The sequence below is a fragment of the Streptomyces sp. NPDC015139 genome (assembly GCF_043079785.1).
Lineage (GTDB): Bacteria > Actinomycetota > Actinomycetes > Streptomycetales > Streptomycetaceae > Streptomyces > Streptomyces albidocamelliae.
In genome coordinates, this window is the sequence record NZ_JBIBUW010000004.1 from 234,454 (window position 1) to 349,796 (window position 115,343).

The following is a 115,343-nucleotide window of genomic DNA, read 5'->3' on the forward strand; positions in this document are numbered from 1 at the left end:
CCCGGCGCCCCCACCGCCCCGCCCGGGTCCGTGCCCCGCCCCGGCCGGCCCTCGCCGGCCCTGGCCCCCCTCGGCCCCTCCGGCACCCCCGCCCGCCGGCCCGGGCCCGCACCCGGCACGCGCGGCTACCGTCTGCGCCGCCGCCCCGGGGCCCGGGACGCGGGCTTCGGCTCCCGGGCGTGGGCGCCCATCTCGATGGAGTCCAGCACGTGGGCGCCGTACAGATCCTGCAGCCAGTTGGTCTGGTAGACGGTGTCCAGATAGCGCTCGCCGAGGTCCGGCGCGATGGCCACCGCGGTGAGCCCGCGGGTGTCGTGCCGCGCCAGCCAGTCCGCCGCGCCGCTGACCACCGTCCCCGTGGAGCCGCCGAACAGGAAGCCCCGCCGGGCCATCCGGTGGCACATCCGGATGGTGTCCGCCTCCTCGACCCGGACCACCTCGTCCACGAAGGACTCGTCCAGCAGCGGCGGGCGCATGCTCATCCCCAGACCGGGGATCATCCGGGGCCCCGGCTCGCCACCGAAGGCCACCGAGCCCACCGCGTCCACGGCGACGACGTGCACCGGACGGTGCCACTCCCGGAACCACCGGGCGCAGCCCATCAGGGTCCCGGTGGTGCCCGCCCCGACGAACACGACGTCCAGCTCCGGGAACTCGGCGGCGATCTCCGGGGCCGTGGTGCGGTAGTGCGCCCGCCAGTTGCCCGCGTTGGTGTACTGGCTCAGCCAGACGTAGCGGGAGTCGGAGGCGCACAGCGCACGGACGTACTCGATGCGCATCCCGAGGAACCCGCCGTTGGAGTCCTGGTCGGCCACGACGTGCACCTCGCTGCCGAGCGCCTCCATCAGCAGCCGGGTCGACAGGTTGCAGCGGGAGTCGGTCACACAGAGGAACCGGTAACCCTTGCTCGCGGCGATCATGCTGAGCGCGACGCCCAGGTTTCCGGACGAGGACTCGACGAGGATGGAGTCCGACGTCAGGATTCCGTCACGCTCGGCGCTCTCCACCATCTCGTTCGCGGCCTTCAGCTTGATGGAGCCGGCGAAGTTGAAGCCCTCGCACTTCAGGTAGAGCGGGTATCCGCAGGTCGACTCGAGGTCGACGAAGAGATGCCCCTCGTTGAAGGCGTAGGGAGCGGAAATGACAGGCACTGCGGGCCTCCTGGTGCCGGACGAAGGACGTGGACGGCCTCAGCCGTACCGGCGCAGGTCGTGGAAGAAGTCGTCGATGACGCGGAGGTTTCCCGCCCGTCCCACTTCGTCGTAGACGAACTTGCCCACGGCGAGGTCGAGGACGCCGAGCCCGAAGGGCGAGAAGATCACCGGCCGGTCGGCCGGAGGCGCGGCGCGCCCCAGCATCACGTCGCACAGGGTCCCGTTCAGGAAGTCGCGGTTCCCGGTGCGCTGTTCCACGAGGTGGGGGGACGTGTCCGCCTTCAGGCAGTGCTCGACGTCGTCGACGAAGTTGGCGGCGCCGAGCAGGACCTCCGGGGCGAGGTCGCGCAGGGACACGTGCAGGACCACGGGGTTGTGGGCGAACCAGGCCGGCGTGGTGACGTGCGGCCGGCCGGCGACGGTGGCGAAGACCACCAGGTCGCTGCCGCGTACGAGGTCCTCGGCGCTCTCGTGCACGGTGACCTCGCCGGTCACACCCGCCTGCTCCAGATAGCCGCGGAAGCCGGCGGCGCTGTCGGCGGACACGTCGTGCACGCCGATCGCGTCGAAGGACCAGCCCGTGCCGGCCAGGAAGGTGTGGATGTACCGGGCGATCAGACCCGTGCCGAAGAAGCCCACCCGGCGGGGCCGGGTCCGGTTGCGGCTGAGCACGTCGGCCGCCAGGGCCGCCGACGCCGCCGTCCTGGTCGCGCTGATGATGGAGCTCTCCAGGCAGGCGAACGGATAGCCCGTGTCGTGGTCGTTGAGGATCAGCACCGCGGAGGCCCGTGGCAGTCCGCTGTCCACGTTCTCCGGGAAGCTGGAGATCCACTTCATGCCGTCCACCCGGACCGACCCGCCGATGGAGGCGGGCAGCGCGATGATCCGCGAGCTGGGCCGGTCGGGGAACCGCAGGAAGTACGACGGCGGGTTGACCGAGTCCCCCGCGCCGTGCAGCCGGTAGGTGGCCTCGACCAGCTCCACGAGCTCCTTCTCGCGCCCGCCGAGGGCCTGCTGCACCTGCTCACCGGAGATCACGGCGAACGTCGGCACCGAGGGGCCCCCGGGCACGGCCCGGTGGGCGGCGGTCGACAGCAGATCGGTCATCGCTCGCTCGCCTCCGGGGTCGGGCAGCCGTCGGCCAGCCGCCGCGGCTCACCCATGCCGACCAGCACCTGCCGGTCCCCGGTGAAGGGCTCCCGGCTGTGCGCGGTGCGGATGTTGTCCACGAGCAGCAGGTCACCGGAAGTCCAGGGCTCGCGCCGGGTGTGCGCCTCGTAGGTGCTGTTGAGCTGCTCCACCACGTCCTCGCCGATCGGGCTGCCGTCCCCGTAGCGGGTGTTGAACGGCAGACCGTCCTCGCCGTACTCGTCGACCAGGTACTCGCGCACCTCGGGAGCCAGCGTCCACTCGTTGAGGAAGGCGATCTGGTTGAACCAGCAGCGGCGGCCCGTGAGCGGGTGCTGCACGACGGCGCTGCGGCGCTGCCGCGTGCGCAGCGAACCGTCGGCCTGCCAGCTGAAGTCGATGGCGTTGGCCCGGCAGTAGTGCTCGATCTCGGTGCGGTCGGCGGTGCCGAACGACTCCTCCAGGGAGGCCCCGATCTCGTCGTTGTAGCTGCGGGTCAGCATCCAGCCCTCACGCTCGAACCGGTCCGTCAGACCGGCGGGCAGCGCCTTGAGGACCTGCTCCGCGTCCGCCACCGCCGTCGCCCCGCCCTGCTCGGGCGCGGTCGGACAGGCGAACAGCATCAGGCCGGGCACCTCCAGGGTGTAGCTCAGCTCGTGGTGCATGCACATCGGCTGGTTCGCCGGCCAGGTGGTGGAGGAGTACAGCCCGGGGCCGTGGGCCTCGCGGGGCGCGAACGCCTCCCGCTCCGTCATGAGCCCGCCGGACAGACGGGTGAGGACGGCGCCGATCCGGTCCGTGTCCCGCAGTCCGAGGCCGCGGACGAGGAGCGCCCCGTGCTCGGTGACCTGCGCCCGCAGCGCCTCCCGGTGCGCGGCCGCCCAGCCCGGCGCGTCACCCGGCGGATCGACGTGCAGGATCGGGGGTTTGTCCGGCCGCAGCTCCACCTCTAGCGGTGCTGCCAGGGATGAGGACGTCATCTCGGTTTTCCTTTCGGTCGCCCGCCCGGTCGGTCCAGGGGGATCGGACGGGGATCAGGTGGAGGCCAGCGGCAGAGCGGTGCTCACGACGGCCTGTGCCGCCTCGGCCGGACGGGTGCGCAGGAAGTGGTGTCCTCCGTCGGGCAGCTCGTGCAGTTCGACGTGCTCGGCCACGAGCAGCCAGTCCCGGTACCGGTGGACGTGGCCGGCGGTGTACGGGTCGTCGGCGGCGACGACCACCGAGACCGGAGCGGACAGCTTCACCGGCGGCGGGGTGTCGAGGACCGCCCGGAAGTAGCGGTGCGCCTGCAGGCAGTCGTGCCGGTAGGCGGCGCCGATGTGCGCGGCGTGCCGCTCGTTGAGCTCGGCGAGTTCCGGGTGGCCGCCGTCCGCGGCCAGCCCGGCCGCGATCTCCGCGTCGCTCCGGCCGCTCAGCGCGGCGACGGCGGTGTCGCGTTCGGCCGCGGTGCCGAGCAGCTGCGCGGCCAGGAACACCCGTGTCACCCGCACGCCCCGCTCCCGCAGCAGCCGGGCCGTCTCCAGGGCCGGCGCGGTGCCCGAGGAGTGGCCCCACAGCATGACCCGGGTCAGGCCGCGTGCCGCGATCTCCTCGGCGACCCGCTCGGCCACCTGCGCGATCGACGCGAACGGCTCGGGCGAGCCGGCCAGGTCGTGACCGGGCAGGTCCACCGCGAACACCGCCGGGCCGCGGCCCGCCAGCTCCCGGGCCATCGGCTGGTAGTTGACCGCGTTGCCGCCCGCGTAGGGGAAGCACACCAGCGCGCTCTCGGGGGTGCCGTCCGCCTCCGACACGGGCTGGAGCAACTCCCGGCGCCGGCCCGTGTCGGAGGCGTCGAGGAGAGCGGCCAGGTCGGCGAGGACCGGGTGCCGGGTGATGTCCTTCAGGGACACCGCCCGGTCCAGCGCGAGGGTGAGCTTGACGGCCGTCAGGGAGGTGCCGCCGGAGTCGAAGAAGTGGTCCGTCCGGCGGATCCGGTGCTCGGGCACGCCCAGCAGCTCCGCCCAGGCGGCCGCCAGCCTCCGCTCGGCCGGGCTCAGCTCGTCCGCTCCCGCCGCGTCCTCGGCGTCCGGTGCCGCCTGCTCGGCCAGCGCGGTCAGCGCCTTGCGGTCGATCTTGCCGTTGGCGGTCAGCGGGAGGCCGTCCTGCCAGTGGAAGGCCGACGGGACCATGTAGGCGGGCAGCACCGCGGCGAGTTCCGCGCTCAGGGCGTCCGGCCGCTGACGCGTGCCGCTGTAGAAGGCGATCAGATGCTTGCTCCCGCCGGCCCGCTCGGCGACGACGACCGCGCCGTCGCGCACCCCGTCCACCCGCAGCAGGGTGTTCTCGATCTCGCCGATCTCGATCCGGAAGCCGCGGATCTTGACCTGGTTGTCCCGGCGGCCCAGGAACTCCAGCTTCCCGCCCGGGTGCCAGCGGCCCCAGTCACCGCCCAGGTAGAGCCGCTCCCCGGGCCGGAACGGGTCCGTGCGGTAGGCCTCACGGGTGCGTTCGGGGTCGTTGACGTACCCGCGGCCCACGCAGACACCGGAGAACGCGATCAGTCCGGGAGCACCCAGCGGCACCAGGGACAGCCGCTCGTCCACCACGTACACCCGCACGTTGTTGACCGCCCGCCCGAGGAGCACCCGCTCGGGCACGCCGTCCAGGACCTCGTGGTTGGTGTCGTCCGAGGTCTCCGTGAGCCCGTAGGCGTTGAGCAGCCGGATCCCCGGCTGGATCGCGAACCAGCGCTGGACCAGCTCCCGTTTCAGCGCCTCACCGGTCACCGACACGCACCGCAGGTCCGGCAGGGCCCGCGGGTGCTGCTCCAGGTACGAGACCACGACCTCCAGGTAGGAGGGCACGACCTGCGCCACCCCGACCCGCCCGTGCTCCAGCGTGTCGACGAACCGCTCCACGTCCACGACGACGTCCTGGCCGACCAGCAGGGTCCGCCCGCCGACCAGCAGCGCGGAGACCAGCTGCCAGAGCGAGATGTCGAAGCACTGCGGCGCCGTCTGCGCCACCACGGAACCCTCGCCGATGCCCAGGTCGTCGATCTTGGCGTGCAGGTGGTTGAGCAGGCCCGCGTGCTCGCACATCGCGCCCTTCGGCTCGCCGGTGGAGCCGGAGGTGAAGTAGATGTACGCCAGCTGGTCGGCGTCGACCCGCACGCCGGGGGCACTGTCGTCGTGCGGTTCCGCGTACGCCGTCTCGACCAGCAGCTTCTCGGTCGCGGGCAGGCCGGCCAGTGCCTGGTCGAGCGTTCCGGTGCTGCCGGACTCGGTCAGCACCAGCCGGCACCCTGCCCGTTCGAGCGTCGCCGCGATACGGCCGGCCGGGAAGTGCGGCTCGATCGGCAGGTACGCGCCGCCCGCCTTGAACACGGCCAGCGTCGCCGCCAGCCAGTCCAGGTTGCGTTCGGTGACGACGGCCACCACGTCCTCCCGGCCCAGGCCGCGCGCCAGCAGCGCCCGCGCCAGCCGGTTGGCCCGCGCGTCGAGCTCCCCGTACGTCCACTCGCGCTCGCCCTGCACCGCCGCGACGGCCTGCGGATGCGCCCGCGCACGCCGTTCGAACAGTTCGTGGGCCCGGGCGTCCGGCAGGGGCCTGTGCGGACCGGCCAGTCCGTCCAGCTGCTCGCGCACCTCGTCGTCCGAGAGCAGGCTCTGCCGGTCGTGGGACGCGTCCGGGCCGGACACCATCAGCCGCAGCGCCTTGAGGTGGTAGCCCCCGATCCGGGCCGCGCTCTCGGCGTCCAGCACGTCCGTGCGGTACCGCAGGCGCAGCTTCAGCCGCCCGCCCAGGTCCGACCAGCGCACGTGCAGCACACCCTCGCCGACGTGCGGCTCCTCGGCTCCCAGGGGACCGAACACCACCTCGTACGACGGCTCGGTCACCCCCAGCTCCGCCCGCAGCGGGGCGATCGGGAACTCCCGGTGTGCCAGCAGTTCCGCCTCGGCCCGCTCCGCCGCCGACACCAGCGCGAACCAGGACCCCGGGGTGACGGACAGACGGCACGGCAGCGGCTCGCCCCGCACTCCGGCGCCGTACCCGGTCACCACGTCCTGCTCACCGGACAGGGCGGCCAGCACCTTGGCGTGCGCCGCCAGCAGGAGCGCGCTGATCGGCACGCCCGACCGCCGTACCAGAGCGCGTACCGCGTCGGCCACGTCGTCCGGGACCGCCGCCTCCTGCTCGGCCGCTCCCGGCTCCGGGCACCCCACCCACCGGGGCACCGCGGTGGTGCCGCCGGCGGTCAGCACCCGGCTCCAGAACCCACGGTCCGCTTCCACGCGCGTGTCCATCGAATGGCCTTCCTCACCTGGTGGTCGTAGCAGAGGCGTTGGTCGTCGCCAGGGTCCGGTCCGGGCTGCCGGACCGGACGGCGGTCCCGGGCAGCTCCACGGCCGGATTGCCACCCCACCGCGCGTCCGGGGGCACTTCCTCGCCCTTCATCAGGAAGGAGTCGGCCACCAGCACCGAGCCCTCGCCCAGGGTCACGCCGTAGTGCACATGGGCGGAGACGCCGAGCGTGGTGCGGGCGCCGAGCGCGGAGGTGGCCGACTTGAAGGTGCCGTCCTCCTGCGAGTGGCACTGGATCTTGCACCCCATGTTGAGGGTGCACTCGTCGCCGATGGTGGTCAGCGTGCGCTCGGTGATGTAGCAGCCGTCGTCGAACACCCTCCGGCCCATGCGCACGCCCATCAGCCGCCACACGAGGCTCTTGTAAGGGGTTCCGTTGAACAGGTTGAGGAACTGGTTCGGGACCTTCCACACCCGCTCGTGCTGCCAGAAGACCCGGTCGTAGATGGAGCACAGCTGGGGCCGCAGGGCGCGGAACGACGTCAGGCAGCGCTCCACCAGCACGTAGTACGCGGTGGACAGGGCCAGCGTCAGCGCCAGGTAGCTGCCGATCACCACGTGCCCGACCACGCCGTACAGGTCCACGGAGGCGAGGGCCAGCAGGGTGAGCAGGAAGACGTGCAGCCAGCGCACGGTGAGCATCAGGGCCATCGAGCGGAGGTTGTAGCGGTTCTTCGCGCGCAGACGGCTGCGCAGTTCGTCGCCCGTGCGCAGGTGGTCGAACCGGGCGTCGCGCTCCACCGAGCGCGGGATCTCGAAGCACGGCGAACCGAGCAGCCCCACGCCCTCGCGGACCTCACCGTCGAGGGGGATCAGCACCTTGGTCGCCAGGAGGCAGTTCTCGCCCGTCCTGCCGCCCACGGGATAGGCGATGTTGTTGCCCAGGAAGTTCCGTGCCCCGATGGACACCCGGGACAGCCGGAAGGACGTGGCGGAGTACTCCGCGTTCACCACCGAGAGCCCGTCGGCCACCATCGTGCCGGTGCCGACGGACACCAGCAGCGGGGTCTCGTGCTGCACCTCGGTGCCGAAGTTCGACCCGGTCTGCTCGACGTGGGACAGGTCGTATCCGAGGCCGCGCAGATAGTTCACGATGTACGAGCTGTCACCGAAGAGCCAGCCGAAGAACTTGATGTTCGTCATGCGGGCCGTGGCCCGGTGCAGCGCGTAGTGCAGGCCGTAGAGCGGATAGACCCGGTCGGGCTTGACGATCAGCCCCAGCAGACGCGGGACCGTGCACAGGACGACCACGCCCAGCACCAGGAATCCGCAGAAGCCGGCGAGGGAGAGGACCAGCGCGTCGGAGATCAGCTCCGGGCGCGAGAGGGCCGCCGTCTGCGGGTCGAGCCGCTTGCCGATCGCCGGCACCTCGGTGAAGAGCATGTACACCCCGCCGAGGGTCAGCGGTACGTACACGAAGAGCAGCTGCACCAGCGTGCCCAGGCCGTACCGGAACCGGCGCGCGGTGCTGCAGTCGGCCGGCGCCACCCGCACGTGGTCGATCGGCGTCGGCTCCGCCGGGGAGCCGTGCCAGCGCTCGCCGTCGGGGATCACCTGTCCGCGGTGCAGCGACGAGGAGTGGCCGAGCTGCGCGCCGTCGCCCATCGTGGTGCCGATGTCCAGGACGGTCTTCTCGCCGACGAACACGTCGCGGCCGAGCGTGATCGGGCCGGTCTGGATGCGCCCCGCCTCCGCCCGGTAGCCGAGGAGGAAGGAGTCCTTGCGGATCAGCGTGCCGGCGCCGATGGTCAGCAGGTCGGTGCAGACCGGGACGGAGCGGGAGAGGATCGTGACCCCCTTGCCGATCCGTGCGCCGAGGGCCCGCAGATACAGCACATACAGCGGCGTCCCGACGAGAAGCACCATCGGATTCGCGTGCAGCAGCACCCTGACCAGCCACAAGCGCGCATAAGCCGGGCCCCAGACGGGAAATTCACGTTCTTTCCACCGGCCGACCAGAATCCATTTCGCTGCGACCGGGAATGCACACAGAGCGACGAACCCGACGCTTCCGAACAGAAGCGCCCGCAGATAGATGCCGCCCGCACCCGATCCCGCCGCGATCCACTCGTATCCGTACGCCGTGACAAATCCGGAGACCAGGGAGTACACGAGGAAAACCGCGAGCTGGAAAGTCCCGCAGAGGAAATGGCCGAACCGGCCCACCGGGGTGACCGCCACCGCCGCCGCCACCGGCACCAGGACGGGCGCCGCGGGGGCGGCGGGCCCGGTGTCGGCAGGCGCGGCCTCGACGAGTGCCGCGGCCAGCCGGCGGATCGTGGGATGCCGGTAGATGTCCCGCATGGAGGGGGAGGGCAGGTCCGCCCGCTTGCGCACCCGTGCGCAGAACTGGGCCATGACCAGGGAATTCGCGCCGAGGTCGGTGAAGAAGTCGCTGTCGAGCGCTACCCGGTCGGCGCCTGTCAGCTCGGCCAGCGCCGCCGCGAGTTCCTTCTCGGTGTCCGTTCCGGCCGGTGCCCGGTCGCTCATGGCGACAGCAGGTTTACCCGTTCCGGATATGGGGACCTCGGAGGACTGCTCCACCATTCGATCTCCTGACATGTGGATCGCCAATGGCCCCGAGTGGACGGTTTGCTCCGATCACGTACCGCCACGTTCAGTCTGGCCAGGCAGACAGGAGGTTGCCACTTAGGGCAGCGCGCCGTACCCGCGGAAAATCCCCTACGAGTCCGTATTCATAGGCCCCGCACAGGATGAGGACGCCCTTCGTTTCACTCGAACGGCGGCCATTCGTGCGGGTCAGGCCGGTGGTCGGCGAGTGGGCGGTGGGTCCGTCGGCCGAGGGGGCGTTTCGGCGCTGCCGCAATTCGCCGCGCCCGAAAAATTTCCGCACACACCGAAGCACCCCCTGACGCCCCGCTGGTGCGGGGGAGAGGGGGTGCGGGGGTGTGTACCGGGTTCGGAGGCGGGTCAGATGTCCCGGAAGATCTCGATCTGCGCGCCGACCGAGTTCAGGCGCTCGGCGAGGTCCTCGTAGCCGCGGTTGATGACATAGACGTTGCGCAGCACCGACGTGCCCTCGGCCGCCATCATCGCCAGCAGGACGACCACCGCGGGACGCAGGGCCGGCGGGCACATCATCTCGGCGGCGCGCCAGCGGGTCGGGCCCTCGACCAGCACCCGGTGCGGGTCCAGGAGCTGGAGCCGGCCGCCGAGGCGGTTGAGATCGGTCAGGTAGATCGCGCGGTTGTCGTAGACCCAGTCGTGGATGAGGGTCTGGCCCGAGGCGACCGCCGCGATGGCCGCGAAGAACGGGACGTTGTCGATGTTCAGGCCCGGGAACGGCATCGGGTGGATCTTGTCGATCGGTGCCTCCAGCTTGGAGGGCCGGACCGTGAGGTCGATCAGCCGCGTACGGCCGTTGTCCGCGAAGTACTCGGCGCTGCGGTCGTGGTCGAGGCCCATCTCCTCCAGGACCGCGAGCTCGATCTCCAGGAACTCGATCGGCACCCGCCGCACCGTCAGCTCCGACTCGGTCACCACGGCGGCGGCCAGCAGGCTCATCGCCTCGACCGGGTCCTCGGAGGGGGAGTAGTCGACGTCGACGTCGATGTTCGGCACGCCGTGCACGGTGAGCGTCGTGGTGCCGATGCCCTCGACCCTGACGCCGAGCGCCTCCAGGAAGAAGCAGAGGTCCTGGACCATGTAGTTGGAGGAGGCGTTGCGGATGACGGTCACGCCGTCGTGCCGGGCGGCGGCCAGCAGCGCGTTCTCGGTCACCGTGTCGCCGCGCTCGGTCAGCACGATCGGCCGGTCGGGGCGGACCTTGCGGTCCACCTGGGCGTGGTACTGGCCCTCGGTGGCCGCGATGTCGAGGCCGAACCGGCGCAGCGCGATCATGTGCGGCTCGATGGTCCGCGTGCCCAGGTCGCAGCCGCCGGCGTAGGGCAGCTTGAAGTGGTCCATGCGGTGCAGCAGCGGGCCGAGGAACATGATGATGGACCGGGTCCGCACCGCCGCGTCCGCGTCGATCGCGGTCATGTCCAGCTCGGCGGGCGGCACCAGTTCCAGGTCGACGCCGTCGTTGATCCAGCGGGTGCGCACGCCGATGGAGTTCAGTACCTCCAGAAGGCGGTACACCTCCTCGATCCGCGCGACCCGGCGCAGCACCGTGCGGCCCTTGTTCAGCAGCGAGCCGCACAGCAGGGCGACGCAGGCGTTCTTGCTGGTCTTCACGTCGATGGCGCCGGACAGGCGGCGGCCGCCGACGACTCGCAGATGCATCGGACCCGCGTAGCCCAGCGACACGATCTCGCTGTCCAGGGCCTCACCGATTCGGGCGATCATCTCAAGGCTGATGTTCTGGTTCCCGCGCTCGATGCGGTTGACCGCGCTCTGGCTGGTACCGAGCGCCTCCGCGAGCTGGGCCTGCGTCCAGCCACGGTGTTGCCGGGCGTCACGGATGAGCTTGCCGATGCGTACGAGGTAGTCGTCTGCCATGGGCTTGAGGTTATCTCAGATATGAGATGGCACCCGTTGGGGGGTCCATTCGGGTGACGGCATGTCAACGTCCCCTGGTCGTACGGGTTCGACGCCATCCGAAAGGTCCGGGCAAATCCACCGATGTCGTACGTCGTCCGGTGCTGCTGCGGGTGTGGCGCGGGCCGTTCCCGCCGCCGGTCGTGATGGACCAGGAGTGCCGGTTGATGTTCAGCCGGACCCCGGGGAGGATCCGGAAGCTCTTGCGGAAGGTGAGCGGCATGACCGCCTCCTCTGGTTGTCGGATCTGGGTGCCGCTCGGATCGGATACCCCGTGCGCGCGCACTGATGGGCGCCGCGTGGACGGTCCGGCGGGCGCCGCGCGGGGAGGCGGATCGGCGAGGGGCGCGGCGTGCCGAGGGGGTTTGTCACCCATGTGCCGGTCGTCGGTCCCCGTGTGTGGCCTACGCCACCGGATGTCGGCATGCCGGGGCCGGTCCGGGCATGACCATCCAGCGGCCATGTACTAGAGTTATCTCGACATCGAGATATCTGCCGAGGCGCACCGCAGCCGCCACCGCAGTAAGGGTTACCTAACTTAGCCTTACCTTAGCGGACCGGCCAAGCCGGCGTGGCGGCAGGATTGACGGTGGTACGCGCACATCAATGAAGGAGACTGTCGTGTCGGCGAACAGCTTCGACGCCCGCAGCACGCTGCAGGTGGGCGACGAGTCGTACGAGATCTTCCGGCTGGACAAGGTGGAGGGCTCGGCCCGCCTGCCGTACAGCCTCAAGGTCCTGCTCGAGAACCTGCTCCGCACGGAGGACGGCGCGAACATCACCGCCGACCACATCCGTGCCCTCGGCGGCTGGGACTCGCAGGCCCAGCCCAGCCAGGAGATCCAGTTCACGCCGGCCCGCGTGATCATGCAGGACTTCACCGGCGTGCCCTGCGTCGTGGACCTCGCGACCATGCGTGAGGCCGTGAAGGAGCTCGGCGGCGACCCCGCCAAGATCAACCCGCTGGCGCCGGCCGAGCTGGTCATCGACCACTCCGTCATCGCCGACAAGTTCGGCACCAACGACGCCTTCAAGCAGAACGTCGAGCTGGAGTACGGCCGCAACAAGGAGCGCTACCAGTTCCTGCGCTGGGGCCAGACCGCCTTCGACGAGTTCAAGGTCGTCCCGCCCGGCACCGGCATCGTCCACCAGGTGAACATCGAGCACCTGGCGCGCACGGTCATGGTCCGGGGTGGCCAGGCCTACCCCGACACGCTGGTCGGCACCGACTCGCACACCACCATGGTCAACGGCCTCGGCGTGCTCGGCTGGGGCGTCGGCGGCATCGAGGCCGAGGCCGCCATGCTCGGCCAGCCGGTCTCCATGCTGATCCCGCGCGTCGTCGGCTTCAAGCTCACCGGTGAGCTGCGGCCCGGCACCACCGCCACCGACCTCGTGCTCACCATCACCGAGATGCTCCGCAAGCACGGTGTGGTCGGCAAGTTCGTCGAGTTCTACGGCGAGGGCGTCGCCGCCACATCGCTCGCCAACCGCGCCACCATCGGCAACATGTCGCCGGAGTTCGGCTCCACCGCCGCGATCTTCCCGATCGACGACGAGACCCTGAACTACCTGCGCCTGACCGGTCGTTCGCAGCAGCAGGTCGCGCTCGTCGAGGCCTACGCCAAGGAGCAGGGCCTCTGGCTGGACCCGAAGGCCGAGCCGGACTTCTCCGAGAAGCTCGAGCTGGACCTGTCCACGGTCGTCCCCTCCATCGCCGGCCCGAAGCGCCCGCAGGACCGCATCGTCCTCGCGAACGCCGCCGAGCAGTTCAAGAGCGACGTCCGCAACTACGTCGACGTCGTGGACGAGGCGGGCCAGGAGTCCTTCCCGGCCTCCGACGCCCCGGCGGTCGCCCCGAACGGCGCGCCGAGCAACCCGGTGCAGGTCACCGCCCCCGACGGCACCACCTACGAGCTGGACCACGGTGCGGTGACGGTCGCGGCCATCACCTCCTGCACCAACACCTCCAACCCGTACGTCATGGTCGCCGCCGCCCTGGTCGCCAAGAAGGCGGTCGAGAAGGGCCTGACCCGCAAGCCGTGGGTCAAGACCACCCTCGCCCCGGGTTCGAAGGTCGTCACCGACTACTTCGAGAAGGCGGGCCTGACCCCCTACCTCGACAAGGTCGGCTTCAACCTCGTCGGCTACGGCTGCACCACCTGCATCGGCAACTCCGGCCCGCTGCCGGACGAGGTCTCCAAGGCCGTCAACGACCACGACCTCGCGGTCACCTCGGTCCTCTCCGGCAACCGGAACTTCGAGGGCCGTATCAACCCCGACGTCAAGATGAACTACCTGGCGTCCCCGCCGCTGGTCGTCGCCTACGCCCTCGCGGGCTCCATGAAGGTCGACGTCACCCGTGACGCCCTGGGCACCGACCAGGACGGCAACCCGGTCTTCCTGAAGGACATCTGGCCCTCCGAGGCCGAGGTCAACGACGTCGTCGCCAACGCCATCGGCGAGGACATGTTCTCGAAGTCCTACAGCGACGTCTTCGCGGGCGACGCCCAGTGGCAGGCGCTCCCGGTCCCGACCGGCAACACCTTCGAGTGGGACGCCGAGTCGACCTACGTCCGCAAGCCCCCGTACTTCGAGGGCATGGAGATGGAGCCGGCCCCGGTCAGCGACATCGCCGGTGCCCGCGTGCTCGCCAAGCTGGGCGACTCGGTCACCACCGACCACATCTCCCCGGCCGGTGCCATCAAGGCCGACACCCCCGCCGGCAAGTACCTCACCGAGCACGGTGTGGAGCGTCGTGACTTCAACAGCTACGGCTCGCGCCGCGGCAACCACGAGGTCATGATCCGCGGCACGTTCGCCAACATCCGCCTGCGCAACCAGATCGCGCCGGGCACCGAGGGCGGCTACACCCGCGACTTCACCCAGGCCGACGCGCCGGTGTCGTTCATCTACGACGCCTCGCGCAACTACATCGAGCAGGGCATCCCGCTGGTCGTCCTGGCCGGCAAGGAGTACGGCTCCGGCTCGTCCCGCGACTGGGCGGCCAAGGGCACCGCGCTGCTCGGCGTGAAGGCCGTCATCGCCGAGTCGTACGAGCGCATCCACCGCTCGAACCTCATCGGCATGGGCGTCCTGCCGCTGCAGTTCCCGGAGGGCCGGTCCGCCGCCTCCCTCGGTCTGACCGGCGAGGAGACCTTCTCCTTCACCGGCGTCGAGGAGCTCAACAACGGCACCACGCCGCGCACGGTCAAGGTCACCACCGACACCGGTGTCGAGTTCGACGCGGTCGTCCGCATCGACACCCCCGGTGAGGCCGACTACTACCGCAACGGCGGCATCATGCAGTACGTGCTCCGCAGCCTGATCCGCAAGTAGTCGATCAAGGCACACAGCGCGCCGGAGGGCCGCACCCCCACCCCGGGGGTGCGGCCCTCCGCCGTGCGCGCTCCCGGCTCCCAGCGCGCCGGTACGGCCTCGGCCGACGGGTACCGCCCCCCTTGATCCCCGGGCGGCCCGCAGCTCCCTGGACGCGGCTCAGGGCGCCGTGGCGCCCCCCGTGCGGCCGCGGCGTCAGTCCTCGAGGTCCGGGAACATGGACAGCGGATCAGGGGGCGGGCCGGAGGCGCCGGGGAGCGCCAGCTCGGCCCAGATCACCTTGCCGTGCGGGGTGTACCGGGTGCCCCAGCGCTCGGTGAGCTGCGAGACCAGGAACAGGCCACGGCCGCCCTCGTCGGTCGTCGCCGCGTACCGCAGATGCGGGGAGGTGCTGCTGCCGTCGGCCACCTCGCAGATCAGCGTGCGGTCGCGGATCAGCCGTACCCGGACCGGATCGGAGCCGTAGCGGATGGCGTTCGTGATCAGCTCGCTCAGCACGAGCTCCATGCCGAAGCCCAGCTCGGCGAGGCCCCACTCCGCGAGCTTCTCGGAGACGGCGAGCCGCATCCCCGACACGGCGGCCGGATCGCGCGGCACGTCCCAGTCGGCGACCTGGTCGGCCGGCAGCGCCCTGGTCCGCGCGATGAGCAGGGCGACGTCGTCCGCGGGGCGCTCGGGGAGCAGCTCCTCCAGCACCGCCCCGCAGCTGTCCTCCGGCGAGCGGCCGGGGTGACCCGCCAGGGCACGGCGCAGCCGCTCCATGCCCTCGTCCAGGTCGCGTCTGCGGTCCTCGATCAGGCCGTCGGTGTACAGGACCAGCTGGCTGCCCTCGGCCAGCTCCAGCTCGGCCGTCAGGAAGGGCAGCCCGCCCAGGCCCAGCGGCGGGCCGGCCGGCAGGTCGGGGAACTCGACGCTGCCGTCCGGCGAGACCAGCGCGGGCGCCAGGTGGCCGGCCCGGGCCATGGTGCAACGGCGCGTCACCGGGTCGTAGATCGCGTACAGGCAGGTGGCGCCGACGATCTCGCCGGGGTTCTCCGGGCACGACTCGTCCTGGTCGATGCGGCCTACCAGGTCGTCGAGATGACCGAGCAGCTCGTCGGGCGGCAGGTCCAGCGTGGAGAAGTTGTGCACCGCGGTCCGCAGCCGGCCCATGGTGGCGGCGGCGTGCAGACCGTGTCCGACCACGTCGCCCACGACCAGCGCCACCCGGCTGCCCGGGAGGGGGATCACGTCGAACCAGTCGCCGCTCACGCCCGACTGGGCGGGGAGGTAGCGGTAGCCGACGTCGAGGGCACTCTGCTCGGGCAGGGCCCGCGGCAGCAGGCTGCGCTGGAGGGTGACCGCCAGGGCGTGCTCACGGGCGTACCGGCGGGCGTTGTCGATGCTGACCGCGGCCCGGGCCACCAGCTCCTCCGCCAGTGACAGCTCCTCCTCGTCGAAGGGCTCCCGCTTGGCCCGCCAGAAGTTGGCCATGCCGAGCACCACGCCCCGGGCCTGGATCGGTGCGGCGATCAGCGAGTGGATGCCGTAGTCCAGGATCTGCCGGGTGCGCTCGGGGTCCTGCGCGTGCCAGCCCTCGGCGGTCGACAGGTCGATGACCAGCTCGGAGTGCCCGGCGTCGTAGCCGCGCGCCTGCGGGGTGGAGGGCAGGAAGTCGATCAGCCGGCCCTTCTCGTACAGCGGGTGGTCGTCCCGGATGCCGCCGACGGCGACGCGCCGCATGTCCGTGGCCGTGGGGGCCGGCTCCTCGCCGTGCAGCACCGCGTCGGCCACGTCCACGGTGACGAAGTCCGCGAACCGGGGGACGGCGACCTGCGCCAGCTCGTCGGCCGTGCGCACCACGTCGAGGGTGGTGCCTATGCCGAGACCGGCGTCGTACAGCAGCTCCAGCCGTTCCCGGGTGACCTCCGCCCGGCCGGACACCGCCTGGAGCTCGGTGGAGTCGCGGAGGGTCACCACGGTGCCGCTGGGGCCTCCCGAGGCGCCCGTGGGGCGCTGGTTGACCGCCAGCAGCCGGCCGCCGGTGAAGTGCACCTCGTCGGTCGCCTCGCGCCCGGAGACCAGCAGCTCGACCGTCGCGGGGTCGAGGCCGGACAGGTCCCGCACATCGTGCCCCTCGGCCTCGGGCGGCAGCTCCAGCAGGCGCCGGGCCTCGTCGTTGGCGAGCAGCAGCCGTCCGTCGTCGCCGACGATGAGCACGCCCTCCCGCACCGAGTGCAGCACCGTGTCGTGGTGCTCGTACATGCGGGTCATCTCGTCCGGGGCCAGGCTGTGCGTCTGCCGCCGCAGCCTCCTGCCCACCAGGGCCGTGCCGCCCGTCGAGACCACGAGCGCGCCCGCGCCCGCGGCCAGGATGATGGGCAGCTGCTTGTCCAGCTCGCTGGTGACGTTCTTGACCTTCAGGCCGGCCGAGACGAGGGCGACCACCTTGCCGTGGGCGTCGTCGATGGGGACGGTGGCCTGCACCTCGTGGCCCAGCGGACCGTGCACGCTCTCCGTGTAGATCTTCCCGTTCAGCGACGGTCCGATCCGGCCGACGAACCGTTGGCCGATCTTGCTCGGGATCGGGTGGGTGTAGCGGATGCCCTTCTTGTCCATGACGACGATGAAGTCGACGCCGGCGCTCTTGCGCCCCGCCTCGGTGAGCGGCTGGAGGACCTTGGAGGGGTCGGGGGCGTTGAGCGCCTGGACGACGCCGGGCGAGTGGGCGAAGGTCTCCGCGACGGCGATCGAACGGCGTTTGGCCTCGGTCGTGGAGTCCCGCCTCGACTGCAGTACCAGAGCCACGACGGCGCAGAGCACGAGCAGCACGACGAGCGCCACCTGTAGCAGGAACACCTGTCCGGCGACGCTTCGAGGGCTCCTGCCGATCACGGTGCGCCATGCAAGACGCCTGATTCGGGCGCATGCATCCAACATGCGGCATTTGTAGCACCGGTGATTCCCGGATGGCTATGGCCGGTCCATGACCTGGACCACTTTCGACCCCGATTCTCGCGGTGCGTGGAGCGCGCGACTCCGGGGAGTCACCCGGAGGCCGCGATGTCATGCGCGTTCGCGCGAACGCGGGTGTCCACGACGAGGTGCTCCGGGCGGACCCGGTGGCTTGGCGCACCGGGTCCGCGAGCCGGGCAGGTGAGGGGGGTGAACGCCTGCCCGGAGGGGGGTGGTACCTGAGCGGGTACTGCGTGGCTTGTGTCGACGTCGTGCGCGACAACGTTGTCTCATGGTCTGTACATGACTTTACCCCCTCAACCGACAACGATGTCAACCCACTTGGGTAGCCCGACCGGGTGACGCCGGCGTGCGCCCGCGCAAGGGCACGCGGTCTTCCGTGGTACCGGTGGCGCACGTTACTGTCCCTGCGGCTTGTGCGACCTGTGGTGCGCGACCCGTCCGTAAGGAGAGGGCCGCGTCATGCGTTTCAGACCCATGTCCCTGCTGCTGGCCGCGCTGCTCGCGACCGGCGGCGCCGCAACGCCCGCCCTGGCGGCCACCGCCGCGCCCCCCGGCCTCGTCAAGGACCCCACCCCGTACGTCGATCCGCTGATCGGCACCAGGAACGGCGGGAACGTCTTCCCGGGCGCCGTCGTGCCGTTCGGCATGCTCTCCTGGAGCCCGGAGAACACCCGCGGGGACGCCACCAGAACCGCGGCGCCCGGCGGCTACCAGTACGACGCCACCCGCGTCCGCGGCTTCAGCCTCACCCACATGTCCGGCACCGGGTGCGCGGGCGGCAGCGGCGACATCCCCTTCTTCCCGTACGCCGGTGAGGTCACCACCTCCCCGGCGAGCGACACCAAGGACGCCGTCTACGCCTCCGACTTCACCCACGCCGACGAGACCGCCGAACCCGGCCACTACAAGGTGGGCCTCGCCTCCGGCGTCACCGCCGACCTCACCGCCACCGCGCGCACCGGCTCGGCCCGCTTCACCTACCCGTCGGGCAGACCCGCCTCGCTGCTGGTGCGCACCGCGAACTCCGAGGTCGGCTCCGAGGACTCGACGGTCACCATCGACCCCGGCACCCGGACCATCTCCGGCTCCGTCACCTCCGGGAACTTCTGCGGCTACCTCGACCCCGAGGGCCGCCGCTCCTACTACACGCTGCACTTCACCGCCCGCTTCGACCGCGCCTTCAAGACCACCGGCACCTGGCAGGACGGACGGCTCGACCCCGGCGGCACCCGGGCGTCCGGCGGCACGGGCGGCTTCTCCCAGGGCGGGCGGCCCGTCGCGGGCAAGGGAGCCGGCGGCTACGTCGAATTCGCACCCGGCGACAAACCGGTGAACGTCAAGGTCGGCATCTCCTACGTCAGCCGGGCGGCCGCCGAGGCGAACCTCGCCGCCGAGAACCCGCCGCACCGCTCCTTCGACGCCGTCCGGGAGGCGGCCCGCCGCGCCTGGCGCGAGCGACTCGGCGCCGTCCGGGTCGGCGGCGGCACGGACGCCGAGCGCACCACCTTCTACACCGCGCTGTACCACGCGCTGCTGCACCCGAACGTCATCAGCGACGCCGACGGCCGCTACCGGGGCAGCGACGGCGATGAGCACCGGGTGGGCCGCGGCCACCGCGCCCAGTACGGCACCTTCTCCGGCTGGGACGTCTACCGCGACCAGGTGCAGCTCCTCACCCTGCTCGACCCGCGCACCGGCTCCGACATCGCCCAGTCGCTGTACGAACTCGCCCGGCAGAACGGCGGGGTCTGGGACCGCTGGCTGCACGGCGCGAGCGGCGCCCACGTCATGAACGGCGACCCCTCGGCGACCGCCCTGGCCGGCATCCACGCCTTCGGCGGCACCGACTTCGATCTCGAGGGTGCCCTGCACTCCCTGGTGCGGGCCGCGACCGTACCGACGGAGCAGGACCTGTCGGCGGCCGGCAAGCCGGTGCTCTCCGTGGGGCAGCGCCCCTCGCTCGACAAGTACCTCGACCTGCACTACATGCCGAGCGTGTCCAACGCCTGGGGCGGCGCCGCCGAGACCCTCGAGATGTCGACCGCGGACTTCTCGCTCTCCCGGCTCGCCGCGGCCGCGGGGGAGAAGGACACCCGGGCCGTCTTCGCCCGCCGCGCCCAGTGGTGGCAGAACAACGTCAACATCGCGGCCGCTCCGAGCGGCGGTTACGTGGCCAACCGCAAGGCCGACGGCAGCTGGGTCACCGGATTCACCCCCGACACCGGCAACGGCTTCGTCGAGGGCTCGGCCGCCCAGTACACCTGGATGGTCCCGCACGACCCGGCCGGTCTGTTCGCCGCGCTCGGCGGCAGGGACAGGGCGCTCGCGCGGCTGGACGACTTCTTCCACGACGACAAGGGCGGCTGGGCCTTCACCGGCAACGGCGGCAGCAAGTCCGAGCTGGACAACGAGCCGTCGATCAACGTGCCCTACCTGTACGACTACGCGGGCGCACCGTACAAGACGCAGGAGACCGTCCGCGCGGCGATGCGGCAGCTGTGGTCCACCCAGCCCGGCGGCATCCCCGGCAACGACGACCTCGGCGCCATGTCCGCCTGGTACGTCTTCTCCGCGCTCGGCATGTACCCGCAGGTCCCCTCCCGGGCCGAACTGGTCCTGGCCTCGCCCCTGTTCGAGCGGGTGGAGATCCAGCGGCCCGAGGGCAACGACATCTCCGTCAGGGCCGCGGGCGCGGCGGCCGGCACCCCCTACGTCCAGTCCCTGAAGGTCGACGGCCGGAGCAGCGACCGGCCCTGGCTGCCCGCGTCCTTCGTCCGGGACGGCGGCCGCCTCGACTACACCCTCTCCGCCTCCCCGAACCACGCCTGGGGCGCGGGCAGCCCGCCGCCGTCCTTCCGTGAGGGCGAGCAGCCGTACCAGATCGGCGTCGGGCCCACCGCCGCCACCCTCGCCCCCGGCGACAGCACGAAGATCGGCATCCGTGCCCTGTCGCTGACCGGCGGCACCGGTCCCGACGTGCGCTTCCGCGTCGAGACCCCGGCCGGCGTCACGGCCGCGCCCGCCGAGGGCACGGTGACCGACGGCGCCCAGGAGATCACCCTCACCGCGGCGAAGGACGCCGAGCAGGGCTTCGCCGACGTCAAGGTCACGGTGACCTCGGGCGACACCTCGTACCGGCAGCCCGTCTCGCTCACCGTGGCCGCCCCCGGCACCCTCCTGGCCGCCTACGACAACACCGGCGTCTCCGACGACCGGGGCGACCACGACGAGGCCGACTACGACGGCGGCGGCTGGAGCTACTCCCGCCAGGCCCTCGAAGCGGCCGGCCTGACCCCCGGCGGCAAGGGCACGGCCGGCGGTCTCGGCTTCACCTGGCCCGACTCGCCCGCCGGCCGCCCCGACAACGCCTCGGCGGCCGGCCAGACCCTCGAACCGACCGGGGCGGCGACGTCGTTGTCCTTCATCGGCAGCGCGGTCAACGGCAACCAGCGGGGCGAGGCGACCGTCACCTACGACGACGGCACGACCGGCACCGTCGACCTGTCCTTCACCGACTGGACCGTCGGCGGCGGGGGCGGCACCGTCCAGTACGGCAACGAGGTCGTCGCCAAGGCGGCGTACCGCAACGTCGCCGGCGCCGACAAGGACCCGGTGGCGACGTACGTCTTCGCCACCAGGCCCTTCACCGCACCGGACGGCCGGACCATCAGGAGCGTCCGGCTCCCGCAGAACACGGACCTGCACGTGTTCACCCTCGCCACCGGCTGATCACCCGCACGGCGGCGGGCACAACAAGGGGGGCGGACCCGACCGGGTCCGCCCCCCTCTTCCGTTCGCGCGCGTCCGCGTCAGGCCAGCAGCTCCACCTCCGCCAGCGCCGACTCGCCGTCCAGGACCAGCCGGTACTTCGTGTAGGTGCCGGGCGCCGCGACGGTGAAGGCACGTGTCTGGCGGTCCCACGTGAACGTCTCGCCGGAGCGGTGGTCCAGGGTCTTCCAGTCCGTGCCGTCCGTGGAGCCCTGAAGGGTCCAGCCGGTCGGCGCCTTGGCGTGGTCCGCCGAGGTCAGCGTGTACTGCACCGGCTTCACCGCACCGCCGGCCGGCAGGTCCACCGAGGTGACCGTCGCGTTCGTCGCCGAGGTGTCGTCGAACAGGGCACCGTCACCCTTGAGGACGTCCGCGCGCGGGGCCGGCACCTTGTCGTCCCGGGTGACGGAGACCGGCGCCGCGTCCTTGCCGGTGCCCCAGGTCGACGGCTCGGCCCCCATGCGGAACTCCAGCACGCCGCCCTTGGACAGCATGGAGTGGGGGAGCGAGGTGGATTTCCAGGGACGGCCGTCGAACGTCACGCCCTGGACGTACACGTTCTTCGCGCTGTTCTTCGGCGCCTTGACCACCAGGTCCCGGCCGTTCTCCAGGTGCACGGTGACCTTCTTGAACAGCGGGGAGCCGATGGAGTACTCACCACTGCCCATGACCAGCGGGTAGAAGCCGAGCGCGGAGAAGAGGTACCAGCCCGACTGCTCGCCGTTGTCCTCGTCGCCGTGGTAGCCCTGCCCGATCTCGCTGCCGGTGTAGAGCCGGGACAGCGCCTCGCGCACGTTCGCCTGCGTCTTCCAGGGCTCGCCGGCCGCGTCGTACATGTAGATGACGTGGTGGGCGACCTGGTTGGAGTGGCCGTACATGCCCATCCGGACGTCCCGCGCCTCGGTCATCTCGTGGATGACACCGCCGTAGGAGCCGACGTAGTCCGGGGACGCCGTCTCCGGTGTCGAGAAGTACTCGTCGAGCTTGTCCCCGAGAGCCTGCCGGCCGCCGTACAGGTTGGCCAGGCCCCGGCTGTCCTGCGGGGCGGTGAAGGCGTAGCCCCAGCCGTTGGTCTCCGTGTAGTCGTAGCCCCACACGCGCGGGTCGTACTTCGCGGAGTCCACGCGCCAGCCGCCCTTGGCGTCGCGCCCCTGGAAGAAGCCGGCCTTGGAGTCGTACAGCTTCACGTAGTCCCGGGCCCGGTTGAGGAAGTACTCCGACTCCTCCCGGTAGCGCTTCTCGCCCGTCCTGCGGTAGAGCTCCTGGCCCATCCGGGCGATGCCGTAGTCGTTGACGTAGCCCTCCATCGCCCACGACAGGCCCTCGTGGGTGTCGGTGCTGGTGTAGCCGAGGAAGGGCGAGGTGGTCATGCCCTTGCGGCCCACGCCCGACATCGGCGGGACCACGGTCGCGTTCTTCACGGCCGCGTCGTACGCCGCCTTCGCGTCGAACTTCACGCCCTTGACGTAGGCGTCGGCGAACGCCACGTCCGAGGAGGTGCCGGTCATCAGGTCGGCGTAGCCGGGGGAGGACCACCGGGAGGTCCAGCCGCCGTCCTTGTACTGCTGCACGAACCCGTCGACCATCTCACCGGCCTGGGACGGCGTCAGGAACGAGTAGGCCGGCCACGTGGTCCGGTAGGTGTCCCAGAAACCGTTGTTGACGTACACCTTGCCGTCGACGATCTTCGCGCCGGTGTGCGTCGGGGTGTCCGGGTTCGGCATCGCCGAGAACGGGGAGGCGTACCGGTTCTCGCCGTCGACCTTCTCGAAGCCGGAGTTCGGGTACAGGTAGAGCCGGTAGAGGCCGGAGTACAGCGTGGTCAGCTGGTCGGTGGTGGCGCCCTCCACCTCGACCTTGCCGAGCAGCTTGTCCCAGGCGCGCAGGGCACGGCCCTTCACGGTGTCGAACGAGGCACCGCCGACCTCCTGGCGCAGGTTGTCCTTCGCCTGGTCGACGCTGATGAGCGAGGTCGCGAGGCGCAGGGTGACCGTGCGGTCGGCGCCCGCGTCGAAGCGCATCCAGCCCTTCACCCCGCTCGACGTGCCGTCCGTGACCGGCTTGTCGAACCGGCCGAACACGAACAGCCGGGTCGCGCCCGTCGACAGGCCCGACTTCACGTCCGAGTAGCCGGTGACGGTCCCGCTCTCCTTGTCGAGCGTGAGGCCCGCCTGCTCGGTGACGTTGTCGAACACCAGGCTCGCGTCGTCGCCCGGATACGTGAAGCGCAGCACCGCCGCGTGGTCGGTCGGCGTCATCTCCGCCTTGAGGCCGTTCTCGAACCGGACCCCGTAGTAGTACGGGCGTGCGGTCTCGTTCTCGTGCCGGAAGGGCAGCTCTCGCGCCTCGCGGCCGGTGTCCGGGGTGCCGGACGCCACCGAAGGCATCAGCTGGAAGGTCTGCCGGTCACCCATCCACGGGCTCGGCTCGTGGCTCGCGCTGAACGCCTGCACGGTGGGCAGGTTGTCGTCGTTGTTCGCCCGCGCGTACTCGTACAGCCAGCTCAGCGACGACGCGTTGGTCACCGGGGTCCAGAAGTTGAAGCCGTGCGGGAGCGCCGTCGCGGGGAAGTTGTTGCCGCGTGAGAAGCTGCCGCTGGAGTTGGTGCCCCGGGTGGTCAGCGCGTAGTCCGCCAGGTGCGCCTTCGGCTTCTCGGGGGCGGCCTCCTTCAGGGAGATGTCGTCCACCCAGCCGCGGAACTTCGCCGGGCCGTCCGGGGAGTCGTACGCCACCAGGATCCGGTCGACCGTCCTGCCGGCCGCGACCGAGCCGATCCGGGAGGCCACGTCGTTCCACTGGTTGACGTACAGCGTCCTGGACCCGCCCTGCCCGCGCGGTGTCAGCGGGAAGCCGTGCTCGTCCTGCGCGCCCAGACCGCTGAGCGAGGTGCCGTCGGTGAAGACCAGGTCGACGGAGACGTTCGTGGCGTCGTAGTCGCGGTCGCCGTCGGCCATCGACGGGAAGACGCGGTACGACAGCCGGGTGTCCCGCCCGACCCGCACGTTCACGTCGAAGATCTTGTTGTACGAGTACGCCCGGCCGCCCGCCGTGTGCCGGCCGGCATAGCGCAGGGCGCGCTTCCCGGTGAATCCGGCCCGCGCCTTGGCCGTCGGGGAGCCGTTCGGGCCCTTGTCGACGAGCGTCAGCATGTCCTGCGGCACCGGCCCGCCCGTACCGCCGGTGGAGAACTGCACGTCGGCGAGTTGCAGGATGTCCGACGCGCCGTTGTTCTTCGTCACCTCCAGCCGGAAGTGCTGGTACTCGACCGGCTCGGCCAGGTCGTACGACTTCGTCTGGAACCGCTCGGAGAAGTTCTCGCCCGAGCGGGTGTCGACGGTCTTCCAGTCCTTGCCGTCGGTGGAGCCCAGCAGGGTCCAGTCCTTCGGGTCGCGCCCGTCGAAGTCGTTGGCCGAGGTGAGCGCGTACGTCACCAGCTTGACGGGCTTGTCGAGGTCGAACTCCACCCAGCCGGTCGGCTCGAAGGCCAGCCACTTGGTGCCGGGTTCGCCGTCGACGAGGTTCTCCGCCACCTCACCCGCGCCGGTGTTCTCGCCGCTCGCCCGGACCTCGGTGACATGGTCGCTCACATTGCCCGGGATGCCCGTGCTGTAGCCGCCGTCGACGCCGGAGGCGCGCTTGCCGCCGTCCGCCGAGGTGTCGACGGTGTTCAGCCAGTCCGGTGCCGGGTCGCCCGCCTCGAACGAGGATGCGAACTCCCGGTCGGCGACCGGAGCCTTGGCGGGCAGGGCGACCGCCGCGCCCTGTGCGCCGACGGCCATGACAAAGGCGGCCGTGAGGACGACCGCCGGACCCCATCTGTGCCGAGTTCTCCGCTGCATCTACGGATTTCCCCTCCTGCGACCGCGGTGGACAACGTTGTCAATTCGGTTCGCAGGAACCAGTAGGTGGCCAAGTGACCGGTGATGTCAAGGGTGTTGGGCGTGGCATTCAGGGACTTATGTCGCGACTTTTTCCGCCAGGTCGCCCACAGGGCGTTCATATTTCCAAGAGGTCTCAACTCGGAAAAGACCGGCCGCGAACCCTGTATTCGATCTTGCTCCGTCGGCCGGAAGTGGACTATACCTGTCGGCGCCCGGTACAAGATGCACGCTCGGTACCAGACGCATGAAGTACTTCCTGCACCACCCAGCTTGACCCGACAGCGGTGCCGGGGAGGATCCGGTTCACCGCCTGAGTCCTGGAGAAGGCGAGGACTTGAGCATGGGATCCACTTCCGACGGGAACACCGGTTCCTCGGGTGTCGGCCGCCGCGATCTGATCAAGCGGTCCGCCGCGCTCGGCCTGATCAGCGTTCCGACGATGAGCCTCCTGTCCGCCTGCGCCAGCGGCGGCGGCGACGGCGACTCGGACGGGGGCGGCGACACCAAGGGGGAGAAGTCCAAGGACAACCCCTTCGGCGCCAAGAAGGGCAGCAAGCTCGACGTCGTCGTCTTCAAGGGCGGCTACGGCGACGACTACGCCAAGGCGTGGGAGGCCGACTTCGGCAAGAAGCTCGGCATCACCTCCACCCACACCGGCACGCAGGAGATCACCGGCAAGCTCCAGCCGCGCTTCAACGGCGGCAACCCGCCGGACATCGTGGACGACTCCGGCGCCCAGCAGATCAAGGTCGACGTCCTGTACAAGAACGGGCAGCTGCTGGACCTCGCCGAGGTCCTGGACTCCCCCTCGGTCGACGACCCCTCCAAGAAGGTCCGCGACACCCTGATCCCCGGCACGCTCGACCCGGGCATGCAGGAGGGCAAGGTCGTCGCGCTGAACTACATCTACACGGTGTGGGGCCTGTGGTACTCCGGCAAGCTCTTCAAGGAGAAGGGCTGGGAGGCGCCCAAGACCTGGGAGGACTTCCTCGCCATCTGCAAGGACGCCAAGTCCCAGGGCATCGGCGGTCTCGCCCACCAGGGCAAGTACCCGTACTACATCAACGTCGCCATCATGGACCTGATCGCCAAGAAGGGCGGTCTGGACGCGATGAAGGCCATCGACAACCTGGACCCCAAGGCGTTCGTGGGTTCGGAGGCGGCGCAGGCCGGCGTCGAGGCCATCTACGAGGTCGTCGAGAAGGGCTATCTGATGCCCGGAACGAACGGCCTGACGCACACCGAGTCGCAGACCCGCTGGAACCAGTACAAGGCCGCGTTCATCACCTGCGGCTCCTGGCTGGAGAACGAGCAGCTGAAGCAGACCCCGTCGGACTTCGACATGAAGTTCCTGCCGATGCCGCTGCTGTCGGGCAGCAAGCTGCCGTTCGAGGCGATCCGGGCCGGTTCGGGCGAACCCTTCATCATCCCCTCGAAGGCGCACAACCTGCCGGGGGCGAAGGAGTTCATGCGGCGCATGCTCTCCAAGGAGTGGTCGACGCTCTTCGCCAAGGAGGCGAACTCGCTCACCATCCTCAAGGACGGCGTGGACCCGAGCGTCAAGCTGCGGCCGGGCACGCAGTCCACGGTCGAGGCGTCCAAGGCGGCCGGCGACAACACCTTCCGCTTCCTGTACACCGAGTGGTACAGCGAGATGGGGACCGCCATCGAGGCCGCGTCCAACGAGCTCATGGCCAAGCGCATCCAGCCGAAGGAATGGCTGAAGCGCTGTCAGGCCGCGGTGGACAAGCAGGCGAAGGACCCTGCGTCGAAGAAGAACCACCGGGACTAGGTCCACCGGCCGCCTCCGGGGTGCGGGTGCGACCGCCCGCGCGGGTCCGACCGGACCCGCGCGGGCGGTCCCCCGCACCCCCGGGGTGTCGGTGGCGACCGGACACATCAAGGGCAGGGACGCCGATGCGCAAAGGGCAGTACCGGTTCGTCGCGGGGTTTCTCCTCGTCCCCGTGGCGCTCTATGTGGTCTTCGTGATCTGGCCGTACATCCAGACGTTCGGCTATTCGCTGACGGACTGGAAGGGGCAGTCGCAGACCTTCAGTTTCGTGGGTCTGGACAATTACCAGGCGCTGTTCCAGGACGACGTCTTCCTGGGTGCCATCTGGCACAACATCCTGTTCCTGGTCTTCATCCCGGTGATCACCATTCTGCTCGCCCTGTTCTTCGCCTTCATGCTGAACGCGGGCGGGCGCAGCCGGGCCGGCGGAGTGCAGGGCGTGGCCGGGTCGAAGGTCTACAAAGTCGTCTACTTCTTTCCGCAGGTGCTGTCGCTGGCGATTCTCGCGGTGCTGTTCAACGCGGTGTACCGCAGTGACGGCGGCGGTCTGCTCAACGGCGCGCTGATCAAGGTCGGCCTGGTGGACGCCGACAATCCGGTGGAATGGCTGAACGAGCCGAACCTGGTGCTGTGGGCTCTCATGGTGGCCGTGGTCTGGCAGGGCGTCGGCTTCTACCTGGTGCTGTTCTCCGCCGCCATGCAGTCCATCCCGAGGGACATCTACGAGGCCGCCCTGATCGACGGGGCCAACCGCAACCAGTCCTTCTTCCGCATCACCCTGCCGCTGCTGTGGGACACCGTGCAGACCGCCTGGGTCTACCTCGGCATCGTCGCCATGGACATGTTCGTACTGGTCTCCTCCATGACCCAGAACATGGGCGCGTACGGCGGCGGCCCCGATCACCACAGCGACGTGATGTCGACGGTGATGATGCGCAACTTCCTCTACTACGGCAAGAGCGGCTACGCCTGCGCCATGGGCGTGATCATGCTGCTGCTCACCCTGGTCCTGTCCGTCGTCACGCTGCGCGCCACCCGCCGCGAGCGCATCGAGTTCTGAGCGGAGTGCCGAGGATGAGCGCACCCATCAAGGAGACCGCCCCCGTCCCCGCCGAGCGGCCCGTGGACAAGGTCCCCGTCCGCCCCGGCGACCGGCGCGGCGAGGGCGTGGTCCTGAACGTCTTCTCGCACGGCTTCCTCGCCCTGTGGGGCCTGCTGATCGTGCTGCCCCTGCTGTGGCTGGTGCTCAGCTCCTTCAAGACCGACGTCCAGATCGGCGGCTCGGCCTTCGGCTGGCCGCACAGCTGGTCCTTCGACGTCTTCAGCCGGGCCTGGGACAAGGGCATCGGCGACTACTTCCTGAACACCGTGATCGTCCTGGTGTTCTCCGTGCCGCTGACCATGCTGTTCGGCTCCATGGCCGCGTACGTGCTGGCCAGGTACCGGTTCTGGGGCAACCGGCTGCTCTACTACTTCTTCGTGGCCGGCGCCATGTTCCCGGTGTTCCTGGCCCTCGTCCCGCTGTTCTTCATGGTCAAACGGCTGGACATGCTGAACACCTACCAGGGGCTGATCCTGGTCTACATCGCCTACTCGATGCCGTTCACGGTGTTCTTCATGCACTCCTTCTTCCGGACGCTGCCCACGGCGGTCTTCGAGGCGGCGGTCCTGGACGGTGCCTCGCACACCCGGACCTTCTTCCAGGTGATGCTGCCGATGGCGAAGCCCGGTCTGATCAGCGTGGGCATCTTCAACACGCTGGGGCAGTGGAACCAGTTCATCCTGCCCACGGTGCTGATGCAGCCGCAGAGCGGTTCCGACCCCGAGCGCTACGTCCTCACCCAGGGGCTGATCCAGCTGCAACAGCAGCAGGGATACGCCTCCGACCTGCCCGTTCTCTTCGCCGGCGTGACCATCGCGATGATCCCGATGCTGGTCGTCTACCTGTCCTTCCAGCGCCAGGTGCAGGCGGGTCTGACCTCGGCGACGCTCAAGTAGCGGCGGCGCCCGGGAAGCGCTCCGCGACCCCTCGCACGCACGCCGTCCCGGTCTCCGGGGCGGCGTGCACGGGTGTGTCCCGTACCCGGAAACGGTTCAACCTCTTGACGGAAGTGACCCCGAACGGCTCAGCTTAGAGTTCACTAGTTGGACATACACGGGGCCTCGCCGAAGCGGCCCCGCGCTCAGGAGGTCAGTCGTGGAGACTCCAGGGTCGCAGTCATCGCTGCACCGAGCCAACCTGGAGCGGGTCGTCCGGGCCGTACGCCTGGCAGGGTCCCTCACGCAGGCGGAGATCGCGCGGACGACCGGTCTGTCCGCCGCGACCGTCTCCAACATCGTGCGGGAGCTCAAGGACGGCGGAACCGTCGAGGTCACGCCCACATCGGCGGGTGGCCGACGGGCCCGCAGCGTCAGCCTGAGCGGCGACGCCGGCATCGTCATCGGCGTCGACTTCGGGCACACCCATCTGCGCGTCGCGATCGGGAACCTCGCCCACCAGGTGCTGGCCGAGGAGTCCGAGCCGCTGGACGTCGACGCGTCCTCCGCGCAGGGCTTCGACCGGGCCGAGGAGCTGGTCGGTCGCCTGATCGCAGCAACGGGGGTGGACCGGTCCAAGGTGGCCGGCGTGGGGCTCGGCGTGCCGGGTCCGATCGACGTGGAGTCGGGGACGCTGGGGTCCACCGCGATCCTGCCCGGCTGGGGCGGCACCAAGCCCGCGGAGGAGCTGCGGGAACGGCTCGGCGTGCCCGTTCACGTCGACAACGACGCCAACCTCGGTGCCCTCGGCGAGCTCGTCTGGGGCAGCGGCAAGGGCGTGCGTGATCTTGCTTACATCAAGGTCGCGAGCGGTGTCGGCGCCGGTCTGGTGATCGACGGGAAGATCTACCGCGGGCCCGGCGGCACCGCTGGCGAAATCGGACATATTACACTCGACGAATCCGGCCCGGTCTGCCGTTGCGGCAACCGCGGCTGCCTGGAGACGTTCGCGGCCGCACGCTATGTGCTCCCGCTGCTCCAGCCCAGCCACGGACCCGACCTGACCATGGAGGGTGTCGTACGGCTGGCCAGGGACGGAGACCCGGGCTGTCGTCGGGTGATCGCCGACGTCGGCCGCCACATCGGCAGTGGAGTGGCCAATCTCTGCAATCTGCTGAACCCGAGCAGGGTGGTCCTCGGCGGTGATCTCGCCGAGGCCGGTGAGCTGGTGCTCGGGCCGATCAGGGAGTCCGTCGGCCGCTACGCCATCCCCAGCGCGGCGCGTCAACTGTCCGTTCTCCCGGGGGCTCTTGGGGGCCGTGCCGAGGTGCTCGGGGCGCTTGCCCTCGCCCTCAGCGAGATGGGCGATTCGACCCTTTTGGACGGATCCCTGTCGATGGCCACGCCTGCCTTCACTTAGAGAACGGATGGCACCGTTGCCATCTCGTTAAGGATTTACTTCTTGACGTCGCACGTGTGGCCGAGTTGACTTCCAGCCACCTCGGCCGCAACGACGCGGCCTCGTCAGGGAGGTTTGTGAAGTGAACGCACGTATGCGTCGTGCCGCCGTTGCCATTGCCGCCGGTGCGATGGCCGTCTCGCTCGCGGCTTGTGGCAGCGCCAAGGAGTCGAAGGGCAACGACGACTCTTCCTCCGCGTCGGCCAAGAAGGGCGACGACATCACGGTCGGTCTGCTCCTGCCGGAGAACAAGACCGCTCGTTACGAGAAGTTCGACCGCCCGCTGATCGAGAAGAAGATCAAGGAGCTGACGAACGGCAAGGCGAAGGTCCAGTACAACAACGCCCGTCAGGACGCGAACCTGCAGGCCCAGCAGGTCGACACCATGATCACCAACAAGGTGGACGTCCTGATCCTGGACGCGGTCGACGCCAAGGCCATCCAGAACTCGGTCCAGAAGGCCAAGGACGCCGGCATCAAGGTCGTCGCCTACGACCGTCTCGCCGAGGGCCCGATCAGCGCCTACACCTCGTTCGACAACGAGCAGGTCGGCAAGACCCAGGGCGAGGCCCTGCTGAAGGCGCTGGGCAGCAAGGCCACCAAGTCCTCCAAGATCGTCATGGTCAACGGCTCGGTGACCGACCCGAACGCCGCCCAGTTCAAGAAGGGCGCGCACTCCGTCCTCGACGGCAAGGTCACCATCGCCAAGGAGTACGACACCAAGGAGTGGTCGCCGGACAACGCCAACTCCGAGATGGAGGCGGCGATCTCCTCGGTCGGCAAGGGCAAGATCGCGGGCGTCTACTCCGCCAACGACGGCATGGCCGGCGGTATCATCACCGCCCTCAACGCCGCGGGCGTCAAGGTCCCGGTCACCGGCCAGGACGCCGAGCTCGCGGGTGTGCAGCGCATCGTCGCCGGTGAGCAGTACATGAGCGTCTACAAGCCCTACGCCCCCGAGGCCGACGCCGCCGCCGAGATGGCCGTGGCGCTCGCCAAGGGCGAGAGCCTGGACTCCGTCGCCAAGGACAAGGTCTCCTCGGGCTCCGCGCAGGACGTCCCGTCGGTGCTCGTCCCGGTCACCTCGCTGACCAAGGAGAACATCAAGGACACCGTCGTCAAGGACGGCGTCTACACGATCGACGAGATCTGCACCGGCAAGTACAAGTCCGCCTGCGCCAAGCTCGGTCTGAAGTAAGCGGTCCCGGGTCTCTTCCCGCCCCGGGTGTTCGTCCGTGAACACCCGCGGGAAGAGCGACGGACCGCCCAAGGCTCCTCCGGTGCCCCGCGCATCACACAGCCCCGCAAGCTCGGCGCGGGGCGCCGGACGGAAAACTCCCCCAAACTTCTGCACAACCTCCCGCCGGGTCAGGCGGCGAAGGAGATGGTTCACGTGTCCGCTACGCCCGTGCTGGCGTTGCGCGGGGTCTCCAAGCGGTTCGGTGCCGTTCAGGCGCTCACCGACGTAGAGCTTGAGGTCCACGCCGGTGAGGTGGTCGCCCTGGTGGGCGACAACGGTGCCGGAAAGTCCACGCTGGTCAAGACGATCGCCGGCGTGCACCCCATCGACGAGGGCGCTATCGAGTGGAACGGCGAGGCCGTCTCCATCAGCCGCCCGCACGACGCCCAGTCCCTGGGCATCGCGACGGTCTACCAGGACCTCGCGCTGTGCGACAACATCGACGTCGTCGGCAACCTGTTCCTCGGCCGTGAGCTGAGGAAGTGGGGCGTCCTCGACGAGGTGGAGATGGAGCGCCGCGCCCGCGAGCTCCTCACCACGCTCTCGATCCGCATCCCGAGCGTCCGCATCCCGATCGCCTCGCTCTCCGGCGGTCAGCGCCAGACCGTGGCCATCGCCCGCTCCATGCTCGGCGACCCGAAGCTGGTCATCCTCGACGAGCCCACCGCGGCCCTCGGCGTCGAGCAGACCGCCCAGGTCCTCGACCTGGTGGAGCGCCTGCGCGAGCGCGGTCACGCCGTGATCCTCATCAGCCACAACATGGCGGACGTGAAGGCGGTGGCCGACAAGGTCGCCGTCCTGCGCCTCGGCCGCAACAACGGCGTCTTCGAGGTCAAGACGACCTCGCAGGAGGAGATCATCTCCGCCATCACCGGCGCCACCGACAACGCCGTGACCCGCCGTGCCGCGCGCACGTCCAGCACGAACGGGGAGGTTTCCAAGTGAGCCTCGACAACACCTCCGCGAATCTCGACAAGACGCCCGGCGAGGGCGAGCACGTCGTCGAGAACCCCGAGGCAGCGGCCGCCGCCGTCACCGCGGTCGACCCGCGCCTCCTGGTGCGCGAGCAGGGCCTGCTCGGCTACTGGAGCGAGTTCAAGCGGAAGATGAAGGCCGGTGAGCTGGGTTCCCTCCCGGTCATCCTGGGTCTCGCGATCATCTGCGTCATCTTCCAGGTCCTGAACTCCGAGTTCCTCTCCGCGCAGAACATCAGCAACATCACGGTCACGATGGTCGGCACGGGCATGATCTCCGTCGGCATCGTCTTCGTGCTGCTGCTCGGCGAGATCGACCTGTCCGTCGGCTCGATCAGCGGCGCGGCCAGCGCCCTCGCCGCCGTCCTCACGGTCAACCAGGGCTGGCCCGAGTGGGTGGCCGTACTGGTCGCCATCGCCGCCGGTGCCGCCATCGGCTCGCTGCACGGCTTCTTCTTCGCGGTGCTCGGCGCCCCCGCCTTCGCCGTCACCCTGGCCGGCCTGCTGTTCTGGCTCGGCTTCATGCTGAAGGTGCTGGGCGAGGACGGCACGATCAACCTCGACAGCGACGGCCTGATCGGCAAGCTGACCACGTACACCTTCACGGACGTCGGCGCCGCCTACGGTCTGGCGGTCGTCGTGGTGGCGCTGTTCTTCGTCAGCTCCTTCCTCGGCAACCGGCGCCGGGAGGCCGCGGGCGTCCCGTCCCGGCCGCTCAGCGACACGGTCCTGCGCACGGTGCTGCTGGCCGTCGTCTCCTTCGCCGCGGCCTACCTGTACAACCAGTACAAGGGCCTGCCGCTGGCCACGGTGATCTTCCTCGCCTTCCTGGTCGGCACGGACTTCGTGCTCCGGCGCACCCCGTACGGCCGCAAGATCTTCGCGCTCGGCGGCAGCGTGGAGGCGTCCCGGCGTGCGGGCATCAACGTCACCGCGGTGCGCATCTCGGTCTTCGCGATCTCCGGCGGCTTCGCCGCCATCGGCGGTCTCTTCCTGGCCTCGAAGATCGCCTCCGCCAACCAGAGCGCCGGTACCGGTGACCTGCTGATGAACGCGATCGCCGCGGCCGTCATCGGTGGCACCTCGCTCTTCGGCGGCCGCGGCCGCACGTGGAACGCGCTCCTCGGTGTGCTGGTGATCGTGTCCATCCAGTACGGTCTCCAGCTGGAGTCCATCGCCGAGCCGGTGAAGTACATGATCACCGCGGCTGTGCTGCTGACCACGGTCGTCATCGACTCGGTCACCCGCAAGACGCAGAAGACGGCGGGTCGCGCGTAAGCGATCCCGTCCCTGCTCGAGCGCCCGGCACTCATAAGGTGCCGGGCGCTGTCGTGTCGTGCACAGCGCGAACATTAGACTCGACAAGCCCGGCAACAGCTCGATCAGCTCTACTGCAAGGAGGCACGGGTGCCGATGCTGACCCGCATCAGGGGACCGCGCGATCTGGACCGGCTCAGCCTGGAGGAGCTGGACCAGCTGGCCGGGGAGATCCGGACCTTCCTCGTCGACGCCGTCTCCAAGACCGGCGGCCACCTCGGCCCCAACCTCGGCGTGGTCGAGCTCACCATCGCCCTGCACCGCGTCTTCCACTCCCCGAAGGACAAGGTCCTCTGGGACACCGGCCACCAGTCGTACGTGCACAAGCTGCTCACGGGCCGGCAGGACTTCTCCCGGCTGAAGATGAAGGGCGGCCTGTCCGGCTACCCCTCGCAGGCCGAGTCCGAGCACGACGTCATCGAGAACAGCCACGCCTCGACCGTGCTCGGCTGGGCCGACGGCATCGCCAAGGCCAACGAGCTGCGCAGGCGGGACAGCCACGTCGTCGCGGTCATCGGTGACGGCGCGCTGACCGGCGGCATGGCCTGGGAGGCGCTGAACAACATCGCCGAGGCCAAGGACCGCCCGCTGGTCATCGTCGTCAACGACAACGAGCGGTCGTACGCGCCGACCATCGGCGGCCTGGCGAACCACCTGGCGACCCTGCGCACCACCGACGGGTACGAGCGTTTCCTCGCCCGCACCAAGGACATCCTCGACCGCACCCCGGTCGTCGGCAGGCCGCTGTACGAGACCCTGCACGGCGCCAAGAAGGGGCTGAAGGACTTCATCGCCCCGCAGGGCATGTTCGAGGACCTGGGCCTGAAGTACGTCGGCCCCATCGACGGCCACGACATCGAGGCGCTGGAGTCGGCGCTGGCGCGGGCCAAGCGGTTCGGCGGCCCGGTCATCGTGCACTGCCTCACCGAGAAGGGCCGCGGCTACCAGCCCGCCCTGCAGGACGAGGCCGACCGCTTCCACGCCGTCGGCAAGATCCACCCCGACACCGGTCTGCCGATCGCGTCCTCCGGCGCCGACTGGACCTCCGTGTTCGGCGAGGAGATGGTCCGGCTCGGCGAGGAGCGCGACGACATCGTCGCCATCACCGCGGCCATGCTCCAGCCGGTCGGCCTGGACAAGTTCGCCAAGCGCTTCCCCGACCGGGTGTACGACGTCGGGATCGCCGAGCAGCACGGCGCCGTCTCCGCCGCGGGCCTCGCGCACGCGGGCGTGCACCCCGTCTTCGCCGTCTACGCCACCTTCCTCAACCGCGCCTTCGACCAGGTCCTCATGGACGTCGCCCTGCACAAGTGCGGGGTCACCTTCGTGCTGGACCGGGCCGGTGTCACCGGCACCGACGGCGCCTCGCACAACGGCATGTGGGACATGTCGCTGCTCCAGGTCGTGCCCGGGTTGCGGCTCGCCGCGCCGCGCGACGCCGACCAGGTGCGGGCCCAGCTGCGCGAGGCCGTCGCCGTCGAGGACGCGCCGACCGTCGTGCGCTTCTCCAAGGGCGCCGTCGGCCCCGCCGTACCGGCGGTCGGCCGCGTCGGCGGCATGGACGTGCTGCGCGAGCCCGGCACCGACAGGCCGGACGTGCTGCTCGTCTCCGTGGGCGCGCTCGCCCCGATGTGCCTGGAGGTCGCCGGCCTGCTCGACAAGCAGGGCATCTCCACCACCGTGGTCGACCCGCGCTGGGTCAAGCCCGTCGACGAGGCCATGGCCCCGCTCGCCGAGCGGCACCGGGTCGTCGTCACCGTCGAGGACAACAGCCGCGTCGGCGGCGTCGGCTCGGCCGTCGCCCAGGCCCTGCGCGACGCGGGCGTGGACGTCCCGCTGCGTGACTTCGGCATCCCGCCGCGCTTCCTCGACCACGCCTCCCGCGCCGAGGTGCTCGCCGAGATCGGGCTGACCGCGCCGGACATCGCCCGTCAGGTCACCGGCCTGGTCTCCAAGCTGGACGGCCGGTTCGACCGAACGGCGGACGCGGTGGATTCCGTGGAAACCGCGCGCGACTAGGGACAGCGCTCCTCCGGGCCGGTTCCGCCGCCTTCTGCGGTGGCGGAACCGGCCCGTCTGCGTGAACCTGCCTGTGCCGGGGCATACGAGTCCCGACCCTCTCGATCATGTTGAGCCATATCGAGGCCTCACAAGCGTGGGAGGCAGGAACGTGAGCAGCGCGCTCTTCCGGACGAAAAACGTCGAGCAGTCCATCCGGGACACCGAGGAACCGGAGCATTCGCTCAAGAAGTCCCTCTCCGCGCTCGATCTGACGGTGTTCGGTGTCGGTGTCATCATCGGCACCGGCATCTTCGTCCTCACCGGACAGGTCGCCAAGAACAACGCCGGTCCGGCGGTGGCCCTGTCCTTCGTCGCGGCCGGTGTCGTCTGCGCCCTCGCCGCCCTGTGCTACGCGGAGTTCGCGTCCACGGTCCCCGTGGCGGGCTCGGCGTACACGTTCAGCTACGCCTCCCTCGGCGAGCTGCCCGCCTGGATCATCGGCTGGGACCTGGTGCTGGAGTTCGCGCTGGGCACGGCGGTGGTGGCGGTCGGCTGGGCCGGCTACATCCGCTCGCTGCTGGACAACGCCGGCTGGCACCTGCCGGCGTACCTCGCCGGGCGGGACGGCGCCCACGGATTCGGCTTCGACATCCTCGCCGCCGCCCTGGTGCTGGTGCTCACCGGCATCCTCGTCCTCGGCATGAAGCTGTCCGCACGGATCACCTCGGTCGTCGTCGCCATCAAGGTGGCCGTCGTACTGATCGTGATCATCGCCGGCGCGTTCTTCATCCGCGGCGAGAACTACAAGCCGTTCGTCCCGCCCGCGGAGCCGGTGAAGGCGGGCGGCAACCTGGGCGCCCCGCTCGTGCAGCTGATGTTCGGCTGGGCACCGGCCAACTTCGGTGTGATGGGCATCTTCACCGCGGCCTCGGTGGTGTTCTTCGCCTTCATCGGCTTCGACATCGTCGCCACCGCCGCGGAGGAGACCCGCAACCCGCAGCGGGACATGCCGCGCGGCATCCTGGGCTCGCTGCTCATCTGCACCGTGCTGTACGTCGCCGTGTCCATCGTCGTCACCGGCATGCAGAAGTACACCCGGCTGTCGGTGGAGGCCCCCCTCGCCGACGCCTTCAAGGCCATCGGGCACCCCTGGTACGCGGGCGTGATCAGCTTCGGCGCCGCCATCGGCCTGACCACCGTCTGCCTGATCCTGCTGCTGGGCCAGACCCGGGTGTTCTTCGCGATGAGCCGCGACGGACTGCTGCCGCGCTTCTTCTCGCGCGTCCACCCGAAGTTCAAGACCCCGCACCGGCCCACCATCCTGCTCGGTGTGATCATCGCGATCGTCGCCGGCTTCACCAGCCTGAGCGAGCTGGCCGAACTGGTGAACATCGGCACGCTGTTCGCCTTCGTGGTCGTCGCGATCAGCGTGATCATCCTGCGCAAGTCCCGCCCGGACCTGCCGCGTGCCTTCCGGACCCCGTGGGTGCCCTTCGTGCCGATCGTGTCCGTCTGCGCCACGCTGTGGCTGATGCTCAACCTGCCGGCCGAGACCTGGCTGCGGTTCGCCATCTGGATGGCGATCGGCTTCTTCGTCTACTTCCTCTACGGCCGTAAGCACAGCCGCCTCGCCACGAGCGGGCAGACGGCGGAGAAGGTGCCCCCGCCGCCCGCCGGAAACACCCCGTAACCACCACCTCGTCACCCCGGCCCCGTATGTCCCGCTTCGGCGCAGACGTCGGGGCCGGATAGCGTGCTGCCCATGCTCGCCGCCGCGCTCGCCCCCGCCCGGACCGCACCCACCCGGACGGCGTTCTGGACGCGGCTGCTGCCCCTCCTGGCGCTCCTGGCCTGCGTCACCCGGGTGCCGTCCTTCGTCCGCCCGCTGTGGAACCCGGACGAGGGCTACCTCGCCGTGCAGGCCCGCCTGCTCACCCAGGGCGGGCACCTCTACGACACCGTCGTGGACCGCAAACCGCCGCTGCTGCCCTGGCTGTACGAGGCCGCGTTCGCGCTGTGCGGCTCGGGCTCCCTCACCCCGCTGCGGGTGCTCGCGGTCCTCGCCCAGCTGCTCACCGCGGTCCTGCTCGTCTCGATCGCCCGCCGCCGCTGGGGCGACGGCGCGGGCCGGACCGCCGGGGTGCTGTACCTGCTGGTCTCCGTCGGGCTCAACCCCGAGGACGCGCAGGCCGCCACGTTCGAGGTGTTCATACTGCCCTGCACGGCCGCGGCCGTGTGGTGCGCCGACCGGGGGCGCTGGGGCGCGGCCGGTGCCGCCGTCGCCGCCGCGTTCCTCACCAAGCAGACCGGCGGAGCGGTGCTGCTGCCGGTGGCCCTGCTGCTGCACCGGCAGGGCGCCTCGCGCGCGGGCCCGCTGCGGCTCGCGGCCGGGCTGACCGTGCCGGTGCTCGGCGCGGCCCTCCTGACCGACCCGGCCGGGTTCGTGTTCTGGACGGTGACCGGTTCCGCCGCGTACGCCTCCTTCACCGGCTCCGAACTCCACGTCCTGGTCCGGGCGCTGACGAACACCGCGATCCTGGCCGGCGCCTCGGCGGGCCTGCTCCCGCCCGTCGTGCGGTCCCTGCGCACCGCGCGCTCCGGAGCGGCGGACCTCTGGCTGTGGCTGGCCTCCTCGGCGGCCGCCGTGGCCCTCGGCTTCCACTTCTTCGGCCACTACTACCTGCAACTCACCGCGCCGCTCGCCCTGCTGGCCACCCGGGCGCTGCACGTCCTGCCCCGGGAACGGCGCGTGCGGGCCGTGCTCACCTCGGCCTGCTGCTGCGCCTGCTTCCTCCTCTGGGGCCTCTTCGCCGCGCGCGCCGACCTCACCCACGCCCAGCGGCTCGCGACCGCCCTGGAACACCGCACGAAGTCCGCCGACCGCGTCCTCGTCTGGGGCATACACCCGGAGACGTACTGGCTGGCCGGCCGCACCCCGGCGACCCGCTTCCTCACCGCGGGCCTGCTCACCAACTACAGCGGCGGCCGGGACGGACCGCAGGTCGGCGAGAAGTACGCCGTCGCGGGCACCTGGCCGGTCTTCCGGCGGGAGATGAGCGCCCACAGCCCCGCCCTGGTCGTCGACGACTCCCGCGGCCGGCCGTACGCCCCCGCGCGCGTGCCGACCCTGCGCCGCCTGCTGGAGTCACGCTACGAGGAGATCGCCAGGGTGGACGGCGCGGTCCTGTACGCCCGGCTGCCGGGGGAGTAGCCGGCCCGGCTCGGGGCGGCCGGGTGCCGGGACGGCCCGGTGAGACGGCCGCTGCCGCCGGCCCGGGTCAGCCGAGTACCGCGCGCGGGCCGGCCACCTCGGCGCCCAGGCCGGTCACCCGCCGGCGCAGCTCCCGGTCGGCGGTGATCACCAACCGGGGCCGGCCGGCGTGCTCGGCGGCCAGTTCCACGATCCGGTCGTCGCCGCTGCCGGGGGCGGACTCCACCCGGACACCCGGCACCGACTCCACGCCACGCGCCGCACCCTCGACCACCAGCACGATCTCCACGGGCGCGGGCCGGCCCGGCAGTCCGGCACCGGCCAGCCGGTCGCGGAGGCGCTCGGCGGCACCCCGGCGGTCGCGCCACCAGCCGTCGGGCCGCGATCCGACGACGTTGGCGCCGTCCACGATGACGAGCAGCGGGTCGTCCGCGTCCGGGGAGCGGGGAGCGTCGGTCATGGCCCAAGGGTAGAGGTGAGCCGCGGCACGGCCCCTGGGCGGCCGGGCGGTGGAGGCTGGGGAACGCTTGCGCGAAGAGCATATGATGGTTCGAGTTTCAGGGTTCCCGTGGCCGTGATGCGGCGGACTTCAGGAAGGTGCACGAGGCCATGCGGAGAAGGCAGGCGGGCCCCGTGGAGGCCGCCCGCCCGGTGGGGCGCTCAGGTGAGGGACCGGGACGGGTCGCGTCCGGGGTCGCTCACGGCAACTGGCTCACCCGGGGCAAGGACGGCCGGCTCACCCTCTACGCGCCCACGGACGGCGGACTCCTGCGCTGGACGGAGACCACGGCCGGCGGCCCCGACTGGAGCGGCCCGCACTTCGTGGCCGTGCCGGGGCTCACCGAGCTGACCGTGGTCCAGGGTGCCGACGGCTACGTCCACTTCCTCGGGCGCCGCGAGCGCACCAAGGCCGACGGCTCGCCGAACGTCGACATCGTGCACGCCATCCAGTACCAGACGGGCCTCGCCTTCACCGACTGGCGTTCGCTCGGCACCCCGCACCCCGACGGTGACGTGGGCCGGCCGGCCGGCGCGGTCGCGCAGGACGGCACGGTGCACGTCTTCGTGCGCGGCGGCCACGGCGGCCTGATGCTGCGCCGCGAGGCCCCGAACGGCAAGTGGCGGGCGTGGGAGGACCTGCACGGCAGCGGCCTCGACGGGCCGCCCGCCTCGGTCGTCCTGGCGAGCGGCCGGATGGAGGTCTGCGCCGCGGCCGGGACCGGCGTGCTGATCTGGCGTCAGTCCGCGCCCGGCGGGGACTTCGGCAGCCCGCGCGGCTTCTCGCTGCGCGCGGCGCCCGGCACCCTCGCCGCTGCCGAGACCGCGCCCGACCGGGCCACGTTCTTCTGGACGGAGGCGGACAGCGGTGTCGCCGCGGCCTGGCGGATCGGCGGCTGGCCGACCATGCTCGGCGGGTCCGCGGCCGAGCGGCCGTACGCGGTGCTGCGCACCGACCTGGACGGTTACGACTGCCTCGTCCTCGCCTACCGGGACCAGGACGGCTCGCCCGTGCTGGGGATGGGCGGCACCGAGAACGAGGAGGCCGGGTTCTGGTGGTACGCCCTGGCCGAGGCCTGCCAGGGCGGCCCGGCACTGGCGCGGGACGGCCGGGGCCGTGTGGTCATGGCGCTCATCGGCCCCGACGGCGCGCCCAAGGTGGCCCGTCAGGAGGACGGCGCCGGACTCTCCCTGACCCACTGGCACAGGCTCTGATAGACCGACGCGCCGGAGTTCCGGCGCACGGACGCACGATGCCGGCCGGCCGCTGACTCAGCGGCCGGCCGGCATCGTCGTGTCGTCAGCCGCCCGTCGCGGGCGACTTCTTCGCCGACTCGGGGATCGCGGCGTCCGACCGGATCGCCTTCCAGAGCTGGGCGGCCTGCGGCTCCGCCGCCACGACACGGTTGGGGTCGACCTTGTCGTACGCCACCGGCAGCATGATCGTTTCCATGGTGGACGGGTCGACGCCGTTCAGACTGCGGCCGAACTCCGCCAGCTTGGAGAGCGAGGCGAGGTCGGAGTCGGTGGTGAGCGCGGCGGTCAGCTCGTCGGCGATCTTGTAGGTCTTGGTGGGGCTGCCCAGCAGGTCCTGCTTCTTGATCTCGGAGAGCAGCGCGATCATGAACTGCTGCTGCAGTCCGATCCGGCCGAGGTCGCTGCCGTCGCCTATCCCGTGCCGGGTGCGGACGAACTGCAACGCCTGCGTGCCGTCCAGCCGGTGCGATCCGGCGGACAGGTCCAGGCCGCTGGAGGAGTCGTGGATGTCCTTGTCCACGGTGACGTCCACGCCGCCTATCGCGTCCACCAGCCCCTTGAAGCCGGCGAAGTCGATCTCGACGTAGTGGTCCATGCGGACCCCCGAGATCTGCTCGACGGTCTTGACCACGCAGGCCGGACCCACCTGGGAATAGATGGAGTTGAACATCACACGCTTCGCGGAGGCCACCTCGGTGCCGTCCGTCTTCGTGCAGTCGGGCCGGGTCACCAGGGTGTCGCGGGGGATGCTGATCGCGACGGCCTTGGTGCGGCCCTCGGGTATGTGCATCACCAGCGCGGTATCCGAGCGCGCGCCGGAGACGTTGCCCGTGTGCAGGGACGCGTTGGCGCCGGCCCGTGAGTCGGACCCCAGGATCAGGATGTTCTGACCCGACGTCGGCAGCTTCTGCGGGCGGTCGTCACCGATCGCCCTGTCGATGTCGACGCCCTTGATGTTGTCGTTGAGGTCGCTGTAGAGCCAGTAGCCCACGCCGCCCGCGGCCAGCAGCAGGACCAGGACGGACAGCAGCACGATGCGGCCCCAGCGCCTCTTGCCGCCCTGCGGCTTTCGCCGCCCGCCGTTCGACGCGCCCCGGCGGGCACGCCGCGGCTCGGTGGTGGCGCTGTGCGTCATCGCCTTCGGTTCCTCTCCTCACGGGCTCCGCGATGCGGAGGATCGGGGCCCGGGTGGGGGGAGGCCGGCCCACTGATGCTGTGGATGCAGTGGGAGAACTATAGGCATCTCGCCAAGGGGATTTGGGGGGCGGGTGACGATACCCAGGGATTGAGATGGATGGCACATGAACAAGTCTTGACCACTGGTAAGAGTGAAATAAGATGTGGTTCATCTGTGAACAACGGTGGAGGGGGTTTTACCGGGGTCACAGGTGCGGGTGGTGCACGGCCGGCAAGGGGGTCGGCCCGGGTGCACGGCCGCTTTGAGGGTGGGGCGTCCGGTACGGGACTGTTCGATGTCCCGGTGGACGAAATGTCTGGGTAGGAGTGCGAGTTGGCGGATCATCCGCGCCTGAGTGTTGTCGTTCCCTTTCAGGATGTCGAGCACTACCTGGCCGAATGCCTGGAGTCGATCGCCCGTCAGTCGTTCCGCGACTTCGAGGTGATCCTCGTCGACGACGGCTCCAGCGACGGTTCGGTGCGCATCGCCGCCGACTTCTGCGCCGCGGACCCGCGCTTCAAGCTCATCCGCCAGCACGCGCACGGCCCCGGGCACGCCCGGAACGCGGGCCTGCGCTCCCTGCACCCGCACGCGGAGTTCCTCGCGTTCGTGGACGGCGACGACGTCATTCCCGAATACGCCTACGAGCTGCTGATCCGCACCCTCGACGAATCCGCGGCGGACTTCGTCTCGGGCAACGTGCAGATGATGAACTCCACCAAGAAGTGGCAGTCACCGCTGCACAAGGGGCCGATGCAGAAGAACCGGCGCGGCACCCACATCACGAAGTTCGACGCCCTGATCTACGACCGCACCGTGTGGAACAAGGTGTTCCGGCGGTCCTTCTGGGACGGCAACGGGATCCGGTTCCCCGAGGGAGTCCTGTACGAGGACTCCTGGGTCAACATGTACGCCCACTTCCGTGCCGAGAAGGTCGACGTCGTCACCGACGTCGTCTACTACTGGCGCCGCCGTGAGGGCGGAGCCGCCCCGTCCATCACCCAGCGCTACACCGAGCTGTCGAACCTACGCGACCGTGTCACGGCCGTGCAGACCGTCAGCCGCTTCCTCGCCGAGCAGGGCTCGCGCGCGTACCTGGACAGCAAGCGCAAGTACGACCTCGCGTGCCTGAAGTCCGACCTGCTGCTGCACCTGAAGGTGCTCCCGGACGCCGACGAGGAGTACCGCGAGTCGTTCATGCGGTGGGCGAACGAGTTCCTCGACGAGGCGGACCTCACCGTCATCGACGAACTGCCCGCCGAGGCCCGGGTCAAGTGGCTCCTGGTGCGCGAGGACCGGCTGCCGCAGCTCCTCGAGGTCCTGGAGTTCGAGCGCCGCGGCGGCCCGCTGCCCGTGCACCGCCGCTTCCACCGCTACCTGAACTACCCCGGCCTCGGGGACCGGGAGGTCGGCCTCGACAAGAAGGCGTACCGGCTGGACAAGGAGTTCTCCCTGCACGGCGCCCTGAGCGCCGCGCGCTGGAGCGAGAACTCGGACCTGCTCACGCTCAGCGGGACCGCGTACGTCCGCTTCATCAACGTGCACAAGAAGCACATGTCGGTGAAGGCGATCGCCCTGCGCAACAAGAAGCAGGGCCGGATGGTCGTCACGCCGGCGAAGACCACGTACGCACCGCAGGCCACCGAGAACTCGGCGCAGAATCGTTACTGCTACGACTGGGCCGGCTTCGAGACGCGGATCGACACGACGCGCCTGAAGCAGAAGGGCAAGTGGGTCGAGGGCACCTGGGACGTCGCGGCCGGCGTCCTCAGCCGCGGCCTCTTCCGCTACCGGGGCATCAACCGCGGCGGCGCCGGCAGCGCCGCCAACCCGCCGTACCGGTACGTCGACAAGAACACCCGCATCCTGCCGCTGTTCCTCCAGGACAAGCTGAAGCTGCGCGTGGAGGTCGTGCGCTGCCGGATCACCAGCCACCGCCTCGTCGGCGACCAGCTGGAGCTGCGCGGCGTCTATCTCGGTCCCAAGGTCCCGGACTGGGGCAAGCTCCGGGTGACCAGCATGAGCGGTGCCGGACGGCACGACGGCCGGGTGTGGTTCACCCCGGGCGGCGACGGCTGGTGCACCTTCGCGGCCAGGATCCCGCTGCGCCACCTGGTCCCGAAGTTCCGTGCCGACGCCCAGGCGGGCACGGACATCCCGCAGTCCTGGAGCATGGGCAGCAACGGCTGGAAGACCACCTTCCACGTCGAGGGGCGCAAGGCGCCCATCTACCCGGTGGTCGCGGAGGACACCGAGGACGGCTTCTACCGCATGCCCGCCGCGCTCCAGACCCGCGAGGGCGACCGGGAGGTCGTCGTCCACCGCAACGGCTCCGGCTACCTGGTGCTCTTCGAGCGCGCCGCCCTGCCCATGGCCACGCACGTGGCCTGGCGGGAGGACGGCGCGATGGAGATCCAGGGCCGGTACGACACCGCCGACCGCCTGACCCCCGAGCAGTACCGGGCCGCGCACCTGGTCGTGCGCTCGCGTGCGCACGGCGCGGAACGCACCGTCCCGCTGGTCTGGGACGGCTCCCGGTTCGGCGCGGTCCTCAGCCCCGCCGCCATGCGTACGCTCGCCGGGGAGATCCCGCTCGCCGCCGGCCGCTGGGACTTCTTCCTGCGCCGCCAGGACCTCTCGGCGGTCGCCCGCGAGGACCGGCTCGAGGACCTGATGGTCAAGCTCCACCAGGACGTGGTCGGCGCGTTCCCCCAGGACTACGAGCGCGACGAGCGCCGTTACGAGATCCAGGCCGAGGCGTACGACCGGCTCTCCGTGATGGTGCACTCGGCCATGCCCGACCACGCCCGCGGCCCCTACCGCCAGAAGCAGCTGCGCACGCGGGCCTACCCGGCGGCGCGCCGCGCACCGGTGCGTCAGGCGGTCCTCTTCGACGCCTTCAAGGGCACCCAGTACTCCGACAGCCCGCGGGCCCTGCACGAGGAACTCGTCCGCCGCGGCACGGACCTCGAACACCTCTTCGTGGTACGGGACGACCAGGTGCAGGTGCCGGCCACGGCGAAGCCGGTGCGCATGTGGTCGCCCGAGTGGTACGACGCCCTCGCCCGCAGCCGGTACGTCGTCGCCAACAACCACCTCCCCGACTGGTTCCAGAAGCGCGAGGGCCAGGTCGTCGTGCAGACCTGGCACGGCACCCCGCTGAAGAAGATCGGCCACGACATCGAGGCCATCCACTTCGCCGACCAGCGCTACCTGGAGCGGGTCGAGAAGGAGGTGCAGAACTGGGACATGCTGGTCTCGCCCAACAGCTTCTCCACCCCGATCCTCAAGCGGGCGTTCGGCTTCCCCGGGGAGATGGTGGAGTCGGGCTACCCGCGCAACGACATCCTGCGCCGGCCGGGCATGGAGGAGCGGGAGCGGGAGATCCGGCGGCGCATCGGTCTGCCCGAGGGCAAGCGCGTGGTGATGTACGCGCCGACCTGGCGCGACGACCAGTTCTACGCTCCGGGCAAGTACAAGCTCGACTTCCGGGTCGACCTCGCCGACGCGCGCGCCCGACTCGGCGCCGACCACGTGCTCCTGGTGCGCCGCCATCCGAACGTGGTGGACCCGGTGCCGGGCGCCGGCGACGGATTCGTCTTCGACGTCTCCGACTACCCCGACATGGCCGACCTGTCCCTCATCACGGACGTGATGATCACGGACTACTCGTCCCTGATGTTCGACTACGTCAACACCGGGCGGCCCATCCTCTTCTTCACCTACGACCTGGACCACTACCGCGACACGCTGCGCGGCTTCTACTTCGACTTCGAGAACAGCGCCCCCGGCCCGCTGCTGTACCGCTCCGAGGACCTGGTGACCGCGATTCGCGAGATCGACCGGATCCAGCAGCACTACGCGGAGCGCTACCGCTGGTTCCAGCGCGAGTTCTGCGACCTGGACGACGGCTACGCGTCCGCGCGGCTCGCCGACCGGATGCTGGTCGCGGGCGGTGACCTCGCGCCCGGGGACGCGCACGCCCCGGCGGTCGGCACCGTCGACACCCGCCACACCATGCGGGCGCTCACACCGATCCACCAGTGGCACAACCACAACTGGTTCGCCGCGCCGCAGACGGCCGCCCAGCAGCCCCCCGCCGGCCACGCCACCCACCTGGTGGACGCGGTGCCCGGCCAGCCCCACCCCGGCACCTGGTCCGCTCCGGCCGGGCAGTTCCCGGCGGCCGCGGCCTCCCCGGACGGCCGGGCGTACGAGGGCGTGGTCGTGTGACGCCGGTCCGTGCCACGGCGAACGGCTGCCGGCAGCCATGACCTCGCCGGTGAACCAGCCGCAGGCGCCCGTCCGCGCCCGCCGGGCCGGCCAGCCGTCAGCGCGTCCGGACCCGCAGGAGCAGGGCGTAGTGGTCGGACGCGCCGGTACCGCGTACCGAGCAGCCGAGGCGGGGCAGGTCCGAGAACAGGTAGTCGATCTTGTGCCCCGAGACATGCGTGGGCCGGCCGGAGCGGGACGACGCGGACGCCTGATCGCACTCCCGCTGGGCGCGGTAGGGCCCGGCCGGCCAGATCCAGGAGTCGGGGTCGCGCGGCCCCGGTGGGTCGGCGTTGAGGTCACCGCCGTACACCGTGCGCCGCGGCACCGCCGCCGCCAGTGCCGTCAACTGGTCGTCGCGGAGCTCCCAGTCCGGGTGGGCGCGGTCGTCCCCGGGCCGGCTGAGATGAGCGGTGCACACCCGGACGCCCCGGTCCGCGACCGTGGCGCACAGGATGCCGCGCCGCAGCCCCACGGCGGGCTGCCGCGATTCCACCGGCTCGACGGCCGACAGCCGGTACGCCGACAGCAGCGCGACACCGGCGGCACCCTGCCCGGCTCCGGCGCAGCGCACCGTGGTCGTACGCCCCGTGACGCCGCGCCAGGTGTAGGGCCGGAACTCGGTGTGCCAGGAGGCGCCGAGGTCAGCGCGCACCCTGTCCAGATCACCGGCGCAGACCTCCTGCAGGAGGAACACCCGCGCGCCGGAGCGGGAGACCATCGCCTCCAGCGCGTTCCTCTTGGCGGTGGGGCTCCCGGTGCTCCGGCAGTTCCACTGCTCGACGCCGCACATGTTCCAGGTGGCCACGGTGAGGGTGCGCCGCGGCGCCGCGGACCGATCCGGCCCGGACAGCTGGGTCGACGCCACCGCTGTCACGAGGCCCAGCAGTGCCGCCGCGACGGCCACCGGGCCGCGCCACCGGGAGCCGCCGGAGCCGGCCGCCGACGCGGAACTGGTCCGAAACATCAGGACATCATGTCCGATCGGCTGATCATTGGCCAATCATCCGGTACGCCGCACCCGACCGACTTCGAAGCACAACCGAGAGTGGAGTCCGTACATGTCCCAATCACCCGCGACAGGGCGGCAACTGCTCAACGGGATCGAAGCCTCCGGGACGTTCCCCGTCGAATACCGGTTCGCCCACGCCAAGAACGGCAACAGGCACCTGGTCGTCGTCTTCGCCAACTTCTCGGCGCCCGACGACTACGGCTGGTCCAACGGCGTCTTCGACAACGTCAGGGCGAACATCCTCTGGATCCGTGACCGGTTCCAGGGCATGAACAGCTACTACCTGTGCCAGGACATGGACTTCTCGCTGGAGCAGTCCGTCGCCACGCTCATCTTCAACGTCATGAAGGCGCTCTCCCTCACCCCCGACGACGTCACCATGTGGGGCGGCTCCAAGGGCGGCAGCGCGGCCCTCTACTTCGGGCTGCGGTACGGCTTCCGCAACATCGTCTCGATCGTCCCGCAGTTCCTCGTCGGCACGTACGTCGCCACCGTCCACCCCAAGGTCGCCGCGTTCATGCTGGGCGAGGGGGTGCCGGAGGAGAACGTGCGCGCCGTGGACGCGATCCTGCCCGAGCTGGTGCGTTCGGGAACCAACAGGGAGGCCAACATCTATCTGCTCTCCTCTCCGCAGGACGAGCAGTACACGGCCCAGGTGGAACCCTTCCTCGGCCTCTTCCAGGGCTACGAGAACTTCAACTTCATCTACAGCGAATCGCCGTTCATCACCGACCACACCCAGGTCACCCGGCGCAACGTCCCCGCGCTCATGGGCATCGTCAACCTTCTGGCCGACGGGATGCCGCCGCGTCTGGGCTTCGTGCGCAACGGCTACGAGGAGCCCGACCGCGACAAGTCGGGGATCAACGCCTACCTGTCCGGCACCTCGATGGTGAAGGACTCGCACAGCTTCCCGCCGCCGACCGTGCTGACCCCCGCCTTCAACGCCGAAGTCCCCATGACCGGAGCCGTGTTCACCGGCGTCGCGCCCGGCGCCGTCCGGGTGAGCCTGTGGGAGCACGGCAAGTTCCTCGGCTCGCCGCCCGTCGCCCCCGACGGCACGTGGACCTGGGAGCTGAACCGGTCCTGGACCAAGGGCAAGCACCTCGTCAGGCTCTTCGCGGTGAACGGCGAGGGCTTCCACTCCGAGCGGTCCGAGGTGCCGTTCACCACGGTGGACGCACCGGCCGTCCCGTCCTTCGCCTCCGGTCAGGGGATGCCGGACGCCAGGGTGTCCACCGTCGGGCACAGCGAGGCGGCGCCCATGGTGCTCGCACCCGTCGCCCACGAGCAGGTGATGGACGCCCGCGTGGTCTTCAGCGGCGCCGCCCCGGGCGCCGCGCAGATCGGGTTCCGGGAGAACGGGGTGCTGCTGGGCGGCGCCGCGGTCGCTCCCAACGGCAGCTGGTCGTGGGACTCGGGCTGGCCGTGGAGCCCCGGCGTGCACATCGTCGACGTCTTCGCCGTGGACACCGCGGGCGGCGAATCGGCCGTGACCCAGGTGCCGTTCACCGTCATGGACGTCCCGGCCGGAGCGGGCGCGGTGCCCTACTACGGCGGCACCTACTGAGCGACGCGAAAGGGGGCCTCCGCCACGGCGGAGGCCCCCTTTCGCGCACCGATCGGCGTTACGCCGGGACGCTCGCCACGCCCGGAGCCAGGAACTTCTTGCCGTTCACGCGCTCCGAGACACCCTCGCGGTCCAGGTACGGCGTGATGCCGCCCAGGTGGAAGGGCCAGCCGGCGCCCGTGATGAGGCACAGGTCGATGTCCTGGGCCTCGGCGACGACGCCCTCGTCGAGCATGAGCCCGATCTCCTGCGCCACCGCGTCGAGCACCCGCGCCCGCACCTGCTCCTCGGTCAGCACGACGTCGCCCTGCTTCAGCAGCGCGGCGACCTCCGGGTCCAGCTCCGGCTTGCCGCTGTCGTAGACGTAGAAGCCGCGCTTGCCCGCCTTGACGACGGCCGCGAGGTTCGGGGAGACCGTGAAGCGGTCCGGGAAGGCCCGGTTGAGGGTCTCCGAGACGTGCAGACCGATCGCCGGGCCGACCAGCTCCAGCAGCACCAGCGGGGACATCGGCAGACCGAGCGGCTCGATGGCCTTCTCGGCGACCTCGACCGGGGTGCCCTCGTCGATGACGTTCTGGATCTCGCCCATGAAGCGGGTCAGGATGCGGTTCACGACGAACGCCGGGGCGTCCTTGGTGAGGACCGCGGTCTTCTTCAGCTTCTTGGCGACGGCGAACGCGGTCGCGAGGGACGCGTCGTCGGTCTTCTCGCCGCGGACGATCTCCAGCAGCGGCAGGATCGCGACGGGGTTGAAGAAGTGGAAGCCGACGACCCGCTCGGGGTTCTTCAGCTTCGACGCCATCTCCGTCACCGACAGCGAGGAGGTGTTGGTGGCGAAGATCGCGTGCGCCGGGGCGACCGCCTCGACCTCCGCGAACACCTGCTGCTTGACGCCGATCTCCTCGAAGACCGCCTCGATCACGAAGTCGGCGTCCGAGAAGCCCTCGGCCTTGTCCAGGACACCGGTCACCAGCGCCTTGAGGCGGTTGGCCTTGTCCTGGTTGATCCGGCCCTTGCCGAGCAGCTTGTCGATCTCGGCGTGGACGTAGCCCACACCCTTGTCGACGCGCTCCTGGTCGATGTCGGTCAGCACGACCGGCACCTCGAGGCGGCGCAGGAAGAGCAGGGCGAGCTGCGAGGCCATCAGACCGGCGCCGACGACGCCGACCTTGGTGACCGGGCGGGCCAGGTTCTTGTCCGGGGCGCCCGCGGGACGCTTGCCGCGCTTCTGCACCAGGTTGAACGCGTAGATGCCGGAGCGCAGTTCGCCACCCATGATCAGGTCGGCGAGGGCCTGGTCCTCGGCGTCGAAGCCCTGCTGCAGGTCGCCGTCCTTGGCGGCCGCGATGATGTCGAGGGCGCGGTAGGCGGCCGGGGCCGCGCCGTGCACCTTGGAGTCCGCGATGAAGCGGCCCTTGGCGACGGCCTCGTCCCAGCCCTCGCCGCGGTCGATCGCGGGCCGCTCGACCTTGACGTCGCCCTTGAGCACCTGGGCGGTCCAGATCAGCGACTGCTCCAGGAAGTCGGCACCCTCGAAGAGGGCGTCGGCGATGCCCAGGTCGAAGACCTGCTTGCCCTTGAGCTGCTTGTTCTGGTTCAGGGAGTTCTCGATGATGACCGAGACGGCCTTCTCGGCGCCGATCAGGTTCGGCAGCAGCGCGCAGCCGCCCCAGCCCGGGACGAGACCGAGGAAGACCTCGGGCAGCGAGAACGCCGGGATCGCCTTGGAGACGGTCCGGTAGGTGCAGTGCAGGCCGACCTCGACGCCGCCGCCCATGGCCGCGCCGTTGTAGTAGGCGAAGGTCGGGACCGCGAGGGACGCGAGGCGCTTGAAGACCTCGTGGCCGCCCTTGCCGATGGCCAGCGCGTCCTCGTGCCGCTTCAGCAGCTCGACGCCCTTGAGGTCGGCGCCGACGGCGAAGATGAACGGCTTGCCGGTGACACCGGCACCGACGATCGTGCCGTCGGCCGCCTCCTTCTCCACCTGGTCGATCGCGGCGTTGAGGTTCGCCAGCGACTGCGGGCCGAAGGTGGTCGGCTTGGTGTGGTCCAGGCCGTTGTCCAGCGTGATCAGCGCGAACCGGCCGGCACCGAAGGGCAGGTCGAAGTGGCGTACGTGCGCCTGCGTGACGACCTCGTCCGGGAACAGCTCGGCCGCGCCCTTCAGGAGTTCAGCGGTGGTGCTCACTTGTCGCCTCCGTCGAAGTGCGGGTTCTCCCAGATGACCGTCGCGCCCATGCCGAAGCCGACGCACATGGTGGTGAGGCCGTAGCGGACCTGCGGCTGCTCCTCGAACTGGCGGGCCAGCTGCGTCATCAGACGGACGCCGGAGGAGGCGAGCGGGTGACCGAAGGCGATCGCGCCGCCGTACTGGTTGACGCGCTCGTCGTCGTCCGCGATGCCGTAGTGGTCGAGGAAGGCCAGGACCTGGATGGCGAAGGCCTCGTTGATCTCGAACAGGCCGATGTCGGAGATGGACAGGCCCGCCTGGGCGAGGGCCTTCTCCGTGGCCGGGATCGGGCCGTAGCCCATGACCTCGGGCTCCACACCCACGAAGGAGTAGGAGACGAGGCGCATCTTGACGGGCAGGCCGTTCTCGCGGGCGAAGTCCTCGCTCGCGATGAGCGACGCGGTGGCGCCGTCGTTCAGACCGGCCGCGTTGCCGGCGGTGACCCGGCCGTGCACGCGGAACGGCGTCTTGAGACCCGAGAGGCTCTCCAGGGTCGTACCCGGGCGCATCGGCTCGTCGGCGGTGACGAGGCCCCAGCCGGTCTCGCCGCCCTCGGGGCTGGTCCGGCGCACCGAGATCGGCACGAGGTCCTGCTGGATCTTGCCGTTGGCGTACGCCTTGGCGGCCTTCTCCTGCGAGCGCACCGCGTACTCGTCGGCGCGCTGCTTGGTGATGTGCGGGTAGCGGTCGTGCAGGTTCTCCGCCGTCATGCCCATGAACAGGGCCGACTCGTCGACCAGCTTCTCGCTGACGAACCGCGGGTTGGGGTCCACGCCCTCGCCCATCGGGTGGCGGCCCATGTGCTCGACACCGCCGGCGACGGCGACGTCGTACGCGCCGAAGGCGACGGAACCGGCGACCGCGGTGACGGCGGTCAGGGCGCCGGCGCACATGCGGTCGATGGAGTAACCGGGTACGGACTGCGGCAGACCGGCGAGGATACCGGCGGTGCGGCCGATGGTCAGGCCCTGGTCGCCGATCTGCGTGGTCGCGGCGATGGCGACCTCGTCGATCTTCTTGGGGTCCAGGCCGGGGTTGCGGCGCAGCAGCTCCCGGATCGCCTTCACGACGAGGTCGTCGGCACGGGTCTCGTGGTAGATGCCCTTCGGGCCCGCCTTGCCGAACGGGGTGCGGACGCCGTCGACGAAGACGACGTCCCTGACGGTACGAGGCACGATGGCTCTCCTCCAGGGTGCGGGATGGCACTGCTGCGTTGCGCTGAGCGCGCGCTCAGGACCCATGCTACTTATGAGTAACGTAGCTGCACAGTCCTGCCGGAGGGAGCGGCGAAGGTCACACCGGGGAGCCGGTGCCGAACGAGGGCGGGGCGCGGCCGTGCGCGAGGGCCGCGCACGTCGGTATGGCTTGATCTCGATGCACCGGTGGCGCCGGCGGCCCGCCCGTCGGGGCCCGGAGAACCGCCGCGACCAGCCATGACGCTCCCGCGGCCGCCGGTGCGGCCGGTCCCGCGGTGGATCAGGCGTCGTTCGTCGCCAGTGCGGCGACCAGTACCAAAGTCACCTGCTCCACCTGCCACGGACGCGCGCCGTAACCCGCCAGCGCCGTCCGCACGGCCGGGGCGTCCACGACGGCGGGCGGCTCCCAGCACAGCCGCCGGACCGTGTCCGGGGACACCAGGTTCTCCTGGGGCATGCCGAGCTCCTCGGCCAGTGCCGAGACCCCGGCCCGGGCGGCGGACAGCCGCGCGGCGGCGGCCGGGTCCTTGTCGGCCCACGCACGCGGCGGCGGCGGGCCGGTCACCGGCTGGCCCGGCTGCGGCAGCGCGGTGTCGGGGAGGGCCCTGGCCCGGTCGACGGCGGCCTGCCACTGCTCCAGCTGCCGGCGGCCCATCCGGTGCCCGAATCCGTTGAGCGCGGACAGCGCGTGCACGCCGGAGGGGAGGGCGAGCGCGGCTTCCACGATCGCGGCGTCGCTCAGCACCTTGCCCGGTGACACGTCCCTGCGCTGCGCGATGCGGTCCCGGGTCTGCCACAGCTCCCGGACGACGCCCAGCTGCCTGCGCCGGCGCACCTTGTGCATCCCGGACGTCCGGCGCCAGGGGTCCTTGCGGGGCTCGGCGGGCGGCGCGGCCGCGATCGCGTCGAACTCCTCCAGGGCCCACTCCAGCTTGCCCTGCCGGTCCAGCTCCTTCTCCAGGGCGTCGCGCAGGTCGACGAGGAGCTCGACGTCCAGGGCGGCGTAGCGCAGCCAGGGCTCCGGCAGCGGCCGGGTCGACCAGTCGACGGCCGAGTGGCCCTTCTCCAGCACGTAGCCGAGGACGCCCTCGACCATGGCGCCGAGGCCGACCCGGGGGAAGCCGGCGAGCCGGCCGGCCAGCTCGGTGTCGAAGATGCGGGTCGGGACCATGCCTATCTCGCGCAGGCAGGGCAGGTCCTGGGTGGCCGCGTGCAGCACCCACTCGACGCCGGACAGCGCGGCGCCCAGGCCGGACAGGTCCGGGCAGGCGACGGGGTCGATCAGTGCGGTGCCGGCGCCCTCGCGGCGCAGCTGCACCAGGTAGGCCCGCTGGCCGTACCGGTAGCCGGAGGCGCGCTCGGCGTCCACGGCCACGGGGCCGGTGCCGGCGGCGAACGCGGCGACCACCTCGGCGAGGGCCGCCTCGTCGGCGATCACGGGCGGAATGCCCTCGCGGGGCTCGAGCAGCGGTGTCGGCGCCCCCGCCGCAGAAGATCCGGCGTCTTCGGGAGGCGTGCCTCCGCTGGTGCGCAGGGAACTGTCTGCTGCGGTGTCTTGGGCGTCGGTCACCTGTCAAGGGTATCGGTGTGTGGAAGGCGCCCGTCGCCGGAACGTTCCGTCGACGGGCGCCCGAGGGTCGTAAACCAGTCAGGTCGGTGAAACTTCCGGTTCACACGAGGGAACCGGTGATTCCGCCGAGCGGGGCATGGAGTGGGGTCAGTGGATGATTCCGGTACGGAGAGCCACCGCCACCATGCCGGCACGGTCGCCGGTGCCCAGCTTGCGGGCGATGCGGGCCAGGTGGCTCTTGACGGTGAGGGCGGACAGGCCCATGGAGACGCCGATGGCCTTGTTCGACTGGCCTTCGGCGACCAGTCGCAGCACCTCGACCTCACGCCCGGACAGCTCCCGGTAGCCACCCGGGTGGCTCGGGGCACCCGGGGGACGGCGGTGCATGCGGGCGGCGCCGCCGAGGGGAGCGGCACCGGGCCGGCTGGGGAGGCCGATGTTGGTGCGGGTGCCGGTGACGACGTAGCCCTTGACCCCTCCGGCCAGGGCGTTGCGGACCGCGCCGATGTCGTCGGCGGCGGAGAGGGCCAGGCCGTTGGGCCAGCCCGCGGCGCGGGTCTCGGACAGCAGGGTCAGGCCGGAGCCGTCGGGCAGGTGGACGTCGGCGACGCAGATGTCGCGCGGGTTGCCGATGCGGGGACGAGCCTCCGCGACGGACGAGGCTTCGATGACGTCGCGTACTCCGAGGGCCCACAGATGGCGGGTGACGGTGGAACGGACACGCGGGTCGGCCACGACCACCATGGCGGTCGGCTTGTTCGGGCGGTAGGCGACCAGGCTTGCGGGCTGCTCGAGGAGAACGGACACCAGGCCTCCTGGGTGGGGGGAAGGGGCCGGCTTTGGGGAGGAAGCCGGGACGAACCGTGCTTTCAAGGTCACAGTCGTCTTCGGCAGCAAACTCGTCCGCCTTTAGAGAATGATCACGATCTAGTGAGTAACAATCTGTGCAATTCGGACACGCGATCGATCATCCGAAGATCGAATCGGTTCGAGCGGATGCGATTCGAGTGCGGAAAGTGGCCGTATCGACAAAGAGAGGGTCAACAAGGCGTCCGTCGGAGTGATGTCGGCGGATCGGGGCGGTCAGGTCACCGCGACTGCGGACCCCTGCGCTGCGGCAGGGTCACCACCGAGGTGTCGCCGGGGCCGGCCGGCGGCAGACCGCCGACCTGCGCCAGCAGATCGCACCAGGCGGCCAGGTGCGCGGCCGTGTCCGGCACCCCGCCCATGCCCTCGCGGGGCGTCCAGGACGCCCGGATCTCGATCTGCGAGGCGGCCGGCCGCTCGGCCAGGCCGCCGAAGTAGTGCGAACTCGCACGCGTGATCGTGCCGCTCGGCTCGCCGTAGCCGAGTCCCCGCCCCTGGAGCGCACCGGTCAGCCACGACCAGCACACCTCCGGCAGCAGCGGATCGGCCGCCATCTCCGGCTCCAGCTCCGCGCGCACCAGCGTCACCAGCCGGAACGTCCCCTGCCAGGCGTCGTGCCCGGCCGGGTCGTGCAGCAGCACCAGCCGCCCGTCGGCGAGCTCCTGCTCGCCGTCGACCACCACCGCCTCCAGCGCGTACGCGTGCGGGGCGAGCCGCTGCGGCGCGGGTGTCGGCTCCACCTCGACCTGCGGGCGTACCCGCGCGGCGCGCAGCGCGTCCACCGCGGCCCGGAACGCGGGCGGCAGTCCACCGCCCGCCCGCCCCTGCGCGGTGTCCTTCGCGTCGTCCATTCCGTCAGCGCCGTCCGACAGTCGTCCCTGAGCCGCAGCCATGCGGGGAAGAGTAAGGGGAGCAGGGCCCGCGCGCAGGGAGGGACACCCCCGAAGGGCAGGCGCACTTCTCCTTCCCGGGCCGTGGGAGACTTGCCGTCGTGAGTGCCAACGGAAGCCCTTCGGGCCAGCAGCCGACAGCGACGTACGACAGCGCCTTCCTCAAGGCGTGCAGGCGCGAAGCCGTACCGCACACCCCCGTGTGGTTCATGCGCCAGGCCGGCCGCTCCCTGCCCGAGTACCGCAAGGTGCGCGAGGGCGTTCCGATGCTCCAGTCCTGCATGATGCCCGAGCTGGTCACCGAGATCACGCTCCAGCCGGTGCGCCGGCACGACGTGGACGCGGCGATCTACTTCAGCGACATCGTCGTCCCGCTCAAGGCCATCGGCATCGACCTCGACATCAAGCCCGGTGTCGGCCCGGTCGTCGAGCAGCCGGTCCGCACCCGCGCCGACCTGGCCCGGCTGCGCGACCTCACCCCCGAGGACGTCCCCTACGTCACCGAGGCGATCGGCCAGCTCACCCGCGAGCTCGGCGCCACCCCGCTGATCGGTTTCGCGGGCGCCCCCTTCACCCTCGCGAGCTACCTGGTCGAGGGCGGCCCCTCCCGCACGTACGAGAACGCCAAGGCGATGATGTACGGCGACCCGGAGCTCTGGGCCGACCTGCTCGACCGGCTCGCCGACATCACGGCCGCCTTCCTGAAGGTGCAGATCGAGGCCGGCGCGAGCGCGGTCCAGCTGTTCGACTCCTGGGTCGGCTCGCTGGCGCCGGCGGACTACCGCCGCTCGGTGATGCCCGCCTCCGCGAAGGTCTTCGACGCGGTCGCCGGGTACGGCGTCCCGCGCATCCACTTCGGTGTCGGCACCGGTGAGCTGCTGCGGCTCATGGGCGAGGCCGGCGCGGACGTCGTCGGTGTCGACTGGCGCGTCCCGATGGACGAGGCGGTGCGCCGCGTCGGCCCCGGCAAGGCGCTCCAGGGCAACCTCGACCCCACCGTCCTGTTCACCGACAAGGACACCGTCGAGGCGAAGGCCGGTGAGGTGCTCCAGGCGGCCGCCGGTCTGGAAGGCCACGTCTTCAACCTCGGCCACGGTGTCATGCCGAACACCGACCCGGACGCGCTGACCCGGCTGGTCGAGTACGTCCACACGCGCACCGCGCGCTGACTCACCAGGTGTAGTACGGCCGCGCCCGCCTGCCGAACAGCAGGCCGGGCGGTTCCGGCGGGGCGGGCGTGCCCGGCTTGAGCGGCCACGCCAGCAGCACGCCCGCCACGAAGCCGACCACGTGGGCCGCGTACGCCACCGTCCCGGCGCCGGAGACGCCGTGCCCGGAGGAGTACACCGCCTGCAGCACGAACCAGAAGCCCAGCACCATCCAGGCGGGCAGCCGGAGCGGCAGGAAGACCAGGAACGGCACGAGCACCCACACCCGGGCCTTCGGATACAGCACCAGGTAGGCCCCGAGCACGCCGGCCACGGCACCGGAGGCGCCGATCAGCGGGTCGCCCGAGGAGGCGTTGAGGAGCGCGAAGCCGTAGCCGGCCGCGTAGCCGCAGACGACGTAGAAGAGGAAGTACCGGACGTGGCCCATCCGGTCCTCGACGTTGTTGCCGAAGATCAGCAGGAACAGCATGTTCCCCAGCAGATGCAGCCAGCCCCCGTGCAGGAACATCGCCGTGAGGACCGACAGCGCCGGTGACTTGTGGTACCCGGGCGGGCCGACGACGCAGCCCGGGCCGTGCGGGCCCACGCCCACCTCGCCCGTGGGCACCAGCCGCGGCAGCTGATGGTGGATCAGCTGCTTCGGGACCGCCGCGTACTGGTCCATGAAGGCCTGGAGATGGCACAGCCGCACCAGTTCGCCGTCACCGGCCACGGAGCCGGCCAGACCGGGCGTGGTGAGGAACACGAGCACATTGGCCGCGATGAGCGCGTACGTCACCCAGGGGGTGCGGCGCACCGGGTTCACGTCATGGACGGGGATGACCACACAGGAGTACTGCCCGCGACGGGGCCCGTGAACCGGTGAACGCCGGCGGGCACGCGTGCGTATCCCTCCTCAACCGACGTGAGGATCAGGCGATGACGAACGCTCCGCAGGTTTCGGCCATGCACGCTCTGCCCGACGGCGAGGCAGAGCTGTCCTTGGTGGTGCGCCTCCCCTGGGAGGACGTGGCGCGGCTCGGCCAGGAGGCGGGGCGGCTCGCCGTGCAGATGCAGCGGCCCGTGACGCTGGACGAGGCGGTGGGTCATCGCCTGCGCTCCACCCGCCCGTCCGCGTCCCACGCCAAGCCCTCCGCGGAGCAGCCCCCGGCCGTGACGTCGAACGCGGGGGTCACCTCGCTGCCGCGGATCAGCGGGACGGCGTAGGGGGGTGCGCGGCCACGGCCGCGCGCACCTTCGCGGTCGCCTTCCTCGCCGCCACCAGGACCGGGTCCCACACCGGTGAGAACGGGGGGGCGTAGCCCAGGTCCAGGGCCGTCATCTGTTCCACCGTCAGCTGCGCGGTCAGCGCCACCGCGGCGATGTCCACGCGCTTGGCGGCCCCCTCCCGGCCGACGATCTGGACGCCGAGCAGCCGCCCCGTGCGGCGCTCGGCGAGCATCTTGACCGTCATGGGGGAGGCGCCCGGGTAGTAGCCCGCCCGGCTCGTCGACTCGACGGTGACCGTCTCGAACCGCAGGCCCACCCGGCGGGCGTCCTTCTCGCGCAGTCCGGTGCGGGCGATCTCCAGGTCGCAGACCTTGCTGACGGCCGTGCCGACCACACCCGGGAAGGTGGCGTAACCGCCGCCCACGTTGGTGCCGACGACCTGGCCGTGCTTGTTGGCGTGGGTGCCGAGCGGGACGTACTGCTCCTGGCCGGAGACCAGGTTCAGCACCTCCACGCAGTCGCCGCCCGCCCAGATGTTCTCGTGGCCGCGCACCCGCATCGCGAGGTCGGTGAGCAGGCCGCCGTGGGCGCCGAGGGGCAGACCCGCCGACCGGGCGAGGGCCGTCTCCGGACGGACGCCGATGCCGAGGATCACCAGGTCCGCCGGGTACTCGGCGTCCTCGGTGGCCACCGCGCGGACCCGGCCGTCCTCACCGGTGAGCAGCTTGGTGACCTCGGCGTCGTTCACCATGGTGATGCCGAGGCCCTCCATGGCCCGGTGCACCATGCGGCCCATGTCCGGGTCGAGCGTCGACATCGGCTCCTTGCCGCGGTTGACGACCGTCACCTCGAAACCGCGGTTGATCATCGCCTCGGCCATCTCCACGCCGATGTACCCGGCACCCACGACCACCGCCCGGCGGCCGCGCGTGCGGGCCAGCGTGTCGAGCAGGGCCTGGCCGTCGTCCAGCGTCTGCACGCCGTGCACGCCGGGGGCGTCCACACCGGGCAGGTCCGGGCGGACCGGTCGGGCACCGGTGGCGATCACGAGCTTGTCGTACGGCGTCCAGGACTCGGCGCCGGAGTCGACGTCACGCGCCCGCACCCGCTGCCCGGGCACGTCGATCCCGACGACCTCGGTGCGCAGCCGCAGATCGATGCCGCGCGCCCGGTGCTCCTCGGGCGTACGGGCGATCAACCGGTCGCGCTCGCCGACCTCGCCGCCCACCCAGTACGGGATGCCGCACGCCGAGTAGGAGGTGAAGTGGCCGCGCTCGAAGGCCACGATCTCCAGTTCGTCCCGGCCCCTCAGCCGGCGTGCCTGCGATGCCGCGGACATTCCCGCGGCATCGCCGCCGATCACGACCAGCCGTTCCGTCCCGCCCCGCGCAGCGCTCATGCTCATGGGAACACGCTACGGGGCGCGAGCATTTCAGTCCCGGTCCGCCTCCCGCGCGGTGTCCGGCGCCGGACGCGCCGAGGGCAGCGGGCCCACCGCGGTCGTCGCCGGCGCGGGCCCGGCACGGCGCGGCAGCCGGGGACGTACGACCCGCAGCCACACCACGGCCAGCAGCGCCGCGAACGCCGCGAACGGCAGCGCGGCGCCGAGCGCGAGGACGATCCAGCGCAGGATGGTGACGAACACGTGCCAGCCGCCCGCCAGCGCGTCCACGATCCCGGGCGTGTCGTCGTGGGCGGCCTTCTTCACGGGCGTCTCGGACAGCGACAGGGTGATGGTGGCCAGGCTTGTACGGTCCTTCAGGGACGCCTGCCGGGCCAGCAGGGCCTCCAGATCCGCCTGACGACTGCTCAGTTCGCCCTCCAGCGTGACCACGTCGCTCAGCTTCGTCGCCCGGTCCATCAGCGCCCGGATCCGGTTCACACTGGCCCGCTGGGACCTGATCCGGCTCTCCACGTCCACGACCTGGTCGGTGACGTCCACCGCCTTCGCCGTGCGGTCGACCAGCCGGCCCGTGCCCTGCAGCGAGGTGAGGACCTCGTCGTACTTCTCGGTGGGCACGCGCAGCACGACCCGGGTGTTCTCGTGGCCGTCGGAGTCCCGGGTCGTGCTCTCGTCGCCGACGAAGCCGCCCACGCCCTCGGCGGCCGACCGGGCCGCGGACAGGGCCTTCGGCACGTCCTTCACCTCGACGGTGAGGGACGCGGTGCGGATGATCGCGCTCGGGGCGAGGTCGGGCGTCCTGGGCGCCGACTTCCCCTTGTCCGCCGCGGCGCCGGAACCGCTGTCCTGCCGGGCCTCGGCGCCCGCGGCGGACTTCGCGTCACCGCCCGAGTCGTTCGCGCCGCTGCACCCGGCGAGCGCGAGGGACGCGGCGAGCAGGACCCCGGCGAGAGCCCGGACGGAGCGCACGGACCGTGCGGATCCGGTGGATCGTTGCGTATGCATGGGCGGCAACCCCCGATGACTGAGAACGACGACTGAGACACATGACTGCGACCGGTGACCGGTGACGCTTCTTCGACGGCGGGGGCCGCCGGAACGTTGGGGCCCGCCGGTCCCGAAGCGGTCACGGTCCGGACTCGGCCCGGACACCGGGACCGGTGCGGTGGGGCGGCCCCCGGCCCCGGCGGGCGTGCCGACGGGGTCTGAGAGAGTGGGGGACATGAGCGCAACGGGTACGCGAGCAGGGCATGTCGTCGTCATCGGGGCCGGTATCGCCGGGCTGGCCGCCGCCCACCGGCTGCTCGGGCGGGGCGCGCGCGTGACCGTGCTGGAGGCCTCCGACCGGGTCGGCGGCAAGCTGCTGCCCGGCGAGATCGCGGGCGCCCGGGTCGACCTGGGCGCCGAGTCGATGCTCGCCCGCCGGCCCGAGGCCGTCGCCCTGGCCCGCGAGGTGGGTCTCGCCGAGCGGCTGCGGACCCCGGCCACCGCGACCGCCTCGATCTGGACCCGCGGCGCCCTGCGCCCCATGCCCAAGGGGCATGTGATGGGCGTGCCCGGCACCGCCGCCGCCCTCACCGGCGTCCTGTCCGACGAGGGCCTGGCCCGCATCGAGCGGGACGCGGACCTGCCCCGCACCGAGGTCGGCGACGACGTGGCCGTGGGGGAGTACGTGGCGGCCCGGCTCGGCCGCGAAGTCGTCGACCGGCTCGTCGAGCCCCTGCTCGGCGGGGTCTACGCGGGCGACGCCTACCGCATCTCGCTGCGCTCCGCCGTCCCGCAGCTCTACCAGGCGGCGCTCACCCACGCCTCCCTGACGGAGGCGGTCCGCGAGATCCAGGCGAAGGCGGCCGCCGCCGCGCAGACCGGCCCGGTGTTCATGGGCATCGAGGGCGGCGTGGGCACCCTCCCGCTGTCGGTGGCCGCCTCCGTGCGGGCCCGCGGGGGCGAGATCCGCACCGGCACGCAGGTGCGGGAGCTGCGCCGCGCGGGCACGGTGGACCGGCCGGACGCCGGCTGGCGCGTCCTGGCCGGCGACCGGGAACTGCACGCGGACGCCGTCGTCCTCGCCGTCCCCGCCCCCGCGGCCGCCGGACTGCTGCGCGCCGAGTCCCCGGCGGCCGCCGCCGAACTGGACGCCGTCGAGTACGCCTCGATGGCCCTGGTCACCCTCGCCTACCGGCGGGCCGGCCTGCGCCTGCCCGAGGGCAGCGGCTTCCTGGTGCCGCCGGTCGACGGCCGCACCATCAAGGCGTCGACCTTCGCCTCCCAGAAGTGGGGGTGGATCGCCGAGGAGGACCCCGACGTGGTCGTGGTCCGCACCTCCGTCGGCCGCCACGGCGAGACGGCGGTCCTCGGGCGGGACGACGCCGACCTCGTGGAGATCTCCCGGCACGACCTGCGCGAGGCCACCGGCCTGGACGCCGTGCCCGTGGCGGCGCGCGTCACCCGCTGGACCGACGGCCTGCCCCAGTACCCCGTCGGGCACCACGCGCGCGTGGCCCGCATCCGCGCGCACGTGGCCGCGCTGCCGGCCCTCGCGGTGTGCGGCGCGCAGTACGACGGCGTCGGCATCCCCGCGTGCGTCGCGAGCGCGAACGCGGCGGTGGACCAGCTCGACGGCGACCTGCGCGCGGTCCGTGAGCTGACGGCGAACCCGGTGCAGAGCCTGCACGGCGGCGCGGGACAATAGGGACCATGAGTGACGACGCCTCCACCACCGAGTCCGGCAGGATCCCGAACAAGGGCAAGCTGGCAAAGGACCTCAACGAGGTCATCCGCTACACCCTCTGGTCGGTCTTCAAGCTGAAGGACGTGCTGCCCGAGGACCGCGCGGGGTACGCCGACGAGGTCCAGGAGCTGTTCGACCAGCTCGCCGCCAAGGACGTGACGATCCGCGGCACCTACGACGTCTCCGGTCTGCGCGCCGACGCCGACCTCATGATCTGGTGGCACGCCGAGACCAGCGACCAGCTGCAGGAGGCGTACAACCTCTTCCGGCGCACCAGGCTGGGCCGCGCGCTGGAGCCGGTCTGGTCGAACATGGCGCTGCACCGCCCCGCCGAGTTCAACCGCTCGCACATCCCGGCGTTCCTCGCCGACGAGACGCCCCGCAACTACGTGAGCGTCTACCCCTTCGTGCGCTCCTACGACTGGTACCTGCTCCCCGACGAGGACCGCCGCCGCATGCTCGCCGACCACGGCAAGATGGCCCGCGGCTACCCGGACGTGCGCGCCAACACGGTCGCCTCGTTCTCCCTCGGCGACTACGAGTGGGTGCTGGCCTTCGAGGCCGACGAGCTGTACCGCATCGTCGACCTCATGCGCCACCTCCGCGGCTCCGAGGCCCGCAGGCACGTCCGCGAGGAGGTGCCCTTCTACACCGGCCGCCGCAAGTCGGTGGCGGAGCTGGTCGCGGGCCTGGCCTGAGTCAGCGCCGGCCGCTGCTGCCCTTGACGCCGCCGCGCCGGACCTCCGCGGCGGTCCGTCCGCCGGAGGCGTCCGGCTTCGGTTCCTGGCGCGGCGCGCAGGACGCGTGCCGCGCCGGGAGGCGCCCCTCCAGCAGGTAGGCGTCGAAGTAGGCGTTGACGCAGCGGTTCGGGCCGCCGGCGACGCCGTGCGTGCCCGCGTCCCGCTCGGTCACCAGCACCGAGCCGGCCAGCCGCCGCTGCATCTCCACGGAACCCGAGTAGGGCGCGGCCGCGTCCCGTTCGGCCGCCAGGATCAGCACCGGCGGCAGCTCACCCGGGCCGGTGCGCACGTCCATCGGCTGCCGGCGGGGCGTCTGCCAGTAGGCGCACGGCAGGTTCAGCCAGGCGTTGTCCCACGTCTCGAAGGGCGCGACCCGGGCGAGCCGGGTGTTGTCGCGGTCCCACACCGTGAAGTCCGTCGGCCAGGGCGCGTCGTTGCACTCCACGGCCGTGTACACCGCGCTGCTGTTCTCCGCCTCCGCGGCCGTCTCCGCCATCGGGGCCGCCAGCCGGACCAGAGGCTGCGGGTCGCCGTGCAGATACGCCGACAGGGCCGCGGCCCGGCTCGGCCAGAAATCGTCGTAGTACCCGGCCGCCAGGAAGACGTTCTGCAGCTGGCCCGGACCGACCTTGCCGCCCGCCGCCTTCCCGGCCAGCCGCTGCCGCGCGGTGTCGTAGCTGCTCTGCACCTTCGCGGGCGTGTTGCCGAGCCGGTAGGCGTCGTCGTGACGGGCGATCCACTCGCGGAAGTCCGTCCAGCGCTCCTCGAACGCGGCCGACTGGTCCAGGTTGCTGCGGTACCAGATCTTCGCCGGGTCCGGGTTGACCGCCGAGTCCAGCACCATCCGCCGCACGTGCGAGGGGAACATCGCCGCGTACAGCGCGCCGAAGTAGGTGCCGTACGACGCGCCCATGAACGTCAGCCGGTCCTCGCCCAGCGCGGCCCGCAGGACGTCCAGGTCACGGGCGTTGTTGAGGGAGGTGTAGTGGCGCAGCCCGCTGCCCGACCGCTGGGCGCACCCGCGCGCGTACGCCTTCGCCGCCGCGACGCGTTCGCGCTTGTACGCCTCCGACGGATGCGTCGGCGACGCGGTGGGTGCCTTGAAGTAGCGCCGGGGATCCTCGCAGGACAGCGGCGCGGAACGGCCGACGCCGCGCGGCGCGTAGCCGACCAGGTCGTACGCGGCGGCGATCCGCTTCCACTCCGGGACCATGCCGATCAGCGGGAAGTACATGCTGGAGGCGCCGGGACCGCCCGGGTTGTACACGAGGGCGCCCTGCCGGGGGACCTTCCGCTTGCTGTTGTGGGGGTCCTTCTGCGAGGCCCGCATCCGGCTGACGGTGAGTCTGATCTGCTTGCCGTCCGGGTGGGCGTAGTCCAGCGGGACGGACACCGTGCCGCAGCGCAGGCCGCTGGGCGCCTCCGGCACGTCGGCGGCGGAGCACGCGCCGAAGTCGACACCGGCCGCCCGGGCTCGGGCCGCGGCCACGGCGGTGCCGCGCAGTTCGGCCGCGCCAGGGCCGTCGGGCGCCCCGGGAGCGGCGGGCGCGCCGCCCGCCGGGGCCGCGGCCAGCCCGGCCAGCAGCAAGGACCCGGCGGCCGAGTACAGGGCGGCAGCTCTCATCGCGTATCCCTCCGGTGCGCGGCGGCGATGGCACGGCTGCCACGGCCCGGCGACACCAGAAGGGATATTTCGGTCGGCCGTCGGTGAAGGCAAGCACCACCCGGCCGGTGTCGGCGTCAATGACCCCTGTGCGCCCCCGAGGGTGCCCTCACTCCCGCCGGGGCTGGTCGCGATGGGCGAAGGCCGCGCGCAGTTCCGGCTCGCCGATCGCCCGGACGCCGCGCACGGCGACCGAGGTGAGGAACGACCGCTCGTCGCCGGCCGGACCGCGGGTGAGCGTGCCCAGCAGCCGCTGACCGGCCGGGGAGGCCCAGCGCGAGTACGGGTGCACCTCGAAGCGGGCGATGGCGAGACAGCTCAGGGACAGCGTGAGGGGCAGGGCGAACCACAGGGCGACCAGGAGCCGGGGCGTCCCCGTCTGGACGGGCAGCGCCAGCGCGGCCGCGCCCAGCACGACGACGGTCAGGGCGGCGGCCCGCACCTGGCGCACGGCCGCGCCCACGCTCGTACCGGAGCCGTCGGGCACCGCGAGGCCCGCGCGGACCAGGCCGTCCGCGAGCCGGCGCACGGACTCGGCACCGGCCGCGCGGGCCCGCACCGGAGCGATCCGGGACTGGCCCTCCGGGCCTATCGCCCCTATGACGGACCGCTCCATCTCGTCACGGCCCCGCGGGTCGACCACCGTCGCCCAGCCCGTGTGCGCGAGCAGCAGCCGCCGCTGCCGGGCCATGGAGACCAGGGTGACGTCGGCGACCCGGGCCGGGCCGCCGGACAGGAAGGCCGCCTCGTACAGCGTCAGCGCGTGCGCCCCGTCCGCTGCGGTGCCGCCCGCGTCCGAGGCCGCCGCGCGGACCGCCGCCAGGCACAGACGGGTGCACGCGAGGCCGGCGAACGCCCAGGCCAGAAGGAGAAGTAGGACCCAGAACATGACGTGTTTGTATGCCAGAGGCCCGTGCGAACGCCATGCCCTGTTCAGCATTCGAACTCCGAGCGTTGCGGGTACGTGACGTTCCGTTTCCCGTGCAGGTCAGGGGCTGCTCGTCGGCGGCGGCGCGCTGGTGGCCGAGGGCGGGGGCGTCACCGGGACGGCGGCGCCCGGCGCGACGGCCGGGGGCGGGGGGACCGGGGTCGCGGAGGCCGCGAGGTCCCGGGACAGCGCGGCGAAGTCGACGTACCCCGTCGCCTCCAGGATCTTGATGTGGTCGAGGACGGTGTCGTTCGCGTCGTCGGCGAGATCACGCACCAGGGAGTTCTGGGTGCCCGCCCGGACCTGGGCGACCAGCGAGAACACCCGGCCGTGCGCCAGGCGCAGGATGCCCGCGAACCGGCGGTCGAAGTCCTGCCCGCGCGCCGCGCCCAGGGTGGCCAGCCACTGCTTCTGCTGCTCGTTCGGCTCGTTGGGCAGCGGGACGCCGAGCTGCGTGGCGACGGTCCGCACGTGGGCGTCGAGGGAGCTGTGGCCGTCGACGAGGTGCGCCCCGGCGGTGCGGACGGCCGGGCTGGTCCCCTCGCGCTCCGCCAGTTCCCCGGCGGGCAGCTCCCACAGGCCGGCGAGCCGGACCTTGGTGATGAAGTCCCGGTCCTGCTCGGACAGCGGGCCGAACGGGGTGGTGACGGTCCGTGCGCTCAGCACGCCCGCGGAGGCCGCGTCCGGCCGGTCGGCGTACGACCAGAGCGGGAAGAGCAGCGCCACGACCGTCGCCGCCAGGCCCGTGATGATGAGCCCGGTACCGCTGAATATGCCTCGGCCCTCGAGCGGGGGTCGCGGTCGCATGGCGCCTCCTGATACGGCACCGCACACCAGGGGTGCTTGAGGGTGGGTGGGTGCGGCTTGGCATATTACTGGGGCCGCGGACACGGCCCGCGCCCCCGGGGCGTCCCGGCACCCCGCCCGCGCCCTCGGAGGAACCGGCCCCGCCCGGCCGCACCTCCCGGCCTCAGCCCCTGCGCAGCATTGCCCGTGCCCGTGCCACCGGGCCGCGGGGGCGGGGGGCCGGGCCCGCCCGGTCCAGCCACCAGTTCCGCAGGTCCCGTCGGGCCGCCGCCTCGGCGGGCGGCGCGGTGCGCAGCAGGTGACCGGCGAAGTCCAGCGCGTCCCGCCGGTAGCCCTCGCTCATCGGCCGCGTCCGGGCGTACTCCAGGAACGCCGGCCGGTATCCCGCGCCCAGGATCTCCGGAAGCTCGGGGGCCACCTTCGCCACCACGCCGGCCCGCTTGGCCGCGAGCGCCCGCGCCTGCACCCCCATCCGCACCCGGTCGAACCCCTCCGGCACCGGCGTCCCGGCGACCAGCGCGGACAGTACGGCGGCCTGCGCGACCCCCAGCCGTTCCCTGGTCGCCTCCCGGGTGCCCACTCCCGCCGCCGTCCGCGTGAGGACCGCGACACCCCCGCCCGCCGAGCCGCCCGCCGAATCGCCCGGAGAGCCGGCCGGGGGGCCGGCCGCGGGAGCCGTGCCGTCGGCCGCCCGTGCGCGCCCCTCGCGGACCGCGCCCCGGATCGACGTCAACTCCCGCTCCAGTTCCGCCGGTTCCGGGAAGTTCTCGTCGCGTTCCAGCAGGACGCCCGGCGGGGCGACCCGGGAGGCGAGGTCGGTCAGCAGGTCGAGGACCGGGGCCGGCACCGGGTGCGCGTGGCTGTCGTGCCAGACGCCGTCCCGCTCGAAACCGCCCGCGACATGGACGTAGGCGATCGCCTCCAGCGGCAGCGCGGCCAGCGCCTGCGCCGGGTCCTCGCCCCGGTTGACGTGATTGGTGTGCAGATTGGCCACGTCGATGAGCAGCCGTACCCCGGTCCGCTCGACCAGTTCGGACAGGAACTGCCCCTCGGTCAGTTCCTCGCCCGGCCAGGAGAACAGCGCGGCGATGTTCTCCACGGCGAGCGGCACCGGCAGCGCGTCCTGCGCGATGCGCACGTTCTCGCACAGCACGTCCAGGGCGTCCCGGGTACGCGGCACGGGCAGCAGATGGCCCGCTTCGAGACGCGGGGACGCGGTGAGCGCACCGCCCGCCCGGACGAACGCGATGTGCTCGGTGACCAGGGGGGCGCCGAGCGCCTCCGCCCGTTCGGCCAGCGCCGTCAGCCGGCCCTCGTCGGGGCGGTCCGCGCCGCCGAGGCCGAGGGAGACGCCGTGCGGGATCACCGTCACGCCCCGCTCGCGCAGCCGCAGCAGCGACTCGGGGAGGTGGCCCGGGCAGAGGTTCTCCGCCACCGCCTCCACCCAGTCGATGCCCGGCATGCGTTCCACGGCGTCCGCGATCTCCGGCCGCCAGCCGATCCCCGTGCCCAGTCGCCGCATGGCGCCTCCCCCTCCTCCAGGCGCGGTGCTCGTGCGCCGAGTGACGGGGGTATGGCCCCGGCGGGCGGCCCCGAACCCCGCCGGTGGCGTGTTCAGAGCAACATTTGAGGTTCCGGCGCGGAGGGTCCCCGCCCGGTTCGCCTCAGCCGTCGAGCGCCGGGTGGTCGGCGACGACCGTGCAGGAGCCCGGTGCGATCTCCGTGAAACCGGCGTCCCGGACCAGGGGCAGCCCACCGCCGGTCAGCCGGGCCCAGTCGGCGGGTTCCGCGGTGCGGACGAAGAGCGGGAAGCCGGCGTCCCGCCAGGCGGCGCGCTCGGCGTCGGACAGCGCCCACCAGGCCAGCTGGGCGCCGTGCCCGGCCTGGGCCATCGTCTTGCCGGCCGACATCCGGAGCTCCGGGTTGAGCCACAGCACGGGCCGGCCCGGGTCCGCCGCGGCGGGCGGTTCCGGGTCGTCCAGCTCCGTGCCCGACACCTGGAGCTTGGCCAGCTCCTTGGGCCAGCCGTCCAGCGGGACCGGCGGGAAGACCCGGACCTCCGCGGACTTGCCGGTCACCGTGATCCCCGGCAGTGCCTCGGCGCGCCGCCACTCGGCACCACGGGCCCGCCGGACGACCTTGCGGATCCGGGCGTCCTCCCACTTCCGGACGGCCTCGGCCCACTCGCCGTCGCCGTGCGCCCGTGCGTCGCCGAGCAGCAGGAGCACGGCACGGGCGGCCGTCTCCAGCGCGTCGGTACGGGCGGGCGGCGCGCCGCGCTCGATCCGCACGACGAGCGGCAGGACGAACTGCGGTGCCTCGTCGCGGGGAGTGCGCTCGGCCTGGAAGGGACTGTCACCGGAGGTGGGAACGTGGCTCACGACAGCCCACCCTACGAAGCCGCCGACCCGCCGATCAACGCGCGTTCCCCGCGGAGGGAATTCCGGCGCCCCGCACCGGACCGGCCGACTAATCTGCTCTCTCGATCAACTCTTGATCCACTCCGGATCGACGGGCGGGGGACCGGGATGAGTCAGTACTTCGACATCGGTGACGAGACGCTGTGGAACCCCTCCGACGGGGCCGCGCGGCTCTTCCTGCGCCAGGTGGTGGTCTTCGAGGCGGAACTGGGGCTGCCGTCGGGCCTCGGGCCGATGGAGAACGACGAGTGCCAGGTCGACCCCGTCGCCTTCGGCGTCTTCACGCACGCCCTCCTCGCCCGGCACCGCCGCACCGGACACTCCGTGCTGCTGGCCCTGTCCGAGGGGTTCGTCGCCACCGTGCTGGTCCTCGCCGGGCGCGTCGGCGTCCCCGTGGACTGGGCACGGCTCGAAGCCGTCCCGGACGGCCCGCTGCCGGACGTCCAGGTCTCGGCCCGTACCGGGCTGTCCGGACCGGCCGAGGGCGGAGCGTGGGCTGCGGACCTGCGGGCGCGGGCGGCGGAGCTGAGCCGGGGCATGCCCCGCTGACCTGCCGCGGCCGCGCCCGGCGGCCGGTCACCCCGAGCAGGCGGTGCGCTGCGCCTCCTGCCACTCGCACACCGGGCAGAGCGTGACGCCCTTGTACGACTCCGGGTACTCCGTCGGCTCCTGGCACAGCACGCACTGCGCGTACGGCGGCCCGTCGGCCCTCGGCGGCTTCGTGGCGTCGGCGATCGTGCAGTAGTCCTCGTCGCTCATGCTCCCAGCGTAGGACGCTCAGCGGTGTCCGCCGCTCTCGCCGACCAGCTCGGAGACCTTGACGAAGCGGTAGCCGCGCTTGCGCAGTTCCGGCACCACGGACCGGACGACCCGCTCGGTCGTCGGGGCGGCGCTGCGGGTGCAGTGCATGACGACCACCGAGCCCGGCTTCACTCCGTCCAGGACCTGCCGGACCACCGCGTCGGCGTCCGTGGCGAACGCGTCACCGCTCACCACGTCCCATTGCACCGCGGTCACCCCGAGCCCGCTCAGCGCGCGCAGGGCCTGCCGGTCGTAGCAGCCGCCCGGGAAGCGGAAGTACGGCATCGGCTTCGGCACGCCCGCCTTGCGGAGGGAGGTGTAGGCCCGCTCCACGTCCGACCGCATCCGGTCCGCGCCGACGGTCGGCAGGCCGTAGCAGTCCTCGGTGAACGCGTAGTGGCTGTAGGAGTGGTTGGCGACCTCGAACTGTGCCTCGTGGCCGAGGCTGCGGGCCTGGGCCGGGTACTGGTCGGCCCAGCGGCCCGTCATGAAGACGGTCGCCGGCACCTTCAGCGAACGCAGGGCGGCGATGAGGCCCGGGTTGTCGAAGTGCTCGCCGGAGGCCGCGCGGCGACCCTCGTCGGCGGTCATGTCGGCGTCGAAGGTCAGCGCGACGGTCTTGCCCAGGGTGCGCGGACCGTGCTCGAAGACCGGGGTCAGACCGCCCGGACCCGGGGCGAGCAGCGGCGGGCGGGAAGGGGACGGGGAGGAGGAGACGGGCGACTTGGCCGGGTGCGCGGTACCCGCGGGGCCCGCGGTGCCGCAGGCGGTGAGAGCCGCGCCCAGGGCGCAGACGGCGGTGAGACGGCGTGCGAGTGGGATCACCGTACGAACGTAGGACTGAATGCACGTTTGTATGGTGATATGTCCCGTGGCGCGGCGGCACGGTCACCCGCGCGGCGGGCCGTCGGTCACCGGTCAGCCGAGATCGTGCTGCTCCAGCGGCTTGACCGCCGGTCCCTGGAGCACCGAGCCGTCCACGTCGAAGCGTGAGCCGTGACAGGGGCACTCCCAGGCGCGCTCGGCCCGGTTGAAGGCGACCAGGCAGCCCAGATGGGTGCAGCGGGCCGACACGGCGTGCAGATCGCCCTCCTCGTCGCGGTGCACGGCGAGCCGCTCGCCGCCGGCCCGGACCAGCGCGCCGTCCCCGGGGGTCAGCTCGTCCACGGACGCCGCCGGCTTCAGCCGGTCGCCGACGAAGTGCCGGGCCACCTCCGCCTGCGTCTTCAGCAGCGACGGCGCCTCGCGCACGACGGACTTCAGCCGGCGCGGGTCGTACAGCTCGCGCCAGGCGCTGTCACGGCCGGTGATCAGCGCGGTCAGCAGCAGCCCGGCCATGATGCCGCCGCTCAGGCCCCAGCCGCCGAAGCCCGTGGCCACGTAGGTGTGCCGGGCGCCCGGGTGGAAGGGGCCGACCAGCGGCACGGTGTCGGTCGACTCGTTGTCCTGGGTGGCCCAGGCGTGGTCCAGCCCCACGCCGGGGAAGTGCACCTCGGCCCAGCCGGCGAGCCGGTCGAAGCCCGCCTGCGGATCGCCGGTGCCCGGGGTGAAGTGCTCGCCCGTGACGACGAGCAGCCGCTGCCCGTCCGCGCCGTACGGCGCGGTGCGCACCGAGCGGGTGTTCTCCTCCGGGGTGATGTACATCCCCGCCGGGTCCGGGCCGTCGCCCAGCGGCCCCGCGACGACGAGTTCCCGGCGCGGCGACAGCCGGGCGAACAGCAGGGCCCGGTCGAACACCGGATAGTGCGTGGCGATCACGACGTCCCGGGCGGTCACCGTGTGACCCGCCTCCGTCGTCAGACGGCAGGGCTCCCCGCCCTCCTGCAGTCCGACGACCCGCGTCTGCTCGTACACCTGCCCGCCGCGCGCGACGAGGTCGGCGGTGAGCGCCCGCAGGTACTTGACCGGGTGGAACTGGGCCTGCTCGGCGACCCGGACCGCGCCCGCCACCGGGAAGGGCAGCCCGGTCCTGGTCACGAACGTGGCCGGCAGCCCCGCCACCCGCGCGGCCTCCGCCTCGGCCCGCACCTCCTCGGCGCGCTCCCGGTCCCGCACGTAGGTGTAGGCGTCCCGCACCTCCCACTCGCAGTCGATGCCCAGCTCGGCCACCAGCATCGCCGCGTGCTCGATCGCCTCGGACTGCGAACGGGCGTACAGCCGCGCCCCCTCGGGCCCGCGCGTGCGGCGCAGCCGGTCGTAGACGAGCGTGTGCTGCGCGGTCAGCTTGGCGGTGGTGAACCCGGTGACGCCGCCGGCGACCCGGCCGGCCTCCAGGACCGCCACCCGCAGGCCGGCACGGGTCAGTTCGTGGGCGGTGCTGATGCCGGCCATGCCCGCGCCGACGACCGCCACGTCGACGTCGACGTCCCCGGCCAGCGCGGGACGGGACGGCCCGGGGGCGGTCGTCAGCCAGTACGAGTCGGTGACCCTGCGCTGCTCGTGCATGCCCGCCGGGTACCCCACCGGTCGGCGCTCACGTCTGCTTCGGCAGCCGTTCCCGTGGCCCCTGTCCCGCGGGGCCCGCCCCTCCGCCGCCGTTGGGGGCGGGCTGCTCCGCGAGCCCCTCCGGCAGGCTGTCCGGGAGGGCGGCGATGCCCGGCCGGTCCGGGTCGCCGTTGGGGGCGGGCTGCTCGGGGACGTTCTCCGCCAGGTTCTCGGGGAGCGTCTCAGGGAGGGCGGCGGCCTCCGGCGGCGGCTTCCGCCGCTCCCCGCCGGTGTCCGGCGTGCCCTGCTGCCCGCCCCGCTCCAGGAAGTGCAGCAGTTCCACGGGGATGGGCAGCACCAGCGTGGAGTTCTTCTCGGCCGCGACCGCCATCACCGTCTGGAGCAGCCGCAGCTGGAGCGCCGTCGGCGTGCCGGACATCTGCTGGGCGGCCTCCGCGAGTTTCTTGGAGGCCTGGAGCTCGGCGTCGGCGTTGATGATCCGGGCCCGGCGTTCCCGGTCGGCCTCGGCCTGCCGGGCCATCGACCGCTTCATCGTGTCCGGCAGGGAGACGTCCTTGATCTCCACCCGGTCCACCTGGATGCCCCAGCCCACGGCCGGGCTGTCGATCATCAGCTCCAGGCCCTGGTTGAGCTTCTCCCGGTTGGAGAGCAGGTCGTCGAGGTCGCTCTTGCCGATGATCGACCGCAGTGAGGTCTGGGCCATCTGCGACACGGCGAACTTGTAGTCCTCGACCTTCACCAGCGCGCTCGTGGGGTCCATCACCCGGAAGTAGACGACCGCGTCCACGCGGACGGTGACGTTGTCCCGGGTGATGCCCTCCTGGGCGGGGATCGGCAGCGTCACGATCTGCATGTTGATCTTGTGCAGCCGGTCGACGAAGGGGATGACCAGCGTCAGGCCCGGGTCCCGTACGTCACCCGCGACCCGGCCGAGCCGGAACAGGACGCCGCGTTCGTACTGCTTGACCACCCGTGCGGCCATCGCGAGATAGACGGCGCCGACGGCGCCCGCGGCGGCGATGGCGCCCAGCACTTCCTGGAGCATGATGACCTCCTCGTTCAGAGGCCTGTTCTGTCCGCTCCTGCAACGATATGCCCGGGGTCGGGGTGGAAGCCATGGGCCCGCGCCGGCGGCGGACACCGGGTGCCCGCCACCGGCCGTGTCGCGCGGCCGCCCGGAGGCGAGCCGCGCGACAGGCGCGTGGACGGGCCGGTGTCAGGCCGTTCTCGCCTTCGCCGGCTCGTGTCCGCGCGCCGCCGGGATCGTGACCTGCACCGGCTCGGTCCCCGCCGCGCTGTGCCGCTCGGCCCAGTTCTCCAGGGCGGTGCGGCAGGCGTGGTCCAGGTGGTGGAGGCCGGAGAGGTCGAGGCGGACCGGGCGGTCCTGGGGCAGCGACTCCAGGCTGTCCAGGATCTTCGGCAGCCTCAGGAACGTGGCGTTGCCCGAGAGGTGGGCCTCGACCGGCCCCGCGCCCTTGTCCACGACCTCCAGGCGGATGTGCGAGGCCTCCCACGCCGTCTTGACCACGGCCAGCGCCAGGCCGATCAGCACGCCCTCGAACATGCTGACCGCCACGATGGACACGGCGGTGACGGACAGGATCAGTGCCTCGCCCCGGTTCTCCCGCCACAGCGCGGCCAGCGTCCGCACCGGCACCAGCTTGGCGCCGGAGTGGATCAGGATGCCGGCGAGGGCCGGGATCGGGATGTACGCGAGCACGCCGGGCAGCAGCGCGGCGAACAGCAGCAGCCACACGCCGTGCAGCACCCGGGAGGCCTTCGTGCGGGCGCCCGCCTGGACGTTGGCCGCGCTGCGCACGATCACCGCGGTCATCGGCAGCGCGCCCAGCAGCCCGCACACCGTGTTGCCGGTGCCCTGGGCGATGAGTTCCCGGTCGTACCGGGTGCGCGGACCGGAGTGCAGCCGGTCCACGGCCGCCGCACTGAACAGCGACTCGGCCGACGCGATCAGAGTGAAGGCGACGATCGTGCCGAGGACGCCGACGCCGGCCAGTTCGCCGAAGGCGCTCACCGGCGGCGGCTGGATCGAGCCCAGCAGCCCCTTCACCTCGACCGTGGCCACCGGCAGGTGCAGCAGGTACGCGGCCAGGGTGGCGAGACCGACCGCGGCCAGCGGACCCGGCAGCGTGCGCACCCTCGCCGGGGCGAGCTTCCACAGCACGAGCACCGCGACCGTGCCCGCGCACACCGCGAGGGAGGCGAGTGCCTTTCCGTCGCCGAGGGCGTCCAGGAGCGCGCGGGGCAGTCCGGCGATCTTGCCCAGACCGGAGTCGGGCGCCTTCGCCGCCAGCGCCGGGAACAGCTGTCCGGCGATGAGCACCAGACCGATTCCGGCCAGCATGCCCTCCACGACGGAGACCGAGATGGCGCGGAACCAGCGGCCGAGCCCCAGGGCGCCCATGGCCACCTGGAGCAGGCCGGCGGCGAGCACGATCACGCCGAGCACGGGCAGGCCGAACTCCTTGACCGCCTCGAAGACGAGCACGGTCATGCCGGCCGCGGGCCCCGACACCTGGAGGCTGCTGCCGCGCATCAGCCCGGTGACGATGCCGCCCACGATGCCGGTCACGAGGCCCAGTTCGGCCGGGACACCGGAGGCCACGGCCACCCCGACGCAGAGCGGCAGGGCGACCAGGAAGACCACGAGGGACGCGGCGAAGTCGTGCCGGAGGTGAGGGAAACGGGAGGTGAGGCTGCGGTCACTGGTCATCGGCGCGCTCACAGGGACTCGAAGGTGTCGGTCTGCGGGCGGTGCGTCCGTACGGCGCCGGTGTGCACCTCGTAGTACCAGGCGTGCAGGCCGAGCACGCCCTGGGCCAGCCTCCGCTGGACGCAGGGGTACGAGCGCAGCCGCAGCAGCTGGGTCAGGACGTGGCTCTGGACGCCCTCGGCGACCTCCGGGTCCTCGGCCGCGCCGGCCGGGCGCGGGGTGGCGTGCGCGAGCCAGTCGCGCACGGCGGGTACGGCGGTGAGGTCGTCGCCGCGCACCAGTGCGCCGACCGCGCCGCAGTGCGAGTGCCCGCAGACGACGATGTCGCGGACGCCGAGCACCTCGACGGCGTACTCGATGGTGGCGGCCTCGCTCGTGGGGTGCCGCGAGGCGTGGGGCGGGACGATGTTGCCCGCGGTGCGCAGCTCGAACAGCTCGCCGGGGCGGGCGCCCGTGATCAGGGCCGGGACGACCCGGGAGTCGGAGCAGGTGATGAAGAGGACCTGAGGGGACTGGCCTTCGGCGAGCTTGGCGAACTCCTCAGGGCGCTGTCCGAAGGTACGGGCGTTGTCGATGAGGGGCTGCATGCGTGTGGGTTCCTCCTGGCGCGCCGCACCGGCGCGTCGGACGTGCACGACGGTTGTGGGGGGAGAGCGGCACGAACCTCAGCAGCGGAAGACCTGAAGCGCTGCCGGGGTGTGCGCTCTGGAGGTGCCGGGGAGGGCGTGCCGCGGGGCGCCGGAGGTGTCCGACGGGTCCGCCTCGGCCGCCCGGCCGGGTATCAGCGGGTGTTCCTGGGCCCAGCCGGAGGCCGAGCCGCGCTGCCGGTCACGGACGTGCGGAAGGCCCACGGGTCCACCCGGGCGGCCCGGATCGCGGAACGTGTCCGCCCCGTCGCGCACCGGCATGGCGGGGGAGGGGTTTCCGGGCGCGGCCATGGCCAGTGGCTGACCGGCCGTGTGCGCGGCTGCGAAGGTTCCCGTGGGGGCGAAGAGGTGAAGCGCGAACAGTGCCACGGCGAGGAGGGCGAACAGGGCCCGGGCCGTCGGACCTCGGAACATGCGCCCCCCTTCGTCACATCCGCATCTCTTGTGCGCACCAAGCACTGGTCAATGATTGGTCAAGAAACACGTTAACCCTGCAAAGTCCTTTGCAGGGTCAACTGCGCGTCACACGCGCAAGACAGCGTGAAAAACGCGGGTCGCGTGGCGTGAAGCCGCCCTTGACCCGTGCGGGCTTGATCGTCTAAGGGCCCCTAGGAGCCGACGAGTCCCTTCGCGTCGCGGGCCAGCGCCGTGAGCCGGGATATCGCGCGGAAGTACTTCTTGCGGTAGCCGCCGTTCAGCATCTCCTCGCTGAACAGCTTGTCGAACGGCATCCCGGAGGCCAGTACCGGGACCTCGCGGTCGTAGAGCCGGTCCGCGAGGACCACCAGCCGCAGCGCCGTCGACTGGTCCGGCACCGGCCGCACACCGGTGAGGCACACCGCCCGCAGTCCGTCGGTCAGCGCGCCGTACCGGCTCGGGTGCACCTTGGCCAGGTGGTCCAGCAGGTGCGGGAAGTCGTCCAGCGAGGCGCCCTCGGTGGCGTACGCCGCCTTGGTCACGGCCTCGTCGCCGAACGGCGCCGGCGCCTCGGGCAGACCGCGGTGGCGGTAGTCCTCGCCGTCGATGCGCAGGGCGCGGAAGTGGGCCGAGAGGCCCTGGATCTCGCGCAGGAAGTCGGCGGCGGCGAACCGGCCCTCGCCCAGCTTGCCCGGCAGGGTGTTGGAGGTGGCGGCGAGCGCCACGCCCGCGTCGACCAGCTTGCCGAGCAGCGTGGACACCAGGACCGTGTCGCCCGGGTCGTCCAGCTCGAACTCGTCGATGCACAGCAGGCGGTGGCCGCTGAGTGTCGCCACGGTCTGCTGGAAGCCGAGCGCGCCGACCAGGTTGGTCAGCTCCACGAAGGTGCCGAACGCCTTGAGCGCGGGCTCTGCGGGAGTGGCGTGCCACAGCGAGGCGAGCAGATGGGTCTTGCCGACGCCGTAGCCGCCGTCCAGGTACACCCCGCGCGGTCCGGCCGGGGTCTTCGGCGCCCTGGACCTGCCGAACCCGAAGAAGCCGCGCCTGCCGGCGCCGGAGGCGTGCGCCCCGCCGAGCCCGGCGGCGAAGCCCTCCAGGACCCGTACGGCCTCGGTCTGGCTGGGCTGGTTCGGGTCCGGGATGTAGGTGGAGAAGCGCACCGAGTCGAAACGCGGCGGCGGCACCATCTCGGCGACCAGCCGGTCCGCGGGCACATGCGGCTCGCGGGCGCACAGGGAGAGGGGGCCCGCGTCGGTCACGGGGCTGGATCCGGGGGCGGAGGTGGAGGACGACACGGTTACCCATGCTAAGCGCCGTGTCACACTGCACGACATGCGACGCCTGTTCCCTGTGACCGACGAAACAGCAGCCCAGGACTCCGGCGGGGCCGTGGCAGGGGGAAGCGGGGCCTCCGGGACCGGTGCCGCCGGCGGGCCGGGCCGGCCTGCCGGGGCCGACGCCCTGGTGAACCGTGAGTGGACGCTCGCGGAGCTGGCCGCCGCCTACGCCTACCCCACGCCGGAGCCCGGCGCCCCGCGGCCGTGGCTGCGGGCCAACATGGTCTCCTCGCTCGACGGCGCCGCCCAGCACGAGGGGCACTCGCAGCCCATCTCCAGCGCCGCCGACATGCGGATCTTCGGCACGCTGCGGGCGCTCGCCGACGTCGTCGTGGTCGGCGCCGAAACGGTACGGCAGGAGGGGTACCGCCCCGCCAGGGCGCGGGCCGAGTTCGCCGGCGCGCGCACGGCCGCGGGGCAGGGCCCGGCCCCGGCCATCGCGGTCGTCACCGCGAGCCTGGAGCTGGACTTCTCCCTCCCGCTGTTCACCTCGCCGCTGGTCCCCACCCTCGTCCTGACCGGAGCCGCCGCGGCCCCCGAACGGGTCGCCGCTGCCGAGAAGGCGGGCGCCCGGGTGGTGGTGGCCGGCGAGGGCATGGGCGTCGAGCCCGCCCGCGCGGTGCGCGCTCTCGCCGAGCTCGGCCACACCCGGCTGCTCACCGAGGGCGGCCCCCGGCTGCTCGGCCAGCTGATCGCCGCGGAGGTGCTGGACGAGCTGTGCCTCACGGTCTCGCCGACGCTGACCGCCGGGGACGCGCAGCGCATCGCGGGGGGTCCCTCGGTCGCCGTTCCGCGCCGGTTCGGTCTCCTCTCCCTCCTGGAGGAGGACGGATTCCTCTTCGGCCGTTACCGTCGGTCCTGAAATGGGCCGTCGGTCCGGAAATAGGTGGAATATACCGTTCCGGTCAGCTTCCGAAGGGCAGACTTAGTCCGGCAGTACCCGTGCGATCACGGGGAAGGATGGTTTCCGCAGGGGCCCTGTCCCGGGCCCACGGAGGAGAAGAGGCGTTGGGTGTTCACAAGCGTTCTGATGATCGAGAAGGCCCTGACGTCCGCCGACGTGGAGTTCGTCACCACCTTGCACGGAGACGAGCAGGTGGCCTTCCACGTGCTGCTCCAGCCGCGCGGCGACCAGGCGGACCGCCTGCTGCGGGCCATCGACGACATCGCGCTCGGTGAACTCGACGATGCCGTGCGCGAGGGCGGGACGCCGGAGGGCGACGAGGCCCGGAGCGTGGGGCAGCAGGCCCTCGACGTGTCGTTGCAGGCGCTGCGCTCCGCGGGCAGCCGGGCCGAGGGGCGGCTCGTCGAGGATCATCCGCTGGACGCGCTGAAGTCGCTGGTCGGCGAGGTGGGGGCGGACGAGGTGATCGTGCTGACCGACCCCCACTACGTGGAGGAGTTCTTCCACCGGGACTGGGCCTCCCGGGCCCGGCACAAGGTGGGCGTGCCGGTGCTCAAGCTGTTCTCGCACAGCAAGGCGTAGCCGCACCGCGGGCCGCCCCCGGGCCCTTGCGGGGCGGGCGGTGCCCGAGCGCATAGGCTAGGCCCGCTCTCGTACGTACCGTCTCTGGGGAGAAACGCATGGCACCCGGCCTTCCTACCGCCATGGACCGACCGCACTTCATCGGCATCGGCGGCGCCGGGATGTCGGGGATCGCCAAGATCCTCGCCCAGCGCGGGGCGAAGGTCGCCGGCAGCGACGCCAGGGACTCGGCGACCGCCGAGGCGCTGCGCGCGCTCGGCGCCACCGTGCACATCGGGCACGCCGCCGCGCACCTCGCCGAGGACGCGAGCTGTGTCGTGGTGTCCTCCGCCATCCGCGAGGACAACCCGGAGCTCGCCCGCGCCGCCGAGCTGGGCATCCCGGTGGTGCACCGCTCCGACGCGCTCGCCGCGCTGATGGAGGGGCTGCGCCCGATCGCGGTGGCCGGCACCCACGGCAAGACCACCACCACCTCCATGCTGGCGGTCTCCCTCACCGCGCTGGGCCGGAAGCCGTCGTACGCCATCGGCGGCGACCTGGACGCGCCCGGTTCCAACGCGCTGCACGGCGAGGGCGACATCTTCGTCGCCGAGGCCGACGAATCGGACCGCAGCTTCCACAAGTACGCGCCCGAGGTCGCCATCGTCCTCAACGTCGAGCTGGACCACCACGCCAACTACGCCTCGATGGACGAGATCTACGAATCCTTCGAGACGTTCGTCGACCGCGTCACCGAGGGCGGCACCCTGGTCGTCTCCGCCGACCAGGAGGGCGCCCGCGAGCTCACCCGGCGCGTCGCCGGCCGTGCGGTGCGGGTGGTGACGTACGGCGAGGCGCGGGACGCCGACGTCCGGGTGCTGTCCGTGGTGCCCCAGGGCCTCAGGAGCGAGGTGACGGTCCTCCTGGACGGGCGCGAGCTCACCTTCACGGTCTCCGTGCCCGGCCGCCACTACGCCCTCAACGCCGTCGCCGCGCTCGCCGCCGGTGCCGCGCTCGGCGTCCCGGCCGCGGAACTCGCGCCCGCGCTCGCCGCGTACACCGGGGTCAAGCGGCGCCTGCAGCTCAAGGGCGAGGCGGCGGGCGTCCAGGTGATCGACTCCTACGCCCACCACCCGACCGAGATGACCGCCGATCTGGAGGCCATGCGCGCCGCCGCCGGCGACGCCCGCATCCTCGTCGTCTTCCAGCCGCACCTCTTCTCCCGCACCCAGGAGCTGGGCAAGGAGATGGGACAGTCGCTGACGCTCGCGGACGCCTCCGTCGTGCTCGACATCTACCCGGCCCGTGAGGACCCGGTCCCCGGGGTGACCAGCGAGCTCATCATCGAGGCCGCGCGCGCCGCGGGCGCCGACGTGACGGCCGTGCACGACAAGGCGGAGATCCCCGCGGTGGTCGCGGGAATGGCGAAGCCCGGTGATCTCGTTCTCACCATGGGCGCGGGCGACGTGACCGACCTGGGCCCGAAGATCCTGGACCGCCTGTCGCAGTGAAGGGGCTGAGGCTCATGTCGTACGACGTCGAGAAGCCGGACGAGGAGTGGCGCGCGGAGCTGACTCCGGCGGAGTACGCCGTGCTGCGCCAGGCCGGCACCGAGCCGGCGTTCACCGGTGAGTACACGGACACCAGGACCACGGGTGTCTACTCCTGTCGCGCCTGTGGCGCCGAGCTGTTCACCTCGGACACCAAGTTCGAGTCGCACTGCGGCTGGCCGTCGTTCTTCGACCCGAAGGACACCGACGCGGTGGAGCTGATCGAGGACCGGACCCACGGCATGGTCCGCACCGAGGTGCGGTGCTCCCGGTGCGGCTCGCACCTCGGGCACGTCTTCGCCGGCGAGGGGTATCCCACCCCCACTGACCAGCGGTACTGCATCAACTCCATCTCCCTGCGGCTGGAGCCGGCAGAGGGCTGACCGGGCCCGGTGGCACCGGCCGCGGCTGGTGCCCCGCCCGCTCCGGTTTGAGATTCTGTGAGGGTGTTGGGTGTGGCGCGCTGGATCCAGTCCCGCCGCAGGCCCGTGCCCCTCGGTGCCGGCCGTCGTGAGGACGGCGGCGCCTCGGCGGCCACGGAGCCCGCAGCGCCGATCGGCGCGCTGCGGGACGCCCTCGCCGGGCTCGGCACGACCCTGGACGAGGCCACCACCTGCGCCGAGCTGGCCCGGGCCGTCGTGGTGCTGGCCGGCGGAGCCGCCGCCGTGCTGCGCCGCACCGGCGACGCCCCCGCCGGCTACGAGGCCGTGGCCGGCGACGCCCGGCTGCTGCCGGACGCCCGCCGGGTCGCCGCCGCGGTGCGGGAGACGGGCCCACCGACGGTGGACGCGAACGCCGCCGCATGGCTGGAGCCATCGTCCGGCGGCCGCTCGGGCGGCGCCCTCTGTACGCCCCTGACCAGCGGCGACGAGATGTACGGCGTGCTGGTGTGGGCGCGGGACGCCGGGCTGCCGAGCGAGGGCGAGGCCGAGCAGCTGGCCCTGCTCGCCGAGCGCGGTGCCTCCCACATCCGGCACGCCCGCGCCTACGAGGACGTCAGCCGCACCGCCGGCGACCTGCAGCGCGCCCTGCTGGCCAGCCCCGGCCGGCCGCATCCGAACCTGGACGTCGCCATCCGCTACCTCCCCGTCGGCGGCAGCGCGCTGGTCGGCGGCGACTGGTGCGAGACCGTACGACTGCACTTCGGCCGCACCCTGCTGGTGGTCGGCGATGTGATGGGCCACGGTCTGGAGGCCGCCGTCGACATGAGCGCCTACCGCTCCTCCCTGCGCTACATCGCCGCCTCCGACCTGCCCCCGCACCGCGTGCTGCGGCAGATGGACGACATCGCCTCCGGGGAGGCGGACCGCAGGCCCGCCACCTGTCTGCTCGCCCGCGTCGATCCGGGACGCGGCCAGATGACGCTGGCCAGCGCCGGTCATCTGCCGCCCGTGCTGATCACCCGGGACGGCGGGACGACGCAGCTGCCCGTCCCCGTCGGACCACCGCTGGGCACCGGACTCGGCGGATACGAGTCGGCCACGCACGTACTGGCCCCGGGCGAGACCCTGGTGCTGTTCACCGACGGGCTGGTGGAGCGCCGCGGCGAGGACATCGACCACTCCCTCGCCCGGCTGTCCGCCCTCCGCTTCCCCGTCGGCAAAGGGGTCGACGACGTCCTGGAGACGATCGTCGACCGGCTGGACGCCGGCCATGCCGAGGACGACGTGGCGGTGCTCGCGGCCCGTCCGCACCCGCGCGCTCAGGACACGCCGCAGGAGGTCTGAACCGGCCGCCACATGATCTACGAGGCGCCGAAACACTCGCGGTCTAGACTCTCCCCGCAACGGCCTGCGCATGACGACCGTTGCCGAGACCGGGCGAAAGCTGCCAAACCCGAAGGGTACTCGGCGTTTTGATACGGATAGATTCAGTCACCAAGCGGTATCCGGACGGCACGGTCGCGGTCGACCGACTGTCGCTGGAGATACCGGACCGCGCGATCACCGTCCTCGTCGGGCCCTCCGGCTGCGGCAAGACGACGACCCTCCGGATGATCAACCGGATGGTCGAACCCACTGAGGGCAGCATCCTCCTCGACGGCCGCGACATACGGCAGCAGCCGGTCAACACCCTGCGTCGGTCGATGGGTTACGTCATCCAGAACGCCGGGCTCTTCCAGCACCGCACCATCCTCGACAACGTCGCCACCGTGCCCCGGCTGCTCGGCCGCAGCAAGCAGCAGGCACGCGCCCGGGCCGCGGAGCTGATGGAACGGGTCGGCCTGGACACCTCGTTGGCCAAGCGGTACCCCTACCAGCTCTCCGGCGGCCAGCAGCAGCGGGTCGGCGTGGCCCGCGCGCTCGCCGCCGACCCGCCGGTGCTGCTGATGGACGAGCCCTTCTCCGCCGTCGACCCCGTGGTCCGCAAGGGCCTGCAGGACGAACTCCTGCGCATCCAGGACGAGCTGGGCAAGACCATCGTCTTCGTCACGCATGACATCGACGAGGCGATCAAACTCGGCACGATGGTCGCCGTACTGCGCACCGGCGGCCGGCTCGCCCAGTTCGCCCCGCCCGCCGAACTGCTCAGCGCGCCCGCCGACTCCTTCGTGGAGGACTTCCTCGGCGCCGACCGCGGCATCCGCCGGCTGTCCTTCTTCCCGTCCGCGGAACTGGAGTTGGAGACCGCGCCGCTGGTGGGGATCGACGCGGACGCCGAACGGCTCGCCTCCCGGGCCACGGCTCCCTACCTCCTCGTCACCGACTCCGACGGCAGGCCGCTCGGCTGGAGCGAGCCGGACCGGCTCACCGCCGGCGAGATCGACCGCGAGCGGCTCATCGACCACGGCCGTCCGTTCGTGCCCGGCACCGACTCGCTGCGCGCGGCGCTCGACGGGGCCGTGCTGTCGCCGACCGGCTGGGCCGTCGCCGTGGACGACGCGGGACGTGCGGTCGGCGTCGTCTCCCAGCAGGTCATCGGGGAGGCGATCCGGGCCGCCCACAGCCGGGTGGCCGCGGACGCGGCGGTGAAGGCCGCCCCATGAACGGCTTCTTCGACCTCCCGAGCGACCTCCAGTACGGCTACCTGGGACTCGTCGGCCTGCATCTGCGCGAGGGCCTGCTGCCGGTGCTGGCCGGGCTCCTCGTCGCCCTGCCGGTGGCCCAGCTCTGCGTCCGCTTCCGCTGGGTCTACCCACCCGTCCTCGGCGTCACCACGGTGCTCTACTCCATCCCCTCGCTGGCCTTCTTCGTCGTCCTCATCGACTACTTCGGCCAGAGCGAGACCACGGTGATGGTCCCGCTCGCGATCTACAGCCTGGTGGTGCTGGTCCCGGCGATCGTGGACGGCGTCCGCTCGGTCCCGCCGGAGACCCTGGCCGCCGCGCAGGCCATGGGCTTCGGTCCCGTACGCCGTTACGCGCAGGTCCAGTTGCCCATCGCGGTGCCCGCGATCATCGCCGGACTCCGGGTGGCCACCGTGTCCAGCCTCTCCCTGGTCAGCGTCGGCATGCTCATCGGCAACCAGGGCGCCCTCGGCAACATGCTGTACGCCGCCACCACGTACCACCGGCCGGCCCTGGCCGTGAACTCGGTGCTCACCACGGCGGTGCTGGGCGTCCTCGCCGACGCCCTGCTCGTCCTCGTCCGCCGCCTCCTCACCCCCTGGATGCCGACGAAGGGTGCCACCCGGTGAACGTACTGAACTTCGCGCACGCCTTCTTCGGCGACGCCTCCCACTGGCAGGGGTACGACGGCATCCCCACCCGGCTGGTCGAGCACGTCAGGTACTCGCTGGAGGCCCTCCTCCTCGCCGCCCTGATCGGGCTGCCCGTCGGACTGATCACCGGGCACTACGGGCGCGGCGGCAACGCCCTCGCGCTGATCGCCACCGCCGGGCGGGCGCTGCCCAGCTTCGGTCTGCTGGTGCTGATGTTCATCTGGATCGGGTTCGGCCTGCTGCCCGTCATGATCCCGCTGGTGGTGCTCGCCGTACCGCCGATCCTGGTCACCACCTACGAGGCGGTCCGCTCCGTGGACCCCTCCCCGGTGGACGCCGCGCGGGGCATGGGCATGCCAGAGGCGCGGGTGCTGTTCCAGGTGGAACTGCCGGTCGCGCTCCCGCTGATCCTGAGCGGACTGCGCACCGCGGCGATCCAGATCGTCTCCACGGCGACCATCGCCGCCTACGTCAGCCTCGGCGGTCTCGGCCGCTACATCATCGACGGCCTCTACCAGCGCAACTACGAGAAGGTCGTGGGCGGCGCCACCCTGGTCGCCGGTCTCGCCCTCGCCACCCTCGCGGTGTTCTGGGCGGCGTCCCGGCTCACCGTGTCGCCCGGGGTGCGCCGCGGCGGCTGACGCCAACCGCCCCGGCGGGCGCACCTCTTGGAATCCGTACGGCTCGGCCCGTGTGAAGAGGCCGTTACAAGGCATCCGCCCTATGCCCACAACTGACCACAGATCGAGGCCAATCGGTGCCCCGGGGCACTTGACTGACCGAGAACAGGCTGGATTGGATCAGCAAGTGACTTATACGACCCTTATCAGCAGGTCCATCCGGAGGAACCGAGGCGCGGCGGTCGTCGCCCTCGCGGCGGCGACGGCCCTGCTGGCGGGCTGCTCCTCCAACGACAAGGCCGACGACCCCCTGTCGGAAGGAAAGGCGAGCGGCGACGGCGTCGTCGTCGGCTCGAACAACTTCCCCGAGAGCACCCTGCTCGCCGACATCTACGGCGAAGCGCTCAAGGCCAAGGGGATCAAGGTCACCTACAAGCCGAACATCGGCAGCCGTGAGACGACCTACGGCCTGATCAAGAACGGTTCCATCTCGGTGCTGCCGGAGTACAACGGCGCGCTGCTGGCCTATCTCGACCCGAAGGCCACCCCGAAGACCGCGGACGCCACCACGACCGCCATCGAGGCCAAGCTGGACTCCAGGCTGACCCTGCTGGAGCCCTCCACGGCACAGAACAAGGACTCGGTCACGGTCAACGCGGCCACCGCGAAGAAGTACCACCTCACCGAGCGGTCGTCGATCGCCGACCTGAAGGACATCGCCAAGGACCTGGTCATCGGCGGCTCGCCGGAGTTCCAGACCCGGCAGCAGGGCCTGGTCGGCCTCAAGTCCGTCTACGGTCTCCAGTTCAAGTCCTTCAAGGCACTGGACGCGGGCGGCCCGCTCACCCAGGCGGCGCTCAAGAAGGACGCGGTGCAGGCCGCCGACCTCTTCACCACGGACCCGACCATCAGCAAGGAGAAGTTCGTCGTCCTCCAGGACCCGAAGAAGCTCTTCGGCTTCGAGAACGTCCAGCCGCTCGCCTACAAGGGCGCGCTGAACCAGAAGGGCGTCGACGCGCTCAACGCGGTCTCCGCGAAGCTGGACACCGCGACCCTGCTGGACCTGGACACCCAGGTGCAGACGGAGAACAAGGATCCGCTGGACGTGGCCAAGGCCTGGCTGAAGTCCGCCGGACTCGGCTGACCCCGCCGTGCCGGCCGCCGGCCGGCACCGTCGCGCACCGGGGACGGGGGCGCGGACCACGCCGTGGTCCGCGCCCCCGTGCCGTCGTCAGGCCCGGATCAGAGGTCGAACTCGTGGGGCGGCAGGTCCAGCGTGTAGCAGGCCTCGCGCACGACCGCCTGCTCGGTCTTGTCGAAGTCGCCGTCGGCGCCGCCGATCACGATGCCGATCTGGATGACGGCACGCGCCTCGGCGGGCTTCTTCTTCGCCTTGGCGACCTCCTGGAGCACGCTCACCTTGCCGAAAGCGAAGTCGGTCGTCAGCTTGCCCAGGTTCTCCTCGAAACGGCGCCGCAGGTCGTCCGCCGGGAAGTTCTGCAGCACCTCGTTGGTGGAGATGAGCTGGGCCACCCGCTGCCGCTCCGACGGGTCGACGGTCCCGTCGGCCGCCGCGACCAGCGCGCACATCGCCATGCTCGCGTCGCGGAACGCGCCGCTCTTCAGGTCGTTCTTCTTCGCCACCAACTGGGTCTGCATCTGCGACGCCGACTCCTTGAAGCGGTCCCACAGGGCCATGCGCACTCCTCGTATCCCCGGCCGGCTGTTCAGCATGCCGACAGCAACTTCTACAGCACCGTAGAAACTTCCGGGGCGGCCGGGAAGTTCCGGAGATCAGGACCGAATCCCCGCAGACACGCGTCGGCGGCGGCCGATGCGGGGCTCCTGGTCCGGGAGCCAGCCGAAGGTGAGGCAGCTGCCGGTCACGCCGAGGAGGAGACCGAGGAAGAAGCCGCCCAGGTTGGAGGTGAGCCAGGTGCCCAGGGAGAGCAGGACACCGGTGACGGAGTAGAACAGCCGCTGGGTGGGGTTGACGAGGACGAGCAGGCCCAGCAGCAGCATCAGCGTCGGCAGCAGATAGCCGGCCAGGCCCTGCATGCCGATGTGCATCACGACCTTCAGCGAGGCCTTCTCGGTGAGCAGGATCTCGCCGCCGCCCAGGGCGAGCAGCAGCCCGCCCCAGAACGGCCGGCGGGCTCGCCATCCGCGGAAGGCGAGCCTCGGTTCCCGGCGTGGGCGGTCCGGCACGGCGGTCAGCAACCCGATTCGCTGAACCGGAGTTTGAGCCCCGGCAGCTTGAACACGCCAGCGGTCGTCGCGTAGTTGGTCTGCCGCAGATTGGCTATGCGCACGGTGTCCGCCTGCTGGCTGAAGACGCCGATCGGCCCCTTCACGCCCGCCTTGGTCAGCGTGCTCGCGTCGTTGCCGATCTCGATGTTGCCGAACGCCGCGTCACCCGTCAGCTCGGTGGAGTCGGTGGTCAGGTCGGTCGCGCTGACCTTCTCCGCCCCGCTGCCCGCGGTGATCAGCAGGTTGGTGCCGCCGAGGTCGACGCTCTGGCACAGCTTGGTGAGGGTGGCGTTCTTGATGGCGGAGGTGACCACGAGCACCTGACCGCCGGTGTCCCCGGCGTTGGGGCTGCCGTCCGCCATGTTGTCGAGCCCGCCGAACTGCTCGAAACCGGTGCCGTTGAGCTCGGTCGCGGTCACCGTGAACGGCATGCCGGAGATCGCGAACTGGACACCGAGCGCGCCCTGCGCGGTGAGGACCGCGAGGCCCGCGAGGACGAGTGTGGCGGGCACCGCCATCACCGCCGCCCGGCGGGCCCGGACGCGTCCGCGCCGCTCGCCGCCTCCGCTGCCGGAGACGGCGGTGCTCGGCACGTCGGACGAGGCACCCGGGTCCGGGTTCTCGGGGGTGCTGTCTGCGGACGGGACGTCCGGGGACGAGGCCATGTCTGCTCCCAGGGGGCATGAAGGCGATGCGGATCGGGCTTCCGTGGCACGGTGTCCTGGCGCGGACAGCGGCTGCCGCTCACGCACTCCTCGCACTCCCTGCGGACGCAAGGGCTTTCTGACGGCGTGGGGGCGGCCTGCGAGGAAGTTACCGCCGGTTACATCAGGGGGTCAATACAGATGTGAGAAAAGGGTGTCGGATGTGCGCGACCCGCGCTCGCGACCGCCAACAGCCCTTGTAGTGCTTGACGTTGACGTGGCATCAGGTTTACAACTTCACCTGTTTCCGCGGATCCGTGGCGCCGGGTCCGCCGAGCGGTACCGGCCGCGTTCCCGGCCCCGTCATGGCGACGCTTCCGCCGGTCCACCGCAATCGCTCACGCACCCGCACGGCAGTCGTTCCTCGCCGCGGCTCCGGCACGGCCCCTTCCCCCCGGGCCGGCCGGTGTCCGCCCGTGTCCCGCTCGTCGGCCGGAGGTTCACCCCCCGGGGCCTCCGGCCGGCGCCCGGCCTGCCGCCGTCGTGGGTCCGCCGCGTACGGAGAAGGCGCGACGGCCCCGCGCCGGCGGCATCACCCGTACGGCCCGTACAGCGCACGTCACCTCGTCCGAACCCCACTCAGGAAAGAGGCACCCGCATGCGTACGCGATCCCTGCTGGCTCTCGCCGGTACCGCCACCGCGCTCGCCCTCACGGTGGCCGCACCCGCCTCCGCCGACGGCACCGCCGTCCTCACCACCGGCGGCGCCGGCGGCACGGCCGCCGCGGCCGGTGACGTACTGACCGCGCCCCTCGCCTCGGGCACGTCCGCGAACTTCTACTCCAGCGCGACCGGCACCAGTGGCGTCAAGTGCACGTCGTCCCAGTTCACGGCCACCGTCACCGACAACCCGAGCGCGCCGGGCACGGCCACCGAGTCCGTCACCGCGCACACCTTCGACAGCAGCACCTGCACCAGCAACGTCATCGGTGTCCTCGGGGTCAACGGCACCACCATCGACAACCTGCCCTACACGGCGACGGAGGCCTCCGACGGCACCCTCTCCGTCCTGCCGCCGAGCGGCTCCGTCGTCCAGGCCACGGTCAAGCTGCGCACCCTGCTGGGCAGCGTCTCGTGCGTCTACCAGGCGGCCGGACTGACCGGCAAGGCCGACAACGCCGACAGCAGCATCACCTTCACCAACCAGCAGTTCACCAAGAGCTCCGGCTCGTCGCTGTGCTTCGCCAACGGCTACTTCACGGCCAAGTACGCGCCCGTCACCGACGGCGGAGCCCCGGTCTACGTCAACTGAGCCGCAGGCCGACGCGGTTCAGCGCCGCCGCAGGCGCAGGGCCAGGGCGGCGCCCCCGGTGAGCACCAGCACCGCGGCGGCGCCGCCCGCCAGCAGGGGGGCCGAGGGCCCCGAGCCGCCGCGCGTCGCCTCCGCCACGGGGGCGGCGTCCGCGGCGGCGTCGCTCTTTTGTGAACGCTCCTCGGCCGACGGCGTGGCCGACGCCACCGGCGCCGGGCTCTTCGCCGGGGAACCGCCCTCGGCCGAGGGCTTGCCGGCCCGGGGTGACGGCTTCCCGGACGCCGGGGCCGTCGCCCCACCCGTGGCCCGCGCGGCGCCGGCCGCCGTACCGCCCCCCGGAAAGACCACGTCGGAGCACGAGTAGTAGGTGTCCGGCGTACTGCTGTTCTGCCAGATCGTGTACAGCACCTGACGGCCCGTCCGGTCGGCCGGCAGCTTCACCCCGAACCGATAGGCGCCGTTCCGCAGCGGTGGGTCGGTGATCTCGGCGAAGGGCCGCTCGGGCAGGTCGGACCACTTCAGCGGCTTCGCCGGGTCGTAACCGGGCCGGGTCAGGTACAGCCGGAACGTGCCCTCGTGCGCGATCGTCGAGGCGTACGTCATCGTCAGCCGGCCCCCGGGGGTCAGCCGGGTCGCCGGCCAGTCCCGCCGGGCCAGGTCGAGGCCCCGGTACGCGGGCAGGTTTCCGCTGCACAGCCGGCCGTCCGGAATCACCTGCCGGTCCCGCCCTCCCACCCCGGCCACCCGCAGGTTGTCCCACGCCGTGAACGGAGCGCCGTTCGCGGCGACCGCGGCCCCGCACGCCGCCGAACGGGCGGCGGCGCCGCCCTCGGGGGAGCAGGCGTAGACCCGGCTGACCGGGTCGGTGGGGGCTCCGTGCGCCAGGGCGGGCCCGGCCGTCCACGGCAGCAGCAGGAGCGGTGCCGCGGCGGCGGCCGCCGTGACGCCCAGTCGGGCGGTGTTCCGAGTCATCGGGGACGTCTCCTGGGCAGGCGCGGCAACGGGGGCTTCCGGAGTCCTGTACGGCGCGTGCGCCCCCCGTGTTCAGCGCAACGGCCGGGCCGCCGCCCAGGGGGGCGCGCAGAACCGACCGGTTCCACTGCTTCGCGCCCCCCGTGCGACCCCGTTGAGGTGCGCCCCGTCCGCCTCGTATCGTGGCGATCATGGGTGCGGCACCCGTCGCCCGGCGGCTGCCGGGAACAGCCGCGCCACGAAGGGGGGAGCCGTTCTGGTCTCGTCCGCGCACGGGCCGCCGAGCGTCCCGACGGCGGCCGGACGTACGGCTGACACGTGTCCCGCCGCGAGGACCCGGCCCGGACTCCCGCCGTCCTCCCGTGAGTTATCGTATGCAACGGGTGAAAAACAAACCGCATGTCCCGTTCGTTGGAGTCGCGAGGAAGGGTCACACGATGGCGAGGCAGTTACGTGCTGAGCAGACCCGGGCAACGATCATCACGGCTGCCGCCGACCTGTTCGACCAGCACGGCTACGAGTCCACCAGCCTGAGTGACATCGTCGCGCACGCGAAGGTCACCAAGGGTGCGCTGTACTTCCACTTCGCCGCCAAGGAGGACCTGGCCCACGCCATCCTGGAACTCCAGGCCGACGCCGCCAGGAAGCTCGTGAACGAGGTCGAGGGACGCGGCTACTCCTCGCTGGAGTCCTTGATGCGGACCACCTTCGGCATCGCCCGGCTCGCCGTGGAGGACCCCGTGCCCCGCGCCGGACTCCGCCTGGCCACCGCGGACATAGCGGTCCGGCCCCCCATGCGCCACCCCTTCACCGAGTGGCTGGAGTTCGCCACCCGGAAGTTCACCGGAGCCGTCCGGGAGTCCGACGTGCACGGCGACCTGGACGTCGGCATGGTCGCGCACTCCCTCGTCTGCTTCTTCGTCGGCACCCGGGTCGCCGGCCGCTCGCTCGAACCGGTCGGACGGCTTCCGCGCCGGGTCGCCGAGATGTGGCACCTGATGATCCGGGGTCTGGTCCCGGTGCACCGCCGCCCCCGCTACGTCAGCCTCGCCACGCAGCTGGAGCGGGAGATCAGAACCGCCTGACGTGCGGGGTACGGTGACGGACATGGCCGACACCCCGTTCGCACCCGTGATCCTCGGCAACGAACCCGGCTCGTTCCCGCACAGTGTGCTGGCCGAGCGGCACCCCGCGATCATCAGCCAGGTGCGGGACGCCTTCCCGTACGGCCCCGCACAGCACCGGGCGCTGGACGACCTGCTGAAGAGCTGCACCGAGGGGACCGTCGAACCGCTGCCCGCCGACGCCCCGGACCGGGACCGCTGGCAGCAGTGGGATCTGGCCGAGCACACCGGGCGGTCCTGGTACGACGTGCCGTGGCTGTGGTCCGAGAGCTGGTTCTACCGCCGGCTGCTCCAGGCCGTCGGATACTTCGGCCCGGGCGCCTGGCAGGGCGTCGACCCCTTCCGGCCGTTCAAGCGCGCGGAACTCGACGCGCCGGAGACCGGCGAGGAACTGGCGGCCCTGGACGGCCTGCGGGACCTGCCGGAGGAGGACCGGGCCCGCGCGCTGCTGCACGGCTCGCTGTGGGGCAACCGCGCCGACCTGGGTTTCCGGCTCTCCGCCGTGGGCGCCGAGGCCCGCGAGCCGGCCCCCGCGCTGGTCGCCGACGACAGCGAGGAGCTGTGGTCGCTGCTGCCGCCCGGCGGGGCGGGCACCCTGGTCCTGGTCGCGGACAACGCGGGCCGCGAACTCGTCCCCGACCTGTTGCTGATCGCCCATCTCCTCACCGAGGGGCGGGCGGCGCGTGCGGTGCTGCACGTCAAGCCGTACCCGTACTACGTCTCCGACGCCACCACCGCCGACGTGGTCGACGCCCTGCGCCGGCTGCGCACCGCCCCGGGCGCGGCCGGCGAGTACGGCCGCGTCCTCTGGTCGGCCCTCGGCGACGGCCGGCTCGACGTCCGCGCCCACCCGTTCTCCTGCGCGCCGCTGCCGTACGAGCGGATGCCCGGCGACCTGCGGGCCGACTGCGCGGCGGCCACGCTGACCCTGCTCAAGGGAGACCTCAACTACCGCCGCCTGGTGGGCGACCGGCTGTGGCCGCCGACCACGCCGTTCGCGCGGGTGACCGGACACTTCCCCGGACCGGTCGGCGCCCTGCGCACCCTCAAGTCCGACGTGATCACCGGTCTGTCGGCGCGGACCGAGGACGCGCTGGTGGCGGCGGAGGGCCGGCGCTGGCGCACCGACGGCACGCACGCCCTCATCCAGGTGTCCTCGGCTCCATGAGGTGCATCGGCAGCGACTTCACGCCGTTGATGAAGTGGGACACCAGCCGCCCCGGAGGACCGGACGGGCGTGGCCGGGGCACGGCACGCACCATCTCCTCGTAGAGCAGCCGCAGTTGCAGCCGGGCGAAGTGCGCGCCGAGGCAGACGTGCGGGCCGTCACCGAAGGAGACGTGCGGATTCGGGGAGCGGGCGAGGTCGAGCCGGTCCGGTCCGGCGAAGACCCGCTCGTCCCGGTTGGCGGAGGCGTGGAACACCACGACCTTGTCCCCGGCCCGGATCCGCCGCCCCGCCAGCTCGGTGTCCCGCACGGCCGTCCGGCGGAACGTCAGCACCGGCGGATGCCAGCGCAGCAACTCCTCCACGGCCGCAGCCGGTTCCGCCTTCCCGGTGCGGAGCAGCTCGTACGCCTCCGGGTGCCCGGCGAGGGCCGACAGCCCGCCCGGGGCGGCGCTGCGCACCGTGTCGTTGCCCGCGACGGTGAGCAGGAAGAAGAACATCTCCAGCTCGGCCGGGGCGAGCCGGCCGTCCTGCGCGAGGGTCGTCATGACGTCGTCGGCGGGATGCCGCCGCTTGTGCGCGGCCAGGTCCCGCGCATAGGCGAACATGTCCCCGAGCATCGCCGGTGAGCGCGGGTCGACGGGCCGGCCCGCCCCGTCCAGCACCGGGTCCCCCGCCTCGTCCGGGTCCTGGTAGCCGATGACCCGCCGGGTCCAGCGCAGCAGCAGCCGCCGGTCGTCCTCCGGGACGCCCAGCAGGTCCGCCAGGTTCAGCAGCGCGTACTCGTCGGTGACCGTGGCCACCAGGTCGGCCGTGCCGTCCCCCTGCCGGGCCCGTTCCAGCGCCCCCGCCAGCAGGGTGCGCGCCCGCTCCCGGGCGAGGGCCGCGAACCGGTCCACCCGGGCCGGCGTGAACGCCCGGCTCACCAGCCGTCGCAGCCGGTTGTGGTGCGGCGGGTCCTGGTTGAGCATCATCCGGCGGATGTACGGCAGGTCCGCCGGATCGGGATCGCGGATCTGGGTCGCGCCCAGGTACGACGAGTACACCTGAGCGTCCTTCAGCACCCGGACGACGTCCGCGTGCCGGGTCACCGCCCAGAAGCCGGGGCCGGCCGGCCAGCCCAGCACCTCCGGCTCCTCCTGCCAGGCCACCGGATGGTGGTCGCGCAGCACCCGGTAGTCGTCGTACGGCACCCCGCGCGCGTACCGGCGCGGGTCGAACACGTCCGGTACCGGCGGGGCCTCGCGCACGCTCACGCCGGCTCGCCGGCGACGGCGCGGTCCCGGCCGGCGGGCGGGACCGCGCCGTCCGCGCCGTCCGCGCGCAGGAAGTCCTCCACCACCCGGATCAGATCCAGCGGTGCCTCGTCCATCGCGTAGTGGCCGGCGGTCGGCAGCGCGACCAGTTCGGCGCGCGGGTACCAGGACAGCCAGGTCTCCCGCAGCACCGCCGGTGACAGCGCCGGATCGAGTTCACCGGCCACGGCCAGCGCGGGCACCTCGCTGCCCTCGACGTCGGCGCGGAAGTCGTCCCCGGCCCACGAGTCCAGCCAGGCCCGGAACGCCTTGGCGTCGCTGCGCTCCAGCGAGCGGGCGACCATCCGGTCCAGCCACGCCGCGGGACGGCGGCTCCCGGTGGTGAAGTCGATGATCACCCGCCGGTTCTCCGCCTGGTGCGCCGCGTCCCGGAACAGCTCGCCCTGCTCGTCGGGCAGGGGCATGCCCGAGGCCGGCACGGGGGAGACACCGGCGATGCGCCGCAGCCGGTGCGGGGCGACGGACAGCAGCCGCTGCGCCACCGCGCCGCCCATGGAGTGCCCGATCACCGAGAACCGCTCCCAGCCGAGCCGGTCGGCCAGCTCCACCAGGTCCGCGGCCGCCTCGGCCGTGGTGTACGAGCCCACGGCGTCCCAGGCCGCGCCGTAGCCGCGCAGGTCGACCAGCGCGTAGGTGAAGGCGGTGCGGTCGAGGTCCGGCAGGACGGCGGCCCAGGCACTCCGGTCGGCGAACCAGCCGTGCACGGCGAACACCTTGTGGGCGCCGTCGCCGTGCACCTCATGGGGCAGTACGAAGGAGGTCATGGGGCTACCGTGGCGCCCGCGCGGCCGGCTCGGCAAGGGGGCGTACGACGGCCGGCCCGCGCGGTGAACGCCCATATCCGCCCCGGAAGTTCCGGGTTTCGCGGTCCTTTCACGCGATGGTGTGATCATGTCCGGCGTGGCGGATGAGGATCGGCGGCCGCGGGTAGGGCCCGGGCCATGACGCAGCCGTTCGAACTCCCGCACTTCTACATGCCGTATCCCGCGCGGCTCAATCCGCACCTCGAGGAGGCCCGCGCCCACTCGACCGCGTGGGCGCGCGAGATGGGCATGCTGGAAGGCTCCGGGATCTGGGAGCAGGCCGACCTGGAGGCGCACGACTACGGACTGCTGTGCGCCTACACCCACCCCGACTGCGACGGGCCCGCCCTCTCGCTCATCACCGACTGGTACGTGTGGGTGTTCTTCTTCGACGACCACTTCCTGGACATGTTCAAGCGCACCCAGGACCGCGCCGCCGGCAAGGCCCACCTGGACCGGCTGCCCCTGTTCATGCCGCTCGACCCCGCGACGCCCGTACCCGCACCGGAGAATCCCGTCGAGGCCGGGCTGCGGGACCTGTGGGCGCGTACGGTGCCGGCGATGTCCGTGGACTGGCGCCGCCGGTTCTCCGTGGCCACCGAGCACCTGCTCAACGAGTCGATGTGGGAGCTGTCCAACATCAACGAGGGGCGGATCGCCAACCCCGTCGAGTACATCGAGATGCGCCGCAAGGTGGGCGGCGCCCCCTGGTCGGCCGGGCTGGTGGAGTACGCGACCGCCGAGGTGCCCGCCCGGGTCGCCACCACCCGGCCGCTGCGGGTGCTGATGGAGACCTTCTCCGACGCCGTCCACCTGCGCAACGACCTGTTCTCCTACCAGCGCGAGGTGGAGGACGAGGGGGAGAACAGCAACGGCGTGCTCGTCCTGGAGAAGTTCTTCGGCTGCACCACCCAGGAGGCCGCCGAGACCGTCAACGACATCCTCACCTCACGCCTGCACCAGTTCGAGCACACCGCGCTGACCGAGGTCCCGGCCGTCGCCCTGGAGCAGGCACTGAGGCCGGACGAGGCCGCCGCGGTCGCCGCCTACACCAAGGGACTCCAGGACTGGCAGTCCGGCGGCCACGAATGGCACCTGCGCTCCAGCCGCTACATGAACAAGGGCGCCCGCGACAGCACGCCGTGGCAGATCCCGAGCGGCCCGGGTGCCTCCGCCGCCGATGTCGGCGCGCTCCTCGCCGGCGCCGCCCGGGAGCGGCTGCGCGCCCGCTCCCACGTGCCCCACCAGAAGGTCGGCCCCTCCCTGATCCCCGAGTTCCACATGCCGTACGAGGCGGCACTGAGTCCGCACGTGGACACCGCCCGGCGCCGTCTCGCCGCCTGGTCGCACCGCACGGGCATCCTCCAGGAGGGCGTCTGGGACGAGGACAAGCTCGCCGCGTACGACCTGGCGCTGTGCTCCGCCGGCCTGGACCCGGACGCCACCCCCGAGGCCCTCGACCTCAGCGCCCAGTGGCTCGCCTGGGGGACGTACGGCGACGACTACTACCCCCTCGTGTACGGCCACCGCCGTGACCTCGCCACCGCCCGGCTGACCACGGCCCGGCTGTCGGCCTGCATGCCGGTCGAGGGCGAGCGGGCCGTCGTCCCGGGCAACGCCATGGAGCGCGGGCTGATCGACCTCTGGGACCGCACCACCGCCGGCATGACGCCCGACCAGCGGCGCGGCCTCAAGGCGGCCGTGGACTCCATGACCGAGAGCTGGGTGTGGGAGCTCTCCAACCAGCTGCAGAACCGCATCCCCGACCCGGTCGACTACCTGGAGATGCGGCGCGCCACCTTCGGCTCGGACCTCACGCTGAGCCTGTGCCGCATGGGCCGGGGCCCCGCCGTGCCCCCGGAGGTGTACCGCAGCGGCCCGGTGCGCTCCCTGGAGAACGCCGCCGTCGACTACGCCTGCCTGCTGAACGACATCTTCTCGTACCAGAAGGAGATCGAGTACGACGGCGAGATCCACAACGCCGTCCTGGTCGTGCAGAACTTCTTCGGCGTGGACTACCCGACCGCGCTCGGCGTCGTCCACGACCTGACGACCCAGCGCATGCAGCAGTTCGAGCACGTGATCGCCCATGAACTGCCCGTGCTGTACGACGACTTCCGGCTGTCCGAGGAGGCCCGGGCCGCCATGGACGGCTACGTCCTCGACCTGCAGAACTGGCTCGCCGGCATCCTGAACTGGCACCGCCGCGTCGACCGCTACAAGGCCGAGTGGCTCGGCCGCCGGGCCCACGGCTTCCTGCCGGACCGCGCCCCCGGCACCCCGGCACTGTCACCCGCCTGACCGCCTCCGCACGAGCCGTGGACCGGGACCGGTCCACGGCTCGCGGCACGTCCGGCGCCGGTCGCCGAATCTCCGCGTACGGAACCGGGCATTCAGGGAACTTCCGTGACTCCCAGGGGGTCTTGCGAAGCGAGAGGAACGACGGACCACCAGACTTCGCGACACACGGGGGTGTTCGACCATGACCGAGACCATCGAGAAGCCGGCCGCGCGGACCACGGAGGAGAAGGCGCCCGAACCCGGTGAACTCACGCCGTACGCGGCGCCGTTATCGGTGCCCAGCGTCCTGCGCCCCGCCGCGGACGACGTCCTGCGCGAGACCGAGATCGCCCTGCGCCCCACCTGGGTGCGCCTGCACCCGCAGCTCCCGCCGACCCTGATGTGGGGGTACGACGGCCAGGTGCCCGGGCCGACCATCGAGGTGCGCCGCGGCCGGCGGATCCGCATCGCCTGGACCAACCGCATCCCCGCAGGCGGCGAGTACCCGGTCACCTCCGTCGAGGTGCCCGTCCGCGCGCCCGGCACCCCGCCCGCCACCACCGAACCCGGCCGCGGGGGCGCCGAGCCGAACAAGGACGTGGCCGCGCTGCCCGCCTGGTCGGTGACTCACCTGCACGGCGCCCAGACGGGCGGCGGCAACGACGGCTGGGCGGACAACGCCGTCGGCCACGGCGACGCCCAGCTGTCGGAGTACCCCAACGACCACCAGGCGGTGCAGTGGTGGTACCACGATCACGCCATGAACATCACCCGGTGGAACGTGATGACCGGCCTGTACGGCACCTACCTCGTCCGTGACGACGAGGAGGACGCCCTGGGGCTGCCCTCCGGCGACCGGGAGATCCCGTTGCTCGTCGCCGACCGCAACCTCGACACCGACGAGGACGGCCGCCTCAACGGCCGGCTGCTGCACAAGACGGTGGTCGTCCAGCAGAGCAACCCGGAGACCGGCAAGCCGGTCTCGCTGCCCTTCACCGGCCCCTACACCACGGTCAACGGCCGTATCTGGCCGTACGCCGAGGTCGACGCGGCCTGGTACCGCTTCCGGCTGGTCAACGCCTCCAACGCGCGCATCTTCGAGTTCGTCCTGATCGACGAGGACGGCGAGCCGGTGCCGGAGACCGTGTACCAGATCGGCAGCGACGGCGGACTGCTGCCGCGTCCCGTGCCGGTCGACTTCGACACGGAGATGCCCACGCTGACCGCGGCCCCGGCCGAGCGTTTCGACCTGCTCGTCGACTTCCGCGCCCTGGCGGGCCGCACCCTCCGGCTCGTCAACAAGGGCCCCGGCCGGCCGCCGGGCGTGCCGGACCCGGCCGGTGACGTGCGCTACCCGCACGTGCTGGAGTTCCGGATCCGCGAGACGTGCGAGGAGGACACCTTCGAACTGCCCGAGGTCCTCTCCGGCTCCTTCCGCCGGCTGACCCACGACATCCCGCACGGCCACCGCCTCGTCCTGCTCACCCCGCCCGCCACCAAGGGCGCCGGCGGCCATCCGGAGATGTGGGAGATGACCGAGGTCGCGGCCCCGGACGGCCTGAAACTGCCGGCCGACGGCATCGTCCAGGTCACCGGAGCCGACGGGACCACGAAGACCTACCGGCGCACCGCGCGGACGTTCAACGACGGTCTGGGGTTCACCGTCGCCGAGGGCAGCCACGAGCAGTGGAGCTTCCTCAACCTGGCGCCCATCGTGCACCCCATGCACATCCACCTGGCCGACTTCCAGCTGATGGGACGGGACGCCTACGACGTCTCCGGCTTCGACCCGGCGGTCGGCGGCACCCGTACGCCCCTGAGGTACGACGCCGGCCGGACGATCCCGCTCGCGCCCAACGAGCGCGGCCACAAGGACGTGTTCCGGGTGCCGGGCAACCAGCTGCTGCGGGTCATGGGCCGCTTCGACGGGGCGTACGGCCGGTTCATGTACCACTGCCATCTGCTGGAGCACGAGGACATGGGCATGATGCGGCCGTTCGTCGTGATGCCGCCGGAGGCCCTGAAGTTCGACCACGGCGGGGCGCACGGCGGCCACGGCGAGGGCCACACCGGCTGAGCGGGCCGGTGCCTCGACGGCCATGACTACCCTGCGCGACCCTCCGGCCAGTCTCACTCGTTCGTGTCTCGTCGCGGCGCGGTGCCCCGGGTAGAGCACCAGCCGGAGGCGAGCGAACCATGGAACAGACTGTGTTGCGGCCCAAGCCGATGCCCGGACAGGACCGCCGGGACGGGGACACCCCCGTCCCGGCCCGTCGCCCGCACGCCGCCCGGCGGCGCGGGCGGCGGCTGCGGACCCTGCTGCTCGGCCTGGCCGCCGGCACCCTGCTGCTGCTCGCCGGGGTCGGGGTCGGCACCGTCGGCGCCACGGTGATCGGCATGAGCAGACTGGCCGAGCTGCAACGCCAGGCCCCGTCGGCGGCCCCCTCGGGCAGGGCCACCCCCACCGCCGCCCCGGCCCCGGTCACGGCCGGCTCCGGGGCGACCCTGGGCGTGGAGGCCGTCGACGCGGAGAAGGCGGGCGCGCTGGTGGTGGGCGTCCACGTGCCCGGCCCCGGCTTCACCGCCGGCCTGGTCCGCGGGGACGTCCTGCTCCAGTTCGGCGGTGCCCGCGTCGACACCGCCGCCGACCTCGCCCGGGCCGTCGCCCGCGCCACGCCCGGGAAGGCCGTCGTCCTCACCGTGCGTCACAGCAGCGGCGGCTACCAGCAGTTGACGGCGACGCCTGGAGTGGTGACCTGAGGGGATCCGCGGACCACCCGGGCGGGCCGGGGCGCGCCGCGCGCGCCACTTCGAAACCCGCTGGTGGCCCTCCGCCCCGCGCGCCATGATGGCCCCATGCCGAGCCCCTTCTCCGCGCGCCCCGGGCGACCCGCCGCCCCGGCGCCCGCGCGGTCACCGGCCCGGCCCGTCCCCGGCGACCGGCTCGCGCCGCCCCGCCCGGCCGGGCAGGATGCTGCCCGAGACGCCGTCGCCCGTTTCCCCACCCGCGCCCGGAGGCCCGGATGACCGGTAGTACGCCCGCGCCCTTCACCGCCGCCGTGTACGGCGCCCGCATGGAGCGTGCCGCACGCTCGGCGGCCGACGCCGGCCTCGCCGGGCTGCTCGTGGCGCCGGGGCCGGACATGGTGTGGCTGACCGGGTACACGCCCACCGCCGTCACCGAACGGCTCACCGTCCTGGTCCTCGCCCCCGGCCGCGAGCCCGTCCTGGTCGTCCCCACCCTGGAGGCCCCGGACGCCGAGAGCGCGGTCGGAGCCGCGGCGCTGACACTGCGCGACTGGACCGACGGCAAGGATCCCTACGCGGTCACCGCGGCCCTCCTCGACGACCGCGGCCGGTTCGGCATCAGCGACAACACCTGGTCCCTGCACCTGCTGGGCCTCCAACGGACCCTGCCCGGCACCTCCTACGCCGCCCTCACCGACGCCCTGCCCATGCTCCGCGCGGTGAAGGACGCCGCCGAGGTGGACCTCCTCGCTGCCGCGGGCGCGGCCGCCGACGCCGCCTTCGAGGAGATCCGGAAGGTCCCCTTCGCCGGGCGCCGCGAGTCCGACATCGGCCACGACCTGGCCGGCCTGCTGCGCCGCCTCGGCCACTCCCAGGTCGACTTCACCATCGTCGGCTCCGGCCCCAACGGCGCCAACCCGCACCACGAGGTCGGCGACCGCGTCATCCGCGAGGGCGACATGGTCGTCCTCGACTTCGGCGGACTGAAGGACGGCTACGGCTCCGACACCACCCGTACGGTCCACGTCGGCGAGGCCACCGAGGAGGAGCGCCGGGTCCACGACGTCGTGCGCGCCGCCCAGGAGGCCGGCGTCCGGGCCGTACGACCGGGCGCGGCCTGCCAGGACGTCGACCGCGCCGCCCGCGCGGTGATCACCGACGCCGGCTACGGCGATTACTTCATCCACCGCACCGGGCACGGCATCGGCGTCACCACGCACGAGCCGCCGTACATGATCGAGGGCGAGGAGCAGCCGCTCGTGCCCGGCATGTGCTTCTCCGTGGAGCCGGGCATCTACCTGCCGGGCCGGTTCGGGGTGCGCATCGAGGACATCGTCACGGTCACCGAGGACGGCGGCCGCCGCCTCAACGACACCACCCGTGAGATGGTCATAGTGGACTGAGCGGCCCCGAGGACATCCCCAGTCGTCACCCGGAACGGCACACGCGCGACCCATGACCCAGGCACCGACACCCACCGCGGACACCGTCCGCAGACTGGTCCGCTCGCTGCTCGACGAGGGCACCGGCGGCACCGGCGGACCCGACGTGCGCCCCGTCCGGGAAGGCCACGCGCACACCTGGTGGGTCGGCACCCGCCACGTGCTGCGCCTCGCCCCCGACCGCGAGGCCTCCGCCCGCCGCCGCCGCGAACTGCGGCTGCGCGACCTGGTGCGCCCGCACGTGCCCGTCGCCGTGCCCACCAGCATCGCGCACGGCGACTGGGCGCCCGGCCTCGCCTACACCCTCGACACGCTGGTGCCCGGCGGCACGGCCGACGAGCACGACGTCTCCGCCGTCGGCGAGGCCGACCTCGCCGGGCTGCTCACCGGGCTGCGCGCGGTGCCCCAGCGCCAGGCCGAGACCGCCGGCGTGCCCCGCACCGCCCCGCGGTCGCTGGAGGCGCTGCGCCGCATGGCCGTCCGCGCGGCCGAACGGCTCGCCGCCGCCGACGAGTTCGACGCCTCCCGGATGCACCAGCTCACCCCGCCGGGGGCGGCCCAGCTCGCCGCGCAGCCCGGCACCGCCGTCCTCACCCACCACGGACTGACCGGCGAACACGTGGTGGTCGGCGCCGACGGACGGGTGCGCGGCGTCCTGGACTGGACCGAGGCGGCGTTCGGCGACCCCGCCGAGGACATCGCCGGGCTCGCCGTCGCCGTCGGCTCCCCGGCGGCCGTCCGCGCCGCCACCCTGGCCGGCTACGGCCCCCGTCCCTGCCTGCGCGGCCTCTGGCTGGCCCGCTGCGACACCGTCATGCGCCTCACCGGCCACCTCGAAGGTCGCACCGGCGGCAGCGGAACGCTGCTGCGCGCCCGTCTGCGCCGGGTCTGGGAGCCGATCCTGCTGGAGCGGGTGACGGAGCTCAAGGACGACGAGACCGAGCCCTAGAAGCGCCCTCCCGAGCCCTCAAGGCCCCTCAGGGCTGGGTCAGCACCACGCAGGACTCCCCGGGCACCTGGAGCAGCCCGTCCGGGCCGGGCGCCTCGACCGGCTCCCACGCGGCCAGCACCTCCGTCCGGCCGGTGCCGAGCGGGATCGCCACCGCCTCCTTGCCCAGGTTCACCGCCACCCGTACGTCCCCGCGCCGGAAGGCCAGCCAGCGGGCCTCGTCGTCGTACGCCACCTTGGTGTCCGCGAGATCGGGGTCGGTGAGGTCGGGCTGCTCGTGGCGCAGCGCGATCAGCCGCCGGTACCAGGCCAGCACGCGCGCGTGGGGCTCGCGCTCCGGCTCCGACCAGTCCAGGCAGGAGCGCTCCCGGGTCGCCGGGTCCTGCGGGTCAGGTACGTCCTCCTCGGCCCACCCGTGCTCCGCGAACTCCCGCCGCCTGCCCCGCCGTACCGCCGCGGCCAGCTCGGGGTCGGTGTGGTCGGTGAAGAACTGCCACGGCGTGCCCGCGGCCCACTCCTCACCCATGAACAGCATCGGGGTGAACGGCGCCGTCAGCGTGAGGGCCGCCGCGCAGGCCAGCAGACCGGGGGAGAGGACGGCGGCGAGCCGGTCGCCCTGGGCGCGGTTGCCGACCTGGTCGTGCGTCTGGCTGTAACCGAGCAGCCGGTGCCCGGCCACGCGCGCGCGGTCCAGCGGACGGCCGTGCCGCCGGCCCCGGAAGCTGGAGTACGTGCCGTCGTGGAAGTAGCCGCCGGTGAGCGTCTTCGCCAGCGCGGCGAACGGGTCGCGGGCGAAGTCGGCGTAGTAGCCCTGCGACTCACCGGTCAGCATGGTGCGCAGCGCGTGGTGGAAGTCGTCGTTCCACTGCGCGTGCAGGCCGAGGCCGTTCGCCGCGCGCGGGGTGATGAGCCGCGGGTCGTTCAGATCGGACTCGGCGATCAGGAACAGCGGCCGCCCCACCTCCTCGGCGAGTCCGTCCACGGCGGCGGACAGGTCCTCCAGGAAGTGGCACGCGCGCGTGTCGTACAGCGCGTGCACCGCGTCCAGGCGCAGGCCGTCGACGCGGTAGTCCCGCAGCCACGCCAGCGCGCTGTCCAGCAGGAACGCCCGGACCTCGTCCGAGCCGGGGGCGTCCAGATTCACGGCCGAGCCCCACGGCGTGTGGTGGGTGTCCGTGAAGTACGGGCCGAACACCGGCAGGTAGTTGCCGGAGGGGCCCAGATGGTTGTGCACGACGTCCAGGACGACGCCCAGGCCGAGTTCGTGCGCCCGGTCGACGAACCGTTTCAGTGCCTCGGGGCCGCCGTACGGCTCGTGCACCGCCCACAGCGACACCCCCTCGTAGCCCCAGCCGTGCCGGCCCGGGAACGGGCACAGCGGCATCAACTCCACGTGCGTGACGCCCAGTTCCACCAGGTGCTCAAGCCGGGCCGCGGCCGCGTCCAGGGTGCCCTCGCGCGTGTACGTGCCCACGTGCAGCTCGTACAGCACGGCGCCCGGCAGCCCGCGCCCGGTCCACCGCGTCCGCCAGGTGTACCCGCCGTGGTCCACGACCGCGCTCAGGCCGTCCGGGCCGTCGGGCTGGCGGCGCGAGCGCGGATCGGGCAGCACCGGCCCGTCGTCCAGCGCGAACCCGTACCGGGCGCCGTCCGCCGCCTCCGCCTCACCCGTCCACCAGCCGGTGCGCTCGGGATCGCGCGCCAACGCGCGCGTGCCGCCCTCGCACTGGAGCGTCACTCGGTCTGCCTGCGGTGCCCACACCTCGAACTGCACGGACGGTTCCCCTTCGTCTGCTCACCGTGTTGTCCCGCGGCTCCATCGTGCCGCCCGGGCGATCGATCCGCTTCGCTATCAGTCCTTTCCCGGCAGGTGTCGCGGAAGTGCCCGCGTTTCGGCACCGATTCCGCGTTTTCTGGACACTCGGGGTTCACTGCCCGACAATCACGAGCGTGACGTCGTCCTTCGAGTTCTCCACGTACCCCGCGCGGTTGTCCGACGCGGAGCGCGACAAGGCGCTGCAGGCGCTGCGTGACGGCGTCGCCGTGGGCCGGCTGTCCCACGACACGTTCGTGCGCCGCATGGAACTGGCCCTCGCCGCGCGCCGCTCCGACGAACTCGCCGTCCTCATAGCCGACCTGCCCCGTGACAACCGCTTCTCCCGCATGGTCCTCGGCAGCGTCGAGGCCGTCTCCGGCTTCACCGTACGGCTGCGCCGGGCCTGGCAGGCGGAGCGGCTGCCCAAGCTGCTGCTGCCGCACCCCGAGCACACCCACCCGCTGCGCATAGGCCGCGATCCCGCCAACGGGCTGCGCCTGAACCACGAGACCGTCTCCCGCGTCCACGCCGAGCTCAGCCGCCGCGGCGGCCTGTGGATCCTCCGCGACCTCGGCTCCACCAACGGCACCACCGTCAACGGCCGCCGGGTGACCGGCTCCGTCGTCGTCCGCGAGGGCGACCAGGTCTCCTTCGGCAGGATGGCGTTCCGGCTCGCCACGGGCTGACGCCCGTGCCGGGCCGAGCGGATCCCGGCCGGCCGCCTTCGAACTGGCGCTCCGTTCCGCGCGCGTACCGTCCCGATCGGGTGAGCCGCACTGCGGAACCCGGGCCTCCGTGCCGATGGACCCTGCATGACCTACATCACCAGAGCGACAGCGGCGGCCGGCGCCCTGCTGGCGGCCGCCGGGCTCCTCGCCGCGGGCCCGGCCCCTTCGGCGGCCGGCGACACCCTCCCCGGCAACTGGCTCTACCTGACGGTCACCAAGGGTGACGGCAGGCCGAGCGATCCGCGCGGCGGGCTGCTGCTGTGCGACCCGCCCCTGGGGCACGCGCGCGCGGCCGAGGCGTGCGCCCAACTCGGCGCCGCCGGGGGCGACATCGACCGCATCCCGGCCAAGAACGTCTTCTGCCCCATGATCTTCGCGCCGGTGACCGTCCACGCGCGCGGGCTGTGGGACGGCCGGTCCGTCGACTTCCGCGAGGCGTACACCAGCCGGTGCGTCATGGAAGCGCGGACCGGATCGGTCCTCGCCTTCGACGACTGAGCCCCGCGGCTCCCGGGCCGGGTGGTGCGGGGCGCCGTACCGCCTCACACCACCTGCTCCCGGGCCTGCTGCGCGGCCACCAGCACCGTCCGCGACTGATGCTCGACCTGGTTTTCCAGCGGCACCCAGCGGGCCCTGAAACGCGTCGCGAAGGCGTCGCACCACAGCGCCACGAGCTGTTCCAGCCGCGGTGCGGCGCTGTCGTCCGCCTCCCGCAGCACCCGGAGCAGCATCGCCGCCGCCCGCAGCGGCAGCCGCCGTCCGAAGGCGTCCACGCTGCCCACGTACGCCATCGTCGTGGCGGCCGGCGGGGTGTGCACCCAGTCCTCGGCGAGACCCGGGATCAGCTCCAGCGCCCAGCGCGCGGCCCGCAGCAGCGGCCCGTCCGCGCCGTCCAGCCGGGGCAGTGCCTCGGCGAGCACCCCCTCCACCTCCAGCGAGTCCCGCAGCAGCCGCCGGGCCAGCCGGCGCATGGCGGCCGCGGGCGCCGGGTGCGGCGCCGGGTCGTCCACCAGGTCGCTCGCCCACATCGGCACCTCCACCACGGCCGTCAGACCGCCGTGGCGGTGCGCGTGGTACCAGGTGCTGTGCCGCGCGTCGTCGGGCATGCTCGGGTAGGCGACGCCCGACTCCGGGCCGGGCATCACATGCACCCCGGGCCCGGAGGCCGGCCAGCCCGCCGCGTCGGAGGCGCCGGTCTCCACCGGGATGTGCAGCTGGGCCGCGGACTTCGCGAACGGTTCGGCGAGACCCGGCACGTCGCGCGTCAACTGCACCCAGCTGCCGCCCAGATCGGTGCCGTGCAGCGTCACCTGGAGGTACGGGCGCACCTCGTCGATCACCCCGGTCAGGGCCACCGTCTCGGGGGGCAGCCGGTCCGGCGGCAGCACCGACGGCGACCACTCCGGCTGCTCCGCGCCCGTGGGCCGGTAGAAGCCGAGGTGGTAGTCGAAGAGGCTGCGCGGCGCCGGGGTCACGTGCAGGCTCGCCCCGTCCGGGTCCGCGCACAGCAGGAAGTGCCAGGACGTGCCCGATCGCAACTCGCGCTCCGCCAGGACCCGTTCCGCCAGCGCCTGCAGAGTGGAGCCGCCCGCCGGCTCGTTGGCGTGCGCACCGGCGACGACCAGCACCGCGCGCTCGGCGTGCCCCATCGACAGCAGGTGCAGGGGTCTGCCCGCGCGCGAGCTGCCCACCTGCCGCAGCGTGCACAGCCCGGGCTCCTGAGCGGCCAACGCTCGTGCCCGGGCCACCAGTTCGGGAACGCTGGGGTAGCGCAGCTCCGGCAGGAGACTCACCCCCGACTTGTTTCCGCCCGGCTTCGCACTCCAAGTCCCGCACGGGATGAGTGAACTGTCAAGCACGCGACGGGGCGGGAGCCGGGGGCGCCCGGACGCAGTCACCCGGCGGCCGTCCGGGCCCGCACTCCGCCGGAACGGCGCTGGTGCGGGCCGCGTCCGGCCGACGTACGCCTCAGCTGCCGGGGACCCGCTCCAGCAGCACCGCGGGACGGTGCTCGAACAGGTCCGCCACGCGCGCGTCGCCGGTGAACTCCCGGTCCGGGGCGAGGACGTCGGTCCACCGTCCGGGCGGCAGCGGCAGCCGGGTCTCCCGCCAGCCTCCGGCCTCCGCGAGCCGCAGCGAGAGCCGGGTCACCGCCGTGACCGCCTCGCCCGAGCGCGTGAACGCCACGCAGTGCTCCGCCGCGGGCCCCTCGGCGGCCAGCGGCGCGTACCCCGCCGCCGTGCCGAAGACGTCCGGCCGCCGCGCCCGCAGCCGCAGCGCGGCCACGGTCAGCGCGTCCTTCTCGCCGGGCACCTCGGGCGGGAACGGCACGGGCCGCCGGTTGTCCGGGTCCACCAGCGCCCGGTACTCGCCCTCCGTGCCCTGGTACAGGTCCGGCACGCCCGGCATCGTCAGATGGACCAGCGCGGTGCCGAGGACGTTGGACCGGACGTGCGGCTCCAGGACCTTGCGGAAGGCGGCCACGCGCTCACCGGGCGGCCCGCAGGGGCCGGCGGCGACGAAGGCCGCCACCGCGTCCTCGTACGGCGGTTCCTGCTCCGTCCAGCTGGTGTACATCCCCGCCTCGCGCACATGCTTCAGCAGCGCCTCACGGATCCGCTCCTCCTCGGCCGGACCCAGCCCGAACACCGTCTGCCAGGCCGCCCAGGCCAGCTGCCCGTCCGGCGCCCCCTCCTCGGCCCGCGTCACCTCGGCGAGCAGCTCGGCCCACCGCACGGGGCACTCGCTGAGCACGGCCAGTGCCGCCCGGACGTCGGCGCTGCGCTTGGTGTCGTGCGTGGAGACCACCGTTGCGGTGTCCGGCCAGTCGCGCTGCACGCGCGCGCAGTACGCGTGGAAGTCCTCCGGGTCCACGCCGGGAGCGCCGGGGTCGCCGCCCACCTCGGTCGCCGACAGCAGTGGCACGTACCGGTAGAAGGCCGTGTCCTCGACGGACTTGGCGCGCAACGCGGACGCGGTCTGCGCGAACCGTGTGCGGAACTCCACCCGGTCGGCGTGGTCCGCGGCGGACTCGTCGCCGAGCGGATCCACCAGGAGCCGCCGCACGATGCCGACGGCCTCCGCCTCCTCGGGCACCACGAAGGCCAGCCGGGCCTCCTCGGCGGCCTCCTCCGTGACGACGGCGGAGGCGTCACCGCGGGCGTAGGGCCGGTAGACCCGCATCCGGACCAGCAACTCCTCCAGGGCCGTCCGCAGCGCCCACGGGGCCCGGTCGCGCAGCGACAGGTCCGGCGAGGCCGCGCACAGCCGTACCGCCACCCGGGTGAGCCGCTCGGTCTCCGTGGCCAGCTCGTGCGTGAGGACCTTGTAGGCGGCCCGCCGTACCGTGGCGTCCCAGTTGCCGCCGCGGTCCGTCTGCGGGGCGGCGAACGCCCGGTACCGGCCCAGCAGCTCGTGGGCCCCCGTCCGGTCCGTGAACAGCCCGTCGACCTGGCGCAGGGCGTCGTAGCCCGTGGTGCCCGCGACCGGCCAGGAGGCCGGCAGGTGCTCGCCGTCGGCGAGGATCTTCTCCACGACCGTCCAGCGGCCGCCGGTCGCCTCGTGCAGCCGCGCCAGATAGGCGTCGGGGTCGGCCAGCCCGTCGGGGTGGTCGACCCGCAGTCCGTCGACCACCCCCTCCGCCAGCAGCTGCAGGATCTTGGCGTGGGTGGCGCCGAACACCTCCGGGTCCTCCACGCGCACCCCGATCAGCTCCGAGATGCTGAAGAACCGCCGGTAGTTCAGCTCGGTGCGGGCCAGCCGCCACCACACCGGCCGGTACCACTGGGCGTCCAGGAGCCGCGGCAGCGGCAGGCCCTCGGTGCCCGCGCGGAGCGGGAAGGCGTGGTCGTGGTAGCGCAGCACGTCGCCGTCGGCCACGAGGTGTTCGAGCTGTGAGCCGACCGGGCCGCCGAGCACGGGCAGCAGCACCCGCCCTCCCTGGGCGTCCCAGTCGATGTCGAACCAGCGCGCGTACGGTGACTCGGGCCCCTCGCGCAGCACCTCCCACAGGGCCCGGTTGTGCCGGGGCGCCATCGCCATGTGGTTCGGCACGATGTCCACGACCAGGCCGAGGCCGTGCTCCCGCGCGGTCGCGGAGAGCGCGCGCAGCCCCTCCTCCCCGCCGAGTTCCTCGCGCACGCGCGCGGGGTCGACGACGTCGTAGCCGTGGGGGGAGCCCGGTACGGCCTCCAGGACGGGGGAGAGGTGCAGGTGCGAGACGCCGAGCGACGCCAGGTACGGTACGGCCGCCGCCGCGGCGGCGAACGGGAACGCGGGCTGGAGCTGCAGCCGGTAGGTGGCCGTGGGCACTGCGGGTCCGGGGCGCGCAGAAGTCATGGGAACCTACGTACCCAGACTGCCGTCTTTCGTGTCATCCACCCCTGCCCGGACCCACGCGCGCGTGCCTAGCTTCGAACGATGGGAACGTCACGGACGGGTTCGCCGAGTGGTGCCGCGACCGGGATCACGGGCCGGCGCCGCACCCGGGACACCTACCGGCGGGTGATCGGCCTGACGGGCCCGCTGCTGCCCTGCGTGTCGTTCCTGGGGCGGCTGCCGACGGCCACCGTCCAGTTCGGCAGCGTGCTGCTCGTCGCCCGCACCAGCGGCTCCCTGTCGGCCGCGGGGCTGACCGGCGGGGCGCTGGCGCTCGGCCAGGTGGCCTGCGGCCCGCTGGTGGGGCGGCTCGCGGACCGGCACGGGCAGCGGGCGGTGGTCCTCGCGTTCTCGCTCGCCAACGCGCTCGCCGTGGCGGCCCTCGTCCTCGGGGCGCTCGCCGGGCCGCCCACGGCCGTCCTGGCCCTGCTGGGGGCGACGGCGGGCGCCACCGTGCCGCTCGTCGGCCCGCTGGCCCGCACCCGCCTGGTGGCCCTCGCCCACCGCTCCGGTGCCTGCGAGGACACCGTCGGTGCCGCCCTGTCCTTCGAGAGCACCCTGGACGAGATGTCGTTCGTCCTCGGCCCGGCCCTGGTCGGGGTCGCCGCCGTCCTGGCCCACCCGGCGTACGCCCTGGCCGGCGCGGCCCTGCTGGTCGCCGTCTGCGGCAGCGCCTTCGCCCTGCACCCGACCGCCCGGGTCACCGCGCCGGCCGGCGCGCCCGCGCCCGCGTGCCGTCACCCCGGCCGCGCGCGTACCGCCGCGGCCGCCCCCATGCCCCGCTCCGTCCACGCCCTGCGGGCCGCCCTCGCCCTCCAGGGGGCCATGTTCGGTGCCTGCCAGGCGGGGATCACCGCGCTCACGGCCCGGCTCGGGCAGGAGGACCAGGCCGGGCTCGTGTACGCCGCCATGGGAGTGATGAGCGCGGTCGCGGGGCTCGCCATGGCCGCCGTACCGGCACGCTTCGGGCTGCGCACACGGTGGCGGACGGCGACCGGGGCCGCCTTCGTGCTGTCGCTGCCGCTGCTGGGCACGGACGGCATGGCCGGGCTGTACGCGGTCGTCACCGTGCTCGGGGTGGCCTACGCCCCGCACCTCGTCACGGTCTTCGGGCTGACCGAGCGGGCGGTGCCGCCGTCCCGGCTGTCCGAGGCGATGGCGTTCGCCACCAGCTCCCTCGTCGGCGGGCAGGCCCTCGCGATCGCGCTCACCGGCCGCCTCGCCGACTCCTACGGCCCGCCGGCGGCGTTCGCCGCGGCGAGCACCGCAGCGGCCCTCGCCTGCGCCCTGGCCCTGACGTCCCGCCCGGAGCCACACCGACGGCTCCCCTAGGCGCACGCCGGACGCCCACCGTCTCCGCGAGGGCGCCGTCACCGGGACCGCCGGACGGCGCGGGGCCGGCGCGTGACACCGCCGGCCCCGCGCCCCGGCTACGCCGGTCGCCGGAGCACCGTCAGGCTGCGGTCCGCCAGGGTGAGGCGGTCGCCGGCCGCGACCTTCGCGGCCGGGTCGTCCGGCACCCCCTCCGGGCGCGCCGTGTCGACGACCACCTGCCACTGCCGGCCGTGGTCGACCGGCACCAGGAAGTCCAGCGGCTCCGGGGAGGCGTTGAACATCAGCAGGAACGAGTCGTCGCCGATCCGCTCCCCGCGCGTGCCGGGCTCGGAGATGGCGTTGCCGTTGAGGAACACCGTCAGCGCGGACGCCGGCGCCGAGTCCCAGTCCTGCTGGGTCATCTCGCTGCCCTCGGGGGTGAACCAGGCGATGTCGGACAGGTCGTCGTGCGTGCCCTCCACCGGGCGCCCGTGGAAGAAGCGGCGCCGGCGCAGAACCGGGTGGTTCCGCCGCAGCCACACCATCGCGCGCGTGAACTCCAGGAGGCCCTTGTCGTCCTCGGGCCACCGCAACCAGGACACCTCGTTGTCCTGGCAGTAGGCGTTGTTGTTGCCGCTCTGGGTGCGGGCGAACTCGTCGCCGTGGCTGATCATCGGCACGCCCTGGGACAGCATCAGCGTGGCGACGAAGTTCCGCATCTGACGGGCGCGCAGCCCCAGCACCTCGGGGTCGTCGGTGTCTCCCTCCGTCCCGCAGTTCCAGGACCGGTTGTGGCTCTCGCCGTCCCGGTTGTCCTCCCCGTTCGCCTGGTTGTGCTTGTCGTTGTACGAGACGAGGTCGTGCAGCGTGAAGCCGTCGTGGCAGGTGACGAAGTTGATGGAGGCCAGCGGACGGCGGCCGTCGTCCTGGTAGAGGTCGGAGGAGCCGGTCAGCCGGGAGGCGAACTCCGCCAGCGCCCGCGGCTCGCCCCGCCACAGGTCCCGGACCGTGTCCCGGTACTTCCCGTTCCACTCGGTCCACAGCGGCGGGAAGTTGCCCACCTGGTAGCCGCCCTCGCCGACGTCCCAGGGCTCTGCGATCAGCTTCACCTGGGAGACCACCGGGTCCTGCTGCACCAGGTCGAAGAACGACGACAGCCGGTCCACCTCGTGGAACTGCCGGGCCAGCGTGGCCGCGAGGTCGAAGCGGAAGCCGTCGACGTGCATCTCGGTCACCCAGTACCGCAGCGAGTCCATGATCAGCTGGAGCACGTGCGGGGACCGCATGAGCAGCGAGTTGCCGGTGCCCGTGGTGTCCATGTAATAGCGCGGATCGTCGGTGAGCCGGTAGTACGACGGGTTGTCGATGCCCTTGAAGGACAGCGTCGGGCCGAGATGGTTGCCCTCCGCCGTGTGGTTGTAGACGACGTCCAGGATGACCTCGATGCCGGCCTCGTGCAGCGCCCGCACCGCCGACTTGAACTCCAGCACCTGCTGGCCGCGGTCGCCCCAGGAGGCGTACGCGTTGTGCGGGGCGAAGAAACCGATCGTGTTGTAGCCCCAGTAGTTGTTCAGGCCCATGTCGACCAGCCGGTGGTCGTTCACGAACTGGTGCACCGGCATCAGTTCGAGCGCCGTCACACCCAACCGGGTCAGGTGCTCTATGACCGCCGGGTGGGCGAGCCCCGCATACGTCCCGCGCAGCTCCTCCGGCAGCTCCGGGTGGCGCATGGTGAGACCCTTCACATGGGCCTCGTAGATCACCGTGTGGTGGTACTCGGTGCGCGGGGGCCGGTCGTCGCCCCAGTCGAAGTACGGGTTGATCACCACCGAGGCCATGGTGTGCGGCGCCGAGTCCAGGTCGTTGCGCCGCTCGGGCGCGCCGAAGTGGTAGCCGTACACCTCCTCGCCCCACCGGACCGAGCCACTGACCGCCTTCGCGTACGGGTCCAGCAGCAGCTTCGCCGAGTTGCAGCGCAGCCCGCGCCCGGGGTCGTACGGGCCGTGCACCCTGAACCCGTACCGCTGCCCCGGCATCACGCCCGGCAGGTACGCGTGCCGCACGAACGCGTCGCTCTCGCGCAGTTCCACCGCCGTCTCCGAGCCGTCGTCGTGCAGCAGACACAGCTCTACTCGGTCCGCGGCCTCCGTGAAGACCGCGAAGTTGGTTCCGGCGCCGTCGTACGTGGCGCCGAGCGGATACGCCTCTCCAGGCCAGACCTGCATGGATACGACTCTCCCAGGTGTGCCGCCCCCCTGGGGCCGCGTTGGCTTCCGAGTCTCCCCGAAAGTGACGGAACCTCCGGTGCCTTGCCTCCCTCTTACCCACCGACCAGTGCCTGCGGTGGTTCCTGTACCCGCCGTGGGCCGAACCAGTGGGGCACACATACTCCCGGGATCACGGGGAGTAGGGGGAAAACGTGCGCGAGACAGTGCACCGCCATCTGGGAAAGGTGATGGCCGGAGCGGCCCTCGCGGCGGTGGGGACCGCCGCGATGGTCGCGATCACCCTGCCGGGCACGGCAGGGGCCGACGAGACGGGAGGGAACGACGGCGGCACGAACACGGTGCGGAGCGCCCAGGGCCAGGGGGCGGTGCCGCCCGGTGTCGTGGAGCGGGCGCCCGCGGAGGAGAGCAGGGGCACGGGCCGGGACCCGCTGACCGACGACGAGATCCGGCGCGTCGAGCGGATCGCCCTGGACCGGCGGCTGCTGGGCTCGGCCGAGGACGTCGACGGGGGCCGTGGCCCGCAGCGGCTGAGCGTCGACCTCGCCGAACCGGACGACGGCGAGGCGGACGACCCGCGTGCGCCCCGGCGGGCCGACGTGACGTTCTACGACTACCGGGACGACACCCTCATCACCAGGACCGTCGACCTGGACACCGGGAAGGTCGAGGCGACCGCCACCAGGCGGGGCGTCCAGCCGCCGCTGAGCCGGGCCGAGAACACCGAGGCGGCGCGGCTCCTGATCGCCGACCCGCTCGGCGCCGGCCTGAAGGCCGACTACAAGGACGCCACGGACCGGGAACTCACCTCCCCGGACCAGCTGCTGCTGAGCGGCGGTGTCTACCGGGCCGCGCCGGGCGCCCAGCCGGCGGCTCTCGACCGGTGCGGAGTGCACCGCTGCGTACGGCTGTTCACCAAGGTCAGGAACGGGCCGTGGATCGACACGAGGTCCCTCGTGATCGATCTGAGCACCCACAAGGTCGCCGCCCTCGGACGCAGCTGACCGCCGTCACCTCACACCCGGCAACTCCGGCAAGGGAGTCATCTCGTCATGCCCGAGCACAGAATCAGCCGCACCACCCGGCGCAGGGCGGCCGCGGCCGGACTGGCGCTGGCCGCGCTCGCCGCCGGTGCGACGACCGCCGCGGGACCGGCCGCCGCGCAGCCGCGCGCGGCCGCCCCGGCAGCCGCCGACTGCGGCGCCGCCCACCGGATCGAGCAGAAGCTCACGAGCGGCACCACCTGGCGCATGTGCTGGCGCTACGACAGCATGGCCGGGCTCGTCCTGGAGCGGATCACCTACCAGCCCAAGGGCGAACCGAAGCCGGTCAAGGTCCTCAACAGCGCCCGGCTCGCCCAGATCCACGTCCCGTACGACGACGGCTCGCACGAGTACGACGACCTCACGGGCGAGAACTTCGCCCAGGGACTGATGGACCTGGCACCGGGCGAGTGCCCCGGCGGCACCATCAAGACCGTCAAGGTGCCCGACGGCGACCCGACCCACCCGAACGTCAAGGGTCTGTGCACCACCACCCGTTCGCGCGGTCACGCGTACCGGATGCAGGACGTCCTCAGCACGAACAAGCTCTACCAGGCCCAGGGCAAGGACTTCCTCGTCTACACCGTCAACCAGGTCGGGTGGTACGAGTACATCACCGAGTGGCGCTTCCAGGACGACGGCACCGTCGGCATGAACGTCGGCGCGACCGGCAGCCTCTCGTGGGACGACTACAACGCCCAGGACGGCCGCGGCTGGCCCCTGGGCAAGGGCGCCAAGGACTACGCCACGAGCCACAGCCACAACGTCTTCTGGCGGCTCGACTTCGGTCTCGACGGCTCCTCCGCGTCGAAGATCGAGCAGTACGACTCGGCCGTCAGCCCGCCGGCCGGCCGGCAGGAGGGCCCGACCACCAGGACCACCCGCACCAGGGTCACCAAGGAACTCACCGGCGACCACAAGAACTACCGCTGGTGGCGTGTGGTCAGTGCCACCGGCAAGAACAAGGACGGGCACGCCCGTTCGTACGAGATCGTGCCCGGGCCCTCCACCGAGTACGCGGGCCGCAGCTTCACCAAGCACGATCTGTACGTCACCCAGTACGACAAGTGCGAGCTGTTCGCCAGCAACAACCCCAAGTGCGGGCAGGGTCACCCCACGTCCGTCGACAAGTGGGCCGACGGCCGGACCACCCTGACCCACCCGGTGGTCTGGATGAACATCGGCTTCCACCACATCGCGCGGGACGAGGACCAGCAGCCCATGCCCGTGCACTGGCAGGGCTTCGCCATCGCCCCGCGGGACGTCACGGCTATGAATCCGCTCACTCCGCGTGACCTGGCATGGCAGAACGGCCATTGGAAACCGCGTAGTTGAGAGAAGCACTTGCGAAACCGACCTGTCCATCCGGCTGCACCGCCGACCGCTCGCGGAGTACCCTTCCTTGATCGTTGAGACGGGAAAGGCCCGGGGGATCGGAAGGCGGTGCACGGGTGGGCTCGGGAGGGCTGGAGCTGCCCCCTGGTGGCGAGGGTCACGAGGGGAACTCCGCAGACGTCCCGCCCGGCGCGGTGTCCCTGGCCCGCCCGATGGACGCGGGAACCATCGGGCCGGAGCTGGACTGGGACGCCGACGCCTGGCGCGAGGTACGCACCCGCGCCCAGCGGGCCGGCCGGGCCTACATCTGGCTGAACCTCGTCGAGCAGCGGCTGCGCGCCGTCGTGGCCGCGGTCCTGCGTCCCGTCTACGAACCCGTCCACGGCGACGACTGGGTGGTGGCCGCGGCGGGCCCGGCCGGACAGGAATGGGTGCAGCGAGCCGTCGCGGTGCGTGAAGTCAGCCGCCGCAAGGGCTACTTGCTCGACCCCGCGGACGACAATGTGCTCAGCTTCCTCACCCTGCCCCAACTGCGCGAACTCATGGTGCAGCACTGGCCCTGCTTCGAACCGTACTTCGACGAACGCCGGGACCTCGAACTCGCCCTGGACGAGTTGGAGGTGACCCGCAACGTCGTCTCCCGCAACCGGGCTCTGTCCGAGGCGGTCCTCGGCCAGGCCGAGCGGGCCTCGGCCCGGCTGCTGGAGATGCTCGGCTCGGCCGGTGACGTGCCCTCCGCGCGGCGGCTGCCCGTGGACGCGGTGGAGGACCTGGTGGGCGACCGGTACGCCGACGTCGTCGCCGTCCACGCCGACCGGGTGCGGCTGCTGCGCCAGTTCCCGGCCGAGGACTTCTTCGGCGGCGCACGCCGGCTCGACGCCATCGGCATCGGGCTCAACCTGCTCGTGCAGAACTTCTCCGGACGCCGGCTCGTCCGGCTCGCGGAAGCCGGCTGCCGGGTGCGGCTGCTCTTCCTCAACCCGGCCTCCAGCTCGGTCAAGCGCCGCGAGCGCGAACTCGGGATGAAACGGGGCGAACTGAGCCGGTCGGTCGAGATGAACATCCTGCACATGCGCCGGGTCCGGTCCCGGCTGCGCGACCCCGGCGCCTTCGAGATCCAGGTCTACGACGAGACGCCCCGCTTCACCGCCTACCTGGTCGACGGGGACG

The 115,343-nt window shown here is 72.0% G+C and carries 86 protein-coding genes (1 of these 86 running past the window's edge); 43 read left to right on the plus strand and 43 right to left on the minus strand.

Annotated features, from left to right (window positions below; translation table 11 throughout):
* Positions 1-125: 125 nt before the first annotated feature.
* The 7 genes from sbnA to ACF08B_RS13425 all read right to left on the minus strand — a co-directional run bounded on the left by sbnA (position 126) and on the right by ACF08B_RS13425 (position 11,352).
* On the minus strand, positions 126-1,151 hold the full coding sequence (gene sbnA, locus ACF08B_RS13395) for a 2,3-diaminopropionate biosynthesis protein SbnA (protein WP_392317446.1): 1,026 nt from the start codon (positions 1,149-1,151) through the stop codon (positions 126-128).
* A 39-nt stretch (positions 1,152-1,190) separates the two neighbouring features.
* Complete coding sequence (gene sbnB, locus ACF08B_RS13400; protein WP_392317447.1) at positions 1,191-2,261, minus strand: 2,3-diaminopropionate biosynthesis protein SbnB; 1,071 nt, start codon at positions 2,259-2,261, stop codon at positions 1,191-1,193.
* Complete coding sequence (locus ACF08B_RS13405) at positions 2,258-3,262, minus strand: TauD/TfdA family dioxygenase (protein WP_392317448.1); 1,005 nt, start codon at positions 3,260-3,262, stop codon at positions 2,258-2,260. Before ACF08B_RS13405 ends, sbnB begins: the two co-directional genes overlap by 4 nt.
* A 54-nt stretch (positions 3,263-3,316) precedes the next feature.
* On the minus strand, positions 3,317-6,571 hold the full coding sequence (locus tag ACF08B_RS13410; RefSeq protein ID WP_392317449.1) for an amino acid adenylation domain-containing protein: 3,255 nt from the start codon (positions 6,569-6,571) through the stop codon (positions 3,317-3,319).
* Between the two features lie 13 nt (positions 6,572-6,584).
* Positions 6,585-9,176, minus strand: a complete 2,592-nt coding sequence (locus tag ACF08B_RS13415; protein ID WP_392317450.1) for a Pls/PosA family non-ribosomal peptide synthetase — start codon at positions 9,174-9,176, stop codon at positions 6,585-6,587.
* Positions 9,177-9,560: 384 nt separating this feature from the next.
* A complete protein-coding gene (locus tag ACF08B_RS13420) occupies positions 9,561-11,090 on the minus strand; it encodes a UDP-N-acetylglucosamine 1-carboxyvinyltransferase (protein ID WP_073897490.1) in 1,530 nt (509 codons plus the stop codon).
* Between the two features lie 64 nt (positions 11,091-11,154).
* On the minus strand, positions 11,155-11,352 hold the full coding sequence (locus ACF08B_RS13425) for a DUF4236 domain-containing protein (RefSeq protein ID WP_073897489.1): 198 nt from the start codon (positions 11,350-11,352) through the stop codon (positions 11,155-11,157).
* Positions 11,353-11,750: 398 nt separating this feature from the next.
* Between ACF08B_RS13425 and acnA the strand changes: the two genes are divergently transcribed.
* The gene (gene acnA / locus ACF08B_RS13430) at positions 11,751-14,468 is read left to right on the plus strand and encodes an aconitate hydratase AcnA (RefSeq protein ID WP_392317451.1); all 2,718 of its coding nucleotides are present in this window, start codon (positions 11,751-11,753) and stop codon (positions 14,466-14,468) included.
* Positions 14,469-14,663: 195 nt separating this feature from the next.
* Here acnA and ACF08B_RS13435 read toward each other — a convergent pair whose 3' ends face one another.
* Complete coding sequence (locus ACF08B_RS13435) at positions 14,664-17,387, minus strand: SpoIIE family protein phosphatase (protein ID WP_392317452.1); 2,724 nt, start codon at positions 17,385-17,387, stop codon at positions 14,664-14,666.
* 498 nt (positions 17,388-17,885) lie between these two features.
* On the opposite strand from ACF08B_RS13435, the gene ACF08B_RS13440 reads away from it, so the two are divergent.
* On the plus strand, positions 17,886-21,155 hold the full coding sequence (locus ACF08B_RS13440; RefSeq protein WP_392317453.1) for a GH92 family glycosyl hydrolase: 3,270 nt from the start codon (positions 17,886-17,888) through the stop codon (positions 21,153-21,155).
* An 80-nt stretch (positions 21,156-21,235) separates the two neighbouring features.
* On the opposite strand, the gene ACF08B_RS13445 is transcribed toward ACF08B_RS13440, so the two are convergent.
* Positions 21,236-25,033 (minus strand): GH92 family glycosyl hydrolase, encoded by a 3,798-nt coding sequence (locus ACF08B_RS13445; RefSeq protein ID WP_392317454.1) that lies wholly within the window; start codon positions 25,031-25,033, stop codon positions 21,236-21,238.
* Between the two features lie 382 nt (positions 25,034-25,415).
* On the opposite strand from ACF08B_RS13445, the gene ngcE reads away from it, so the two are divergent.
* The 10 genes from ngcE (at position 25,416) to ACF08B_RS13495 (ending at position 39,047) form a co-directional block, all read left to right on the plus strand.
* Complete coding sequence (gene ngcE, locus ACF08B_RS13450; protein WP_392317455.1) at positions 25,416-26,867, plus strand: N-acetylglucosamine/diacetylchitobiose ABC transporter substrate-binding protein; 1,452 nt, start codon at positions 25,416-25,418, stop codon at positions 26,865-26,867.
* A 125-nt stretch (positions 26,868-26,992) separates the two neighbouring features.
* Entirely contained in the window at positions 26,993-27,928 is a 936-nt protein-coding gene (locus ACF08B_RS13455; protein WP_093473921.1) for a carbohydrate ABC transporter permease, read from the plus strand.
* A gap of 14 nt (positions 27,929-27,942) precedes the next feature.
* Positions 27,943-28,866, plus strand: a complete 924-nt coding sequence (locus ACF08B_RS13460; RefSeq protein WP_073897479.1) for a carbohydrate ABC transporter permease — start codon at positions 27,943-27,945, stop codon at positions 28,864-28,866.
* Positions 28,867-29,065: 199 nt separating this feature from the next.
* Positions 29,066-30,265 carry an ROK family transcriptional regulator gene (locus ACF08B_RS13465; protein WP_392317456.1) on the plus strand — a complete coding sequence of 400 codons (1,200 nt, stop codon included), beginning with the start codon at positions 29,066-29,068 and terminating at the stop codon, positions 30,263-30,265.
* Between the two features lie 133 nt (positions 30,266-30,398).
* On the plus strand, positions 30,399-31,502 hold the full coding sequence (locus tag ACF08B_RS13470; RefSeq protein WP_392317722.1) for a sugar ABC transporter substrate-binding protein: 1,104 nt from the start codon (positions 30,399-30,401) through the stop codon (positions 31,500-31,502).
* Between the two features lie 186 nt (positions 31,503-31,688).
* Positions 31,689-32,489, plus strand: a complete 801-nt coding sequence (locus ACF08B_RS13475) for an ATP-binding cassette domain-containing protein (RefSeq protein WP_073897473.1) — start codon at positions 31,689-31,691, stop codon at positions 32,487-32,489.
* Positions 32,486-33,796 carry a sugar ABC transporter permease gene (locus ACF08B_RS13480; protein WP_392317457.1) on the plus strand — a complete coding sequence of 437 codons (1,311 nt, stop codon included), beginning with the start codon at positions 32,486-32,488 and terminating at the stop codon, positions 33,794-33,796. The genes ACF08B_RS13475 and ACF08B_RS13480 overlap by 4 nt, the downstream gene beginning before the upstream one ends.
* A 129-nt stretch (positions 33,797-33,925) precedes the next feature.
* On the plus strand, positions 33,926-35,854 hold the full coding sequence (gene dxs, locus ACF08B_RS13485; RefSeq protein ID WP_392317458.1) for a 1-deoxy-D-xylulose-5-phosphate synthase: 1,929 nt from the start codon (positions 33,926-33,928) through the stop codon (positions 35,852-35,854).
* 151 nt (positions 35,855-36,005) lie between these two features.
* A complete protein-coding gene (locus tag ACF08B_RS13490; protein ID WP_392317459.1) occupies positions 36,006-37,526 on the plus strand; it encodes an amino acid permease in 1,521 nt (506 codons plus the stop codon).
* 72 nt (positions 37,527-37,598) lie between these two features.
* The gene (locus ACF08B_RS13495) at positions 37,599-39,047 is read left to right on the plus strand and encodes an ArnT family glycosyltransferase (RefSeq protein WP_392317460.1); all 1,449 of its coding nucleotides are present in this window, start codon (positions 37,599-37,601) and stop codon (positions 39,045-39,047) included.
* Between the two features lie 67 nt (positions 39,048-39,114).
* Here ACF08B_RS13495 and ACF08B_RS13500 read toward each other — a convergent pair whose 3' ends face one another.
* Entirely contained in the window at positions 39,115-39,507 is a 393-nt protein-coding gene (locus ACF08B_RS13500; protein ID WP_093697823.1) for an NTP pyrophosphohydrolase, read from the minus strand.
* Positions 39,508-39,656: 149 nt separating this feature from the next.
* Between ACF08B_RS13500 and ACF08B_RS13505 the strand changes: the two genes are divergently transcribed.
* Positions 39,657-40,760, plus strand: coding sequence for a hypothetical protein (locus ACF08B_RS13505; protein WP_392317461.1), 1,104 nt, complete (start codon positions 39,657-39,659; stop codon positions 40,758-40,760).
* 85 nt (positions 40,761-40,845) lie between these two features.
* Here ACF08B_RS13505 and ACF08B_RS13510 read toward each other — a convergent pair whose 3' ends face one another.
* On the minus strand, positions 40,846-41,937 hold the full coding sequence (locus ACF08B_RS13510) for an LCP family protein (protein WP_392317462.1): 1,092 nt from the start codon (positions 41,935-41,937) through the stop codon (positions 40,846-40,848).
* A gap of 375 nt (positions 41,938-42,312) precedes the next feature.
* Between ACF08B_RS13510 and ACF08B_RS13515 the strand changes: the two genes are divergently transcribed.
* Positions 42,313-46,212 (plus strand): CDP-glycerol glycerophosphotransferase family protein, encoded by a 3,900-nt coding sequence (locus ACF08B_RS13515; RefSeq protein ID WP_392317463.1) that lies wholly within the window; start codon positions 42,313-42,315, stop codon positions 46,210-46,212.
* Positions 46,213-46,309: 97 nt separating this feature from the next.
* Here ACF08B_RS13515 and ACF08B_RS13520 read toward each other — a convergent pair whose 3' ends face one another.
* Complete coding sequence (locus ACF08B_RS13520; protein WP_392317464.1) at positions 46,310-47,218, minus strand: endonuclease/exonuclease/phosphatase family protein; 909 nt, start codon at positions 47,216-47,218, stop codon at positions 46,310-46,312.
* Between the two features lie 94 nt (positions 47,219-47,312).
* Between ACF08B_RS13520 and ACF08B_RS13525 the strand changes: the two genes are divergently transcribed.
* Positions 47,313-48,833, plus strand: coding sequence for a hypothetical protein (locus ACF08B_RS13525; RefSeq protein ID WP_392317465.1), 1,521 nt, complete (start codon positions 47,313-47,315; stop codon positions 48,831-48,833).
* 58 nt (positions 48,834-48,891) lie between these two features.
* Here the strand turns inward: ACF08B_RS13525 and ACF08B_RS13530 are convergent, their stop codons facing one another.
* The 5 genes from ACF08B_RS13530 to ACF08B_RS13550 form a co-directional block, all read right to left on the minus strand.
* On the minus strand, positions 48,892-51,021 hold the full coding sequence (locus ACF08B_RS13530; RefSeq protein WP_392317466.1) for a 3-hydroxyacyl-CoA dehydrogenase NAD-binding domain-containing protein: 2,130 nt from the start codon (positions 51,019-51,021) through the stop codon (positions 48,892-48,894).
* A complete protein-coding gene (locus ACF08B_RS13535) occupies positions 51,018-52,238 on the minus strand; it encodes a thiolase family protein (RefSeq protein WP_392317467.1) in 1,221 nt (406 codons plus the stop codon). Before ACF08B_RS13535 ends, ACF08B_RS13530 begins: the two co-directional genes overlap by 4 nt.
* Positions 52,239-52,539: 301 nt before the next feature.
* A complete protein-coding gene (locus tag ACF08B_RS13540) occupies positions 52,540-53,829 on the minus strand; it encodes an HRDC domain-containing protein (RefSeq protein WP_392317468.1) in 1,290 nt (429 codons plus the stop codon).
* A gap of 147 nt (positions 53,830-53,976) precedes the next feature.
* A complete protein-coding gene (locus tag ACF08B_RS13545; protein ID WP_093473897.1) occupies positions 53,977-54,636 on the minus strand; it encodes a response regulator transcription factor in 660 nt (219 codons plus the stop codon).
* Between the two features lie 281 nt (positions 54,637-54,917).
* Positions 54,918-55,589 (minus strand): DUF3000 domain-containing protein, encoded by a 672-nt coding sequence (locus tag ACF08B_RS13550; RefSeq protein ID WP_392317469.1) that lies wholly within the window; start codon positions 55,587-55,589, stop codon positions 54,918-54,920.
* Positions 55,590-55,687: 98 nt separating this feature from the next.
* On the opposite strand from ACF08B_RS13550, the gene hemE reads away from it, so the two are divergent.
* Positions 55,688-56,755, plus strand: a complete 1,068-nt coding sequence (hemE, locus tag ACF08B_RS13555; RefSeq protein WP_392317470.1) for a uroporphyrinogen decarboxylase — start codon at positions 55,688-55,690, stop codon at positions 56,753-56,755.
* A 1-nt stretch (position 56,756) separates the two neighbouring features.
* Here the strand turns inward: hemE and ACF08B_RS13560 are convergent, their stop codons facing one another.
* On the minus strand, positions 56,757-57,581 hold the full coding sequence (locus tag ACF08B_RS13560) for a rhomboid family intramembrane serine protease (RefSeq protein WP_392317471.1): 825 nt from the start codon (positions 57,579-57,581) through the stop codon (positions 56,757-56,759).
* A 92-nt stretch (positions 57,582-57,673) separates the two neighbouring features.
* Here ACF08B_RS13560 and ACF08B_RS13565 point away from each other — a divergent pair, with 92 nt between their 5' ends.
* Positions 57,674-57,961 carry a hypothetical protein gene (locus ACF08B_RS13565; RefSeq protein ID WP_073897440.1) on the plus strand — a complete coding sequence of 96 codons (288 nt, stop codon included), beginning with the start codon at positions 57,674-57,676 and terminating at the stop codon, positions 57,959-57,961.
* Here the strand turns inward: ACF08B_RS13565 and ACF08B_RS13570 are convergent.
* Both ACF08B_RS13570 and ACF08B_RS13575 read right to left on the minus strand, forming a co-directional pair.
* Complete coding sequence (locus ACF08B_RS13570) at positions 57,945-59,369, minus strand: FAD-dependent oxidoreductase (RefSeq protein ID WP_392317472.1); 1,425 nt, start codon at positions 59,367-59,369, stop codon at positions 57,945-57,947. The two genes, ACF08B_RS13565 and ACF08B_RS13570, sit on opposite strands and share 17 nt — an antisense overlap.
* A 27-nt stretch (positions 59,370-59,396) precedes the next feature.
* A complete protein-coding gene (locus ACF08B_RS13575; protein ID WP_392317473.1) occupies positions 59,397-60,371 on the minus strand; it encodes a DUF4349 domain-containing protein in 975 nt (324 codons plus the stop codon).
* A gap of 217 nt (positions 60,372-60,588) precedes the next feature.
* On the opposite strand from ACF08B_RS13575, the gene hemG reads away from it, so the two are divergent.
* Both hemG and hemQ read left to right on the plus strand, forming a co-directional pair.
* Positions 60,589-62,058, plus strand: coding sequence for a protoporphyrinogen oxidase (gene hemG, locus ACF08B_RS13580; RefSeq protein ID WP_392317474.1), 1,470 nt, complete (start codon positions 60,589-60,591; stop codon positions 62,056-62,058).
* 5 nt (positions 62,059-62,063) lie between these two features.
* Positions 62,064-62,795, plus strand: a complete 732-nt coding sequence (hemQ, locus tag ACF08B_RS13585) for a hydrogen peroxide-dependent heme synthase (protein WP_073897431.1) — start codon at positions 62,064-62,066, stop codon at positions 62,793-62,795.
* Between the two features lies 1 nt (position 62,796).
* On the opposite strand, the gene ACF08B_RS13590 is transcribed toward hemQ, so the two are convergent.
* From ACF08B_RS13590 to ACF08B_RS13610, 5 genes are all read right to left on the minus strand, one after another.
* Positions 62,797-64,461, minus strand: coding sequence for an alpha/beta hydrolase (locus ACF08B_RS13590; protein ID WP_392317475.1), 1,665 nt, complete (start codon positions 64,459-64,461; stop codon positions 62,797-62,799).
* 148 nt (positions 64,462-64,609) lie between these two features.
* Positions 64,610-65,389: a TIGR04222 domain-containing membrane protein gene (locus tag ACF08B_RS13595; RefSeq protein ID WP_392317476.1), complete on the minus strand. Its 780-nt coding sequence runs from the start codon at positions 65,387-65,389 to the stop codon at positions 64,610-64,612.
* A 99-nt stretch (positions 65,390-65,488) separates the two neighbouring features.
* Positions 65,489-66,235 carry a DUF4142 domain-containing protein gene (locus ACF08B_RS13600; protein WP_392317477.1) on the minus strand — a complete coding sequence of 249 codons (747 nt, stop codon included), beginning with the start codon at positions 66,233-66,235 and terminating at the stop codon, positions 65,489-65,491.
* A 163-nt stretch (positions 66,236-66,398) separates the two neighbouring features.
* Positions 66,399-67,757, minus strand: a complete 1,359-nt coding sequence (locus tag ACF08B_RS13605) for a DUF692 domain-containing protein (protein ID WP_392317478.1) — start codon at positions 67,755-67,757, stop codon at positions 66,399-66,401.
* 142 nt (positions 67,758-67,899) lie between these two features.
* Complete coding sequence (locus ACF08B_RS13610; protein WP_392317479.1) at positions 67,900-68,616, minus strand: peptidyl-tRNA hydrolase; 717 nt, start codon at positions 68,614-68,616, stop codon at positions 67,900-67,902.
* A 147-nt stretch (positions 68,617-68,763) separates the two neighbouring features.
* On the opposite strand from ACF08B_RS13610, the gene ACF08B_RS13615 reads away from it, so the two are divergent.
* A complete protein-coding gene (locus tag ACF08B_RS13615; protein WP_392317480.1) occupies positions 68,764-69,204 on the plus strand; it encodes a DUF6086 family protein in 441 nt (146 codons plus the stop codon).
* Positions 69,205-69,231: 27 nt separating this feature from the next.
* Here the strand turns inward: ACF08B_RS13615 and ACF08B_RS13620 are convergent, their stop codons facing one another.
* The 8 genes from ACF08B_RS13620 to zapE all read right to left on the minus strand — a co-directional run bounded on the left by ACF08B_RS13620 (position 69,232) and on the right by zapE (position 76,991).
* Positions 69,232-69,414 (minus strand): hypothetical protein, encoded by a 183-nt coding sequence (locus ACF08B_RS13620; protein ID WP_392317481.1) that lies wholly within the window; start codon positions 69,412-69,414, stop codon positions 69,232-69,234.
* Positions 69,415-69,432: 18 nt separating this feature from the next.
* Positions 69,433-70,281 (minus strand): polysaccharide deacetylase family protein, encoded by an 849-nt coding sequence (locus tag ACF08B_RS13625; RefSeq protein WP_392317482.1) that lies wholly within the window; start codon positions 70,279-70,281, stop codon positions 69,433-69,435.
* Between the two features lie 93 nt (positions 70,282-70,374).
* Positions 70,375-71,901, minus strand: a complete 1,527-nt coding sequence (locus ACF08B_RS13630) for an FAD-dependent oxidoreductase (protein WP_392317483.1) — start codon at positions 71,899-71,901, stop codon at positions 70,375-70,377.
* Between the two features lie 28 nt (positions 71,902-71,929).
* Positions 71,930-72,946 carry a slipin family protein gene (locus ACF08B_RS13635; protein ID WP_392317484.1) on the minus strand — a complete coding sequence of 339 codons (1,017 nt, stop codon included), beginning with the start codon at positions 72,944-72,946 and terminating at the stop codon, positions 71,930-71,932.
* A gap of 171 nt (positions 72,947-73,117) precedes the next feature.
* Complete coding sequence (locus ACF08B_RS13640) at positions 73,118-74,632, minus strand: SulP family inorganic anion transporter (RefSeq protein WP_392317485.1); 1,515 nt, start codon at positions 74,630-74,632, stop codon at positions 73,118-73,120.
* A gap of 8 nt (positions 74,633-74,640) precedes the next feature.
* Positions 74,641-75,219 carry a carbonic anhydrase gene (locus tag ACF08B_RS13645; protein ID WP_392317486.1) on the minus strand — a complete coding sequence of 193 codons (579 nt, stop codon included), beginning with the start codon at positions 75,217-75,219 and terminating at the stop codon, positions 74,641-74,643.
* Between the two features lie 78 nt (positions 75,220-75,297).
* Positions 75,298-75,693: a hypothetical protein gene (locus ACF08B_RS13650; RefSeq protein ID WP_392317487.1), complete on the minus strand. Its 396-nt coding sequence runs from the start codon at positions 75,691-75,693 to the stop codon at positions 75,298-75,300.
* Between the two features lie 194 nt (positions 75,694-75,887).
* Positions 75,888-76,991, minus strand: coding sequence for a cell division protein ZapE (gene zapE, locus ACF08B_RS13655; protein ID WP_392317488.1), 1,104 nt, complete (start codon positions 76,989-76,991; stop codon positions 75,888-75,890).
* 37 nt (positions 76,992-77,028) lie between these two features.
* Between zapE and ACF08B_RS13660 the strand changes: the two genes are divergently transcribed.
* From ACF08B_RS13660 to ACF08B_RS13700, 9 genes are all read left to right on the plus strand, one after another.
* Positions 77,029-77,895 (plus strand): pyrimidine reductase family protein, encoded by an 867-nt coding sequence (locus tag ACF08B_RS13660; RefSeq protein ID WP_392317489.1) that lies wholly within the window; start codon positions 77,029-77,031, stop codon positions 77,893-77,895.
* Between the two features lie 150 nt (positions 77,896-78,045).
* A complete protein-coding gene (locus ACF08B_RS13665; protein ID WP_093473862.1) occupies positions 78,046-78,519 on the plus strand; it encodes an indole-3-glycerol phosphate synthase in 474 nt (157 codons plus the stop codon).
* Positions 78,520-78,617: 98 nt separating this feature from the next.
* Positions 78,618-80,009 (plus strand): UDP-N-acetylmuramate--L-alanine ligase, encoded by a 1,392-nt coding sequence (gene murC / locus ACF08B_RS13670; RefSeq protein ID WP_392317490.1) that lies wholly within the window; start codon positions 78,618-78,620, stop codon positions 80,007-80,009.
* Positions 80,010-80,023: 14 nt separating this feature from the next.
* Entirely contained in the window at positions 80,024-80,431 is a 408-nt protein-coding gene (msrB, locus tag ACF08B_RS13675) for a peptide-methionine (R)-S-oxide reductase MsrB (protein ID WP_392317491.1), read from the plus strand.
* A gap of 72 nt (positions 80,432-80,503) precedes the next feature.
* Positions 80,504-81,775 (plus strand): PP2C family protein-serine/threonine phosphatase, encoded by a 1,272-nt coding sequence (locus tag ACF08B_RS13680; protein WP_392317492.1) that lies wholly within the window; start codon positions 80,504-80,506, stop codon positions 81,773-81,775.
* A 128-nt stretch (positions 81,776-81,903) separates the two neighbouring features.
* Entirely contained in the window at positions 81,904-83,034 is a 1,131-nt protein-coding gene (locus ACF08B_RS13685; RefSeq protein WP_392317493.1) for an ABC transporter ATP-binding protein, read from the plus strand.
* Positions 83,031-83,684, plus strand: a complete 654-nt coding sequence (locus ACF08B_RS13690; RefSeq protein WP_392317494.1) for an ABC transporter permease — start codon at positions 83,031-83,033, stop codon at positions 83,682-83,684. Before ACF08B_RS13685 ends, ACF08B_RS13690 begins: the two co-directional genes overlap by 4 nt.
* A complete protein-coding gene (locus ACF08B_RS13695; protein ID WP_392317495.1) occupies positions 83,681-84,349 on the plus strand; it encodes an ABC transporter permease in 669 nt (222 codons plus the stop codon). Before ACF08B_RS13690 ends, ACF08B_RS13695 begins: the two co-directional genes overlap by 4 nt.
* A gap of 166 nt (positions 84,350-84,515) precedes the next feature.
* The gene (locus ACF08B_RS13700; RefSeq protein ID WP_392317496.1) at positions 84,516-85,472 is read left to right on the plus strand and encodes an ABC transporter substrate-binding protein; all 957 of its coding nucleotides are present in this window, start codon (positions 84,516-84,518) and stop codon (positions 85,470-85,472) included.
* 98 nt (positions 85,473-85,570) lie between these two features.
* Here the strand turns inward: ACF08B_RS13700 and ACF08B_RS13705 are convergent, their stop codons facing one another.
* From ACF08B_RS13705 to ACF08B_RS13715, 3 genes are all read right to left on the minus strand, one after another.
* Complete coding sequence (locus ACF08B_RS13705; RefSeq protein WP_093697846.1) at positions 85,571-86,026, minus strand: tellurite resistance TerB family protein; 456 nt, start codon at positions 86,024-86,026, stop codon at positions 85,571-85,573.
* A gap of 96 nt (positions 86,027-86,122) precedes the next feature.
* Positions 86,123-86,536, minus strand: a complete 414-nt coding sequence (locus ACF08B_RS13710; protein ID WP_392317497.1) for a DUF6114 domain-containing protein — start codon at positions 86,534-86,536, stop codon at positions 86,123-86,125.
* Between the two features lie 5 nt (positions 86,537-86,541).
* Positions 86,542-87,243, minus strand: a complete 702-nt coding sequence (locus ACF08B_RS13715; protein WP_392317498.1) for a DUF6230 family protein — start codon at positions 87,241-87,243, stop codon at positions 86,542-86,544.
* Between the two features lie 637 nt (positions 87,244-87,880).
* Here ACF08B_RS13715 and ACF08B_RS13720 point away from each other — a divergent pair.
* The gene (locus ACF08B_RS13720) at positions 87,881-88,534 is read left to right on the plus strand and encodes a Tat pathway signal sequence domain protein (RefSeq protein ID WP_392317499.1); all 654 of its coding nucleotides are present in this window, start codon (positions 87,881-87,883) and stop codon (positions 88,532-88,534) included.
* 18 nt (positions 88,535-88,552) lie between these two features.
* Here the strand turns inward: ACF08B_RS13720 and ACF08B_RS13725 are convergent, their stop codons facing one another.
* Positions 88,553-89,506, minus strand: a complete 954-nt coding sequence (locus ACF08B_RS13725; protein ID WP_392317500.1) for a lytic polysaccharide monooxygenase — start codon at positions 89,504-89,506, stop codon at positions 88,553-88,555.
* 437 nt (positions 89,507-89,943) lie between these two features.
* Here ACF08B_RS13725 and ACF08B_RS13730 point away from each other — a divergent pair, with 437 nt between their 5' ends.
* Together ACF08B_RS13730 and ACF08B_RS13735 are read left to right on the plus strand one after the other, a co-directional pair.
* On the plus strand, positions 89,944-90,591 hold the full coding sequence (locus ACF08B_RS13730; RefSeq protein ID WP_392317501.1) for a ScbR family autoregulator-binding transcription factor: 648 nt from the start codon (positions 89,944-89,946) through the stop codon (positions 90,589-90,591).
* Between the two features lie 22 nt (positions 90,592-90,613).
* Positions 90,614-91,798 (plus strand): damage-control phosphatase ARMT1 family protein, encoded by a 1,185-nt coding sequence (locus tag ACF08B_RS13735; protein WP_392317502.1) that lies wholly within the window; start codon positions 90,614-90,616, stop codon positions 91,796-91,798.
* On the opposite strand, the gene ACF08B_RS13740 is transcribed toward ACF08B_RS13735, so the two are convergent.
* The gene (locus tag ACF08B_RS13740; protein ID WP_392317503.1) at positions 91,773-93,053 is read right to left on the minus strand and encodes a cytochrome P450; all 1,281 of its coding nucleotides are present in this window, start codon (positions 93,051-93,053) and stop codon (positions 91,773-91,775) included. The genes ACF08B_RS13735 and ACF08B_RS13740 overlap by 26 nt on opposite strands.
* Positions 93,050-93,877, minus strand: coding sequence for an alpha/beta fold hydrolase (locus tag ACF08B_RS13745; RefSeq protein WP_392317504.1), 828 nt, complete (start codon positions 93,875-93,877; stop codon positions 93,050-93,052). The genes ACF08B_RS13740 and ACF08B_RS13745 overlap by 4 nt, the downstream gene beginning before the upstream one ends.
* 177 nt (positions 93,878-94,054) lie before the next feature.
* On the opposite strand from ACF08B_RS13745, the gene cyc2 reads away from it, so the two are divergent.
* The 5 genes from cyc2 to ACF08B_RS13770 all read left to right on the plus strand — a co-directional run bounded on the left by cyc2 (position 94,055) and on the right by ACF08B_RS13770 (position 101,335).
* Positions 94,055-96,217, plus strand: coding sequence for a germacradienol/geosmin synthase Cyc2 (gene cyc2, locus ACF08B_RS13750; RefSeq protein WP_392317505.1), 2,163 nt, complete (start codon positions 94,055-94,057; stop codon positions 96,215-96,217).
* 181 nt (positions 96,218-96,398) lie between these two features.
* Complete coding sequence (gene phsA / locus ACF08B_RS13755) at positions 96,399-98,273, plus strand: O-aminophenol oxidase PhsA (RefSeq protein WP_392317506.1); 1,875 nt, start codon at positions 96,399-96,401, stop codon at positions 98,271-98,273.
* Positions 98,274-98,392: 119 nt separating this feature from the next.
* Positions 98,393-98,956 carry a PDZ domain-containing protein gene (locus ACF08B_RS13760; protein WP_392317507.1) on the plus strand — a complete coding sequence of 188 codons (564 nt, stop codon included), beginning with the start codon at positions 98,393-98,395 and terminating at the stop codon, positions 98,954-98,956.
* Positions 98,957-99,219: 263 nt separating this feature from the next.
* A complete protein-coding gene (locus tag ACF08B_RS13765; RefSeq protein WP_392317508.1) occupies positions 99,220-100,347 on the plus strand; it encodes an aminopeptidase P family protein in 1,128 nt (375 codons plus the stop codon).
* Positions 100,348-100,399: 52 nt separating this feature from the next.
* Positions 100,400-101,335 carry a phosphotransferase gene (locus ACF08B_RS13770; RefSeq protein WP_392317509.1) on the plus strand — a complete coding sequence of 312 codons (936 nt, stop codon included), beginning with the start codon at positions 100,400-100,402 and terminating at the stop codon, positions 101,333-101,335.
* A 28-nt stretch (positions 101,336-101,363) separates the two neighbouring features.
* Here the strand turns inward: ACF08B_RS13770 and treZ are convergent, their stop codons facing one another.
* A complete protein-coding gene (gene treZ / locus ACF08B_RS13775) occupies positions 101,364-103,109 on the minus strand; it encodes a malto-oligosyltrehalose trehalohydrolase (RefSeq protein WP_392317510.1) in 1,746 nt (581 codons plus the stop codon).
* 176 nt (positions 103,110-103,285) lie between these two features.
* Between treZ and ACF08B_RS13780 the strand changes: the two genes are divergently transcribed.
* Complete coding sequence (locus tag ACF08B_RS13780; RefSeq protein ID WP_392317511.1) at positions 103,286-103,837, plus strand: FHA domain-containing protein; 552 nt, start codon at positions 103,286-103,288, stop codon at positions 103,835-103,837.
* A 126-nt stretch (positions 103,838-103,963) separates the two neighbouring features.
* Complete coding sequence (locus ACF08B_RS13785; protein ID WP_392317512.1) at positions 103,964-104,377, plus strand: SSI family serine proteinase inhibitor; 414 nt, start codon at positions 103,964-103,966, stop codon at positions 104,375-104,377.
* 44 nt (positions 104,378-104,421) lie between these two features.
* On the opposite strand, the gene ACF08B_RS13790 is transcribed toward ACF08B_RS13785, so the two are convergent.
* Both ACF08B_RS13790 and treY read right to left on the minus strand, forming a co-directional pair.
* The gene (locus ACF08B_RS13790; protein WP_392317513.1) at positions 104,422-105,672 is read right to left on the minus strand and encodes a M14 family zinc carboxypeptidase; all 1,251 of its coding nucleotides are present in this window, start codon (positions 105,670-105,672) and stop codon (positions 104,422-104,424) included.
* Positions 105,673-105,847: 175 nt separating this feature from the next.
* Positions 105,848-108,217, minus strand: coding sequence for a malto-oligosyltrehalose synthase (treY, locus tag ACF08B_RS13795; RefSeq protein ID WP_392317514.1), 2,370 nt, complete (start codon positions 108,215-108,217; stop codon positions 105,848-105,850).
* Between the two features lie 81 nt (positions 108,218-108,298).
* Between treY and ACF08B_RS13800 the strand changes: the two genes are divergently transcribed.
* Entirely contained in the window at positions 108,299-109,588 is a 1,290-nt protein-coding gene (locus tag ACF08B_RS13800) for an MFS transporter (RefSeq protein WP_392317515.1), read from the plus strand.
* A 98-nt stretch (positions 109,589-109,686) separates the two neighbouring features.
* On the opposite strand, the gene glgX is transcribed toward ACF08B_RS13800, so the two are convergent.
* A complete protein-coding gene (gene glgX, locus ACF08B_RS13805; protein ID WP_392317516.1) occupies positions 109,687-111,795 on the minus strand; it encodes a glycogen debranching protein GlgX in 2,109 nt (702 codons plus the stop codon).
* Positions 111,796-111,989: 194 nt separating this feature from the next.
* On the opposite strand from glgX, the gene ACF08B_RS13810 reads away from it, so the two are divergent.
* From ACF08B_RS13810 to ACF08B_RS13820, 3 genes are all read left to right on the plus strand, one after another.
* Positions 111,990-112,799, plus strand: coding sequence for a Tat pathway signal sequence domain protein (locus tag ACF08B_RS13810; RefSeq protein ID WP_392317517.1), 810 nt, complete (start codon positions 111,990-111,992; stop codon positions 112,797-112,799).
* Between the two features lie 48 nt (positions 112,800-112,847).
* The gene (locus ACF08B_RS13815; RefSeq protein WP_392317518.1) at positions 112,848-114,173 is read left to right on the plus strand and encodes a copper amine oxidase; all 1,326 of its coding nucleotides are present in this window, start codon (positions 112,848-112,850) and stop codon (positions 114,171-114,173) included.
* 116 nt (positions 114,174-114,289) lie between these two features.
* Positions 114,290-115,343: the 5' portion of an SAV2148 family HEPN domain-containing protein gene (locus tag ACF08B_RS13820; RefSeq protein ID WP_392317519.1), read on the plus strand. Its footprint extends 185 nt past the window's final position; 1,054 of the gene's 1,239 nt are visible here — the first part of the coding sequence; its start codon is at positions 114,290-114,292; its stop codon lies beyond the right edge, outside the window.

Coding starts and splice junctions, on each gene's coding strand:
- sbnB (WP_392317447.1), bottom strand. CDS start 2,261: ATGACCGATCTGCTGTCGACCGCCGCCCACCGGGCCGTGCCCGGGGGC.
- ACF08B_RS13405 (WP_392317448.1), bottom strand. CDS start 3,262: ATGACGTCCTCATCCCTGGCAGCACCGCTAGAGGTGGAGCTGCGGCCG.
- ACF08B_RS13410 (WP_392317449.1), bottom strand. CDS start 6,571: ATGGACACGCGCGTGGAAGCGGACCGTGGGTTCTGGAGCCGGGTGCTG.
- ACF08B_RS13415 (WP_392317450.1), bottom strand. CDS start 9,176: ATGGTGGAGCAGTCCTCCGAGGTCCCCATATCCGGAACGGGTAAACCT.
- ACF08B_RS13420 (WP_073897490.1), bottom strand. CDS start 11,090: ATGGCAGACGACTACCTCGTACGCATCGGCAAGCTCATCCGTGACGCC.
- ACF08B_RS13425 (WP_073897489.1), bottom strand. CDS start 11,352: ATGCCGCTCACCTTCCGCAAGAGCTTCCGGATCCTCCCCGGGGTCCGG.
- ACF08B_RS13435 (WP_392317452.1), bottom strand. CDS start 17,387: ATGTTGGATGCATGCGCCCGAATCAGGCGTCTTGCATGGCGCACCGTG.
- ACF08B_RS13440 (WP_392317453.1), top strand. CDS start 17,886: ATGCGTTTCAGACCCATGTCCCTGCTGCTGGCCGCGCTGCTCGCGACC.
- ACF08B_RS13445 (WP_392317454.1), bottom strand. CDS start 25,033: ATGCAGCGGAGAACTCGGCACAGATGGGGTCCGGCGGTCGTCCTCACG.
- ngcE (WP_392317455.1), top strand. CDS start 25,416: ATGGGATCCACTTCCGACGGGAACACCGGTTCCTCGGGTGTCGGCCGC.
- ACF08B_RS13455 (WP_093473921.1), top strand. CDS start 26,993: ATGCGCAAAGGGCAGTACCGGTTCGTCGCGGGGTTTCTCCTCGTCCCC.
- ACF08B_RS13460 (WP_073897479.1), top strand. CDS start 27,943: ATGAGCGCACCCATCAAGGAGACCGCCCCCGTCCCCGCCGAGCGGCCC.
- ACF08B_RS13470 (WP_392317722.1), top strand. CDS start 30,399: ATGCGTCGTGCCGCCGTTGCCATTGCCGCCGGTGCGATGGCCGTCTCG.
- ACF08B_RS13475 (WP_073897473.1), top strand. CDS start 31,689: ATGGTTCACGTGTCCGCTACGCCCGTGCTGGCGTTGCGCGGGGTCTCC.
- ACF08B_RS13495 (WP_392317460.1), top strand. CDS start 37,599: ATGCTCGCCGCCGCGCTCGCCCCCGCCCGGACCGCACCCACCCGGACG.
- ACF08B_RS13500 (WP_093697823.1), bottom strand. CDS start 39,507: ATGACCGACGCTCCCCGCTCCCCGGACGCGGACGACCCGCTGCTCGTC.
- ACF08B_RS13505 (WP_392317461.1), top strand. CDS start 39,657: ATGCGGAGAAGGCAGGCGGGCCCCGTGGAGGCCGCCCGCCCGGTGGGG.
- ACF08B_RS13510 (WP_392317462.1), bottom strand. CDS start 41,937: ATGACGCACAGCGCCACCACCGAGCCGCGGCGTGCCCGCCGGGGCGCG.
- ACF08B_RS13520 (WP_392317464.1), bottom strand. CDS start 47,218: ATGTTTCGGACCAGTTCCGCGTCGGCGGCCGGCTCCGGCGGCTCCCGG.
- ACF08B_RS13525 (WP_392317465.1), top strand. CDS start 47,313: ATGTCCCAATCACCCGCGACAGGGCGGCAACTGCTCAACGGGATCGAA.
- ACF08B_RS13550 (WP_392317469.1), bottom strand. CDS start 55,589: ATGGCTGCGGCTCAGGGACGACTGTCGGACGGCGCTGACGGAATGGAC.
- ACF08B_RS13565 (WP_073897440.1), top strand. CDS start 57,674: ATGACGAACGCTCCGCAGGTTTCGGCCATGCACGCTCTGCCCGACGGC.
- ACF08B_RS13570 (WP_392317472.1), bottom strand. CDS start 59,369: ATGAGCATGAGCGCTGCGCGGGGCGGGACGGAACGGCTGGTCGTGATC.
- ACF08B_RS13575 (WP_392317473.1), bottom strand. CDS start 60,371: ATGCATACGCAACGATCCACCGGATCCGCACGGTCCGTGCGCTCCGTC.
- hemG (WP_392317474.1), top strand. CDS start 60,589: ATGAGCGCAACGGGTACGCGAGCAGGGCATGTCGTCGTCATCGGGGCC.
- hemQ (WP_073897431.1), top strand. CDS start 62,064: ATGAGTGACGACGCCTCCACCACCGAGTCCGGCAGGATCCCGAACAAG.
- ACF08B_RS13590 (WP_392317475.1), bottom strand. CDS start 64,461: ATGAGAGCTGCCGCCCTGTACTCGGCCGCCGGGTCCTTGCTGCTGGCC.
- ACF08B_RS13595 (WP_392317476.1), bottom strand. CDS start 65,389: ATGTTCTGGGTCCTACTTCTCCTTCTGGCCTGGGCGTTCGCCGGCCTC.
- ACF08B_RS13600 (WP_392317477.1), bottom strand. CDS start 66,235: ATGCGACCGCGACCCCCGCTCGAGGGCCGAGGCATATTCAGCGGTACC.
- ACF08B_RS13605 (WP_392317478.1), bottom strand. CDS start 67,757: ATGCGGCGACTGGGCACGGGGATCGGCTGGCGGCCGGAGATCGCGGAC.
- ACF08B_RS13615 (WP_392317480.1), top strand. CDS start 68,764: ATGAGTCAGTACTTCGACATCGGTGACGAGACGCTGTGGAACCCCTCC.
- ACF08B_RS13620 (WP_392317481.1), bottom strand. CDS start 69,414: ATGAGCGACGAGGACTACTGCACGATCGCCGACGCCACGAAGCCGCCG.
- ACF08B_RS13630 (WP_392317483.1), bottom strand. CDS start 71,901: ATGCACGAGCAGCGCAGGGTCACCGACTCGTACTGGCTGACGACCGCC.
- ACF08B_RS13635 (WP_392317484.1), bottom strand. CDS start 72,946: ATGCTCCAGGAAGTGCTGGGCGCCATCGCCGCCGCGGGCGCCGTCGGC.
- ACF08B_RS13640 (WP_392317485.1), bottom strand. CDS start 74,632: ATGACCAGTGACCGCAGCCTCACCTCCCGTTTCCCTCACCTCCGGCAC.
- ACF08B_RS13645 (WP_392317486.1), bottom strand. CDS start 75,219: ATGCAGCCCCTCATCGACAACGCCCGTACCTTCGGACAGCGCCCTGAG.
- ACF08B_RS13650 (WP_392317487.1), bottom strand. CDS start 75,693: ATGTTCCGAGGTCCGACGGCCCGGGCCCTGTTCGCCCTCCTCGCCGTG.
- ACF08B_RS13660 (WP_392317489.1), top strand. CDS start 77,029: ATGCGACGCCTGTTCCCTGTGACCGACGAAACAGCAGCCCAGGACTCC.
- murC (WP_392317490.1), top strand. CDS start 78,618: ATGGCACCCGGCCTTCCTACCGCCATGGACCGACCGCACTTCATCGGC.
- msrB (WP_392317491.1), top strand. CDS start 80,024: ATGTCGTACGACGTCGAGAAGCCGGACGAGGAGTGGCGCGCGGAGCTG.
- ACF08B_RS13690 (WP_392317494.1), top strand. CDS start 83,031: ATGAACGGCTTCTTCGACCTCCCGAGCGACCTCCAGTACGGCTACCTG.
- ACF08B_RS13705 (WP_093697846.1), bottom strand. CDS start 86,026: ATGGCCCTGTGGGACCGCTTCAAGGAGTCGGCGTCGCAGATGCAGACC.
- ACF08B_RS13715 (WP_392317498.1), bottom strand. CDS start 87,243: ATGGCCTCGTCCCCGGACGTCCCGTCCGCAGACAGCACCCCCGAGAAC.
- ACF08B_RS13720 (WP_392317499.1), top strand. CDS start 87,881: ATGCGTACGCGATCCCTGCTGGCTCTCGCCGGTACCGCCACCGCGCTC.
- ACF08B_RS13725 (WP_392317500.1), bottom strand. CDS start 89,506: ATGACTCGGAACACCGCCCGACTGGGCGTCACGGCGGCCGCCGCCGCG.
- ACF08B_RS13730 (WP_392317501.1), top strand. CDS start 89,944: ATGGCGAGGCAGTTACGTGCTGAGCAGACCCGGGCAACGATCATCACG.
- ACF08B_RS13735 (WP_392317502.1), top strand. CDS start 90,614: ATGGCCGACACCCCGTTCGCACCCGTGATCCTCGGCAACGAACCCGGC.
- ACF08B_RS13745 (WP_392317504.1), bottom strand. CDS start 93,877: ATGACCTCCTTCGTACTGCCCCATGAGGTGCACGGCGACGGCGCCCAC.
- cyc2 (WP_392317505.1), top strand. CDS start 94,055: ATGACGCAGCCGTTCGAACTCCCGCACTTCTACATGCCGTATCCCGCG.
- phsA (WP_392317506.1), top strand. CDS start 96,399: ATGACCGAGACCATCGAGAAGCCGGCCGCGCGGACCACGGAGGAGAAG.
- ACF08B_RS13760 (WP_392317507.1), top strand. CDS start 98,393: ATGGAACAGACTGTGTTGCGGCCCAAGCCGATGCCCGGACAGGACCGC.
- ACF08B_RS13765 (WP_392317508.1), top strand. CDS start 99,220: ATGACCGGTAGTACGCCCGCGCCCTTCACCGCCGCCGTGTACGGCGCC.
- ACF08B_RS13770 (WP_392317509.1), top strand. CDS start 100,400: ATGACCCAGGCACCGACACCCACCGCGGACACCGTCCGCAGACTGGTC.
- ACF08B_RS13785 (WP_392317512.1), top strand. CDS start 103,964: ATGACCTACATCACCAGAGCGACAGCGGCGGCCGGCGCCCTGCTGGCG.
- treY (WP_392317514.1), bottom strand. CDS start 108,217: ATGACTTCTGCGCGCCCCGGACCCGCAGTGCCCACGGCCACCTACCGG.
- ACF08B_RS13800 (WP_392317515.1), top strand. CDS start 108,299: ATGGGAACGTCACGGACGGGTTCGCCGAGTGGTGCCGCGACCGGGATC.
- glgX (WP_392317516.1), bottom strand. CDS start 111,795: ATGCAGGTCTGGCCTGGAGAGGCGTATCCGCTCGGCGCCACGTACGAC.
- ACF08B_RS13815 (WP_392317518.1), top strand. CDS start 112,848: ATGCCCGAGCACAGAATCAGCCGCACCACCCGGCGCAGGGCGGCCGCG.